88 protein-coding genes, 2 pseudogenes and 1 riboswitch are annotated in these 115,343 nt (G+C 73.1%); of the genes and pseudogenes, 36 read left to right on the forward strand and 54 right to left on the reverse strand.

Annotated elements, in window-relative coordinates; translation table 11 throughout:
• The 4 genes and pseudogenes from EIO00_RS24090 to EIO00_RS04670 form a co-directional block, all read left to right on the forward strand.
• Nucleotides 1-382 (forward strand): annotated as a pseudogene (locus EIO00_RS24090) (hypothetical protein); the annotation flags it as partial.
• A gap of 209 nt (nucleotides 383-591) precedes the next feature.
• Entirely contained in the window at nucleotides 592-2,382 is a 1,791-nt protein-coding gene (locus tag EIO00_RS04660) for a fatty acyl-AMP ligase (RefSeq protein ID WP_140175678.1), read from the forward strand.
• A 50-nt stretch (nucleotides 2,383-2,432) separates the two neighbouring features.
• Nucleotides 2,433-4,922 (forward strand): MMPL family transporter, encoded by a 2,490-nt coding sequence (locus EIO00_RS04665; protein ID WP_140175679.1) that lies wholly within the window; start codon nucleotides 2,433-2,435, stop codon nucleotides 4,920-4,922.
• Between the two features lie 109 nt (nucleotides 4,923-5,031).
• Complete coding sequence (locus EIO00_RS04670; RefSeq protein ID WP_140175680.1) at nucleotides 5,032-5,979, forward strand: DUF6301 family protein; 948 nt, start codon at nucleotides 5,032-5,034, stop codon at nucleotides 5,977-5,979.
• A gap of 25 nt (nucleotides 5,980-6,004) precedes the next feature.
• Here EIO00_RS04670 and EIO00_RS04675 read toward each other — a convergent pair whose 3' ends face one another.
• Nucleotides 6,005-7,261, reverse strand: a complete 1,257-nt coding sequence (locus tag EIO00_RS04675; RefSeq protein WP_140175681.1) for a glycosyltransferase — start codon at nucleotides 7,259-7,261, stop codon at nucleotides 6,005-6,007.
• A gap of 82 nt (nucleotides 7,262-7,343) precedes the next feature.
• A complete protein-coding gene (locus tag EIO00_RS04680; protein WP_241661113.1) occupies nucleotides 7,344-8,978 on the reverse strand; it encodes an MFS transporter in 1,635 nt (544 codons plus the stop codon).
• 346 nt (nucleotides 8,979-9,324) lie between these two features.
• On the opposite strand from EIO00_RS04680, the gene EIO00_RS04685 reads away from it, so the two are divergent.
• Both EIO00_RS04685 and ccrA read left to right on the forward strand, forming a co-directional pair.
• Nucleotides 9,325-15,795, forward strand: coding sequence for a type I polyketide synthase (locus EIO00_RS04685; RefSeq protein ID WP_140175682.1), 6,471 nt, complete (start codon nucleotides 9,325-9,327; stop codon nucleotides 15,793-15,795).
• A gap of 31 nt (nucleotides 15,796-15,826) precedes the next feature.
• Nucleotides 15,827-17,146: a crotonyl-CoA carboxylase/reductase gene (gene ccrA, locus EIO00_RS04690; protein WP_140175683.1), complete on the forward strand. Its 1,320-nt coding sequence runs from the start codon at nucleotides 15,827-15,829 to the stop codon at nucleotides 17,144-17,146.
• Nucleotides 17,147-17,351: 205 nt separating this feature from the next.
• Here the strand turns inward: ccrA and EIO00_RS25525 are convergent, their stop codons facing one another.
• Entirely contained in the window at nucleotides 17,352-18,812 is a 1,461-nt protein-coding gene (locus EIO00_RS25525; RefSeq protein WP_140175684.1) for a phytoene desaturase family protein, read from the reverse strand.
• Nucleotides 18,813-19,166: 354 nt separating this feature from the next.
• Here EIO00_RS25525 and EIO00_RS04700 point away from each other — a divergent pair, with 354 nt between their 5' ends.
• Entirely contained in the window at nucleotides 19,167-20,426 is a 1,260-nt protein-coding gene (locus EIO00_RS04700) for a PucR-like N-terminal domain-containing protein (protein WP_140175685.1), read from the forward strand.
• A 122-nt stretch (nucleotides 20,427-20,548) separates the two neighbouring features.
• On the opposite strand, the gene EIO00_RS04705 is transcribed toward EIO00_RS04700, so the two are convergent.
• A complete protein-coding gene (locus tag EIO00_RS04705) occupies nucleotides 20,549-22,030 on the reverse strand; it encodes a glutamate-cysteine ligase family protein (protein ID WP_140175686.1) in 1,482 nt (493 codons plus the stop codon).
• A 250-nt stretch (nucleotides 22,031-22,280) separates the two neighbouring features.
• On the opposite strand from EIO00_RS04705, the gene EIO00_RS04710 reads away from it, so the two are divergent.
• The gene (locus EIO00_RS04710; RefSeq protein ID WP_241661114.1) at nucleotides 22,281-23,618 is read left to right on the forward strand and encodes a sensor histidine kinase; all 1,338 of its coding nucleotides are present in this window, start codon (nucleotides 22,281-22,283) and stop codon (nucleotides 23,616-23,618) included.
• Between the two features lie 247 nt (nucleotides 23,619-23,865).
• On the opposite strand, the gene EIO00_RS04715 is transcribed toward EIO00_RS04710, so the two are convergent.
• The 3 genes from EIO00_RS04715 to sigE form a co-directional block, all read right to left on the reverse strand.
• On the reverse strand, nucleotides 23,866-24,414 hold the full coding sequence (locus EIO00_RS04715) for a YceI family protein (protein ID WP_140175688.1): 549 nt from the start codon (nucleotides 24,412-24,414) through the stop codon (nucleotides 23,866-23,868).
• 186 nt (nucleotides 24,415-24,600) lie between these two features.
• A complete protein-coding gene (locus tag EIO00_RS04720) occupies nucleotides 24,601-25,443 on the reverse strand; it encodes an alpha/beta fold hydrolase (RefSeq protein WP_140175689.1) in 843 nt (280 codons plus the stop codon).
• Between the two features lie 176 nt (nucleotides 25,444-25,619).
• Nucleotides 25,620-26,144, reverse strand: coding sequence for an RNA polymerase sigma factor SigE (gene sigE, locus EIO00_RS04725; RefSeq protein ID WP_206664052.1), 525 nt, complete (start codon nucleotides 26,142-26,144; stop codon nucleotides 25,620-25,622).
• Nucleotides 26,145-26,382: 238 nt separating this feature from the next.
• Between sigE and EIO00_RS04730 the strand changes: the two genes are divergently transcribed.
• Nucleotides 26,383-27,963 (forward strand): acyl-CoA synthetase, encoded by a 1,581-nt coding sequence (locus EIO00_RS04730; protein WP_140175691.1) that lies wholly within the window; start codon nucleotides 26,383-26,385, stop codon nucleotides 27,961-27,963.
• A gap of 69 nt (nucleotides 27,964-28,032) precedes the next feature.
• Nucleotides 28,033-29,451 (forward strand): serine/threonine-protein kinase, encoded by a 1,419-nt coding sequence (locus tag EIO00_RS04735; protein WP_140175692.1) that lies wholly within the window; start codon nucleotides 28,033-28,035, stop codon nucleotides 29,449-29,451.
• 12 nt (nucleotides 29,452-29,463) lie between these two features.
• Here EIO00_RS04735 and rho read toward each other — a convergent pair.
• Both rho and EIO00_RS04745 read right to left on the reverse strand, forming a co-directional pair.
• Nucleotides 29,464-30,555, reverse strand: a pseudogene (gene rho / locus EIO00_RS04740) (transcription termination factor Rho); the annotation flags it as partial.
• A gap of 467 nt (nucleotides 30,556-31,022) precedes the next feature.
• Nucleotides 31,023-31,487, reverse strand: coding sequence for a DUF4396 domain-containing protein (locus EIO00_RS04745; protein ID WP_140175694.1), 465 nt, complete (start codon nucleotides 31,485-31,487; stop codon nucleotides 31,023-31,025).
• Nucleotides 31,488-31,652: 165 nt separating this feature from the next.
• On the opposite strand from EIO00_RS04745, the gene EIO00_RS04750 reads away from it, so the two are divergent.
• Nucleotides 31,653-32,432, forward strand: coding sequence for an enoyl-CoA hydratase/isomerase family protein (locus tag EIO00_RS04750; RefSeq protein WP_140175695.1), 780 nt, complete (start codon nucleotides 31,653-31,655; stop codon nucleotides 32,430-32,432).
• Here EIO00_RS04750 and EIO00_RS04755 read toward each other — a convergent pair.
• Both EIO00_RS04755 and EIO00_RS04760 read right to left on the reverse strand, forming a co-directional pair.
• The gene (locus tag EIO00_RS04755) at nucleotides 32,398-32,904 is read right to left on the reverse strand and encodes a class F sortase (RefSeq protein ID WP_161602647.1); all 507 of its coding nucleotides are present in this window, start codon (nucleotides 32,902-32,904) and stop codon (nucleotides 32,398-32,400) included. The genes EIO00_RS04750 and EIO00_RS04755 overlap by 35 nt on opposite strands.
• Nucleotides 32,905-33,090: 186 nt before the next feature.
• Nucleotides 33,091-33,993, reverse strand: coding sequence for a hypothetical protein (locus EIO00_RS04760; protein ID WP_140175697.1), 903 nt, complete (start codon nucleotides 33,991-33,993; stop codon nucleotides 33,091-33,093).
• 233 nt (nucleotides 33,994-34,226) lie between these two features.
• Here EIO00_RS04760 and EIO00_RS25530 point away from each other — a divergent pair, with 233 nt between their 5' ends.
• On the forward strand, nucleotides 34,227-37,271 hold the full coding sequence (locus EIO00_RS25530) for a tetratricopeptide repeat protein (protein WP_140175698.1): 3,045 nt from the start codon (nucleotides 34,227-34,229) through the stop codon (nucleotides 37,269-37,271).
• A 15-nt stretch (nucleotides 37,272-37,286) separates the two neighbouring features.
• Here the strand turns inward: EIO00_RS25530 and EIO00_RS04770 are convergent, their stop codons facing one another.
• The 3 genes from EIO00_RS04770 to EIO00_RS04780 form a co-directional block, all read right to left on the reverse strand.
• Complete coding sequence (locus tag EIO00_RS04770) at nucleotides 37,287-38,558, reverse strand: MFS transporter (protein WP_140175699.1); 1,272 nt, start codon at nucleotides 38,556-38,558, stop codon at nucleotides 37,287-37,289.
• 109 nt (nucleotides 38,559-38,667) lie between these two features.
• Nucleotides 38,668-39,423 carry a hypothetical protein gene (locus EIO00_RS04775; protein WP_140175700.1) on the reverse strand — a complete coding sequence of 252 codons (756 nt, stop codon included), beginning with the start codon at nucleotides 39,421-39,423 and terminating at the stop codon, nucleotides 38,668-38,670.
• A 243-nt stretch (nucleotides 39,424-39,666) separates the two neighbouring features.
• Nucleotides 39,667-40,203 carry a DM13 domain-containing protein gene (locus EIO00_RS04780; RefSeq protein WP_175596131.1) on the reverse strand — a complete coding sequence of 179 codons (537 nt, stop codon included), beginning with the start codon at nucleotides 40,201-40,203 and terminating at the stop codon, nucleotides 39,667-39,669.
• 687 nt (nucleotides 40,204-40,890) lie between these two features.
• On the opposite strand from EIO00_RS04780, the gene EIO00_RS04785 reads away from it, so the two are divergent.
• A complete protein-coding gene (locus tag EIO00_RS04785; protein ID WP_140175701.1) occupies nucleotides 40,891-41,475 on the forward strand; it encodes a TMEM165/GDT1 family protein in 585 nt (194 codons plus the stop codon).
• Nucleotides 41,476-41,532: 57 nt separating this feature from the next.
• Entirely contained in the window at nucleotides 41,533-43,101 is a 1,569-nt protein-coding gene (locus EIO00_RS04790; protein ID WP_241661115.1) for a YibE/F family protein, read from the forward strand.
• A 41-nt stretch (nucleotides 43,102-43,142) separates the two neighbouring features.
• Here EIO00_RS04790 and EIO00_RS04795 read toward each other — a convergent pair whose 3' ends face one another.
• The 5 genes from EIO00_RS04795 to EIO00_RS04815 form a co-directional block, all read right to left on the reverse strand.
• Entirely contained in the window at nucleotides 43,143-43,598 is a 456-nt protein-coding gene (locus tag EIO00_RS04795) for a DoxX family protein (RefSeq protein WP_140175702.1), read from the reverse strand.
• Nucleotides 43,599-43,773: 175 nt separating this feature from the next.
• A complete protein-coding gene (locus EIO00_RS04800; RefSeq protein WP_140175703.1) occupies nucleotides 43,774-44,622 on the reverse strand; it encodes an energy-coupling factor ABC transporter ATP-binding protein in 849 nt (282 codons plus the stop codon).
• Between the two features lie 22 nt (nucleotides 44,623-44,644).
• Nucleotides 44,645-45,385, reverse strand: coding sequence for a cobalt ECF transporter T component CbiQ (gene cbiQ / locus EIO00_RS04805; protein ID WP_140175704.1), 741 nt, complete (start codon nucleotides 45,383-45,385; stop codon nucleotides 44,645-44,647).
• Nucleotides 45,386-45,688, reverse strand: a complete 303-nt coding sequence (locus tag EIO00_RS04810; RefSeq protein ID WP_241661116.1) for an energy-coupling factor ABC transporter substrate-binding protein — start codon at nucleotides 45,686-45,688, stop codon at nucleotides 45,386-45,388.
• Nucleotides 45,689-45,782: 94 nt separating this feature from the next.
• Entirely contained in the window at nucleotides 45,783-46,460 is a 678-nt protein-coding gene (locus EIO00_RS04815) for an energy-coupling factor ABC transporter permease (protein ID WP_140175706.1), read from the reverse strand.
• 34 nt (nucleotides 46,461-46,494) lie between these two features.
• A riboswitch (cobalamin riboswitch) is annotated at nucleotides 46,495-46,675 on the reverse strand.
• Nucleotides 46,676-46,884: 209 nt separating this feature from the next.
• Between EIO00_RS04815 and EIO00_RS24735 the strand changes: the two genes are divergently transcribed.
• On the forward strand, nucleotides 46,885-48,579 hold the full coding sequence (locus tag EIO00_RS24735; RefSeq protein WP_206664034.1) for a serine/threonine-protein kinase: 1,695 nt from the start codon (nucleotides 46,885-46,887) through the stop codon (nucleotides 48,577-48,579).
• Nucleotides 48,580-48,723: 144 nt separating this feature from the next.
• On the opposite strand, the gene EIO00_RS04825 is transcribed toward EIO00_RS24735, so the two are convergent.
• On the reverse strand, nucleotides 48,724-49,167 hold the full coding sequence (locus tag EIO00_RS04825; protein ID WP_140175707.1) for a winged helix-turn-helix transcriptional regulator: 444 nt from the start codon (nucleotides 49,165-49,167) through the stop codon (nucleotides 48,724-48,726).
• Between the two features lie 121 nt (nucleotides 49,168-49,288).
• On the opposite strand from EIO00_RS04825, the gene EIO00_RS04830 reads away from it, so the two are divergent.
• Together EIO00_RS04830 and EIO00_RS04835 are read left to right on the forward strand one after the other, a co-directional pair.
• The gene (locus EIO00_RS04830) at nucleotides 49,289-50,206 is read left to right on the forward strand and encodes an NADP-dependent oxidoreductase (protein ID WP_140175708.1); all 918 of its coding nucleotides are present in this window, start codon (nucleotides 49,289-49,291) and stop codon (nucleotides 50,204-50,206) included.
• A gap of 53 nt (nucleotides 50,207-50,259) precedes the next feature.
• On the forward strand, nucleotides 50,260-50,571 hold the full coding sequence (locus EIO00_RS04835) for a transcriptional regulator (RefSeq protein ID WP_140175709.1): 312 nt from the start codon (nucleotides 50,260-50,262) through the stop codon (nucleotides 50,569-50,571).
• Here EIO00_RS04835 and EIO00_RS04840 read toward each other — a convergent pair.
• Both EIO00_RS04840 and EIO00_RS04845 read right to left on the reverse strand, forming a co-directional pair.
• Nucleotides 50,549-50,881, reverse strand: a complete 333-nt coding sequence (locus EIO00_RS04840) for a YnfA family protein (protein WP_140175710.1) — start codon at nucleotides 50,879-50,881, stop codon at nucleotides 50,549-50,551. The two genes, EIO00_RS04835 and EIO00_RS04840, sit on opposite strands and share 23 nt — an antisense overlap.
• 44 nt (nucleotides 50,882-50,925) lie before the next feature.
• Nucleotides 50,926-51,750 (reverse strand): polysaccharide deacetylase family protein, encoded by an 825-nt coding sequence (locus EIO00_RS04845; RefSeq protein WP_140175711.1) that lies wholly within the window; start codon nucleotides 51,748-51,750, stop codon nucleotides 50,926-50,928.
• A gap of 112 nt (nucleotides 51,751-51,862) precedes the next feature.
• Between EIO00_RS04845 and EIO00_RS04850 the strand changes: the two genes are divergently transcribed.
• The 3 genes from EIO00_RS04850 (at nucleotide 51,863) to EIO00_RS04855 (ending at nucleotide 55,233) form a co-directional block, all read left to right on the forward strand.
• A complete protein-coding gene (locus EIO00_RS04850) occupies nucleotides 51,863-52,636 on the forward strand; it encodes an ABC transporter permease (RefSeq protein ID WP_140175712.1) in 774 nt (257 codons plus the stop codon).
• Nucleotides 52,637-53,209: 573 nt separating this feature from the next.
• Nucleotides 53,210-53,356 (forward strand): hypothetical protein, encoded by a 147-nt coding sequence (locus EIO00_RS24095; RefSeq protein ID WP_161602648.1) that lies wholly within the window; start codon nucleotides 53,210-53,212, stop codon nucleotides 53,354-53,356.
• 194 nt (nucleotides 53,357-53,550) lie between these two features.
• Complete coding sequence (locus EIO00_RS04855; RefSeq protein WP_140175713.1) at nucleotides 53,551-55,233, forward strand: serine/threonine-protein kinase; 1,683 nt, start codon at nucleotides 53,551-53,553, stop codon at nucleotides 55,231-55,233.
• 160 nt (nucleotides 55,234-55,393) lie between these two features.
• Here the strand turns inward: EIO00_RS04855 and EIO00_RS04860 are convergent, their stop codons facing one another.
• The 13 genes from EIO00_RS04860 to EIO00_RS04920 all read right to left on the reverse strand — a co-directional run bounded on the left by EIO00_RS04860 (nucleotide 55,394) and on the right by EIO00_RS04920 (nucleotide 75,006).
• On the reverse strand, nucleotides 55,394-56,677 hold the full coding sequence (locus EIO00_RS04860) for an ABC transporter substrate-binding protein (protein WP_140175714.1): 1,284 nt from the start codon (nucleotides 56,675-56,677) through the stop codon (nucleotides 55,394-55,396).
• Nucleotides 56,678-57,046: 369 nt separating this feature from the next.
• Nucleotides 57,047-58,507, reverse strand: coding sequence for a hydrogenase large subunit (locus EIO00_RS04865; protein ID WP_140175715.1), 1,461 nt, complete (start codon nucleotides 58,505-58,507; stop codon nucleotides 57,047-57,049).
• The gene (locus tag EIO00_RS04870) at nucleotides 58,504-60,240 is read right to left on the reverse strand and encodes a proton-conducting transporter transmembrane domain-containing protein (RefSeq protein WP_140175716.1); all 1,737 of its coding nucleotides are present in this window, start codon (nucleotides 60,238-60,240) and stop codon (nucleotides 58,504-58,506) included. Before EIO00_RS04870 ends, EIO00_RS04865 begins: the two co-directional genes overlap by 4 nt.
• On the reverse strand, nucleotides 60,240-60,896 hold the full coding sequence (locus EIO00_RS04875; RefSeq protein WP_140175717.1) for a hypothetical protein: 657 nt from the start codon (nucleotides 60,894-60,896) through the stop codon (nucleotides 60,240-60,242). Before EIO00_RS04875 ends, EIO00_RS04870 begins: the two co-directional genes overlap by 1 nt.
• Complete coding sequence (locus EIO00_RS04880) at nucleotides 60,893-61,816, reverse strand: respiratory chain complex I subunit 1 family protein (protein ID WP_140175718.1); 924 nt, start codon at nucleotides 61,814-61,816, stop codon at nucleotides 60,893-60,895. The genes EIO00_RS04875 and EIO00_RS04880 overlap by 4 nt, the downstream gene beginning before the upstream one ends.
• Nucleotides 61,817-61,865: 49 nt before the next feature.
• Complete coding sequence (locus EIO00_RS04885) at nucleotides 61,866-63,854, reverse strand: proton-conducting transporter transmembrane domain-containing protein (RefSeq protein WP_140175719.1); 1,989 nt, start codon at nucleotides 63,852-63,854, stop codon at nucleotides 61,866-61,868.
• On the reverse strand, nucleotides 63,851-64,327 hold the full coding sequence (locus EIO00_RS04890; protein WP_140175720.1) for an NADH-quinone oxidoreductase subunit B family protein: 477 nt from the start codon (nucleotides 64,325-64,327) through the stop codon (nucleotides 63,851-63,853). The genes EIO00_RS04885 and EIO00_RS04890 overlap by 4 nt, the downstream gene beginning before the upstream one ends.
• Nucleotides 64,328-64,412: 85 nt before the next feature.
• A complete protein-coding gene (locus tag EIO00_RS04895) occupies nucleotides 64,413-64,754 on the reverse strand; it encodes an ArsR/SmtB family transcription factor (RefSeq protein WP_140175721.1) in 342 nt (113 codons plus the stop codon).
• 314 nt (nucleotides 64,755-65,068) lie between these two features.
• A complete protein-coding gene (locus EIO00_RS04900; protein WP_422100025.1) occupies nucleotides 65,069-70,156 on the reverse strand; it encodes a DNA repair ATPase in 5,088 nt (1,695 codons plus the stop codon).
• A gap of 176 nt (nucleotides 70,157-70,332) precedes the next feature.
• Entirely contained in the window at nucleotides 70,333-72,447 is a 2,115-nt protein-coding gene (locus EIO00_RS04905; protein ID WP_140175722.1) for a flotillin family protein, read from the reverse strand.
• 81 nt (nucleotides 72,448-72,528) lie between these two features.
• The gene (locus EIO00_RS04910) at nucleotides 72,529-73,161 is read right to left on the reverse strand and encodes an OB-fold-containig protein (RefSeq protein WP_140175723.1); all 633 of its coding nucleotides are present in this window, start codon (nucleotides 73,159-73,161) and stop codon (nucleotides 72,529-72,531) included.
• Between the two features lie 507 nt (nucleotides 73,162-73,668).
• Entirely contained in the window at nucleotides 73,669-74,526 is an 858-nt protein-coding gene (locus EIO00_RS04915; protein ID WP_140175724.1) for a patatin-like phospholipase family protein, read from the reverse strand.
• A 6-nt stretch (nucleotides 74,527-74,532) separates the two neighbouring features.
• Nucleotides 74,533-75,006, reverse strand: coding sequence for an acyl-CoA thioesterase (locus tag EIO00_RS04920; protein ID WP_140175725.1), 474 nt, complete (start codon nucleotides 75,004-75,006; stop codon nucleotides 74,533-74,535).
• Between the two features lie 165 nt (nucleotides 75,007-75,171).
• On the opposite strand from EIO00_RS04920, the gene EIO00_RS04925 reads away from it, so the two are divergent.
• From EIO00_RS04925 to EIO00_RS04945, 5 genes are all read left to right on the forward strand, one after another.
• Nucleotides 75,172-75,699, forward strand: coding sequence for an RDD family protein (locus EIO00_RS04925; RefSeq protein ID WP_206664035.1), 528 nt, complete (start codon nucleotides 75,172-75,174; stop codon nucleotides 75,697-75,699).
• A gap of 310 nt (nucleotides 75,700-76,009) precedes the next feature.
• On the forward strand, nucleotides 76,010-77,074 hold the full coding sequence (locus EIO00_RS04930) for an RDD family protein (RefSeq protein ID WP_140175727.1): 1,065 nt from the start codon (nucleotides 76,010-76,012) through the stop codon (nucleotides 77,072-77,074).
• A gap of 43 nt (nucleotides 77,075-77,117) precedes the next feature.
• Nucleotides 77,118-77,666 (forward strand): PaaI family thioesterase, encoded by a 549-nt coding sequence (locus EIO00_RS04935; RefSeq protein WP_140175728.1) that lies wholly within the window; start codon nucleotides 77,118-77,120, stop codon nucleotides 77,664-77,666.
• The gene (locus tag EIO00_RS04940) at nucleotides 77,667-78,437 is read left to right on the forward strand and encodes a crotonase/enoyl-CoA hydratase family protein (protein WP_140175729.1); all 771 of its coding nucleotides are present in this window, start codon (nucleotides 77,667-77,669) and stop codon (nucleotides 78,435-78,437) included. It abuts the gene before it with no gap.
• Between the two features lie 168 nt (nucleotides 78,438-78,605).
• Complete coding sequence (locus tag EIO00_RS04945; protein WP_140175730.1) at nucleotides 78,606-79,289, forward strand: hypothetical protein; 684 nt, start codon at nucleotides 78,606-78,608, stop codon at nucleotides 79,287-79,289.
• Nucleotides 79,290-79,357: 68 nt separating this feature from the next.
• On the opposite strand, the gene EIO00_RS04950 is transcribed toward EIO00_RS04945, so the two are convergent.
• The gene (locus EIO00_RS04950; protein ID WP_140175731.1) at nucleotides 79,358-82,189 is read right to left on the reverse strand and encodes an AAA family ATPase; all 2,832 of its coding nucleotides are present in this window, start codon (nucleotides 82,187-82,189) and stop codon (nucleotides 79,358-79,360) included.
• Between the two features lie 109 nt (nucleotides 82,190-82,298).
• Nucleotides 82,299-83,498 (reverse strand): ABC transporter substrate-binding protein, encoded by a 1,200-nt coding sequence (locus EIO00_RS04955; RefSeq protein ID WP_241661117.1) that lies wholly within the window; start codon nucleotides 83,496-83,498, stop codon nucleotides 82,299-82,301.
• A 273-nt stretch (nucleotides 83,499-83,771) separates the two neighbouring features.
• On the opposite strand from EIO00_RS04955, the gene EIO00_RS04960 reads away from it, so the two are divergent.
• Nucleotides 83,772-84,992, forward strand: a complete 1,221-nt coding sequence (locus tag EIO00_RS04960; RefSeq protein ID WP_140175733.1) for a PucR family transcriptional regulator — start codon at nucleotides 83,772-83,774, stop codon at nucleotides 84,990-84,992.
• A 45-nt stretch (nucleotides 84,993-85,037) separates the two neighbouring features.
• On the opposite strand, the gene EIO00_RS04965 is transcribed toward EIO00_RS04960, so the two are convergent.
• On the reverse strand, nucleotides 85,038-86,678 hold the full coding sequence (locus tag EIO00_RS04965; RefSeq protein ID WP_161602650.1) for a substrate-binding and VWA domain-containing protein: 1,641 nt from the start codon (nucleotides 86,676-86,678) through the stop codon (nucleotides 85,038-85,040).
• 275 nt (nucleotides 86,679-86,953) lie between these two features.
• Between EIO00_RS04965 and EIO00_RS04970 the strand changes: the two genes are divergently transcribed.
• Entirely contained in the window at nucleotides 86,954-87,832 is an 879-nt protein-coding gene (locus EIO00_RS04970) for an alpha/beta hydrolase family protein (RefSeq protein WP_140175735.1), read from the forward strand.
• A 473-nt stretch (nucleotides 87,833-88,305) separates the two neighbouring features.
• On the forward strand, nucleotides 88,306-89,919 hold the full coding sequence (locus tag EIO00_RS04975) for an AMP-binding protein (protein ID WP_241661135.1): 1,614 nt from the start codon (nucleotides 88,306-88,308) through the stop codon (nucleotides 89,917-89,919).
• Between the two features lie 79 nt (nucleotides 89,920-89,998).
• Here the strand turns inward: EIO00_RS04975 and EIO00_RS04980 are convergent, their stop codons facing one another.
• From EIO00_RS04980 to EIO00_RS04995, 4 genes are all read right to left on the reverse strand, one after another.
• Nucleotides 89,999-90,265 carry a hypothetical protein gene (locus EIO00_RS04980; RefSeq protein WP_140175736.1) on the reverse strand — a complete coding sequence of 89 codons (267 nt, stop codon included), beginning with the start codon at nucleotides 90,263-90,265 and terminating at the stop codon, nucleotides 89,999-90,001.
• A gap of 298 nt (nucleotides 90,266-90,563) precedes the next feature.
• Nucleotides 90,564-90,869 (reverse strand): hypothetical protein, encoded by a 306-nt coding sequence (locus EIO00_RS04985; RefSeq protein ID WP_140175737.1) that lies wholly within the window; start codon nucleotides 90,867-90,869, stop codon nucleotides 90,564-90,566.
• A 410-nt stretch (nucleotides 90,870-91,279) separates the two neighbouring features.
• On the reverse strand, nucleotides 91,280-91,567 hold the full coding sequence (locus tag EIO00_RS04990; protein WP_140175738.1) for a hypothetical protein: 288 nt from the start codon (nucleotides 91,565-91,567) through the stop codon (nucleotides 91,280-91,282).
• A 285-nt stretch (nucleotides 91,568-91,852) separates the two neighbouring features.
• On the reverse strand, nucleotides 91,853-92,062 hold the full coding sequence (locus tag EIO00_RS04995; protein ID WP_175596133.1) for a hypothetical protein: 210 nt from the start codon (nucleotides 92,060-92,062) through the stop codon (nucleotides 91,853-91,855).
• A gap of 583 nt (nucleotides 92,063-92,645) precedes the next feature.
• Between EIO00_RS04995 and EIO00_RS05000 the strand changes: the two genes are divergently transcribed.
• The 3 genes from EIO00_RS05000 (at nucleotide 92,646) to EIO00_RS05010 (ending at nucleotide 95,151) form a co-directional block, all read left to right on the forward strand.
• The gene (locus EIO00_RS05000; RefSeq protein WP_140175740.1) at nucleotides 92,646-93,398 is read left to right on the forward strand and encodes a polysaccharide deacetylase family protein; all 753 of its coding nucleotides are present in this window, start codon (nucleotides 92,646-92,648) and stop codon (nucleotides 93,396-93,398) included.
• A gap of 170 nt (nucleotides 93,399-93,568) precedes the next feature.
• Nucleotides 93,569-94,231: a hypothetical protein gene (locus tag EIO00_RS05005; RefSeq protein WP_140175741.1), complete on the forward strand. Its 663-nt coding sequence runs from the start codon at nucleotides 93,569-93,571 to the stop codon at nucleotides 94,229-94,231.
• Nucleotides 94,232-94,719: 488 nt separating this feature from the next.
• A complete protein-coding gene (locus tag EIO00_RS05010) occupies nucleotides 94,720-95,151 on the forward strand; it encodes an STAS domain-containing protein (RefSeq protein WP_161602651.1) in 432 nt (143 codons plus the stop codon).
• A 133-nt stretch (nucleotides 95,152-95,284) separates the two neighbouring features.
• Here EIO00_RS05010 and EIO00_RS05015 read toward each other — a convergent pair whose 3' ends face one another.
• A complete protein-coding gene (locus EIO00_RS05015; RefSeq protein WP_140175743.1) occupies nucleotides 95,285-96,910 on the reverse strand; it encodes a serine hydrolase domain-containing protein in 1,626 nt (541 codons plus the stop codon).
• A 52-nt stretch (nucleotides 96,911-96,962) separates the two neighbouring features.
• Here EIO00_RS05015 and EIO00_RS05020 point away from each other — a divergent pair, with 52 nt between their 5' ends.
• Complete coding sequence (locus EIO00_RS05020) at nucleotides 96,963-97,637, forward strand: TetR/AcrR family transcriptional regulator (protein WP_140175744.1); 675 nt, start codon at nucleotides 96,963-96,965, stop codon at nucleotides 97,635-97,637.
• Between the two features lie 168 nt (nucleotides 97,638-97,805).
• Here EIO00_RS05020 and EIO00_RS05025 read toward each other — a convergent pair whose 3' ends face one another.
• The 8 genes from EIO00_RS05025 to EIO00_RS05055 form a co-directional block, all read right to left on the reverse strand.
• Entirely contained in the window at nucleotides 97,806-98,819 is a 1,014-nt protein-coding gene (locus EIO00_RS05025) for a hemolysin family protein (RefSeq protein ID WP_140175745.1), read from the reverse strand.
• Complete coding sequence (locus EIO00_RS05030; RefSeq protein ID WP_140175746.1) at nucleotides 98,819-100,159, reverse strand: hemolysin family protein; 1,341 nt, start codon at nucleotides 100,157-100,159, stop codon at nucleotides 98,819-98,821. The genes EIO00_RS05025 and EIO00_RS05030 overlap by 1 nt, the downstream gene beginning before the upstream one ends.
• Nucleotides 100,160-100,664: 505 nt before the next feature.
• Nucleotides 100,665-102,623 (reverse strand): PhoX family protein, encoded by a 1,959-nt coding sequence (locus EIO00_RS05035; protein ID WP_140175747.1) that lies wholly within the window; start codon nucleotides 102,621-102,623, stop codon nucleotides 100,665-100,667.
• A gap of 411 nt (nucleotides 102,624-103,034) precedes the next feature.
• Nucleotides 103,035-103,304, reverse strand: coding sequence for a hypothetical protein (locus EIO00_RS05040; RefSeq protein ID WP_140175748.1), 270 nt, complete (start codon nucleotides 103,302-103,304; stop codon nucleotides 103,035-103,037).
• 182 nt (nucleotides 103,305-103,486) lie between these two features.
• Nucleotides 103,487-104,434: an MBL fold metallo-hydrolase gene (locus tag EIO00_RS05045; RefSeq protein WP_140175749.1), complete on the reverse strand. Its 948-nt coding sequence runs from the start codon at nucleotides 104,432-104,434 to the stop codon at nucleotides 103,487-103,489.
• Between the two features lie 53 nt (nucleotides 104,435-104,487).
• Nucleotides 104,488-105,150 (reverse strand): response regulator, encoded by a 663-nt coding sequence (locus EIO00_RS05050; RefSeq protein ID WP_140175750.1) that lies wholly within the window; start codon nucleotides 105,148-105,150, stop codon nucleotides 104,488-104,490.
• On the reverse strand, nucleotides 105,132-105,332 hold the full coding sequence (locus EIO00_RS25030) for a sensor histidine kinase (RefSeq protein WP_241661118.1): 201 nt from the start codon (nucleotides 105,330-105,332) through the stop codon (nucleotides 105,132-105,134). Before EIO00_RS25030 ends, EIO00_RS05050 begins: the two co-directional genes overlap by 19 nt.
• Nucleotides 105,329-106,441: a sensor histidine kinase gene (locus tag EIO00_RS05055; RefSeq protein ID WP_241661119.1), complete on the reverse strand. Its 1,113-nt coding sequence runs from the start codon at nucleotides 106,439-106,441 to the stop codon at nucleotides 105,329-105,331. Before EIO00_RS05055 ends, EIO00_RS25030 begins: the two co-directional genes overlap by 4 nt.
• Before the next feature lie 214 nt (nucleotides 106,442-106,655).
• Here EIO00_RS05055 and EIO00_RS05060 point away from each other — a divergent pair, with 214 nt between their 5' ends.
• Together EIO00_RS05060 and EIO00_RS05065 are read left to right on the forward strand one after the other, a co-directional pair.
• A complete protein-coding gene (locus EIO00_RS05060) occupies nucleotides 106,656-107,387 on the forward strand; it encodes an ABC transporter ATP-binding protein (protein WP_175596134.1) in 732 nt (243 codons plus the stop codon).
• Entirely contained in the window at nucleotides 107,381-109,297 is a 1,917-nt protein-coding gene (locus tag EIO00_RS05065; protein ID WP_140175752.1) for an FtsX-like permease family protein, read from the forward strand. Before EIO00_RS05060 ends, EIO00_RS05065 begins: the two co-directional genes overlap by 7 nt.
• Before the next feature lie 28 nt (nucleotides 109,298-109,325).
• Here the strand turns inward: EIO00_RS05065 and EIO00_RS05070 are convergent, their stop codons facing one another.
• The gene (locus EIO00_RS05070; protein ID WP_140175753.1) at nucleotides 109,326-109,862 is read right to left on the reverse strand and encodes a DUF7822 domain-containing protein; all 537 of its coding nucleotides are present in this window, start codon (nucleotides 109,860-109,862) and stop codon (nucleotides 109,326-109,328) included.
• Nucleotides 109,863-110,102: 240 nt separating this feature from the next.
• Nucleotides 110,103-110,447, reverse strand: coding sequence for a hypothetical protein (locus EIO00_RS05075; protein WP_140175754.1), 345 nt, complete (start codon nucleotides 110,445-110,447; stop codon nucleotides 110,103-110,105).
• 788 nt (nucleotides 110,448-111,235) lie between these two features.
• On the opposite strand from EIO00_RS05075, the gene EIO00_RS05080 reads away from it, so the two are divergent.
• Nucleotides 111,236-111,643, forward strand: coding sequence for a GntR family transcriptional regulator (locus tag EIO00_RS05080; RefSeq protein WP_140175755.1), 408 nt, complete (start codon nucleotides 111,236-111,238; stop codon nucleotides 111,641-111,643).
• A 1,605-nt stretch (nucleotides 111,644-113,248) separates the two neighbouring features.
• Nucleotides 113,249-113,995, forward strand: a complete 747-nt coding sequence (locus EIO00_RS05090) for a DUF5131 family protein (RefSeq protein ID WP_206664036.1) — start codon at nucleotides 113,249-113,251, stop codon at nucleotides 113,993-113,995.
• Here the strand turns inward: EIO00_RS05090 and tcmP are convergent, their stop codons facing one another.
• Nucleotides 113,996-115,162 carry a three-Cys-motif partner protein TcmP gene (gene tcmP / locus EIO00_RS05095; protein ID WP_161602652.1) on the reverse strand — a complete coding sequence of 389 codons (1,167 nt, stop codon included), beginning with the start codon at nucleotides 115,160-115,162 and terminating at the stop codon, nucleotides 113,996-113,998.
• Between the last annotated feature and the right edge of the window lie 181 nt (nucleotides 115,163-115,343).

Consider the following 115,343-nt stretch of genomic DNA (forward strand, 5'->3'; position numbering starts at 1 on the left):
GGCGCCGCCGACCGGGGCGTGGCCCGCGGCGCCGGGGGCGGGCGCGCCCACCGGGACCCCGCCGAGCGCCCCGCCGCACGCCTCCACCGACGCCCCGCCCGGAGCGGCGCCGGGGGAGGTGCCGCTGCCCCCGCTCACCCCGCCGTCGGCGCCCACCCCCTCGGTGGCCCCGTCCCCGTCGCGCACGGTGCTGCCGCCCTACCTGGCCGAGGAGGGGGTGGAGATCACCACGCCCGTGCAGCGGGCCAGCGGGGACCGTCCCTGGGTGGCGGTGCCGGCGGTGATGCTGGCCGTGCAGGTCGCCGTGCTGTGGCTGCTGGTCTGCCTGGGGCTGTGGCGCCACCGGCGGGCGACGCGCCGCGGCTCCCGGAGCGCCGGCTGATCTCGGCTGATCGTTGTCATGGCGGTGACAAAGGTCCCCGGGGCGAATGTGCATCGGGGACAATGGCGGCCCGCGGGGCGGCTCGGTAGGTTTGCGGCACGTTGATCGCCTGTGCCGGCCGGGCCGCCCGCCTCGTGCCGGTGTTCAGGCCGGCCTGCCGGCGGTGTGTCCCACCGGCGCCCTCCGGCCCGCACCGGGAGTTCCTCACCATGGCACTGGGTTCCCTGCTCACCGAGTTGTCCCCTGACGGCGAAGGCCGCCGGCCGCTCATCGAGCTGGTCGGGCGCTGGGCCGCGGAGAAGCCGGACGCTCCGGCGTTCACGTTCGTCGACTACAGCGTCGACCCCTCCGGCGAGCGCACCACGCTGAGCTGGGCGGAGACCGACCGCCGGGCGAAGGCGACGGCGGCCGCGCTGCGGGAGATCGCCGAGCCCGGGGAGAGGGCGGCGCTGCTGCTGCCCCAGCGGCACGAGTACATGATGACGATGATGGGCGCGATGTACGCCCGGGTGATCGCCGTCCCGCTGTTCTCGCCCGACCTCCCGGGCCACGCCGAACGGCTGGTCGGGGCGTACACCGACTCCGAGCCCGCGGTGATCGTCACCACCCGGTCGGCGCAGCCGCATGTGGAGAAGTTCCTCGCCGACCACGACGTGACGCCGCCCCGGGAGATCCTGTACGCCGACGAGATCGACCTCTCCTCGGCCGAGGGCTGGCGGCCCGAGCCGATCGACCCCGACGAGGTGGCGTACCTGCAGTACACCTCGGGCTCGACCCGCCGGCCGGCGGGCGTGCGGATCACCCACGCCAACGTGGCGGCCAACGCCCGGCAGCTGTGGGCGGGCTGGGCGCCCCGGCACCCGCATCCGGAGCTGGTGAGCTGGCTGCCGCTGTTCCACGACATGGGCCTGATCGCCGCGATGGCGCTGCCCATGGTGAAGGGCGACCACGTCATCTACACCGACCCGGTCGCGTTCCTGATGAACCCGATGCGCTGGCTGGAGCTGATCTCCGGGCGCGAGTGGGTCTACACCGCCGGGCCGAACTTCGCCTACGAGTACGCGGCGACCCAGGCCGAGCCCGACAAGGTCGCGGAGCTGGACCTCAGCGGCCTGGTCACCTGCCTGAACGGGGCCGAGCCCATCCGCCCCTCCACCCTGGAGACCTTCTATGCGGCGTTCGAGAAGGCCGGGCTGCGGCGCACCGCCCTCTCGCCGGGATACGGGCTGGCCGAGGCGACCGTGTTCGTGTCCGCCGCCGCCGACGCCGTGCCCCCCAAGGTCATCACCGTGGAGCGCGACCGGCTGGAGGCCGGGGAGGTCGTCGCCGCGCCCGCCGACGCCGAACGCACCGTCACGCTGGTGGCGTGCGGCCGTCCGGTCGGCCAGTACGTGGCGATCGTGGACCCCGACACCTGCGTGGAACGGCCCGACGGGCGCGTCGGCGAGATCTGGGTGCACGGCCCCAACGTCGCCCCCGGCTACTGGCGCGACGAGGAGCGCACCCGGGAGACCTTCGGCGCCCGCCTGCGCGACCCCGGAGACCTGCCGGAGGGCCCGTGGCTGCGCACCGGCGACTACGGCGTGGTGCACGAGGGCGAGCTGTACGTCACCGGCCGGATCAAGGACCTGATCATCGTCGACGGCCGCAACCATTACCCGCAGGACATCGAGCTGACCGTCCAGGAGGCGCACCCGGCGATCCGCCCCGACCACGTCGCCGCGTTCGCCGTGGAGGGCGAGGGCACCGAACGCCTGGTGGTCGTCGCCGAGCGCAACCGCCGCGTCCCCCTGCGCCGGCTCGACCTGGACGCGGTGGCCGCCGCCGTCCGCAGCGCCATCGCCGTCGAGCACGAGATGGCCCTGCACGACTTCGTCCTCGTCGAACCCGGCGCGGTGTCCCGTACCACCAGCGGGAAGGTGGCGCGGTCGGCGACCCGACGGCGGTATCTGGAGGGCGCGCTGCAGACCACGGCGGGGCGGCTGGCGGACCAGGGTTAGCCGTCCCGGCCCGGCCCCCGCCGGGTCGTGCGGCACGTCTGAGGAGGAGCATGCTCGCCGGTCTCGGCCGCCTCGTCCACCGGCGCCGGTGGACGAGCCTGCTGCTGATCGTGCTGCTCACGATCGGGGCAGGGGTGTGGGGAGCGGGGGTCCTCGACCGGTTCAAGCTGGGCGGGTTCGAGGACCCCGACGCCGACTCCACGCTGGTCGCCAAGCTCAGCGCGACCTACTTCGGCAACAGCAACCCCGATGTGCTGGTGCTGTACCGCAGCGACGCCATGACCGTGGACGACCCCCGGTACATGGCCGCGGTGCTCACCACGGTGTCGCGGCTGCCGAAGCGGCACGTCTCCCAGATCCACTCCTACTGGTCGTTCGACGGCGACGGCGCCGCCGCGTTCGTCTCCCACGACCGGCACGCCACCTTCGTGGCGATCGAGCTCAACGCCCGCGGCGACGAGGCCCTGCTGCAGGCGTATCAGCAGATCCGGGACCGGCTGCGGGCGCCGGGACTGGACAGTCGGGTGGGCGGGTCGGTGGCGTTCGGGGTCGAGTTCAGCGACCTGGCGGTGCGCGACATCGTGCGCGCCGAGGTCATCTCGATGCCGGTGCTGCTGATCCTGCTGGTGATCGTGTTCGGCGCGGTGGCGGCGTCGACGCTGCCGCTGGTGGTGGCGGTGTTCTCGATCGTCACCGGGCTGGCGGTGCTGCACGCCGTCACCTACGTCACCGACGTCTCCGCCATGGCGCTCGAGGTCGTCACCATGATGGGCGTCGGGCTGGCGATCGACTACTCGCTGTTCATCGTCAACCGGTTCCGGGAGGAGCTGGCCCGCGACGGCGACCGGGAACGGGCGCTGGTCGTCACCATGGTCACCGCCGGGCGCACCATCGCCGTCTCCGGGATCACGGTGAGCGCCGCCCTGTCCGGGCTGCTGCTGTTCCCGCAGATGTTCCTGCGCACCCTCGGCATGGCCGGGATCGCCACGGTGCTGATGGCGATGTTCGGCGCGGTGGTGCTGCTGCCGACGCTGCTGGCGATCCTCGGGCCGCGCGTGGAGTGGGGCGCCGTCCGGCGGCGCAGGAACGTGCGGAACGCCGACCGCGGGTTCTGGTACCGGCTCGGGCGCAGCGTGATGAAGCGCCCGCTGCCGTACTTCGCCCTGACCCTGGCGATCCTGGCGGTGTTGTTCGGACCGTTCCGGAACGTGCAGTTCACCTCGGTGGACGCGCGGGTGCTGCCGGAGGGCAGCCAGCCCCGCCAGGTGGTGGAGACGATCAAGCGGGACTTCCCCGGCGGGGGCGCCGAGCCGATCGACGTGGTGGTCTCCGGCGACCTGATCCCGCGCAACTGGCGCCCGGCGGGCGACGGCGACGCCGTCCCGCCGTACCTGGAGGAGTTCCGCAAGCGCCTGCAGGACCTGCCGCATGTGACGAAGGCCGAGTTCACCGGCTACTCCGAGGACTACGGCGCGGTGCGGATCTCGGTCACCCACGACCGGGACCCGATGTCCCGGGCGGCGCAGTCGCTGGTGCGGACGATCCGGCAGATGGAGCTGTCCAAGGACGGGTTCCCCCTGCACATCGACGTCGGCGGGAGCACCGCCGCCCAGATGGACCTGATGGACAGCCTGAAGCGGACGCTGCCGTGGATGGTGCTGCTGGTCGGCGCGCTGACGTTCGTGCTGCTGTTCATGTTCTTCGGGTCGGTGGTGCTGCCGCTGAAGGCGATCGCCATGAACGTGCTGTCGATCGGGGCGTCGTTCGGGGTGATCGTCTGGGGCTTCCAGTACGGGCATCTGGCGGGCCTGCTGGACTTCACCCCCACCGGCGGCGTCGAGGGCACCAGCATGATCCTGATCCTGGCGGTGGTCTTCGGCCTGTCGATGGACTACGAGGTGTTCCTGCTCAGCCGGATCCGCGAGGAGTGGGACCGCACCGGGGACAACACCGCCGCCGTCGCCGTCGGCATGCAGCGCACCGGCGGCATCATCACCAGCGCCGCCCTGCTGTTCCTGGTGGTCATCGGAGCGTTCGGGCTGGCCGGCATCACGGTGGTCAAGCTGATCGGCGTCGGCATGTTCGTCGCCGTGGTCGTCGACGCCGTCCTGGTCCGCTCGCTGCTGGTCCCGTCGACGATGCGCTTCATGGGCGCCGCCAACTGGTGGCTGCCCCGGCCGCTGGCCGCCTTGCACGCCAAGGTCGACCTGCGCGAGCACGACCCGCTGTATGAGGACGACGACCCCGTGCCCCCCGCCCCGCCGCCGCTGCCCCCGCACCTGCGCCGCCGGATGGCGCAGACCATGCCCGGGGCGGCCGGGGCCGTCCCGCCTCCCCGGTCCGATGGGCCCGTCCCCTCCGCGGGCGGCGCGGGGCCGCGGCGCGTTCCGCCCGGTCCGCCCGCCGCCTCCGCGCCGAACGATGCGCCGGCGCCGCGACCGGAGGGTCCGCCGCCGTCCCGTCCCGTCCCCGGCTCCAAGCGCCGCATCGTTCCCAACCCCGACGGCCCCGGCTGGCGTTGGGCCGATGAGGACTCCTGAGCGTCGTACCCGTCATGGACGATGGGGCGGGAGCGCCCCCGCCCGCCGAGGCCGCGACCCGGCGGGGAGGGGACGCGGGGGCCGGCCGGTCCGCGAGACGAGGAGAGCGATGGCGCGCGTGGTGGAGCTGGTGTACTACCTCGACGACGACTGGGTGCCGGCGTTCCTGGCCGACGTCGACGACAGCGGCATGGAGGCGTGGGCCTACGACGGCGAGACCGGCGGGTTCCGCTTCAGCCCGCAGCACGTGCGGGACCCCTACGGCCGGATCTGCCGCATGACGCGCGAGGAGTTCATCCAGCAGGTCGAGGAGCGCCGCGCCAGGGACGTGACGGAGGGCCGGCTGGGCTGGGAGGGGCCGGTCGTCCCGCTGTACGAGACGATGGCGGCGCTGCTGGACCGGGGGCCCCTGGGTCCCCGGGAGCGGGCGCTCGTGCGCTCCCTCGCCCTGCGCACCCATCCGTTGTTCGAGGCCGAGCTGAACAGGCGCGGCGGGGCCGGGCTGCCGCGCGAGGGCGACCCGGTGCCGGTCGACCCCCGCTTCAGCGGGGTCGCCCCCGCCGACTGGCGGGCGCTCCCCGACGAGTCGGTGCGGGAGTTCGCCCGTCGCCTGACGAGGCTGGGCGCCGCGTTGCGCGACGGCGACGCGGCGGCGGTCGCGGCGGGACTGGACCTGCCCGTCGCCGAGGAGTTCCCGGGCCGGCTGCGGCTCGACTCCGGGCTTTTGCTGAGCAGGGGGAGCGTCTGGATCGAGAGGCGCCACGACGGGCACGCGTCGGTGGACGTCCCGCTCACCGACGACCTCGCCGAGTCCCATCCGGAGTTCCACCGGTTCCTGTCCCGGCGGCGCCGGCGGTTCGAGAAGGTCCTCCAGGATGTCTACGGCCGGCCCCGGTGGCGGACCGGGGGACGCTGGCCCGAACGCGGCTGGCAGGTGGACGACGTGGGGGTCTTCCTCCGCCTCGGCGCCTCCCGCGTGCACCTGCTCGCGATGCCGCGGGCGCAGGCCGCGGCCCGCTTCGAGTCGGTCGACTGGGAGGCGCGGGAGTGGGAGTGAGCGGGCCGGCCGCGCCCGGCGTCCGTCAGGGCAGCAGGGACTCGACGATGTCGGCGGCCTTGGCGGCGCCCTTCTCCTGGATGAGACGGTCGCCCACCCGGTAGGCGCCGGTCTGGATGGCCGGGTCCTTGAGCGCCTGACGGATGGCGTCGGCCAGGGAGTCCGCGGTCAGCGACCGGAAGGGGAGGGGGGCGGGGCCCGCGCTCATGGCGGCCACGCGCTCCCCCCAGTACGGCTGGTCGCCGAAGAAGGGGCACACCACGGTGGGGACGCCGTGGCGCAGACCGGCGGCGGTGGTGCCCGCCCCGCCGTGATGGACCACGGCGGCCATCCGCGGGAACAGCCATGAGTGCGGGACGTCGCCGACGACCAGGACGTCGTCGGCGCCGGGGAACCCGTGTCGGGGGTCGCCCTGCACCACGCCCCGGACCCGCGCCGCGCGCAGGGCGGCCACCACCAGCTTGTGGGTCCGCGCCGGGTCGGAGGGCACCATGCTGCCGAAGCCCACGTACACCGGTTTCGGCCCGGCCTCCAGGAACGCCGCCAGCTCCTTCGGGGGCCGATAGTCCGGCTCGTCCACGAACCAGTAGCCCGTCACGTGCACGTTCTCGGGCCAGTCGGGAGGCCGGGGCACCAGGGTGGTGCTGAAGCAGCACAGCACGGGGCGGCCCTCGCGGCGCATCCGGTGCATCGGGCCGCGCAGGGGCTCGGGGGGAAGGCCCAGCGCGGAACGCCGCCAGTCGTTGAGGAACGTGCGGGCCAGCTGCCAGGCGATCTGGTCGACCAGACGGAAGCTCCACTCGTTGCCCCGGCGTCCCAGGAAGCGGGCCTGCGGCAGCAGCGGATGCGGGAACGCCCCGGTGGGGTGGCTGGGCTGGTAGTGGATCAGGGCCGAGGGGACGCCGAGGTGCTCGCCCAGATGCTCGCCCAGGGCGCCCGCGGTGGGGGCGAGCACGACGTCGGCGCCCTTGGCGCCGTCCAGGATCTCCCCGAGGAGCCGTTCGGCCAGCGGACCGAGGATGCGGCGGAAGTTCCGCAGGAAGCGCACCGGGTTGCGGCCGCCGGCCAGGAGCCGCTGGCCCTCCTCGGTGGCGAGCAGGTCACCGGGGTCGACGCTCAGCGGCGCCGACTCCAGGCCCGCGGCGTCGATCAGGGGCGCGTAGCGGGCGGCGGCGATCAGCCGGACCCGATGGCCGCGGGCGGTCAGTTCCCGTCCCAACGCCACGCAGGGCTGGATGTCGCCGCGCGAACCCAGCGCGAGCAGCACGACAGTCCGCTGCACGAGACCTCCCGACGAGGGCTTCCGGGGATCAGGGACGGTAGTCGAAAGCCGTGATATCGGGCCACTTCGGTGAAGGGGGAACTCATCCCCGGAATCCGTCGTCGTCGGAGAATCCCGGGCGATCCGGCGGCGCCTGGTCCGTCCAGGGCGTGGCGTATCGGGGGCGGCGCCGCGGCCCGCCCACGGTCCCCCCGGGGCCTCCGGCGGCGGGTTCGGCCCGGCGGGCGTCGGGGAGGGGCGGCGGGTCCGGCGGCGGGGGACCGTGGCGGACCCCCGCCGTCACCGGTTCGCGCGCCCGTTCCGGCCGGGGAGGGGGCTCGGCGGGTCCGGCCGAGGCCGCGCGCCGGGTCGGCAGGGTCAGCGCGCTGATCACCGCCCCGGTCAGCACCAGCGCCGCGCCCACCAGCAGCCCCACCGACGCCCCGTGCCGGAACGCCTCCGCGCCGCTTTGCCCGGACTGGGCGGCCTGGCGCTCCAGGGCGTCGACCACCACGCCCAGCACCGCGATGCCCAGCGCCGCCGACACCTCGCGGACCACGCCGATGACGCCTCCGGCCACCCCCGCCCGCTCGTCGGGGATCGCTTTCAGCGCGTACATCGCCAGCGGCATCGTCAGCGCCGACCCGATGCCGCACAGCGCGATCCCCGGCATCAGCTCGGCGAACCCGTCACCGGCCCGCAGCGTGGTGAAGGCCGCCATCCCGCCCGCCAGCAGCAGCATCCCGGCGGCGACCGTGGGCCGCGCCCCCGCCTTGGCCGCCAGCACGAACGACACCGGCGTCAGCACCAGCACCAGCAGCGCGGGAGGGATGTAGGCCAGCGCCGCCGTGGTGGGCCGGAACCCCAGCACCGTCTGCATGAACAGCGCCGAGTAGTACATCACCCCGTTGAACCCGATGCCCCACAGCATCGAGGAGGCCAGCCCGCCGGCGAACACCCGGTTCCGCAGGAAGCCCAGGTCGATCATCGGGTGCGGCGCCCAGTGCTCCACCAGCACGAACGACGCCGCCGCCACCGCCGCGATCCCCAGCATCGCCAGCACCGCCGGGTCGCCGTAGCCGATCTCGCCGCCCGCGTGCAGCGCGTACACCAGCGTGAACAGCATGGTCGCCGACAGGATCACGCCCGGCATGTCCAGCGGCGTCCGCACCTTGAGGGCGTGGGCGGGCAGCAGCGCCAGCCCCAGCGCGATCACCAGGACCCCCACCGGCACGTTGATCAGGAAGATCCAGCCCCAGTGCCAGCGCTCCACGATGAACCCGCCGACGCTGGGGCCGCCCGCCATCGCGCAGGCCAGCGAGCCCAGCCACACCACCTGCCCGAGGGCGCGCTGCCGGTCGTCGCGGCCCACCGTGATCGCCACCAGCAGGGCGGGCAGCGCCAGCGCCGCGCCCGAGCCCTGCACCACCCGGGCGCCGATCAGCACCGCGGCGGAGCCGGCGACCCCGGACATCGCGGAGGCGGCGGTGAACACCGCCATTCCCGTGATGAAGATCACGCGACAGCCGTAAAGGTCGGCCAGCCGTCCTCCCGCCACCATCAGGCAGGAGAACATCACGATGTAACCGACCGTCACCCAGCGCAGTTCCGCGGCGCTCAGCCCCAAATCCTCACGGAGGGTCCGCTGCGCGATCGCGACCACCGAGTTGTCCATGGTGATCATGAACGCGCTGACGGCGACCACCGCCAGGACCCATCCGTATCGGCCGCGGGTCACCCGGCAGAACCCTTTCTCTCCCTCACCTCACCCCGACACAGCAGCGGTGAGCTGCGAAAACGCCCATCCGCCCGGTGGTGCGGCGGGAAACGGCGCACCCGTCGGGCCGGCCGCCGCCGCGCCGCGGACGCGGCGTTCGGCACCGCCGGAATTCCGGCTCGGGTGCGGACACACCTCGGCGACCTATCCATCTGGCCACACCGGCCCCGACGGATTCTTGTCACGGCCGTGACAAGGAAGCAGGGAGAAAAGTGGGCTGGATGCGCATCGAGAGATGGTCGTGCTGGGCCAAGGTGAAGCCCACGCTTCGAACGATCCGGGCCTCACCGATGGGGGAACCGTACCCATGCCGAACAATGATCGTTCTGGAGCCGCGCCGGAAAGCGATCCGCGGATCACGGAGGATTCGGTTCGCCGGTTCCTGATCGAGCAGATCGCGCGCCGCTCCAGGATCACGGCCGCCGAGGTGGACCCCGACCGTCCCGTGGAGGAGTTCGGGTTGGCGTCCCGCGACGCCGTGGCCATCGCCGGCGAGCTCGAGCAGATGCTGGGCCGGGCGCTGCCCGCCACGTTGATCTGGGAGCACCCGACGATCAACGGGCTGGCCGCCGCGCTGGCCGGGACGGCCCCCGCCCCCGCCGCCCCCGCCCCGCGCTCCGGACCGGCGCCCGACGACGAGCCGATCGCCGTGATCGGCATCGGCTGCCGCTTCCCCGGCGGCGAGCGCGGCGACCTGCGCGGGCCGCAGGAGTTCTGGCGGTTCCTGCTGGAGGGGGGCGACGCGATCGGTGAGCTCCCGCCCGGCCGGTGGGACCCCTTCGACGACGGATCCCCCGAGGTGGGCGACCTGCTGGCGCGGACCACCCGGCTCGGCGGATTCCTGAAGGACCTGGCCGCCTTCGACGCCCGCTTCTTCGGCATCACGCCCGGCGAGGCGGAGCTGATGGACCCCCAGCAGCGGCTGGTGCTGGAGGTGGCCTGGGAGGCGTTCGAGCACGCCGGCCTGGCCCCGGTGCGGCTGCGCGGCAGCCGCACCGGCGTGTTCGTCGGCGTCTCGGCGCCCGAGTACGCCGCCCTCACCGCCTCCGACCTGACCGCGGTGCAGCCGCACACCACCACCGGCGCGGCGCTGAGCATCATCGCCGGCCGGCTGTCGTACCTGCTGGACCTGCGCGGGCCCAGCATGATCGTGGACACCGCCTGCTCCTCGTCGCTGGTCTCCGCCCACCTGGCGGTGCAGGCGCTGCGCAGCGGAGAGGCCGACCTCGCCCTGGCCGCGGGGGTCAACGTGCTGCTGTCGCCGACCGTCACGATGACGTTCGACCAGGGCGGCGGCACCTCCCCCGACGGGCGCTGCAAGGCGTTCGACGCCTCGGCCGACGGCATGGTCCGCGCCGAGGGCTGCGGCGCGGTCGTGCTGAAGCGGCTCGGCGACGCCCGCCGCGACGGCGACCGGATCCTGGCGGTGATCCGCGGCAGCGGCGTCAACTCCGACGGCCGCTCCAACGGCCTGGTCGCCCCCAACGCCGAGGCGCAGAAGGCGCTGCTCCGCCGGGTGTACGAGGCCGCCGGCATCGACCCCCGGGAGGTCGACTACGTCGAGGCCCACGGCACCGGCACGTTCCTGGGCGACCCGATCGAGGCCCGCGCCCTGGGCGAGGTGCTGGGCCGGGGCCGGGAGGAGGACGAGCCGCTGCTGATCGGCTCGGTCAAGTCCAACGTCGGGCACATGGAGTCGGCCGCCGGCATCGCCGGGCTGATCAAGACGGTGCTGGCGCTGCACCACCGCACCATCCCGGCGAGCCTGCACTTCACCGAGCCCAACCCGCACATCCCGTTCCGCGAGCTGCGGCTGGCGGTCGCCGCCGAGCCCTCCCCCTGGCCGGACCGGGGCCGCCCGCCCCGCGCCGGCGTGTCGGGATTCGGGTTCGGCGGCACGAACGCGCACGTGATCGTGGAGGCGGCCCCGCCGCAGCGGCCGGCCCGCGACGACGCGCCGGTCCGCTCCTTCCCGCTGTCGGACGTCGCCCACGACCGCATCCCCGCGCACGCCGCCGACCTGGCCGGCTGGCTCGAGGAGCACGACGAGGTCCATCTGGCCGATCTGGCCGCCACCCTGCACCGCCGCGACGGCCGGGGCCGGGCCCGCGCCGCCGTCGTCGCCCGCGACCGGGAGGGCCTGCTGGAGGGGCTGCGGGCGCTCGCCGACGGGCGGCCGCACCCGGCGGTGGCGACCGGCACCGCCCTGGGCGAGCCCCGCAGGCCGGTGTGGGTGTTCTCCGGCTACGGGGCGCAGTGGCCGGGCATGGCCTGGCGCCTGCTCCAGGAGGAGACGGCGTTCACCGAGGCGATCGACGACGTCGACGCGCTGATGAGCGAGGAGGCCGGGTTCTCGCTGTGGGACGCCGTCGAGGCCGGTGAGGCCCTGCCCCCCGAGCGCACGATGATGGCGCTGTTCGGCATCCAGATCGGCCTGGCCCGCATGTGGGCCTCCTACGGGATCGTCCCGGCCGCCGTGGTCGGCCACTCGATGGGCGAGGTCGCCGCGGCGGTCGTCGCCGGGAGGCTGACCCTCGCCGACGGCGTCAAGGTCATCTGCCGCCGCTCCGAGCTGTTGGGGCGGCTGGTCGGCGCCGGCGGCTCGATGGCGGTGATCGGCGGCTCCGAGGCCGAGGTGCGCCGGCTCGCCCACGACCTGCCGGACGTGCACCCGGCGGTGTTCTCCTCGCCGAAGCAGACCGTGGTCACCGGCGACGCCGAGCAGATCGCCGCCGTGCTGAAGCGCGCCGAGGCCGAGGGCCGGCTGGCCCGGGCGGTCAGGGCCGAGGCGGCCGGGCACTCCCCGGCCACCGAGCCGCTGCTGCCCGAGCTGCGCGAAGCCCTGGCCGACGTCGCCGCCGAGCCCGGCACCCCGCTGGCCCCGGGCATCGAGTTCTACTCCACCGCCCTGGAGGACCCCCGCGGCGCCGGCCGGCTGGACGCCGACTACTGGGCGCTGAACCTGCGCAACCCGGTCCGGCTGACCGACGCGCTGAGCGCCGCCGCCGACGACGGGCACCGCACCTTCGTCGAGATCAACGTCCACCCGATCCTGACCGCCGCGCTGAACGAGACGCTGGAGGGGACGGGGGCGCTGATCGTCCACACCCTCAAGCGGCCGCCCAAGGGCCGGGAGGCGGACGACACCCTCTCCTTCCACACCCAGCTCGCCGCCCTGGCCGTCAACGGCCACCGGGTCGCGGCCCCCGCCGGGGCGCTGCTGGAGCTGCCGCCCGCCCGCTGGCGGCACGAGCGGTACTGGGCCCGGCCGTCCTCCCGCACCGCCGTCGGCCGGGACGAGCATCCGCTGCTGGGCGCGCATGTGGAGCTGCCCGGCGAGGACCGGCACGCATGGCGCGGCGACGTGGGCGTCGCCGCCCACCCGTGGATCGCCGAGAACGCCCCGCACGACCTGCCGGTCCTGCCGGTCGCCGCGCTGGCGGAGATGGCGCTGTCCGCCGCCGGGCGCGCGCTGGGCGCCGACGGGCTGCGGCTGCACGGCCTGTGCGTGCGGCACCTGCTGGCGCTGGAGGAGCGCACCGCCGTCACCACCACCTTCACCGAGGACGACCGGCGGATCGAGATCCACGCCCGCACCCCCGCCGGCACGTTCGTCCGGATCGCCGAGGCCGAGGCGGTCGAGGAGCCGGGCCGGGCCGGGACCGCGCCGGACGGGGAGGAGGTGGAGATCCCGGCCGCCGAACGCGGCAGCCCCCACTACCGGCTGCACCCCCAGGTGCTGGACCGCTGCCTGGCCGCGCTGTGTCGGCGGGCCGCCGCCGAGGACGGGGGCGTGTGGATCGTGGACGGCATCGAGGACCTGCGGGTGCACGGGCCGACGCACCGGGGCGGCCGCTGCCGCCTGTCGATCGCCCGCGGCGAGACCGTCACCGGCGCGCTGGTCCTCACCGACGCGGACGGCGCGGTGCTGCTGGAGGCCGCCGGCGTCGCGCTGCGCCGGGTCGAACGCCACGACGTCCCCGTGCCGCTGGCGGACACCCTGGTGGAGCAGGTGTGGGAGACCACCGACGCCCCCGCCCCGACCGTCCCCGAGGGGGACTGGCTGGTGCTGGCCGACGCCGACGACCCGCTGGCCGGCGGGCTGGAGGCCGGGTTGCGCGCTCGCGGCCACCGGGTCGCCCGGCGCCCCCTCGCGCGGCGGCTCCCCGAGGACCTCTCCGGCGACGCCCCGACCGGCGTGGTGCTGATCCCGCCGCCGTCCCTGGAGGACGAGGAGCTGGTGCTGACGGTCGCGGGGGTCGCCCGGGAGGTGCCGGCCGGCGCCCGGCTGTGGGTGGCGACCCGCGCCGCGCTGCCGGTCCGCGACGGCGAGGCCGGACGCCCCCGCCAGGGCTTCGTCCGCGCGCTGACCCGCGTGCTCGGCTTCGAACGGGCCGCGCTGAAGGCGACGCTGGTGGACGTCGAAGGCGCCGACGATCTGGTGACCGAGCTGCTCGGCGGCCGGGACGACACCGAGGTCGCCTGGCGACGCGGCGTCCGCCGCGTCGCCCGCCTCGACCGGGCCGCCCTGCCCGACCGGCGCCCCCGGCGGGTCGTCCGGCGCGGCGGCGCCTACGTGATCACCGGCGGCTACGGCGGCATCGGGCTGGTCACCGCGCGGCTGCTGGCCGAACGGGGCGCGGGCCGGATCGTGCTGTCCGGCCGCTCGGGCCCCGGCCCCGACGCGGAGAAGACCATCGCCCGGCTGCGGGAGAGCGGCGTCGACGTGGACGTGGTCCTCGGCGACATCGCCGAGCCCGGGGTGGCCGAACGCCTCATCGAGGCGGCCCGTGAGGGCGGCGCCCGGCTGCGCGGGGTGGTGCACGGCGCGGCCGGGATGGACGACCGGCTCCTGGCCGACCTGGGGCCCGAGGACCTGCACCGGGTGTGGGCGCCGAAGGTCGCCGGGGCGTGGCGGCTGCACGAGGCGCTGCAGGCCGCCGGCGCGGACGCCGAGCTGGACTTCTTCGTGCTGCACTCCTCGGCGGCGGCGCTGCTGGGCTCGCCCGGCCAGGCCTCGTACGCCGCCGCCAACGCCGCGCTGGACGCGCTGGCGGCCTGGCGTCGGGCGCAGGGGCTCGTCGCCACGACCGTCCAGTGGGGCACCTGGTCCCGGGTGGGCGGCGCGGCGGACCTGTCGATCAAGGTGCTGGACCCGATCAGCCCGCAGGAGGGCGCCGAGGCCCTGGAGGCGCTGCTGGCGCACGACCGGGCCGTCACCGGCGTGCTGCGGTTCGACCCGGCGACGGCGGTGGCGCTGTTCCCCGAGATCAAGCGGATGCCGTACTTCGCGGCGCTGGTGGAGGCGGCCGCCGCGGCGGATGAGGGGGACGACGGCGACTGGCCCGGCGTCGCCGCGCTGCGCGCGATGGACCCCGACGAGGCCCGCGCCGCGATCGGCGCCCGGGTCCGCCGGCGGATCGCCTCGGTCCTCGGGTACGACCCCGACCGGCTCGATCCCGCCGTCCCGCTCACCGACCTCGGCCTGGACTCGCTGGTCGCGGTGCGGATCAAGAGCGGCGTCGAGCACGACCTGGGCCTGACCGTGCCGCCCGCCCTGCTGCTGCAGGGCGCGACGCTGGAGGCGTTCGCCGACTGGGCGGCGGGCGAGCTGGGGATCGCCGGAGGCGCCCGCCGGGCGGCCTCGGACACGGGCTCGAACGCGGGCTCGGACACGGGCTCGAACGCGGCGGTCACCGCGGCGAACGCGCGGAGCGGCTATGTGATGCCGCGGGACGCCGCCGAGCGCCTCGCGGTGCGGATCTTCGAGGACGTGCTCGGCCTGGAGCGGGTGAGCGTCACCGCCGACTTCTTCGCGCTCGGCGGCGACGAACGACGCGCCGACCGGGTGGTCGCCGTGGTGAACCGCGAACTGGGGTGCGAGCTGACCCGCGGCGAGGTGTTCGCCGTCCCCACCGCCGAGCACGTCGCCGGGCTGATCCGCGCGGTCGACGAGGAGGCCGCCCGGCAGACCGTCCGCCCGCTCCAGCCCGGCGCGCCCGGCCGCCGGCCGCTCTTCCTCGCCCACCCGGCGGGCGGCACCACCGCCTGCTACGCCCGCCTCGCCGCCCTGCTCGGCGAGGACCAGCCGGTGTACGGGCTGGAGAGGTTCGACGACGCCCCGAGCGTGGAGGAACGCGCCGCCCGCTATGTCGAGGCGCTGCTGGAGGCCCAGCCGGAGGGCGCGTTCCGGCTCGGCGGCTGGTCGTTCGGCGGGGTGCTGGCGTACGAGACCGCCCGGCGGCTCACCGAGGCCGGGCGGGAGGTGGAGCTGGTGGTGCTGCTGGACGCCGGCCTGCCCGAGAAGGTGGCCGACGAGGCCGACGTGCTGGCGCGCCGGTTCGCCGCCTTCGCCGACTACCTGAACGAGACCTACGGCCTGGGGGTCGAGCTCCGCTACGAGGAGCTGGCCGGGCTCTCGGAGGAGGAGCAGTTCGCGCTGGTGATGGAGCGGGCGGCGGGCCTCGCCGAGCTGCTGCCCCCGGCCGTGCTGCACCACCAGCTCACCTCTCACCAGGACACCCGTTCGCTGGAGGCGTATCGGCCCCGGCCCTACAGCGGGAGAGTGATCCTTTATCGCGCGCCCGAGGAGACCCCCTGGGCGGTGAAGGACATCCGGTATGCGCCGGATCCGACCAACCGGTTCGGCGAGCACTGCGCGCACCTGGAGATCGTGGAGATCCCCGGCGCGCACCACCTCAACCTGCTCGATCCGCCGGCGGTGGACCGCATCGCCGCGCACCTGTCCGAGCAGCTGGCCGCGGACCCGCCGGCCTGAGACCCTCCGCTCCCTCTCGGAAAGGTGAACGATGTCCGAACTGCTCGACGCCGTGCGCCAGGGCGCATCCCCGGCCGAGCTGCTGGAATGCGAGCTGCCCACCCGTTTCCGGGCCGCCTACACCCTCCGTGACGAGGTGGGCGTCTTCCAGGGCGAGGCCGACAAGGACGTCCGCCGCTCCATCCACATCGGCGAGGTGGAGATGCCCGAGCTCGCCCCCGACGAGGTCGTGGTGGCGGTGATGGCGGCGGCGGTCAACTTCAACAGCGTGTGGACGGCGATCTTCGAGCCGGTGCCCACCTTCGTGTTCCTGGAGAGGCTGGCCCGCACCGGCAGGTGGGGCGCCCGGCACGACCTGCCGTACCACATCCTCGGCTCGGACGCCGCCGGCGTGGTGGTGCGGGTCGGCGAGTCCGTCCGCCGCTTCAAGGTCGGCGACAAGGTGGTCGTCTCCGCCTGCGCCGTCGACGAGCAGGACCCGGCGGTGCACGACGACGGCCTGCTCGGCGAGGACGCCCTGGCCTGGGGGTTCGAGACCAACTTCGGGGCGTTCGGTCAGTTCGCCGTCGTCAAGGCCAGCCAGCTGATCAAAAAGCCCGCGCACCTGTCGTGGGAGGAGGCCGCCGCCAACACGCTGTGCGCGGCGACCGCGTACCGGATGCTGATCGGCCGGCACGGCGCCCGCATGAAGCTGGGCGACATCGTGCTGATCTGGGGGGCCGCCGGCGGGCTGGGCTCGTACGCGGTGCAGCTGGTCAAGAACGCCGGCGGGATCCCGGTCGCGGTGGTCTCCTCCGAGGAGAAGGCCGAGCTGGTGCGCCGGCAGGGCTGCGAGCACGTGCTCAACCGGTCCGAGATCGACTTCGGGGAGCACGGCCTGTCGCACCCCAAGGGCTGGCGCCGGCTCGGGGAGGAGATCCGCCGGCTGGTCGGCGAGGACCCCCACATCGTGTTCGAGTACCTGGGCCGGGAGACCTTCGGCGCCTCGGTCTATGTGGCCCGCCGCGGCGGACGCATCGTGACCTGCGGCTCCAGCACCGGTTACCGGCACGAGTACGACAACCGGTACCTGTGGATGAACGTCAAGAGCATCGTCGGCAGCCACGGCTTCAACTACACCGAGGCCGTCGAGGTCAACCGGCTGTTCAGCCTGGGGCTGCTGCACCCGACCCTGTCGCGGGTCTACCCGATGGAGCAGACCGGCGAGGCCGTCCGCTCCGTCCAGACCAACCGTCACGTCGGCAAGGTCGGCATCCTGATCGGCGCCACCGCCGAGCACCAGGGCATCGACGACCCCGCCCTGCGGGAGCGCTTCGGCGAGGAGAAGATCACCCTCTACCGGGGCCGCTGAACGCCCCGCGGCCCGGTACCCGCCGCTCCTCACGCCGGCCGTGCGGCGGCCGGCGCACCGGCCCGGCCGCGCAGATCCCCGCCGGGACGGAGAACGCCGCCGGCCCGACGCGGCGTCGGCACCGGTTGGCGCCGGTCGGCATCGGTCGGCATCGAGTGGCGCCGCCCTGTCCGTGCGGCCCCTCGGTCCGGCGCGTGCCCGCCCGCTACGACGTCCCCGCCGGCGGGGACAGCGGCACGGGCGCGTGGACGCCGAACTCGCGGCGCAGCGCGGACAGGGCGGCGAGATGGCCGCACATGCCGTGCACCCCCGGCCCGGGCGGGGTGGACGCCGAGCACAGGTAGACCCCGGGGAGCGGGGTGCGGTACGGGTCGAGCCCGGGGACGGGACGCCAGAACGCCTGGCGCAGCGACATGGCCCCCGCCGCGATGTCCCCGCCCACGTAGTTGGGGTTGTGGTCCTCCATCCGCGCCGCCGGCACCCCGCGCGCCGCGATGATCGTGTCGGTGAAGCCGGGGGCGTGCTCCTCGATGCGGCGGCGGACGATGTCCACCGGGTCGCGCGGGTCGCCGTGGGGCACGTGCGCGTACGCCCACACCGGGCGTTTGCCGGGGAGCGCGCGGGAGGGGTCGACGGCGGCCGGGTCGACCACCAGGACGAACGGATCCTCCACCCGGCGCCCCCGCGCGGTGGCCGTCTCGGCGCGGAAGACCTCCTCCCGGGTGCCGCCCAGGTGCACGGTGCCGGCCGCGCCGACGCCGGGGGCCGCCCACGGGATGGGGTCGGAGACCAGGAAGTCGACCTTGGCCGCGCCCGGCCCGTACCGGAAGCGCTCCAGGGCGCGGCGGTAGCGGCGGGGCAGCCGGTCCCCCGCGAGGGCGAGCAGGCCCTTGGGGGCCACGTCCAGCAGCACCGCCTTCGCCCGGGGCAGCTCGCCCAGGTCCGTGATCCGCCGGCCGGTGTGGAAGACGCCGCCGTGCGCGCGGATGTCGGCGGCGAGGGCGTCGGCGATCCGCCCGCTGCCGCCGCGCGGCAGCGGCCACCCGGTGCCGTGCGCCAGATGGCCGAGCAGCAGCGCCACGCCCGCGCCCGCCGTCGAGGGCAGCGGCCCGATCAGGTGCGCGGCCACTCCCGCCAGCAGCGCCTGCGCCTCCCGCCCGCGAAGCGGTGCCGGTCCGGCGGTGAGCCGCAGCACGCGCAGGGCGAACCGCGCCGCCGCCACCGGGTCGCGGGGCCGGGGCCGCGGTCCGGACATGATCAGGTCCACCACTCCGTGGCCGCGGGCGAGCAGCGGGGCCATGAGCCATCGCCACCGCTCCCCGTCGGCCCCCAGGCCCGCGCAGGTGCGGTCCAGGTCCGTGGCGGCGAGCGCCGCCCGGCCGCCGGGCAGCGGATGGGCGTAGGCGATCTCGGGCCGGAGCAGTTCCACGCCCCTCTCCCGCAGCCCGAACCGGCGGAAGAAGGGCGAGGCGGCGGCCATCGGGTGCACCGCCGAGCACACGTCGTGCAGCACGCCGGAGTCGAACAGGGGGACGGTGCGCAGTCCGCCGCCGATCGTCTCGTGCTGCTCGTGCAGCTCCACGGAGAGCCCGGCGCGGGCCAGGGTCACCGCCGCGGCGAGCCCGTTGGGCCCGGTCCCGACGATCACCGCGTCGACGCTTGCCATCGGCAGCCTCCCGGGGACGTTCGCGCCCGCTCGCCGGCCTGCGGTCGACCCCGGGCCGGCGCGTCCGCCCGAGCGGAGCCCGGGTCGTCCGGATGCGCGGGGCCGGCGGGGCGATCGGTGATCACCGTGAGTGATCCTCCATGGCGTGCGGTGGGCGCTGAAGGGCGTGTGGAGTGAATATCCGGATGATCAATTTTCTGGTGTATAGATTGTCCTAAATGCTGTTCAATGCCTGTCTACACTGATCTTTCACTGTTCTTACGCGCCGTTGTACGGCACACTTGCTGTGCAAGTGACCAATTACCTCATGCGTCGCAAAGCGCTGACGGGGCGTGAACACGGAAGGGGGGCGACATGACGGCGCGCGGCTCGGCCGGCTCGGAACGGCCTTGGACGGAGATACCCCGGGAACTGGCCGAGCACATGCGGCCGCACCTCGACGAGGTCGCCGACGACATGATCAGTGAGATCCAGGCCCGGGTCCGCGAATACGACCGGCCGCCGGACGCCCCCTACTCCGGCACCCTGCGGACGGCCGTCGAGCGGGTGCTGCACTACTTCGTGGAACGCGTCGCCGACCCCGACGGGGAGCACGAGTCGGTCACCGATTTCTTCCACGCCATCGGGCGCGGCGAGGCCGGCGAGGGGCGCAGCCTGGACGCCATGCAGTCGGCGCTGCGGGTCGGGCTGATGGTGGCCTGGCGGCGCATCTGCGAGGGCGCGGTGCATCTGAACGTCTCGCCCGCCGTGCTCGGCATGGTCGGCGAGGCCCTGCTGGCCTACCAGGACGAGCTGGCCGCCGCGGCCGCCGCCGGATACGCGCAGGCGCAGGCCGCCGTCGCCGGGGAGATGCAGCGCCGCCGGCAGCGGTTGCTGGGCCTGCTGCTGGCGGACCCTCCCGCCTCCCAGGAGGCGATCAACGACCAGGCCGCCGCCGCCCAGTGGCCGATGCCGCGGACGGTGGCCGCCGTGGCCCTCGGCAAGCACCCCTACGACCCCGGCCACCCGGCGTTCCCGCCCGACATCCTGGCCGACCTCACCCGGCCGGTGCCCAGCCTGATCGTGCCCGACCCGGACGGCCCCGGCCGGGCCAAGCTGATCGACCGGACGCTGGGCGGCTGCATGGCGGTGGTCGGCCCCACCGTGCCGGTCGCCGAGGCGGGCCGTTCGATGGAGTGGGCGCGCCGGGCGCTGGTGCTGGCCGAACGCGGCGTGATCGAGCAGCGCACCGGGGTGATCCGGGCCGTGGAGCACCTGTCCACGCTGATCCTGTTCCAGGACGAGGAGCTGCTGGAGGGCCTGTCCCGCATCCGGCTGGCCCCGCTGGCGCACCTGCGGCCCAGCCAGCAGGACCGGCTCGCCGAGACCCTGCTGGCCTGGCTGCAGTCCGGACGGAACGCCAACGAGGTCGCGATGCGGCTGCACGTCCACCCGCAGACCGTCCGCTACCGGCTGCGGCAGCTGGAGGAGCTGTTCGGCGACCAGCTGCTGGACCCCGACGTGCGTTTTGAGCTGGAGATCGTGCTGCGCGCCCGTTTCCTGACCGCGCAGGAGCGTCGCGTCTCCCGCCCCCGGCAGACCGCCTCCGGCGAGGTCGTGGCGCTGCGGAGATAGGCTCCGGGGCCGGGCGGGGCGGCCCCGGAGGCGCGGTCACGGCGTCACGGCCCGATCGGCCGGCGGCGCGGCCGGCGTCGCGGTCCGATCGGCCGGCGTCGCGGCCCGGGACGCGGCCCGGGTCACGGTTCGACCGGCCAGGTGTGCACCGGCTCGTTGGTGTTCATCAGCTCGATGTAGCGGTTGGTCATCCGGCGCAGCGCCTCGTGCCGGGAGACGTTCTCGTTCTCCTCGATCAGCTTGACCATGTCGATCTGCCACTGCGCGCCGGTGCGGCCGGTCAGGCAGCGCTGCTCGACGATGCCCAGCAGCCGGTCCCGCTTGGCCGGGTCCACCCCCCAGCGGTCCAGGCCCTCGTGCGCCAGCGGCAGCAGCCGGCGCAGCGCCAGCTCGGCCGCCGGGACCTCCCCGTACCCGGGCCAGTACAGCAGCGCGTCCATGCCGTGGCGCGCGGCGCGGTGCAGGTTGTCCTCGGCGGCGGCGAACGACATCCGCGTCCACAGCGGCCGCTCCTCCTCCGCCAGCATCCGCACCACGCCGTAGTAGAACGCGCCATTGGCCACCATGTCGGCGACGGTGGGCCCGGCGGGCAGCACCCGGTTCTCCACCCGCAGATGGGGCTTGCCGTTGACGACCGCGTAGATCGGCCGGTTCCACCGGTAGATCGTGCCGTTGTGCAGGCTCAGCTCGGCGAGCTGGGGGATCTCGCCGCGTTCCAAGGTGGCGACCGGGTCCTCCTCCTCGCACAGCGGCAGCAGCGCCGGGAAGTACCGGGTGTTCTCCTCGAACAGGTCGAACACCGAGGTGATCCAGCGCTCCCCGAACCACACCCGGGGCCGCACGCCCTGCGACTTCAGCTCCTCCGGGCGGGTGTCGGTGGCCTGTTCGAACAGCGTGATCCGGGTCTCGTGCCACAGCCGCCGCCCGAACAGGAACGGCGAGTTGGCCGCCAGCGCCACCTGCACCCCGCTGATGCACTGGGCGGCGTTCCAGTAGGCGGCGAAGTCGTCCGGGCTCACCTGCAGATGGAACTGCGCGCTGGTGCAGGCGGCCTCGGGCAGCACGGTGTCGGCGTGCAGGGCCAGCCGCTCGGGCCCCTCGATCCGGATGTACAGGTCCTCGCCTCGGGCCGCGAAAATCTGCTCGTTCAGCAGTTTGTAGCGCTCATTGGCCGACAGCGCCTCCTCGCCGATGTCGGACTGTCGCAGCGTCGGCAGGATGCCCACCATCACCAGCGCGCCGCCCAGCTCCCGGGCCCGCTCGTCGGCGTGCCGGATATAGGCCAGGATCTCCTTCTCAAGCTCCCCGGTGCCGCCGCCGCCCAGCTCCCGCGGCGGGATGTTGACCTCCACGTTGAACTGGCCGAGCTCGGTGGCCCATGCCGGGTCGGCGATGGCCTTGAGCACGTCGGCGTTGCGCATCAGCGGCTCGCCCCGCTCGTCGACCAGGTTGAGCTCGATCTCCAGTCCGATGTGCGGCCGGTGGAACTCGAACTGCGACTCGCGCAGCATGCGGGCCAGTACGTCCAGGTTGCGGCGCACCTTGTCGCGATACCGCCGCCGGTCCTCTCTGCTGATGACGAACCGGGGCACGTCCTTGCCCATGCGAAGCCTTTCAATCCGGACGAACAACTACAAAACGCTTCTCCCTTCACGGCGCACGTCAAACCCAGGAGGACATACCCGTATCGGAGTGACTACCCTCACTCCACGCACGGGTTGAAGATGCTCTTCCGAACGCCACATTCCCGTCGACCAGGAGCCACGTGATCTCCGCGGACACCACGACCGGCCCTCCCCTCCTCCGATCTCCCCTCAAACCGCTCATGCTCCTTTCGCGACGGCGATGCGCCCGATGACCCTGAGCACGATCAGGGCCCGGGACACGGTCATCGCGGCGATCGTGTCGGTGCTGGTGCTGGGGGCGCTGGCGGCGGCGGCGGATCTGATCGTCCGCGACGTCGCCACCTCGCAGACGCTCACCCGGACCCAGCTCGCCGGCCGGCGGGTGAGCGGGGCGGTGCGCGACGGGACGCTGCCGACGCCGATCCCGCCCGCCGAGGGCGTCGTGCTCCAGGTGGTCGGGCCGGACGGACGGGTGCGCAACGCCGATCGGGCCTCCTGGGGGCGCCCGCCGGTCAGCGACCTGCGGCCCACCGTCGAGCGGCGCATCCGCGACTATGTGGAGTGCGGGCGGCCCGGCTATCGGCGCTGCATGCTGGTGGAGGCCATCCGGGCGACCACCGCCCCGGACTCGGTGGTGGTCTACGCGGCCGCGCCGATGCCCGTGCTGCTGACCTCCGGGCTGCTGGAGGTCCTGCTCGGAGCGGCCGTCCTGGCGCTGTCCGCCGCGATCGCCTGCCTCACATGGCGGATGGTCGGCCGCACCCTGCGTCCGGTCGAGGAGATCCGCGCCCAGCTGTCGGAGATCACCGCCAGCGATCTGAGCCGCCGGGTGCCCGAGCCGCCCGGGGAGGATGAGATCGCCCAGCTCGCGCGGACCGCCAACGAGACGCTGCGCCGACTGGAGCAGGCCGTGGACCGCCAGCGCCAGTTCGCCTCCGACGCCTCCCATGAGCTGCGCACCCCGATCGCGGCGCTGCGCGCCAACCTGGAGGACGCCGTGATGCACCCCGACGACACCGACCTCCGGGCGGTCGTCGAGGCGGCGCTGCGCGACACCGACCGGCTGGAGTCGATCATCACCGATCTGCTCCTGCTGGCCCGCATCGGCACCGGCGGCCCCGCCGCCCGGGAACGGATCGACTTCACCGAGCTGGTGACGGCCGAGCTGGCCCGCCGTGACCCGCCGGTCTCCCTGTGCGCCGACCTGCGCCCCGGGATCACGGTCCACGGCGTCCGCATGCAGCTCGTCCGCCTGCTGCACAACCTGCTGGACAACGCCGAGCGCTATGCCGAGACCCGCATCGAGGTCCGGCTGACCCGCGACCCCGAGGCCGACTCCCGGCTGCTGCTCACCGTCGCCGACGACGGCATCGGCATCCCCGAGCCGGACCGGGAACGCGTCTTCGAGCGCTTCACCCGGCTGGACACCGCCCGCAGCCGCTCCTCCGGCGGCACCGGCCTCGGCCTGGCCATCGCCCGCGACATCGCCACCGCCCACAACGGCACCCTCACCGTCGAGGACAGTCCCAAGGGCGCCTGCTTCGCCCTCCGCCTCCCGCTGCCGTAGAGCGGGCCGCGTGCGGGCCGGCCCGATCCGGCGCCTCCCGGCCGACGTTCCCGCATGTCCGCGCGGCCCGCCCGGCGGCGCCTTCCGCTCCGCCCCGGGCGTTCTCTCGGCTCCTCCCCCCGTCCCTCCCGGCCGGGACCCCCGTGAACGATCGACGGGTCGCCCACCGGACGGCGGGCGACCCGGAGCCCCGGCGCGCGGGTCGGGCGGACCCGCGCCGCGAGCGGAGGGAAGGTCGCGGCGGCGCTCAGGCGCGCACGGCCTGGACCTCCAGCTGGATGTCGACCTTGTCGCTCAGCAGGACCTTCTCGCCCTGGAGCGGGATGTTGAACTCGACGCCCCAGTCCTTGCGGTTGATCGTGGTCCTGGCGGAGAAGCCGACGCGGGTGCCGCCCCAGGGGTCCTCGCCGACGCCGTTGTACTCGACCTCGAGGGCGACCGGGCGGGTGACGCCCTTGATGGTCAGCTCCCCGTCCAGGTAGTGCGTGTCGCCCTCCGAGCGCAGCCCGGTGGAGCGGAACGTCATCACCGGGTGGTTCTCCACGTCGAGGATCTCCGAGGAGCGCACGTGGGCGTCGCGCTCGGCGTTGCGGGTGTCGATGGAGGCCATCTTGATCTCGGCGGTCGCCGACGACTCGGCCGGGTCCTCGGCGATCTCGATGGTGCCGGAGAAGTCGGTGAACGTGCCGCGCACCTTGCTCATCAGGTGGCGGATGACGAAGGTGACCTCCGAGTGCGCGGGGTCGATGTTCCAGGTGCCGGCGGTGAGTCCGGGGGCGACGGTCTCCAAGCTCATCAGGGCAGCCCTCCAAATTGTTGAAGCTTCAACTAAAGACCCAGAGTAGTTTAACCTTCAATGAGAGTCAATTCTCTCCGAACTCGGCCTCACCGGCGTTCCCGACGCCCCTCGACGCCCTCCCGGGCCCGGCCATGAGCACGGCCGGGCCCGGGGGCGGAGATCGGGGGCGGAGGCCCGTCCGGCTCAGGAGGCCCGCTCGACGCCTTCGGAGGCCGTGCCGGCCGCGTCGCCCGCGGGCTCCCGCAACGGAACGGAGCTCCCCTCCAGCAGCACTTCGGCCACCAGCTCGGGGTCGTCGCCCATCGGGACGTGTCCGCAGTCCCGCAGCCACACGAACCGGGCCTTGGGCAGCCGCTGCTGCGCCCGCATCGCCTGGATGGGCAGCAGCAGCCGGTCCCGCGTGCCCCACGCGATCGTCACCGGCACCTCCTCGCACGTCCCGGTGAACCGCACCGCGGTCCCGGCCCGGATGACCGGCGCGAACCCCGTGCAGTCCCGCAGCGCCCGGCCGTCGGCCAGCAGCTCTTCCGGATCCAGCCGCTCCGGACGCCCGTAGATCAGCCCGTACGCGAGCCGGCGCCGCCGGGGGTCGCGGGTCAGCCTGCGCAGCCACTGCTCCGGAAGGCGCGCCCCCAGCCGCGACACCGACAACACGGTCGCCGCCCACAGCATCTCCGGCGTGGTGAAGAAACCGGCGGGCGAGAGCGCCGTCGCAGAGCTCACCAGTCCGCGGTCCGCGGCCTCCAGCGCCAGCAGCCCGCCCAGGGAGTTCCCCGCGATGTGCGGCCGGCCCAGGCCGAGCCGGTCGAAGAAGCCGGCCAGCACGTCCAGCACCGTGTCCAGCGTGTACGGCCGCCCCGGCGGCAGCGGCGGCGAGGCCCCGAACCCCGGCAGGTCCAGGGCGATGACGTCCCGTTCGGAGGCCAGCCGGTCCAGCACCGGCAGCCATCCCTGCCACCGATGCCCGACCCCGTGCAGCAGAACCAGCGGAGGCCCTTCGCCTCGGCGCTCGTACACGATGTCCACGGCACGAGGTTAGAGCGAAGTTACTCACGGGTCACCTGTGATCCGGGACACACGACCCCGGATCCGCCCGCCGCGGCCCTGCCGTGCCGCTCGTCGCGGGAGCCGGCGTCTCCGGCGCCGCGATCGGGTGCGCGGAGGGCCTCCCGGCCGTCCGGCGGAGGCGGGCGCCGGCGCGCTCACCCGGTGCGGGCGGGGGCGCGATCGCCGAGGGCCTCGCGCAGCCGGGCCCGGCCGCGGTGGATGCGGCTGCGGACGGTGCCGAGGTTGACGCCCAGCGTGGCGGCGATCTCCTCGTACGACAGCCCTTCGATGTCGCACAGGACGACGGCGGCGCGGTACTCGGGCGGCAGCGCGGTGAGCGCGGCCTGGACGTCGCCGTCCAAGTGCCGCTCCTCATAGATCTGGGCGGGGCCGGGCTCCCGGCCGTGCAGGCGGTCGGCGGCGTCCTCGGGCAGGGCGTCCATGCGGATGCGCTGCCTGCGGCGGGCCCGATCCAGGAAGAGGTTGGTGGTGATGCGGTGCAGCCAGCCCTCGAAGGTGCCGGGGGTATAGCTCGACAGCGAGCGGAAGACCCGGACGAAGACGTCCTGAGTCAGATCCTCGGCGTCGTATCTGTTCCCGGTCAGGCGGTACGCCAGCCGGAACACCCGGGCGGAGTGCTCACGGACGATCTCCTCCCAGGACGGCGGTGTCCACGCCATCGAACCTGCGCTCACCGACACCCCCCGCTGCTGATGCGAAATCGTTACTCCCACTGTGCCGGTACCCGGATAAGAGCGCCGTAAGGAGGGATCGGAGGGTGATGAGCGTCGCAGTTCTCCGGCGGGGGAGGGGCCGTGTCCCCGCCGACCGCCCTGCCCATAATTGGGTACTTATCCACGGTTGGTGCAAATGACGACGCCGTCCGGTGCGCACCCGGGCCCGACAGCGAGGAAGCACATGGCACGCAGCTACAACCTTGCCGACCTCCTGGAGATCCTGGCCGAGGCGGGTCCGGACCGCCCCGCACTGGTGGCGGGGGGCGAGCGGCGCACCTACCGGGAGCTGGACGAGCGCGCCACCCGGGTCGCCCACCATCTGGCCGCCGCGGGGGTGCGCCCCGGCGAGCATGTGGCGATCCTGTCGTGGAACCGGGCCGAGTGGCTGGAGAGCATGTTCGGGATCTTCAAGATCCGCGCCGTGCCCATCCCGGTGAACTACCGCTACGTGGCCGCGGAGCTGCACCATGTGCTGGCCGACTCGGACTCGGTGGCGCTGATCGGCGAGCGCTCCCTGCTGCCCAGGGTGCTGGAGATCCGCGACCGGCTGCCGAAGCTGCGCCACATCGTGGTGCTGGAGGACGGCGGCGACCAGGAGATCCCCGGGGCGGTGCGGTACGAGGACGCCCTCAAGGAGGCGCCCGCGACCGCCGACTTCCCCGCCCGCTCCAACGACGATCACTACATCATGTACACCGGCGGCACCACCGGCCACCCCAAGGGCGTGGTGTGGCGCTGTGAGGACATCTTCTTCGGCGCCCTCGGCGGCGGGAACGTGCTGGGCGAGCCGGTCGCCAGCCCCGAGGCCCTCGCCGAGAACGCCGGCAAGCCCCCCATGGCCGTGCTGGACTGCGCCCCGGTGATGCACGGGGCGGGCCAGTGGGTCGCGCTGATGGGGCTGTTCGGCGGCGCCAAGGTCGTCCTCTACACCGAGCACACCTTCGACGCGGGGAACGCGCTGAGGCTGGCGGCCGCCGAACGGGCCAATGTGATCATGCTGGTCGGCGACGTGATGGGCCGGCCGATCGCCCGGGAGCTGGCCGCCGGCGACCACGACACCTCCGCGCTGCTGGCCGTCGCCTCCGGGGGCGCGCCGCTCAGCGAGGCGGTCAAGGAGGAGATCCGGGCCGCGCTGCCGAACGTGATGTTCCTCGACACCTACGGCGCCTCCGAGACCGGCGCGTGCGGTCCGGCGGTCGGCGGCAAGGAGGGCACCGCCCGCTTCCGGATGGGGCCGGGCATCGCCGTCCTCGACGACGACCTGCGGCCCGTGCGGCCCGGCGAGATCGGCCGGCTGGCGCGCAGCGGCCACATCCCGCTCGGCTACTACAACGACCCGGAGAAGACGGCGAAGACGTTCTTCACCGACGCCGAGGGCACCCGCTGGTCGATCCCCGGCGACTTCGCCACCGTGGCCGAGGACGGCACGGTGGTGCTGCTGGGCCGGGGCTCCCTGGTCATCAACACCGGCGGCGAGAAGGTCTATCCCGAGGAGGTCGAGGTCGCGCTGAAGGAGCACCCCGACGTCTACGACTGCATCGTGGTGGGGGTGCCGGACGAGCGGTTCGGCCAGTGCGTCTCGGCGGTCGTCGAGCCCCGGCCCGGCGCCGAGCCCACCCTGGAGGAGCTGACGGAGTTCCTCCGCGGCCGGCTCGCCGGCTACAAGCTGCCGCGCCGGCTCAGGCTGGTGCCGCAGGTGCGGCGCACGGCGGTCGGCAAGTCCGACTACGCGTGGGCGCGCACGGTCCTCACCGCAAGGTGAGCTCTCGGTCAAGCATTCGTGACGCGTTGCGGAGGATGACTTGGCCCCCTCCGCGAGAGAAACCACCACATGAGGGTCGAAGCGGGAGAACCGCTCGCGGGCCGGTATCGGCTGCTCTCCGTCATCGGAAAAGGCGGCATGGGAACGGTATGGCGGGCCTATGACGAGCTTCTCGACCGCGATGTGGCCATCAAGGAGACCGTTCTCCCCGACCAGCTGACCCGCAGCGAACGGCACGCCGTCTGCCGGCGCATCCTCGCCGAGGCGCGCGCCACCGCGGCGTTGCGCCACCCCGGGGTCGTCACCGTCCACGACGTGCTCCACGAGGGCGGCCGCCCCTGGATCGTCATGGAGCTGCTGCGCGCCCGCAGCCTGCAGCAGATACTGGCCCGCGACGGCCCGTTGCCGACATGGCGCGCCGCCGAGATCGGCCGGGCGGTGCTGGGGGTGCTGCGCGCCGCGCACGCCAAGGGCATCCTGCACCGGGACGTCAAGCCCGGCAATGTGATGATCGCCGACGACGGCCGGGTCCTGCTGACCGACTTCGGGCTGGCCGTGCACATGCTCAACGGCCGCACGGTCGTCGACACCATGGTGGCCGGGATCGAGGGCTCCCCGGCCTACCTGGCCCCCGAGCAGGTGCTGGGCGAGCCCGGCAGCGCGGCCTCGGACCTGTGGTCGCTGGGCGTCACGCTGTACGCGGCCGTGGAGGGCGGCTCGCCCTTCCACCGGACGCACACGCTGGCCACGATGGTCGCGGTGCTGCTGGGGGAGTACCCGCCCCCGTGGAACGCCGATCCGGCGCTGCGGTCCGTCATCGACGGGCTGCTCCGGCGAAGGCCCGAGGACCGGCTGACCGCCGAGGAGACGGACCGGCTGCTGGAGGAGGCCGCCGAACGCCCCGACGACACCTGGCGCCCGGAGCGCTCCCGGTGGGGCGGCCTCCGCTCGCCGCTGTCCCGGCGCCCGCGGGCGACCGCGCTGGTCGCGGCGACGGGCCTGGTCGCGGCGATCATGGTGGTGGGGGCGACGACCCGGCGGCACACCGACGCCGGGTCGGCGGTGCTGTCCGCGCAGGGGAGCTCGCACACCGTCGCGCACCGCGGGCCGAGCGGCTCCACGGTGGAGGTGCCGGCGAGCTGGCGGCGCACCGAGAGCGACGGCGGCGTGCGGTGGACCGACGCCGCGACCGACCGTCAGCTGCAGATCCGGCCCGTGCACGGCGACGCGCTGGCCGGGCTGCGTCAGGCCGAGCGGGAGGCGCTGGCCGCCGGCCTATATCCGGGATATCGCAGAATCCGCCTGGAGGCCGTGCCGGAACTGGCCGAGGGGGCCGCGGAATGGGAGTTCGTCACCGGGGACCGGCGCATTCTGCGGTGTCGGATGGCGGGGTATGAATTCCTCTTCGCCGCCCCCGAGAAAGGGTGGACGCCGGCACAGCGCGTCTTCGATGCGGCGCTGCGCACGTTTCGCGCCGGGACTCCCTGAGAAAACAGATTCTCAGCCGCTCTGCTGGAGCCGCAGCAGGATTTCGGCATTGGAGGAGGTCTCCTTCACCTTCTCCAGCAGCAGTTCCATGGCCTGCTGGCCGTCGAGGGAGTGCAGCAGCCGGATCAGCCGCCAGTGCAGGGCCAGCTCCTCGGGGGTCATGAGCAGTTCCTCGCGGCGGGTGCCGGAGGCCACGATGTCCACCGCCGGGAAGATCCGCTTGTCGGCCAGGCCCCGGTCGAGCTTGAGCTCCATGGTGCCGGTGCCCTTGAACTCCTCGAAGAACACCTCGTCCATCCGGGAGCCGGTCTCCACCAGCGCGGTGGCGAGGATGGTCAGCGAGCCGCCGTTCTCGATGTTGCGGGCGGCCCCGAAGAACTTCTTCGGCGGGTACAGCGCGGTGGTGGCCACCCCGCCGGCCAGGATGCGGGCGTTGGAGGGGGCGGCCAGGTTGTAGGCGCGGCCCAGCCGGGTGATGGAGTCCAGCAGCATCACCACGTCGTGGCCCAGCTCCACCAGCCGCTTGGCCCGCTCCACGGCCAGCTCGGCGACCTCGGTGTGCTCGGCGGCGGGCCGGTCGAACGTGGAGTAGATGACCTCGCCCTGCACCGACCGCTGCATGTCGGTGACCTCTTCGGGCCGCTCGTCGATGAGCACCACCATCAGGTGGACCTCGGGGTTGTTCTTGGTGATCGCGTTGGCCAGCGCCTGCAGCACCATGGTCTTGCCGGTGCGCGGCGGAGCCACGATCAGGCCGCGCTGGCCCTTGCCGATCGGGGAGATCAGGTCGATCACCCGGGTCGCCGCCGCCCCGGTGTCCAGCCGCAGCCGCTCCTGCGGGAACAGCGGCGTGAGCTCGCCGAACGCGGGCCGCTCGGTGCCGGGCGGCAGCCCGTTCACGGTCTGCGCCTGCACCATCGCCGGCCATTTCGCGCGGGAGGAGCGGGACGACCGGGCGGTTCCGGTGACGATGTCGCCGGGGCGCAGCCCCAGCGAACGGACCTGGGCCTGGGAGACGTACACGTCCTGCGGGCCGGGCAGGTAACCGGTGGTCCGCACGAACGCGTGCTTGTCCTGGACGGCCAGGACGCCGGAGAACGGAATGGTCAGGGCCTTGTCATCGCCGTGATCGCGACGCGGGGGAACGGTGTGCTGGGGCGCCGCTTCGCGCGGCGGCGCGGTCATGGTCAATGCACAGTCCTTCGGTAGGGGTTGTTTCGCATACGCGGTACCGCCGCTCGCCGAATGGTCGCGGACCAGGAAGGGGACTCGATCGCCGGGCGCTCAGATCGGCCCGAGAGCAGAGAAAGGACACCCTCACCGCCCTGGGGAGCGGGGATGAATCGGTGGTACCCCGAGACTACAGCACACAAACCCACCGGCCGCAAGATGCGATCGGCGGCAAAACCGCTGGATGCGGGCGCGCGCGGTCCCCGGCAATGTCCGGGACGGCTCCCGGGAGGGGCGGAGCGGAGCGGAAATGCGGTCTTCGGCCGTCCGCTCTTACAGATCCGTACTGTTGGAAACAATGTCGATGATCCGGCCATTCCCGGCGTAGGGCGATGCGTCCGTCAGCGGTGGTGCCGATGCACCGCCGCGTGCCCGCGGCCGCGCGCGATCATCCACCGGTTGATCGGCCAGGTCACCGCGAACGCCGCCGCCAGCGCGACCGCCAGCGCCGCCCACAGCAGCGGGCTGCCCGGACCGGCGTCCATCGCTCCCGGGATCGCCACGACGATCGCGTTGTCGACCGCCTCCATCACCGCGATGGAGACGGTGTCGGCCGCCAGCGCGATCCTCAGCGCCCGCCGGAACGCCATCCCGGTGCGCAGCACCCCGCGCATGGTCAGCGCGTACCCGAAGACGAACGCCAGCGCGATCGCCAGCACCACGGTGGCCGCGTCGGGCAGTCCCAGCGCGGTGCCGATCGCCATCCCCAGCACTTCGCCGATGGCGCAGCCGGTGAGGCAGTGCAGCGTCGCCTGCGCGGCCGTCCGCCATGTCGTCCCGCCATGGGCGTCCCCGGTGTGCGCCATCGGGGTCCTCCTCGGTCCGTTCGGTCCGCGTCCGGTCACGTCCGGAACGCATATACCCCCTGGTGGTATTCCCCGCCGGCGCGTTCCCCGACCGGGACGCCCGGCGGTCGGCGGGCCGACGGCGGGCCGTACGATGACGCGGCAGGGCGGTGCAAGGAGGTTGGGATGTCCGGTGAAGCCCGGTTGCGATGCGAGGTCGCCGAGGGCGTCGCGACGATCACCATCGACCGGCCGGACAAGCGCAACGCGATGACCGCCGCGATGTGGCGGGAGCTGCCGGTGCTGCTGGACCGGCTGGAGGCCGACCCCACGGTGCGCGTGCTGGTGCTGACCGGGGCGGGCGGCGACTTCTGCTCCGGCGCCGACATCGCCGAACTGGGCGACATCACCTCCGGGGACCTGTCGACGACCGCCGAGGAGGCGCTGGCGGCGTTCCCCAAGCCCACCGTGGCGGCGATACGGGGGTTCTGCGTGGGCGGCGGATGCCAGCTCGCCGTGGCCTGCGATCTGCGGCTGGCGGCCGACGACGCGCGGCTGGGGATCACCCCGGCCAAGATCGGGATCGTCTACCCGGCGGCGGCCACCGCCCGGCTGGTCCGGCTGATCGGCCCCGCCTCGGCCAAGTACCTGCTGTTCTCCGCCGAGCTGGTGGACGCGGCGCACGCGCTGCGGATCGGACTGGTGGACGAGACGGTGCCGGCCGCAGGCTTCGACGACCGGCTCGCGGCGTTCACCGCCACGCTGGCCTCCCGGTCGCTGCTCACCCAGCAGGCCGCCAAGGACATCGTCGACTCGGCCGCCGCCAGCAGGCTCACCCGGGCCACGGTCGACGCCTGGGTCGCCGAGTCACGGCGGGGCGGCGACGCCGCGGAAGGGGTCACGGCCTTCCTGGAACGCCGTCCGCCCGCCTTCACGTGGACCGGGCCAGCCGCCCATAGGCGATGACCTGCCCGGCCCCGCCGTGGGCGACCAGCCGGATCCCCGGATAGGGGACCTGTGCGCGCACCCGGCGCGCAGAAGGCCGGTCCTCGCCCACCCGCTCCACCCGTTCGACGGTGAAGACCGCCTCGCGGCCGTCCCGGCGCAGCACCACGACCTCGTCGCCGGGGCGCAGCTCGCCCAGCCGGGCGAAGACCCCGGGGCCGGTCGCCAGGTCCGCGTACCCGGTGATCACCGCCTCGCCGGTCGAGCCGGGCGCCGCGCCGTACCGGTACCAGCCCGCGCGGTTCGCCCGGGAGGCCGGCGGCGTCTGCGGCGAGCCGTCCACATCCCGGCCGAGCGGCACCAGCCCGGCCCGCACCCCGATCCGGGGGATCTCCAGCCGGACCGGACGAGAGCGCGACATCGCCTGCGTGACCCGCGGCGTGACGGTGGGCGACGGCGCGGGCGCGGCGACGGCCGGAGATCCGGTCGCCATCGACGGTATGCGCACCGCGGTCGTCACGGCGAGAACCGCCAAAGCCGTGATGCCGAGGAAACAGAGCGCAGCCATGCAACGGTGCCGGGCGGCCCCGGCTCGTGCCGATCTCCCCACGAAGGCCATCATTCCGTAGCGGAGCCTGCACGGGGGCGGATATGCGGTTATGCGCCGAACCTTCGGCGTTCACCCGTCGGAAGGCCGCGGGCGCCACCGCGACAGATCGCACCATCGGGTCTGCGGCAGCGCGCGCAACCGATCCGCCAGCGCCCGCGGATCCCCCACCACGGCGGCGGGCCGCCGGCGGCGCAGCAGGTCCGCCAGCGGCGGCACCCCGCACAGCAGGACCTGCGGCAGCCGCACCACGTGCAGCGGCCCGATCTGCGCCACGCCCTCCGGCACCCCGTGCAGCCCGGTCAGCAGCGCCCGCACCGCCCGCCGCGGCTCGCCCTCCCGCAGCTCCCGCAGCAGGCCGAGGAAGTCGCGCTCCAGCTCGCGCGGCCCGACCCCGGACAGGAAGTAGCGGGCGTGCCAGCGCTTGTCCCCGCCCGGCTCGGCCAGCTCCACCTGGAGCCCGAACGCGGCGGCGCACCCCTCGTAGGCGTCGGCGAGCGCGCCCCGGCGCTCCGCCGGGACCGCACCGCCGACCAGGCCGGGCACCACGTCCACCCGGTCCCCGCCCAGGGACGCGATGACCGCCTCCTCCAGCCGCCGCCGCACCTGCCGGCGCAGCCGGGCCACGTCGGCGGCCAGCCGGTCGGTCAGATCGCGCTGCTCGGCCAGCCGGTGGTTCACCTCGGGCACCAGCCGCTCGTTGACCTGCTCCAGCAGCGCGGCGATCCGGGCGTCGGCGTCGCGCAGCGCCGCCTCGGCCTCCGCCAGCCGCCGCTCCACCGGTTCGACGTCCGCCGGGACCGGGGCGGGGGCGGGCCGCCGCACGGCGGCCTCCAGCTCGGCGACCCGGTCGCGCAGCGCGGCGATCTCGGCGGCGGCGGCCGGGTCCGGCGCCGGTCGCTTGCGATCGAACGCCAGATACAGCTCCCGCCCGGCGATCGCCAGGCACAGCAGGATCAGCGTGACGGTCGTCATGGGCCCTCCCAGGGCGTGCCGTGCCGAGCACGTGCCGAGCACGATAGGCCACCGGGTGACGGCCTCGACAGCCCCGGGACCGGCCGTGACCGGGACGGGACTGCTCCGAGGAAGGGCATTTGTGGGCATATACGGTCTAGGGGTACTGCCCTCGTCCGGCGGCGGCGGGCTCGTGACCGCCACAGCCCGAGGCGGATCTCCCGACGATCCCCCCGACAACGGAGCCGGTACTCGTGACGAACCACCGCGTCGACCCCGCCCGATCCCGCCTGCCCCTGCCCGGCGGCACGGTGGAGATCGGGGAGCCGGGCGCGGTCTACCTGGGCGACACCCAGTTCGAAGGCGACGCGGTCGCCGGCAACAAGATCGTCTACATGTCGGCCGAACAGCGCCGCCCGCCCGCTCAGCTGCCCGCCGACGTGCAGGACTTCACCGGCCGGCGGGCCAGCCTCGCCCGGCTGAACGAGCTGGCCGCCGCGGACGGGCCGCGCACCGCCGTGCTCACCGCGATCCACGGCATGGCCGGAGTGGGCAAGACCGCGCTGGCGGTGCACTGGGCGCACCAGGTGGCCGACCGGTTCCCCGACGGCCAGCTCTATGTCGACCTGCGCGGATACTCCGACGACGTGGCGCTGACCCCCCTGGAGGCGCTGGGCCGGTTCCTGCGGGCGCTCGGCGTGCCGGACGCGGCCGTGCCCGACGACCTGGACGAACGGGCCGCGCTGTACCGGTCGATGCTGGCCGGGCGGCGGATGCTGGTCATCTTGGACAACGCCGCCGACGCCCGCCAGGTGATGCCGCTGCTGCCGGGCAGCTCCACCTGCCTGACGCTGGTGACCAGCCGGTCGCAGCTGTCGTCGCTGCGGGTGCGGGGCGGGGCGCACACCCTCGCCATCGACGTGCTCACGCCCGAGGAGTCGGTCGACCTGATCGCCAGCATCGTCGGCCCCGAGCGGACGGCCGCCGAGCCGGGGGCCGCCGCACAGCTCGCGCTGCAGTGCGCCTATCTGCCGCTGGCGCTGCGGATCGCCGCCGTGCACGTGGCGATGGGCACCTACTCCTCCATCGCCGAGCTGGTGGAGGAGCTGTCGGCCGGGGACCGGCTGGACGCGCTGGAGTGCGACGACGACCCCAACCTGGCGGTGCGGGCGGCGTTCGGGCTGTCGTACCGGCACCTGGCGGAGCCGGTGCAGCGGGCGTTCCGGCGGATCGGGCTGCTGGAGGGCCCCGACTTCACCCCGCAGATCCTCGCGGTGCTGCTGGAGACCACCGTCGAGCAGGTCCGCCCCCTGCTGCGGGTGCTGGTGAACGCCAACCTGGTGCAGCCCCGCGAAGGCCGCTACCGGCTGCACGACCTGCTCCGCGAGTACGCCTGGGAGCGCGTCGAGGAGGAGGAGACCGCCGCGGAGCGCAACGCCGCGCTCGGCCGGCTCATCGCCTGGTACGTCGACAACGCCCACAGGTACGGCAGCCGGATCAACCCCTACCGCACCCGCCTGACCCGCGCCGCGACACCGGACCGGAGCCCGGACGACTACCGGGGCGCGCTGGAGTGGTTCGAGGCCGAGCGCATGGGACTGGTGGCCGTCACCCGCCAGGCGGCCCGGCTCGGCCTGGGGCGCCCGGTGTGGGAACTGGCCGACGCCGCCTACGACTTCCTGCGGCTCAGCCGCTACAACCGTGACAACACTCGGTTGCAGCACCTGGCGCTCGAGGCCGCCACCGCCGCCGGGGCCGCCAAGCCCAGGGCGTACGCGCTGCACCATCTGGCCGCCCTGCACCGGGACATCGGCGGCTACCCCGAGGCGCTGCACTTCGCCCAGCGCGCCCTCCGGGCCTGCCGGGAGGCCGGGCAGCGGGAGACCCACGCCCTGCACACGCTCCGGCTGATCGGCGACATCCACTGGCGGATGGCCAAGTACGCCCAGGCCCTGGAGTGCTTCGCCGAGGACCTGAGGCTGTGCCAGGAGGCCGGGGACCCCTCCGGCGAGGCCACCACGCTCACGTTCATCGGCCTGGTGCACGGCAACCTCGGGCGCTACACCGAGGCGGTGGAGCACCTGCGCCGCGCCGTCGACATCGAACGCGGGCTCGGCAGCCGCCGCGGCGAGGGCCAGGCCCTGCACTGGCTCGCCTTCGTCCACCATTCGCTGGGGCAGTGGCGCAAGGCGGCCGAGTACGCCCGGCTCGCCCTGGAGGCGCAGCGCGACGCCGGCTACGAGCCGGGCCAGGCGCGCACCCTCAACCTGCTCACCCAGGTCACCCACTCCCTCGGCGACCACCGGCGGGCCGTCCGCTACGGCGAGCAGGCCCTGGAGCTGTGCCGGGCCATCGGCGACCGGCTCGGCGAGGGCCGCGCCTACGACACCCTGTCCATGCTGCAGCGCCGGCTCGGCGCCTACCGCAAGGCCGAGGAGCTGGCCAAGAAGGCCCTGAAGGTGCGCCGCGAGATCGGCGACCGGCCCGGTGAGGCGTTCTCCCTGGAGGCCCTGGCCGGGGCGCTCAGCCACATGAGCCGCTCGCACGAGGCGTTCGAGATGCAGCACGAGGCCCTGCGCATCCGGCGGGAGATCGGGGATCGCACCGGAGAGGCCCGCACCCTCGCGCTGCTCGCCCACTGCTCGGTCTATGTGGACCGGCTGCCGGAGGGGCTCCGCTACGCCCAGGAGTCCCTCGCCATCCGGCGGGAGGTCGGAGACCGCCACGGCGAGGCCGACGCGCTGGCGCAGATAGCCCGGCTCTACCGCAAGATGGACCGCACGGCGGAGGCCCTCGCGCACGCCCGGCAGGCCCTCGCCATCCGCCGCGAGATCGGCGACCGGCGCGGCGAGGCCGAGGCGCTGGACAACATCTCCCGCATCCATCTCAAGGCCGGCCGGGTGACGGCGGCGCTCGACTGCGCCCAGCGGGCCCTGCAGGTGGAACAGGAGATCGACGACCTCATCGGGCAGGGGTGGACGTTGGACCACCTGGCCGACGTCCACACCGCCATGGGGCGGCACGAACACGCCGTCCGGCTGTGCGAGCAGGCGCTGCGGGTCCGCGAGCAGATCCACGACCGTCACGGCCAGCGCCGCACCCTCGACCACCTCACCGCGCTGCACCTGGCCATGAACCGCCCCGACAAGGCCCTGCACACGGCCCGCCGGGCGCTGAGCATCCTCAGCGAGTACACCGACCCCCAGCGGCTCGCCTCGCGCCTGCGGGAGCTGGAGGAGCTCGCCGAGAGGGCCCGGACGCCGCAGGAGCGGGCCGAGGACGGGCCGGACCCGCGGTGACGGACCGGCCGCCGCTCAGGCCGCCGGCGCCACCTGAGGGGACGAGCGCCGTGCGGCCGCGCGGCGGCGGGCCTTGCGGCGCGCGACCAGGATGCCGGTGAGCGTCGCCGCCCAGACCGGATACTGCACGACCCAGGCGATGCGGAACGACTCGGGGGTGTACTCGCCGCTCCCCGAGTGGCCGATGAGCATCCCGACCGTCAGCGCCACCAACAGGGAGGCGTAGAACCCGCCCTGGTTGACGATGCCGACCGCGGTGCCCTGCCGGTGGTCGGGGTTGAACGTGCGGGCGAAGTCGAAGCCGACCACCGAGCCCGGCCCGCCGATCGACAGCACCACCGCCAGCGCCACCAGCAGCCAGTGCGGTGCGGGCGGAGGCACCAGCAGCACCGCCGTCCAGGCGACCGCGGTGGAGACGATCACGCCGATCGCGATCCAGGACCGGCGCGTGGGGTGACGGGCGGTCAGCTCGCCCAGCACCGGCGCGGCGACGGCCCCGACGATGACGAGGAGGGTCAGCAGGCCGCTGGCCGCGCTCGCCGACCACCCGTGCCCGACCACCAGGTACGGCACGCCCCACAGCAGCGCGAACACCGTCCCGGAGAACTGCGTGCCCATGTGGGTGTAGAAGCCCAGCCGGGTCCCCGGCTCCAGCCACGCCGAGCGCAGCCCGTGCAGGATCTCCCGCGGCGGGGCGCCCCGGGCGGGAGGGGGCGCGCCGTCCGGACGGTCGCGCACCACGGCGACCACCGCGATCGCCACGGCCAGCCCGAGGGCGGCGGCCGACACGAACGCCGGGGTCCACCCGGGCCCGTACAGCAGCGCGGCCAGCGGCACCGCCGACAGGATCTGCCCGAACTGCCCCAGCAGCCCGGTGAGCTGGGTCAACAGCGGGATGCGGCGGGCGGGGAACCAGGCGCCGATGACCGACAGCACGCTGATGAAGGTCAGCGCGTCGCCCGCGCCGACCAGCACCCGGGCGGCGATCGCGACCGGCAGCTCGGTGGCCAGCGCCATGACCAGCTGCCCGGTCGCCATGGTCAGCGCGCCCGCGGTGATCAGCCGTCGGGCCCCGAACCGGTCCAGCATCATCCCGACCGGCACCTGCAGCAGCGCGTACACCAGCAGCTGCAGCACCACGAATCCGGACAGCGCGGTGGGGGAGGCGTCGAACCGCTCGGCCGCCTGGAGCCCGGCGACCCCGAACGACGAGCGATGCATCACGCCGACCAGATAGGCCGACAGCCCGACCGCCCAAACAACCCAGGCGCGCCCAGACCTTGCCACAAAGGGACATTCTTTCAGTCCGTGCGCCGGGTCGGATCTGTCTGCGAGCAACCTCACAGCGCCCGGCCGCCGCCGCGACGGCGGCCCGCACCGGCGGCGTTCCGGACGTCTATCCCGTCCGGCCGATCAGGCGACGCTCCTCGGGGTCGTGCAGATACATGGTGAACGCGGTGGTGAAGAGACCGAAACGGCAGCGCAGCGCATCGGCCGCCAGGTAGATGTCGCCCCCGAGCTCGTTGTCGAGACGGACGCGGTCGGGGAAACAGAGCAGCGGACTCCGCGACATCTTCGCCCGGGCCCGTTCGTGCAGCCGGAGGACCGCGAACGGTATCCCCTCCACGGTCCGCACGTCGAACTCGGCGATGTCCTCCCACCGCAGGTCGGCCCGGGCGGAGGGGACGCGGAACCGCACCAGGTCGGGCGTCAGCGCCACCCGCTGCGCCCACCGCAGCCGCCACGCCGTCGCCGACGTCAGCACACCGAAGACCACGATGAGCACCGCTCCGATGAGCGTCGAGAGCGTGCTCGGGGCGGTCAGGCCGCGCGCCACGTGCCAGACCCCCGTCAGGACGAGCAGCGCCGACGCCGCCGTGCCCCAGGCCAGTGGGCGCCGACGGAGCAGGAAGATCACCGCCGGGACCTCCGTCCCGTCCACCGATTCGGTGCCGTGCACCGGATCGCGGTCGAAACGCCACGGCAGCGCCGCCGCCATGAACGCGACGAAGGCCGGCCCGAGCGTGATGGAGGCCAGGGCGTCCCACGGATCGCCGTCGATGGCGAGATCCCGCACCACGCCGGAGACGAGGCAGAACGCCCCGACGGCTCCGAGCCCCGCCGGCAGTCCGTATCCGCGCCGCCGGCTCATCGGGGACCTCCGAGGGGATCCCCGCCTTCGGGCGGGGGAGGGGAGGAGGGAGGAAGGCGGCGCACCGCCTCGGCGCCGGGGTGCGCGACGGACGGTCCACCGCCGCATCGGCCCCCGGGACCTCTCATCGGATTCATCGGGAACCTCCGAGGGGGTCCCCGCCTTCCGGCGGGGGAGGACATCGACTCGGCGTCTTGCGAACGCGTCGGGGAGGGACCACGGCCGCGATGCGACCGCGTGCGGTCAGGCGGCCCGGAGGGCGGCCGCGCCGAAGGAGACGTGGAAGCGCTTGCACCAGATGGTGACGCTGGTGAGCCGGCTCAGGTCGGCGTCGGCGGGGATCCGGTAGTTCTGGCTGCCCTTGTTGCCCTTGAGCCTGCCCAGCTCCACGTACGCGCCGTCGTCGAACACGAACCACCCGCCGGGCCCCTCCTTGACCGGCTGGTCCGACAGCCGCACCCACAGGTCCGGACCGTTGGAGGTGTCCAGATCCTCGATCCGCAGGATCCGTGCGCCGTCCGCCAGCCGGAGCACCTTCACGGTGCCGGAGGTGCGGTGCTCGTGGGAGATGAACGACCCGCCGGCCAGCACCTGCGGCCCCTGCGGCGACCGCCCTCCGTCCCCGGGGGTCGCCGGCGCCGCCGCGGCCGGGTCGCCGTCGTTCACCGTCTCGTCCACGAAGAGCAGCCAGGGCTGGAACACCGCCAGGGCCACGGCCGCGACGACCGCGAGCCCCGCCAGTCCGGCCCACACCACGGGCCTCCGCAGCAGCGCGACCATGACATCTCCCGTCCTGGTTCCCGTCCCGGGCGACCGTGCCCCTATCGGGTTGGATGCCGTCCACGCACCGGAAGATGTCGCCGAAGACCTGACCGAACGGTGACATTCGTGCTCGCGTTCGTGCTCGCGCCGGGCGGCGGAGGGGAGGCGCGGCGCCGGCCACGGCGTGCTCAACGTCCATGCCGCGTCCCATGTCACGGGCGTCCGAGCGGCGGGCGGCGACGGCGCCGCCGGCCCATGTCCGGGGCATCGCGGAATCCGCCCGGAGGCCGTGCCGGACACCGAATGCCGATCATGGTCTCCCGGGATCGGTCCGCCGCCTCGGGTCCGGACGGCGCTCGTCCACCGGACGCGGGCCGACGGTTCCGGCCGTCCGCCCGCCGGTCGGCCGAGCCGGGACGGAAGCGGTGGCCGCCCGTGCCTCGGCCCGGTAGGGTGGGCGGTGGCGAAGGGGAGTAGTCCCGATGCGCTGAGTGGTCGACATGCTGGCGGTCTCGCCCGAGGCGGGACGGCCCGGCCCTCAGGCCGCGGCCCGTGTCGCGGTGGACGAGACCTTCGGCCTGGTCACAGGCGCCCTCGATGAGGGCGCGCACGTCCGACCGGGCCGAGTCGGTCTCCCCGCGCCCGCCCCCGGCGCGTTCGCAGGCCGGAGCGGTCCGGTCCCGAGGGGAAAGGCCGCCGCTGCGAATGACCGCCACCCTGGTCACGTTCTGCACGACGTTCGCCGTCATCTTCCTGGCCGAGCTGCCGGACAAGAGCATGTTCGCCTCCCTGGCCATGGGCACCCGGATGCGCCCGCTGTGGGTGTGGCTCGGCACGACCAGCGCGTTCGCGATCCATGTGGGCATCGCCGTCGCCGCCGGCAGCGCGCTGTCGCTGCTGCCCCGCCCGCTGGTCGGGACGGTGGCCGCGGCGCTGTTCGCGTTCGGCGGCTATGCGCTGCTGCGCGGCGGCGAGGAGGACGACGACGATGTGGCCGTCCGCGCGCCCGTGCTGGGCGCATGGGCGACCTACGCCACGGCGTTCACCGTGGTGTTCGTCGGCGAGTGGGGCGACCTGACACAGATCGCCACCGCGAATCTGGCGGCCACCCGGGAGCCGCTGCCGGTGGCGGCGGGCGCGCTGCTGGCGCTGATGACCGTCTCGGCGCTCGCGCTGCGGGCCGGCCGGTTCCTCGCCGACCGGGTTCCGCTCCGGGTCGTGCGACGGATCGGCGGCCTCGTCATGCTCGTCCTGGCCGTCTGGACGCTGGCCGAGGCGGTGCTGGGATGACCGGCCGCTCCGGGGCGCCGGGCCCCGGACTCCCCCCAGTGGACCGAGGAGGTGCTCGTGGGCGCTGACCACTCCCACTCCCATCACCACCGGACGGCGCCGGCCCCGCCGGGCGCGGTGCGGGCCATGCTGGCGGTCATCGTTCCGCTGGCGGTGGCGACGCTGGCCGCGTTGATCTGGATGTGGCCGGACGGGAACGCCCCCGCCTCCGCCGAACAGGCCCCGGAGCCGGTGAAGATGACCCGGGTCACCGGCACGGTCACCGCGATCGCCTACAAGGACTGCGCGCAGGCCGGGGAGTTCGAGGGCGACTGGCTGACCCCGACCCCCGCGCCCGGCCGCCGCTGCGGGGACGCCACCGTGCGGCTGACCTCCGGCCCCCAGGAGGGCGGCACGGTGAAGGTCGCGCTGCCCACCGGCCCCGGCTCGCTGGAGTACTCCGTCGGCGACAAGGTGGTGCTGCTGCACATGCCCTCCGGAGCCGACGGCGGCGGCGGGCAGTACCAGCTCACCGACCACGACCGGACGAACGGGATGTGGCTGGTCGGGGCGGCGTTCGCGCTGGCGGTGATCGCGTTCGGCCGCTGGCGCGGGGTGACCGCCCTGGTGGGGCTGACGATCACGTTCGTGCTGCTGGTGAAATTCCTGATCCCGGCGATCCTGGAGGGGCGGCCGCCGCTGCTGGTCGCCATCGTCGGCTCCGCGGCGATCATGCTGGCGGTGCTGTACCTGACCCACGGCGTGACGATGGCGACGTCGATCGCGGTGGTCGGGACGCTGGCCAGCCTGGCGCTCACCGGGGTGCTGGCGTCGGCGGCGATCGGGTTGACGCATCTGTCCGGCCTGGCCGACGAGAGCTCCCTGAACCTGGGCCTCAGCTACGACCTCAACCTGCAGGGCCTGCTGCTGGCCGGGATCATCATCGGGTCGCTGGGCGTCCTGGACGACATCACCATCACCCAGGCCGCCACGGTCGGAGAGCTGGCGCGCGCCAACCCCGCCTACGGGTTCGGGCGGCTGTACCGGGCGGCCGCCCGGGTCGGCCGGGCGCACATCGCCTCGGTGATCAACACGATCATCCTGGCGTACGCGGGCTCCTCGCTCCCGCTGCTGATCCTGATCAGCGTCGGTGAGCAGCCGCTGGGGCAGGTGCTGACCGGTCAGGTGCTCGCCGAGGAGATCGTCCGCAGCGTGGCCGGCACCCTGGGCCTGATCGCCGCCGTCCCCGTCACCACCGCCCTGGCGGCCGTGATCAGCTCCCGCAGCGTCCCCGCCTCCCACGAAGAACACGAGGGGCCGCACGAGGAGACGTCCACCGGGCCGCACGACCGGACGGCCGGCGGACCGCAGGGGGACCGGCGCGATCGGCCGCACGACGGGCCGCCTGAGGAGCCGCCCAGAGGACGGCACGCCCGACGGCACGGCGAAGAGCACGACGGGCGACACGAGGGGCCCTACGACGTGCCCTATGAGAGGCCGGGCCGGTACGACCGGCGGGACGACGGGCGGCACGAGAGGCATGAGAGGAACGAGAGGTACGCACCCTTCCCGCCCCGTCCCCGTCCGCCGGTCGAGGACGCGGAGCTGCCGCCGCCCGGCTGGCCGTACACCGACCGGCGCGAGTGAGCCGAGTACGGGCGAGCCCGCGGATCGTCCGTGCGGCGCGCCTATGCGGTGGACCGCTCCCGGCGGCGGGCGGACCCGCTCCGCCGCCACAGCAGCGCGTCCAGGCCGAACCGCCCGCTGCCGGTGGCGGCCAGCAGCAGGGCGGTCGCCCCGATGAGGAGGACCAGCTCGAAGCCCCCTTCGTTGACGAAGACCCCGTTGTCGCGGTGCACGAACCAGTACGCCCCCGCCATGTCGAGGACGATCAGCACCCCGAAGACCGGGACCAACAGCCCGAGGATCAGGGCGAGACCGCCCAGGATCTCCACCCAGGTGGAGTAGTGGGCGGCCAGGGAGGGGAACGGGATGCCCATGTCCGCGAACCCCCGGGTCACGCTGTCGAGTCCGATGTCGGTGAGTTTCTGCAGCCCGTGGGCGAGGAGGATCGTCCCGAGGGCCAGTCGGCCCAGCAGGAGTCCGAAGTCGCGCAGCACGGGGAAGCGATCGGCGAAGTTCATCGAGAGTCCTCTCCGGCGAGGCGAGCGGCCGTGAAGCGGGGAGGGCCGGCCGGCGACGGCCGGGGTCCCCTCCGGGCGGCGGAGGAGGCCGGGGCGCAACGGCGACGGACACGGTCGGGCGGGCGCCGTGGTCGATCGCCGACGGTCCGGGCCGGCCTGACGGCAAGGACGGTCCCTACCCGGATCGTCCCTGCTCACGCACCGGGGACGAGGGCAGGTCGGCGGGGGTGCGCGGATCGGGGGCCCCGGGCGGCAGGACGCCGTGGCGGCGCAGCACCCGCCCGACCGCCGGTCCCCAGGCCGGGCGGAGCCGGGCCGAGCGCAGCAGGGCCTCGTCGGCGAGCAGGTCGGCGGCCCTCCCGGCGTGCAGGCGGCCGTCGGCGAGGACCGCGACCTCATCGGCCCAGCGGTGCGCCAGGTCCACGTCGTGGGTGGACGCCACGATCGTGGTGCCCGCCGCCCGCAGCTCCTCCAGCGTCGTCAGCAGCGCCTCCACCCCGGCCGGATCCAGCCCCGCGGTCGGCTCGTCCAGCACCAGCACCGCCGGGCGCAGCGCCAGCGCCCCCGCGATCGCCACGCGTTTGCGCTGGCCGAACGACAGCAGATGGGCGGGCCGGTCGGCCAGCTCGGTGATCTGCATGGCCGCCAGCGCCTGGGCGACCCGCGCCCGCACCTGCTCGACCGGCAGCCCCAGGTTCAGCGGACCGAACGACACGTCCTGCCGGACGCTCGCCGAGAACAGCTGGTCGTCGGGGTCCTGCAGCACCAGCTGGACGCGGGTCCGCAGCTCGGTGAGCCCGCGCCGGGTGTAGGACACCGGCGACCCCCGCCACAGGATCCGTCCGCGGGCGGGGCGCAGCCCTCCGGTCAGCAGCCGCAGCAGCGTCGTCTTGCCCGCGCCGTTCGGCCCCAGCAGCGCCAGCGTCCGCTCCGCCGGCACGTCCAGCGACAGCCCGGTGAAGACCGGCCGTTCGCCCTCGTAGGCGAACGAGACCTCCCGGGCGCTGAGGATCGGCGCGGTCACGGGCTCCTCCGGGCGGGGCGCGTCACGGCAGACGCTCCACGGCCAGCGCGAGACCGGCCGCCAGCGCGGCCGGCATCGGCGCGGCCAGCAGGAACGGCGTGCGCAGCGGGATCGGCTCGACCAGGACCGTCAGCGCGCCGGCGTGGCCGCGTCCGGCCAGGCCGGCCTCCAGCCGGCGGGCGCGGTCGAACGAGCGCACGAACACCGCCGAGCCCAGGCCGCCCAGGGAGCGCCAGGTCGCCCGGAGCGACCGGGTGCCCAACCGTCCGGCCTGGGCGTCGCGGATCCGCCGGGCGGTGTCCAGCACCACGAACAGCATCCGGTAGATCAGCGCCGCCACCTCCACCAGCGCCGGAGGCACCCCGATCCGCACCAGCCGCGGCAGCGTGTCGGCCAGCGGGGTCGTCCCGGCGAACAGCAGCTGGCACAGCACCGCGGCCGTGCACCGGGCCAGCACCTCCCCGGCCCGGCGCGGCCCGTCGTCGGCCCAGGCGATCCCGTCCGCGCCCACCGTGATCAGGAACGCTGGCGATCCGGTCAGCGCGAACCCCAGCGGCGTCCGGGCGGCCCGCACCAGCGTGCGCACCGGGATCCGCGCCCAGCACACCGCCACCGCCGCGGTGACCAGCGCCGTCACCACGGCGCCCGGCCAGGGCGGCAGCGTCAGCGCGCACCCCAGCAGCCCGCCGGCCAGCAGCGCCTTGGCGGCGGGGTGGTGCCGCCGCCACGGGCTGCGGTAGGCGGCGGCGTCGATGGCGAGCACTCAGCCGTCGCCCCGGGGGGCGGCCGCCCGCCCGCGCCGGGTGCGGACCACCCCCAGGCAGTAGCCGAGCACTCCCGCGCCCAGCGCCGCCTGCAGCGCGAACAGCCCCGACTCGACCTCCCCCGACGGGGGCTCGTACAGCGGGCCGAACCAGGGCTCATAGCCGGGATCGTTCTCGGCGATCGCCGCCTCCGCCCGCCCGTCGGCCCCGGCGAACGGCTCTTCCCCGCCGTCTCCCGCGCCGATCGCCAGCGGCGTCACCGCGAGCGCCGCCACCGCCAGCATGAGCAGCGCAGTGACCATACGGCCCTTCATTCCGTCGCCTCCTCGCGATCGCGCGATGCGTCCGGTCCGATCACGGCGGCCGATCCCCGCGGCGCGCTCCTCACACGCCCGGTCACGCCGCCGCCTCCGTGCGGGCGGGGCGCAGCACGCCCAGTCGGATCAGGTCGGCGGCGGCGGAGGTGCGCAGGAGCCGGACGAGGAGGACGGTCAGCAGACCTTCGCTGACCGCCAGCGGGATCTGGGTGACCGCGAAGATCCCGCCGAACTTGGCCAGCGCCCCCGCCACGCCGGACTCGGCGTCGGGAAAGGCCAGCGCGAGCTGGACCGAGGTGACGCAGTAGGTGGTCAGGTCGGCGACGAACGCCCCGGCGAACACCGCCGGCAGCAGGCCGAACCGCCGCATCGACAGGTAGGCCGCGAAACCCGCCCACGGGCCGGCGATCGCCATGGAGAACACGTTGGCGCCCAGCGTGGTCAGCCCGCCGTGCGCCAGCAGCAGTGCCTGGAACAGCAACGTGACGGTGCCCAGCACCGCCATCGCCGGCGGGCGGAACAGGACCGCGCCGAGCCCGGTGCCGGTGGGATGCGAGCTGCTTCCGGTGACCGACGGGATCTTCAGCGCGGACAGCACGAAGCAGAACGCCCCGGACGCGCCCAGCAGCAGCCGATCCTCGGGGGAGTCCTTGAGCCGGCGGTTGAGCGTCACCGCGCCGTGGACGAGGAACGGGGCCGCGGCCACGGACCAGGCGACGGCATGGGAGAGGGGGAGATGGCCCTCGGCGATGTGCACGGGCGGACACCAGACCTTTCCAGCACCTCGTGGACGGTGGTCGAGCGCCGTGGCCGGTCTCCTGGCTGACGGGTTCGCCCCGCCGCTCCACCTTCCCAGGCGTGATCGCCCAGTGGCCTCCGTGCGGAGCGAGCGACGGGAAATCCCGATCACAGTGGCGAGGGCCGCTCCGGTCTTGCACCGGATTCCCGAACACCACGGCCCGACCAGCTTAGCCATACCTGCACAGATGTACAGATATGGGGATACGGATCTCTGGCACGGCGGACAGATGCCCTCCGGCCCTCGCCCGCATCGATCGTCCGCCCGACGAGAACGCCCTGTCGCTCATTTCATGAACTAATCGGCACGTCGTGGCATCTCCCCCATAGGGTGATCATGACCGTCGTTCACTCTCATGCGGCGTCGGGCGCCGAGGAGGAAGATGACCACCGAGCACGGTCCCCAGAGGATCGGCCGGTACCGGCTGATCGAACGGCTGGGTGAGGGCGGACAGGGCGTGGTCCACCTGGCCGAGGCGCCGGACGGAACCCGGGTGGCGGTCAAGGTGCTGCACCGCCACGCCGACGCCAGGGCCCGCGAACGCTTCCGCAAGGAGGTCGCCACCGCCCGGCGGGTGGCGCCCTTCTGCACCGCCCGCATCCTGGACGTGGGGGAGGACGACGGCGTCCCGTTCGTCGTCACCGAGTACGTCGACGGCCCCTCGCTGCGGGACCTGGTGCAGCGGGAAGGCCCCCGGTCCGGGCCGGAGCTGTACCGGCTGGCGGTCGGCACCGCCACCGCGCTGGCGGCCATCCACCAGGCGGGCGTGGTGCACCGGGACTTCAAACCCGGCAACGTGCTGCTGGGCCCGGACGGCCCCCGCGTCATCGACTTCGGGATCGCCCGTTCCCTGGATCTGACCGCCACCGCCACCGGATCGATCGTCGGCACCCCCGCCTACATGGCGCCCGAGCAGTTCTCCGGACGGGACGTCGGGCCGGCTGCCGACGTGTTCGCCTGGGGCGCCACCATCGCCTACGCCGCCAACGGCCGGCCGCCGCACGGCCAGGACTCGGTGCCGGCCGTGATGGCCCGCCTCAGCCGGGGCGAGTCCGACCTGGGGCGCCTGGACGGCCCGCTGTACCGGCTGGTGCGGGACTGCCTGCACCGCGACCCGGCCCGCCGTCCCACCAGCGGCCAGGTGCTGATGCGGCTGCTGGAGCGCGACACCCCCATCGCCGCCGACCAGGCCCTCGCCCAGGGCAGGGAGCTGGCGGCCTCCGCGCCGGCCGACGACCGCACCGCCCGCTGGACGGCGCTGCGCGCCACCGACCGCCCGGTCCGTGCGCACGGGCGCCTGCGCGGCACGGTCGTGCCCGTCGCGGCGGTGGCCGTCGCGGTGGCGGCGATCATCACCGCGATCGTGATCGTCGTCGACTCCGGCAACCGGGGCCGGGCCGGCACCGGCACCGCGGCCCCCACGGCCGCCCCGCAGCCCACCGCCCCCGCCCAGGTCGCCGCGGCGCTCCAGCAGGCCGCCGCCGCCCGCAAGACCGTCGCCTTCACCGTCAAGGGCGACTTCGATCAGGGGGTGGGCGGGACGGACGCCGACGGCAGGTGCCAGGTCGACGCCGAGCTGAACACCGACTGCGACATGAACGTCGCCGACGTGGAGAGCCAGGGGGAGAAGACCAGGGTCGTGCTGATCGGGGACTCCGGATACTTCGGCGACGGCACCGTCGCCACGGTGTTCCGAGTGGGCCAGGAGACCGAGGTCACCAACGCGCACATGTACCTGGGGCGGAGCATGCGATGGCTGGTGAGCCCCCGGCACCCGGTCGAGCTGGTCCGGCGCGCCGGGCGGCTGGACATCAGCCGGGACAGCGCCTCCATCACCTACGGCGGCAGGCTCTCGGTGGGCGCCATGCAGAAGGCCCCGGTCGTCGGCGCCTTCTACCGGGACTACACCGAGGAGGCCGAGCTCAGTTTCCTGCTGACCACCTCCACGGACCATCTGCCGCAACGGCTGGAGGTGAACATGGTGCTGAGGGACGAGTCGGGCGACGGCATCCGCGCCAACTACGTCATCGACTACCGGGACTGGGGCCGGGCGGGCACCGTCCGCAAGCCGTTCTGAGCGCGCGCCCGGCAGGTGTTCGACGCGTCCGACGGGTGTCCGACGGGTGATCGACGGGTGATCGACGGGTGATCGCGCGGCCCGGTGAGGACCGCGGGCGAGGGGACGCCCCGGCGGTCCTCGCCGCCGTCCGCGGCCCGACGGTCAGGAGGCGCGGGCGTCGTAGCGTTCGCGGTTGGCGAGCACCTCGCCCATGTGCTCCTCGGCCCACTCCTTGATGCCGCGCACCACCCGGTAGAGAGAAAGGCCCAGGTCGGTCAGCTCATAGGTGACGGTGACCGGCACGGTCGCCGTCACGGTGCGGGTGACCAGGCCGTCGCGTTCGAGAGAGCGCAGCGTCTGGGTGAGCATCTTCTGGCTGACACCGGCCAGAGTGCGGGACAGTTCGGAATACCGCATCGGCCGCGGTTCGTCGGGGCAGTCGACCCCGGAAGGGTGCGGGCCGCCGCCGCCGAGCGCGGCCAGGATCAGCGCGACCCACTTGTTGGAGATCCGCTCGAGCAGCTGCCGGCTGGGGCATGCGGCCAGGAACGCGTCGTAGTCCGCCTTGGCCTGTGCCCGCCGCTGGGCCGCCGTCTTCGTCGCCATCGACCGCTTCTTCTTACCTCAGGGCACCTTACGCACTTTGAGGTGCCTACTTCCTATGAGAGAGCAGCTCATCCAGTGTGGTGCGGGACAGTTGCAGGACACAACCCTGGAGAGCCGACAGATGAGCACCTCCACCTTCCGCGCCGCCGTCGTCCGCACCCCGGGCGGGCCCGACTCGATCGAGATCATCGACGTCCCCCTCGCCGAGCCCGGACCGGGCGAGGTCCGCATCGAGATCGCCGCCGCCTCCGTCAATCCCGTCGATCTCGCGGTCGCCGACGGTTTCTTCCACGCCCTGGGGGTGATCGATCAGCCGGAGCGCACCGGCCTGGGCTGGGACTTCGCCGGCACCGTCGTGGCGCGCGGCCACGGCGTCGACCTGCCCGTCGGCACCCGGGTCGCCGGTCTGGTGCCCGGCTTCGACCGCGACTTCGGCACCTACGCCGAGCAGCTCCTCGTGCCGGCCGCCGACCTGGCGGTCGTTCCCGACGGGCTGGATCTGATCGCGGCGTCGACGGTGCCGCTCAACGGGCTGACCGCCGCCCAGATCGTCGATCTGCTCGGCGACGCGCCCGCCGGCGGCGACCGGTTGCTGGTGACCGGAGCGGCCGGTGCGGTCGGGGGCTACGTCGTCTCGCTGGCGCAGGACCGCGGCTGGCGGGTGACCGGCCTGGCCCGTGCCGCGGACGAGGAGTTCGTCCGCGGCCTCGGCGCCGACTTCACCACGGGGGCCGAGCCGGGCTGGGACGCGGTCGTCGACGCCGCGGTGCTGCAGGAGCAGGCCCTCGGCCTGGTCCGCGACGGCGGGAGGTTCGTCGGCGTGCGGCCGAACGCCGCACCGGCCGCCGAACGGGGGATCTCCGTGGCCGTCGTGGAGGTCCGGCCCGACGGCCGGCGGTTGAGCGACCTGCTCGCCCGCACCGCCTCCGGCGGGCTTCCGGCCCGAGTGCATGCGGTCATGCCGCTGGAGCGGGCCGCCGACGCCCACCGGGCCATGGCCAAGGGCGGAGTGCGCGGCCGCTATGTGCTCCGGCCCTGACGGCGAGGACCGCCGCCGGGGCGCGTTCGACAGGTGATCGTTCCGAGCGCCGGATGCGCGTTCCCGAGGCGGCGGGAACGCCGGGCGGGGCGGTGGCGGGTCCGGCCGTGATGCGCACCACCGTGCGGGCCGGCCGGCCCGCCCTCCTGCCGGTCGTCGACTCCGCCGGCCCGATCGGCGTGACCGACCCGGCCACCGCCTCGGGCGTGCCCGACACCGGCGTCTCCCGCGCCCTGCGGCCGCTGCGCACCGCCGGTCCGGCAGAACCCGAACGCGACGGCCGGATCGGCCGCCGCCGAGGACCGTCTCCTCCTGCTCCGTCCGTCCCGCCTCCCGGCCGGGTCAGCCGCGCGGCGCGTACATGATCACGGCCACGCCGAGCAGGCAGATCGCCGCGCCCACCAGATCCCACCGATCCGGCCGGAACCCGTCCACGGCCATGCCCCACGCCAGCGACCCGGCCACGAACACGCCCCCGTACGCCGCCAGGATCCGCCCGAAGTGCGGGTCGGGCTGGAAGGTCGCCACGAACCCGTACGCCCCCAGCGCCAGCACCCCGGCCGCGATCCACGGCAGGCCGCGGTGCTCCCGCCATCCCTGCCAGACCAGCCACGCCCCGCCGATCTCGGCCAGTGCGGCCAATCCGAACAGCACCAGTGAACGCAGCACGGTCATGGCCGCACCCTAGCCGCCCCTGCGGTCGGCCCCGCCCGCCGCGATCACAGCGGGACGAAGGTCAGGCCGCGCCGCTTGAGCCGGGGCAGGACCTGGCGGAGGGCGGCGACGGTCTGGGAGCGGTTCCCGCCGCCGTCGTGGCAGAGCATGATCGCGCCCTCCTGGGACTCCAGCAGGGCGCGCTTGATCCGGCCGACCCCCGGGCGCCGCCAGTCCTGCGGGTCGACCTCCCAGCCGATCGGGATCATCCCGAACTCGGCGGTCGTCTCGAACACCTGCTTGGACCAGGCTCCTCCCGGCGCCCGGAAGAATTTGGGGACGACCCCGGTGGCCTGGGCGATCCGCTCGTGCGCCTCGACGATCTCGCGGCGGATCCGCCGGGAGCCGATCCGGTCGAACGGCGAGGGGTGGTGCATGGTGTGGTTGCAGATCTGGTGACCCGCCTCCACGATCCGCCGGGTGAGCAGCGGGTACTCCTTGACCATCTCGCCCACCACGAAGAAGGTCGCCGTGATCTGGTGCTCGGCCAGCAGGTCGAGGATCTGCGGCGTGTACTTGGGGTGGGGGCCGTCGTCGATGGTCAGCGAGATCGCCCCCGTCGCCCGTTGCGGGTCGAGGTCCTTGAGGTTGTTCACCGCCGCGGTGCGACGCTGCACCGGGGTCGGCTTCCAGGCCGGATGACCGGGCAGGATCGGGGTGGGCGTCGGGCGCGGCCTCGAGGGAGCCGGAGTGGGCGTCGGCCGGGCGGCGGATTCGCGTCCGCCCGTCCCGCTGGTGCCGCGCACGCTGTCGGACGAGGTCGCCACGGCGAAACCGATCGCCCCCAACGTCCACAACAACCGGCGCCGCGTCGGCTCCTTCATGTCCATGGTCAACAAAGGTATAGGGCGTTTTACCGTGACACCGGGGTGTTTCACACAGAACGGGCGGCGGCGTCAGGCAACAGTCACCGATGTCCCGACGGTCGGGTGAGGGAGGGTGATGGCGACGCCTGCGGTGGGGGCGCCGCTGGCGGTCGTGCTGCTGGCGTTGACCGCTGCGGCCGCTCTGCTGGTCCGCCTCGGCGGGGTCGGCAGGGCCCGGGAGGTGGTGGCGGCGGCCGGACGCGCCGCCGGGCAGCTGGCGGCGGTGTCGTTGTTGATCGCCGCGGTGCTGCGGAGCGCGGGCGCCACGGCCGCGTTCGTGGCGTTGATGCTGGCGATCGCCGCGGTCACCGCCGCCGGCCGGATCGTCGGGCGGCGTTCGGCGCGGGCGGCCGGCTGGTGCGGGCTGGCCATCGCCGCCGGGGTGGGGCCGGTGCTGGCGTTGACGGTGCTGTCGGGGGCGGTGCCGGCCCGGCCGGTGGCGGTGCTGCCGATCGCCGGGATCCTGATCGGCGGGGCGATGACGGTGACCGCGTTGACCGGCCGGCGCACCCTGGAGGAGCTGCGCACCCGGCACGGCGAGTACGAGGCGGCGCTGGCGCTGGGGCTGTCGTCCCGGGACGCGGCCTTGGAGGTGTGCCGCCCGGCCGCGGCGCTGGCGCTCGTTCCGGTGCTGGATCAAACCCGCACGGTGGGGCTGGTGACGCTGCCGGGGGCGTTCGTGGGGGTGCTGCTGGGCGGGGCGAGTCCGTCGGCGGCGGGCGCGACCCAGCTGCTGGTGCTGCTCGGGCTGCTGGCGGCGGAGGCGGTCTGCATGCTGGTGATCCTCGAGCTGGTCGCCGTCGGCCGGCTGCGCGCGTCCGAGGGCGCGCAGGATCGGAGGGGTCCATGAGCGGGCGGTCGGAGGTGCGAGTGTCGCCGGCGCGTGGGGTGAGGAACGGGAGAACGCCTGCTCCGGCCGCCCGCCGTCGGGAGCCCCTTGCCGTCCCGGTGTCCGGGGGCGAGTCGGTCGCGGGCCGGCAAGGGGTTTGACGATAACTCGCGGTATGAGACGCGTGAAGTGACACGCCCTCTACGGTTGTTCACAACTTCTGTCAGCGTCGGGTGGTCGGTTGTTGACGCATTCTCCCGATGCTCCGCCCGGATATTTCTCCGCCGTGCCGCACTCGTCGACCGTGCGTCGATCACGTCTCGGTCATGCCGTGCGACGGTGCGGCGCTGTGCCGGGCGAACGTTTCGGGACGGGAAGACGCCGCCCCGTCCCCCTCCGCCGGAGCATGGGCGCGGTGATCGCGAGGCGGTCTTTCCCGCCGACTTTCCCCGCCGGCTTTCCCTGCCGTGCGGTGCGCTTTCCGCACGCCGCACGGCGCCGTTCGCCCGCCGCACCGGATGCGCCGGTCATGTCCCTCGAACGAACGGGTAGAGGCCGGGGAGCGCATTCGCCGAATTCCCGGGAGAGGACACCATGGCGTCGATCGTCACGAAGATCAGGCGGCTGCTGCACACCCCGCAGGGCCGCCGGGTCCGCGCCCGCGCCGAACGGCTGGCCCGTGACCCGCGCACCCGCGCCGGACTGCGCGGTCTGATGAGCGGGCGCGGCAAACGCCCCTGAACCGTCGATGGGCGGCCGCCGTGCGGCGCACGGGCCGCGCGACGGATCGGCGGCGGATCGGCGAAGCGTCTCGACCCGGCTCCCGCAGGGTGGCCTGCACCTCCGATCCCTGATAGGGAACTCTCCATCCCCACACGGGGTCAAAATGGTGCAGGGCGCCGGTATGGTCCGAGGACCCGGGGAAAGGCGGGGCTGTGGAGCCTGGAGCGGTACTGGACGGCAAATACCGGTTGGTGCGTCGGCTGGGCCAGGGCGGCATGGGCGAGGTGTGGGCCGCCGATGACCTGGCGCTCGGCCGGCAGGTCGCGGTCAAGATCGTGCTGTCCAACCTGGGCACCAACCAGGACGTGATCGCGCGGCTGCGGCGTGAGGCGCAGGCGGCGGCCTCCCTGCAGCATCCGGGGATCACCGTGGTGCACGCGATGGGCGACCACGAGGGGCACCCGTTCTTCGTGATGGAGCTGCTGGAGGGCCGCGACTTCGGGGCGGTCCTGGAGGCGCACCCCAACGGGCTGCCGGTGCCGCGCGCGGTGGCGATGGTCAGGCAGGTCGCCGAGGCGTTGTCGTACGCGCACCGCAAGGGCGTGGTGCACCGCGACATCAAGCCCGCCAACCTGATGGAGCTCACCGAGGGCGGCGTCAAGATCTGCGACTTCGGCATCGCCCGGTTCGCCGACGCCGCCTCCGACCTGACCCCGATGGGCAGCGTCGTGGGCACGCCCCCCTACACCGCCCCCGAGCAGTGGCGGGGCGAGCGGGGGGACGAGCGCTCGGACCTGTACTCGCTGGGCTGCACCTTCTATGCGCTGCTGGCCGGACGTCCGCCGTTCACCGGGCCGTCGCTGGCGGCGTACATGAACCAGCATCTGAGCGAGCTCCCGCCGCGGATCACCGAGCTCCGGCCGGACGTTCCCCCCGAGATCGAGGCGCTGGTCATGCGGATGCTGGCCAAGGACCCCGCCGACCGGCCCACCATGGCCGAGGTGGTGGACCGGCTGAGCGCGCCGGCCGCCGCGACGGCGCCGGGTTCGCCCGCCCCCACGCGCCCGTTCGCCGCGCCGCCCGGCCCCCCGCCGGGCCCGCCGCCCGGTCCTCCGCCCGGCCCTCCGCCGGGTCCGCCGTTCGGTCCGCAGCCGGGCCCGCCGCCCGGTCCCCCGGCCGGCCCGGGGGCCGAGGCGCCTCCGCCGGCGGTGCAGGCGATCAACGAGGCCGTCGCCCGCCTGCAGGGCCGTCCGGCCCGCACCGTGACCCGGGCGTGGAACGCCGTCGCGTCGGCCCTGGGCTGGCTGGTGCGGGCGCCCGGCGGCGCCGCCCGGGACGTCGACCCCGCGCAGCGCCGCGACGGCGTCGGCCTGACCCTGGTCATCGCCGCGGTCACGCTGGGCGGTCTGCTGTGGGCGCAGACGGAGACCGAGTTCACCACGGCGGTGGCGGAGCTGCTGCGCGGCGCGTTCGGGCTGTGCGCCTATCTGCTGCCCATCGCGGTCGCGCTCTTGGCCGTACGGGTCTTCCGGCACCCTGAGCGCCGCACCGGGACCGTCCGCATCCTGGCCGGCTCCGCCATCATCGGGATCGGGCTGCTCGGCGTCGTCCACGCCGCCGCCAACAGCCCCGACCCGTTCACCGACATGGGTCAGGTGCGCGGCGCGGGCGGCGTCCTGGGATGGCTCGTCGGCGCCCCGCTGGAGTCGGCCCTGACCGCGTGGGGGGCGATCCCCCTGCTGCTGGCGGTCGGCGTGCTGGGCCTGCTGGTCGCCACCGCCACGCCGCTGCAGAGCGTCCCCGACCACCTCGGCCGCGTGCTCGGGTTCCTCCTCGGGGACGGCGGCCGCGAGGGGGAGGAGCAGAACGCGCAGCAGCCCTCCGAACGCTCCTGAGGGCGGCGTCCGTCCCGGCCTCCGGGGCCGGTCGAGGGAACCGGCCGCCGCGCGCCGGCCGGGCGTTCACGCGCGTTCCCCGGCCGTCTCTTCGCCCGCCCCCGCGGCGGTCCGGCGGCCTGCGCCGCGGATGCCGGGCCGCCGCCGGATCACCGCGGGATCACAGCGACGTGTAGCAGGGCGCGGTGAAGACGTGCGAGGAGGCGGTGGGGCCCGCGGAGAACTCCTTGACGACCGTGATGCCGGTGTAGGCGTCGGGGTCCGGACGGCCCAGCACCGTCTGTCGGAAGGCGTTGGTGTTGGGGTCGCCGGAGAAGTTGCCGGCCTCGGCGGGCAGGATGCCCTCGTAGTCGATCCTGGTGGTCTGCTTGAGCGCCCTGAACACGCCCTCCCGGGTCAGATCGCCGTTCTCGGCGGCCTTCTGCAGCACCGCCTTGAGCGGGTAGGACAGCACCCAGCCCGCGGTCATCGCGTCGCTGGGGGCGACCCGGCCGACCGCCTGCCGCATCGCGGCGTGGCCGGGGGAGTCGACGGCGAACGGCTTCCAGGGGGAGGACTGCAGGTAGCGCTGCCGCAGCGCCGGGCCGGTCGGGCCGTTCAGCATGTCCCGCTGCCAGGTGGGGAGGGAGCCGATGAACCGGCCCGGGTAGCCGCGCCGGACCGTCTCCCCGACGATGGCGGAGGTCTCCTGCGGGCCGACCGCCAGCACGACCAGATCCGGGGACTGCTTGACGATGGCGTCGATCACCGGTTTCTGCGCCTGCCGGCCCTGCCCGGTCCTCCGGTGGGTGAAGCCGATCTTGTGCCGGGCCGCCGCGATCTTCGCGCCTGCGGCGACGTCGTCGCCGTAGTCCCCCGGGAAGTGCACGACCATGACGCTCTTGGCGGAGTACTCCTCGACCGCGTAGTCGACGGAGTTCATCGCCTCCGCGCAGTAGCTGGCCCCCGACTCCAGGATCACGTCCTCGAACTCCCAGGCCGAGGTCCAGGAGATCGGGACGGCCACGATCTTGTTCTTGCGCAGGTCCGGCAGGATGGCCGCGGTGGTGGACGAGCCCAGGGTGTGGGCCAGCGCCAGCACCTTGCCCTTCATCCGCTCGTACATGGCCTTGTGGGCGGCCGGGTCGTAGGCGGAGTCGCGGGTGTAGGTGGTGACGTCGATGTCGTAGCCGCCGATGCCGCCCTGCCGGTTGACCCGGTCCCAGAACGCCTTCTGCGCGTGCGTGACCGGCTTGCCCAGGTCGCGGAACGGGCCTTTGCTCAGGTCGGAGATGATCCCCAGGTAGATGCAGCCGTTGTCGGGGTTCACCGCCTTCGGGCACGGCTTGCTCGTCACGCCGGGGCCGTGGCGGATCGCGTCCGAGCCCGCGCCGCCCCCGCAGGCCGTCGCCCCCAGGAGCAGCGCCGCCAGTGCACTGACGATTCCGTACCCGCGTCGCTTCACCGACCCTCCATCCGCCCGTCCGACCGACGTTCAACCCCGAGCGAGCACCGGGCACGGAACGCGGCACCGGCGAACCGAAAGTGTGGCCCGGTGTGCAACGGATCACAACGTCTATGCCGCACTTTATGATCATGTGCGACATAAATCCTTTTTGTCCGCGGTTCGCCCCGCATCGGCGCCGCGACGCCCGACCCGATGAAGACCGGCGGCCTGGAGCCGCTCCGCACCGCCGAGGGCCGGCCGGGCGGCGGACGTCCCCCGGGGGTCCCACCTGAGGCGCGGTCCCCTGCCGCCGGTGCTCGACGCCTCGGCCCGCCGATCGCCGTCGCCCCCTCGGCGAGCGTCCCGAGCGCGCCGGCCGCCGGGACCTCACAGGTCGTTGCCGGCATACGAGAGGTTGAAGCTCTTGTTGACCAGGGGGAAGTCCGGGACGATCGCGCCGCTGAGGGCCACGGGCAGGGCCGGCCAGTTGAAGAAGGACGGGTCGACCACCTTGACCCGGGCCAAGGCGCCCTCGGCGTCCAGCTGCACGCGGTGGACGATGGTGCCGCGCCATCCCTCGGCGATGCCCACCCCCGCCGCCGGGCCGAAGGCGCCGGACGGCGACGGGGTCACGTGGTCGAGGTCGCCCGCGTCCAGGTCGCCGACCAGACCGGCGATGATCTCGATGGAGGCGGCGATCTCCTCGGCGCGGACCTGGAAGCGGGCCAGCACGTCCCCGCCGGTGCGGACGACGGGCGCAAAACCCTCGAGGGTGTCGCGCCGGGCGTCCACGTCCAGCCCGCTGGCGCGCGCCACATAGCCGAGGGTGCCCAGGTCGCGGGCGGCCTGGGCGGACAGCACGGCGGTGCCGGCGAAGCGGTCCAGCACCACGCTGTGCCCCAGGGCCAGCGCGACGATCTCGGCCACGTCCTCCCCGATGGCGCGCAGGGCGTCCACATCCGGCAGGGCGCGCAGCCGAGCGCCGCCCACGACGACCCCGCCGCGCAGCAGGCGATGGCCGGTGACCCGGTCGTTGATGCGCAGCAGCGACTCGCGGACGCGCCCGGCGTGGGCGTTGAGGATGCCGTGCGCCACGTCGTTGCACAGTGCGCCCAGGTCGGTGACGTGGTTGTAGATCCGTTCCAGCTCCAGCAGCAGCGCCCGGATCCGCACGGCCTGCGGCGGCACGGCCACCTTCAACGCCGACTCCACCGCCTGGCAGTAGGCCAGCGCATGCCCCACGGAGGTGTCACCGCTGATCCGCTCGGCCAGCTCCAGCCCGGCCTCGGGAGGACGCCCCTCGAACAGCTTCTCGATCCCCTTGTGGACGAACCACAGCCGGGCCTTGAGCTTGAGGATGCTCTCCCCGACCACCGAGAACCGGAAGTGACCGGGCTCGATCAACCCGGCGTGCACCGGCCCGACCGGGATCTCATAGACCCCCGGCCCCTCCACGGTGACGAACGGGAAGGGCCCCTCCGGGTCGCCGAAGGCGGGCGGCGGCCCGGCGTCGTCCCGCATCGGGTACCAGCCGCGCGGCCAGTGGTGGTGCCGCACCAGCCGGCGGGGCAGCGGATGGTTCTCCGGGACGATCCCGTACAGGTCGCGCATCTCCCGTTCGAACCGCCCGGCCGGGAACGACAGCGAGGCGATCGACGGCAGGCGGGGATCGTCCCCGGGCACCGGCAGGTGCAGTTCCACCAGGTCGGCGCCGTGGCTGAACAGGTACACCACATCGAAGCCGGACGGGGCGGGGACCGCGGCCACCAGCGCCAGCCGGTGCCCGCTCCCCAGCAGCTCGGCGACGTGGGCGGCCAGCGACTCAGAGGTCACATCGATGATCTTCACGGGGCGACCACCTGCGCGGCGTTGTCAAGGATCGACTGCAGAGGGCCGGCGGTGACGCCGAGCAGCCCGCAGGCCGCCAGCCCGGCGACCATCGCGACGGCGACCCCGGCCGGCACGCCCGCCGGCTCCGCACCGCCACCCGCCTCCGCGGACGCGCCGACCTCCGCCGCTTCGCCGGGCCCGTCGTCGGGCGCCTGCGCGAGCGCCGCTTCGGCGGCCTGACCCTCGCCCGCTCCCGTGCCGGTTGCGACGGAGCGCGCGGCGGTGGCGGCCACGGCGGCGAGCGCCGGCTCCGCCGGGGCGGCCTTCGATGCTCCGCTCGCCTCGGCGGCTCGGCCGTCGCCTGATCCTCCGGCGGCTTCGACGGGCTGTGCGGCTCCGGCGGCCACGGCGGCGAGCGCCGGCTCTGCGGTACCGGCCGCGGTCTCGGCGTCCGGCGGCTGGGCGGAGGGCGGGGAGCCGAGGATCATGTGGCCGCCGATGCGGCTCACGGCGGCGACGATGATGAGCATCAGCGCCAGGGCGACGACGACCGCCCATCCGATGCCCTCCTGGAAACCGGCGCGGACGATGCCCAGCTCGGAGGCGAACAGGCTGAACGGGGGCAGGCCCAGCAGGGCCAGCAGGGCCAGGCCGAACGCGCCGCCCAGCAGCGGAGAGCGGGCCAGCAGGCCGCGCACCGCGGCGACCCGGCTGCTGCCGGTGGCGCGCAGGACGGCGCCGGACCCGATGAACAGCACCGACTTGCCCAGGCCGTGGCCGAGGACGTGCAGCAGCACGGCGGTCAGCGCCAACCGACCGCCGGCCGCCGCGCCCAGGGCCAGCAGGCCCATGTGCTCGATGCTGGAGTAGGCCAGCATCCGCTTGTAGTCCCGCTGGGCGATCAGCAGCAATGCCGCCACCAGCAGCGACAGCAGTGCCAGGACCAGCAGCAGGTTCCGGGTGAAGGCCGGGCCCAGCGCCGGGTCGGCGATCACCTTGACTCGCAGCATCGCGTAGAAGGCCACCGACAGCAGCACGCCCGACATCAGCGCCGACACCGGGGCGGGGGCCTGGCTGTGGGCGTCCGGCAGCCAGGCGTGCATGGGCGCCAGCCCCGCCTTGGTGCCGAAGCCCAGCAGCAGCAGCGCGACGGCGATCCGGGCCACCCCCGGGTCGAGCTCGGCGGCGCGGGCGGCCAGCACGTCCAGCTCCAGCGACTCCACCCCCGCCCGGGCGGCGGCGAAGTGCAGCAGTACCGCCCCGAGCAGGGCCAGCGCGATCCCGGCCGAGCAGACCACCACGTACTTCCAGGCGGCCTCGACGGCGGCCCGGGTGCGCCGGTGTCCGACCAGGAACGCGGTCACGATCGTGGTGGCCTCGACCGCCGCCCACAGCACGCCCAGGTTCGCCGCCAGCACCGCCAGCGCCATGGCCGCGATGAACCCCTGCGTCAGCACCCCGTACCGCCGCGCCGCCCGTGCATCGGCCTCGGCGGCCAGGTAGGACGGACCGGCGAGCATGGCGAGCGTGGCGACCGCGCCGATGACGATGAGCATGAACGAGCTCAGCGCGTCCGCCCGCAGCCCCGGCGCGCTCGGCGGGGCCTGTTGCAGCGACAGCGCGATCCCGCAGGCCAGCACCCCGGCCGACGACAGCGCGCCCAGCCACCGCACCGGCCCGCGCCAGCCGGCCAGCGCATAGAGCGCCGCCGCCAGGCACGGCAGCAGGATCGGAAGAACGACCAGCAGCATCAGTCCCGCAGCTCCCGCAGCTCATCGAGGTCGGTGCCGCCGAACGCGGCGCGCATCCGCGTGGTGAGCACCTGCAGCACCAGCACGGCCAGCAGCACGTCCAGCGAGACGCCGATCTCCACCACCGGCGACAGCCCGCCGGCGGTCAGGAAGGCCATCGCGGTGATCCCGTTGTCGATCAACAGGAACCCCACCACCTGCGACAGCGCCCGCCGCCGGGTGGCCAGCACGAAGAAGCCCAGGAAGATCACGGTCATGGCCGCCGGCGCCGCCTGGGTGGCCGGAGTGGGAGCCAGGCGGATCACCGGCTGGCACACCGCATAGGCCAGCAGCGCCAGCACCGCCGCCGCCACCAGCGAGGCGGCCACGTTCACGATCGGCTTGGTCTCCCGCCGCTCCCCGGAGGCCGCCAGCGCCCGCCGCAGCAGGGACGGCAGCACCCCGGCGCGCAGCGCCCCGATGCCCGCCGCCACCGCCAGCAGTTCGGCCGAGCCCTCGTGCGCGCCGAGCACCGCGATCAGCGCGGCCAGCGCCACCCCCTGCAGGGCGAACAGCGTGACGATCTTCGCCAGCTCGCTGCGCCACAGGATCAGCACGCCGGTCAGCAGGAACGCCCCGCAGGCCAGGTCGAGCAGCTGCACGTGGACGTCGCTCATGCCCGCTCCAGGAAGAAGGACGCCGCCACGGCCAGCAGCGCCAGCAGGAACGATCCGGCCAGCAGCTCGGGCACCCGGAACAGCCGCAGCTTGGCCATGAACACCTCGGCGGCGGCCAGCAGCGCGCCGAGCACGGCGACCTTGACCGCGAACACCGCCAGCGCCAGCGGCAGCGCCAGCGTGATCCCCCACGGGGTGAACAATCCGGCGAACAGCCCCAGCAGGACGGTCAGCCGCATCGCCGAGGCCCACTCGATGAGGGCCAGGTCGGGCCCGGCGTACTCCAGCACCATCGCCTCGTGGATCATCGTCAGCTCAAGGTGCGTGGAGGGGTTGTCCACCGGGATCCGCCCGGTCTCGGCCATCGTCACGATGATCAGCGCCACCGCGGCCAGCAGGCTCACCGGCGAGATCACCGACAGCGGATCCTCGGCCACCGAGGCGGCGATCTGCCCCAGGTTGGTGGAGCCCACCCGGATCGACAGGGCGAACGCCGCCAGCAGGATGGTCGGCTCCACCAGCGCCATCACCGTCATCTCGCGGCTGGCGCCCATGCCGCCGAACGCGGTGCCGGTGTCCAGCCCGCCCAGCGCCAGCGCCACCGTGCCGAGGGCCAGCAGCGCGGTGACCGCGAACAGGTCGGCGGCCGGGTCCAGCGGGGAGTCGGTGGTGGCGAACGGCCCCACCGCCGCCACCACCAGCGCGGTGGCGGCCAGCACCAGCGGCGCCGCCCGGAACGGCCATCCGGTCCCGTGCGGGGCGATCGGCTCCTTGCGCAGCAGCTTGCGCAGGTCCCGCATCGGCTGGGCGATCCCGGCCCCGGCGCGTCCCTCCAGGCGGGCCCGCACCTGCCGCATCAGCCCCACCAGGAACGGGGAGCCGACCCCGATGAGCACGACTTGCGCGGCGGCCCCGATCACCGCCTCACCCCTCCCTCACCGCCGGGGCGGTGCGCGCAGCGCCGGGCGCTCACCCGGTCACCGCCAACACGATCAAGGTGACGGCGAACGCGGCGAAGCCGTAGCCCACATAGCGGTGCACGCTGCCGTTCGCCAGGCCGCGGGAGGCGCGGCCGAGCCGGTCGGCCAGGGCGATGGCGGGGGCGTACAGCCGGTGCTCGATGCGGTCGGGCACGGCGGCCTGGAAGCGCACCCGGTCCACCAGGTACGCCGACTCCTTCACGTGTGTCACCTCCACGTCGCTCTCCGGGGCGAGCACGTCGTCGAAGACCCGCTGCAGCGGCTCGGCGAAGGAGGTGGCGGTGTACTCCATCCGCGCCGTCATCGGGCCGGCCCCGCAGTCCCACAGGCGGGCCGCGCGCCGGGCCCGCCGCATCGCCAAGGCCCGCAGCACGGCCAGCAGCGCCGCCGCCGTCACCGCCAGCGCGGCGGCGATCAGCACCGGCGACAGGGAGCTGGCGGCGGCGCGCAGGTACGCCCCGTCCGTCGCCGGGCCGCGGCCGGGCAGCACCTGGCCGGTCACGTCGGCGACGCCGGGCAGCACCAGCGTCGGCCCGAGCGCCAGCGCCGCGCAGGCCGCGCCCGCCAGCGCCATCCCGGCCAGCATCGACGGCGGCGCCTCGTGCGCCCTCTCGGCCTCGGCGCTGCGCGGACGGGCCAGGAACCCGGTCCCCAGCGCCTTGACGAAGGTGGCCGCCGACAGCCCCGCGGTCAGCGCGACGGCCGCCACCGCCAGCGGCATCACCACCGCCGCCGAGACCCCGCCGTCCGGCAGGGAGCGGATCAGGCTCTGCAGCATCAGCCATTCGCTGACGAAGGCGTTGCCCGGCGGCAGGGCCGAGGCGCACAGCGCGCCGAGGGCGAAGACGGCCGTGGTCACCGGCATCCGTTCGCGCAGCCCGCCCAGGGCGTCCAGGTCGCGGGTGCCGGTGCCGTGCAGCACCGACCCGGCCGCCAGGAACAGCAGCGTCTTGAACGCCGAGTGATTGATCACGTGCAGCAGCGCGGCGGCCAGCGCCAGGGCGGCCAGGGCGCGCTCGCCGGAGGCCTCGAAGAACCCGGCGGCGCCCACGCCGATCAGCACCAGCCCCATGTTCTCGGTGGTGGAGTGGCCCAGCAGCCGCTTGAGGTCACTGGCCACGGCCGCCTGCAGGATGCCGTGCAGCGCCGAGAGCGCCCCGGCCGCCAGCACCACCAGCCACCACCAGCGCGGCCCGCCGCCCAGCAGGTCCAGCCCGACCCGGACGATGCCGTAGATCCCCATGTTGACCATGGCGGCGCTCATCAGCGCCGACACATGGCTGGGGGCCTCGGGGTGGGCCCGCGGCAGCCACACGTGCAGCGGGACGATCCCGGCCTTGGAGGCGAACCCGGCGAAGGTGGCCAGGAAGACGCCGATGGCCGTCGCCTCGTTCACGTCGGCCCGCCGCAGCTCGGCGAAGCTCTCCCCGCCGGCCGCGGCCGCGAACGCCGCCAGCCCGCCCAGGATCGCCACCAGCCCCAGGTGGGTCAGCACCGCGTACCACACGCCCGCCGACCGCACCGCCGGGCGGGCCCGATGGTCGGCCAGCACCAGCAGCAGCGAGGCGATCGCCATCAGCTCCCACAGCAGCAGGAACGTGCTCACGCTCGCCGCCGCGGGCACCAGCAGCAGCGCCGCCGCGAACAGCGGGACGAGGATCTGCGCGGTGCGGGGGGCGTGCCGGGCGTAACCGATCGAGTAGATCGCGGCGGCCGCGGTGACCCCGCCGGTCACCGCGGTGAACAGCCCGCCCAGGGCGTCCAGTTCCAGCCGCACGCCCGCCAGCGGCAGCAGGTCCGGCAGCCAGGCGCTCCAGGTGCGGCCGGTCATGGCGGCGACTCCGGCGGCCAGCGCCGTCGCGCCCGCCCCGGCCAGCACCGTCCCGGCCAGGGCCGACCGCATCCGGGCCGGCGGGAGCGCGGCGAGCAGCGATGCGAGCGCGCACAACGCCAGCGCGCCGGGGAACAGCAGGTTCATCGTCCGGTCAGACCCCGCAACGCCTTGGTGATGTCCTCGGGCCGGGGCGGGCAGCCGGGCACCTCCACGTCCACCGGGACCACGTCGCCGACCGCGCCGGCCACGCCGTAGGCATCGGCGAACACCCCGCAGTTGCGGGCGCAGTCGCCCAGCGCGATCACCACTTTGGGCTCGGGGACGGCCTCGTAGGTGCGGCGCAGCGCACTCTCCATGTTCCGCGTCACCGGCCCGGTCACCAGCAGCGCGTCGGCGTGCCGGGGGGAGGCCACCAGACGCGCCCCGTAGCGCTCGGCGTCGTGGACGGGCCCGAACACCGAGGCGATCTCCAGCTCGCACCCGTTGCAGGACCCGGCGTCCACGTGCCGGATCTGCACCGATCCGGCCAGCCGCGGCTCGGGCGGCTCGCCCTCGGGTCGCGGGGGCGCCGGCTCGGCGACCCGCCCGGTCTTGCGGATCTTCTTCCAGAGGTTCACCGCTCCTCCTCCGCGCCCGTTCCCCGGGTGGGACGTCGCGGGACGTCGCCGGCCCGGAACGTTCCGGCGTGCTCGCCCGCGAGGGTCACCGGTCCTCCTCCTCGGCGGCCTTCAGCTCGGCCAGCAGGCCCTCCCGGCTGGTGATCATCTCGGTGAGGATGCGCCGGGCCGCCCGCATCAGGTCGGCGATGTCGCTGGTGGACAGCTCGTAGACCACGGTGGAGCCCTCGCGGGTGGCGGAGACGATCCCCGCCCGACGCAGCACCGCCAGCTGCTGGGACAGGCTGGAGGGTTCCACGTCGATCTCGGCGAGCAGATCCCGTACCGGCATGGGACCGCCTTGCAGCAGCTCCAGCACCCGGATGCGCACCGGATGGCCGAGGATGCGGAAGAACTCGGCCTTGGCCTGATACAGCGGCACCGGCACGCGGGTCAGCCCCTCTCGGTGGATGCACGAAGTGGTGGAACCTTCACTCGACCAATTGAAGAATTCTTCAAGTCATCTTCTCGTGGTCCGGCGTCCGCTTCGTACGTTTCGAGCCGTGATGTACATCACCGGCGGACGGTCCGGGCCGTCCGCCGTCGGCGGAGTTCACGGGCCCGCGGCGGCCGCCCCGGGCCCGTTGCGCGTCCCGCGGCGGGCCGGGGCGGCGCCGTCGCCCCCGCCCGCGACCGCCGCTCGCGGGCCGGCGTCCCCGGACGACGCCGCGTCCGCGACGGGCACCGGCCCGGGCGAGGAGGTCAGGGGCGGCGGTGCCCGCCCTCGGCGGCGGTCAGGCCGCCGCCGGCCCGGTCGATGGCCCGTTCGATGTCGGCGATCCGGTCGGCCAGCAGGCCCAGCGCGCCGATGGCCCGGCTCACCGCGTCGTCGTCACCGCCGCCCAGGGCCTTGGCGCGCAGGAAGGACCGCTTGACCTCCTCCCAGCGGGCCGCCTGCTCGGGGGTGAGGGTGCCGCGCAGCTCGGCGAGCTTGAGCAGATTGGCCTCGGCCCCGGAGGCCAGGGTCTGGGACTCGCCCAGGTAGTGGTCGTCGACGAGGGCCTCCAGCTCCTCGTCGTTCATCACCGGCACGATGCGTTCGGCCAGCTTGTTCATGTTGCGGTAGGAGCCCTGGAGCTGGAACGGCGGCTCGGTGCGGGAGTCGTCGGACTGGGCGGCCGAGGCGATGTAGGCCTGGTTGACGGCCAGCACGATCTGCTGCACCCGCAGCAGCTTGCGCAGCACGGAGACGATCTGGTCCAGCTCGACCTGCGAGTAGGGGTGGGAGAGCCGGTCGGGCCGGACCGAGTCGTCGCCGCCGGCCAGCCGGATCAGCAGCTCCAGGTCGCCGCGGTCCCGGGTGGACAGCGGCGCCAGGATCGGGTTGGAGGTCAGCGCGTTCTCGATGTAGCTGAGGGCGAACAGGTCCTCCTTGCCCGACAGCACATCGCCCAGGTTCCACACGTCGGCGCGGTTGGCCAGCATGTCGGGGATGCGGAACCGCTTGCCCGCCTCGGTGTAGGGGTTGCCGGCCATGCACACGGCGAACCGCTTGCCGCGCAGGTCATAGGTGCGGGTCCGGCCGTTCCACACCCCCTCCATGCGGCGCTGGGCGTCGCACAGGGAGATGAACTTCTGCAGCAGCTCGGGGTTGGTGTGCTGGATGTCGTCCAGGTACAGCAGCGTGTTGTTGCCGCACTCCAGGGCGAAGGAGATCTTCTCGATCTCCTGCCGGGCGGTGGCGCTGGGGGCCTCGGCGGGGTCCAGCGAGGTCACCGAATGCCCCAGTGCGGGACCGTTCACCTTGACGAACAACAGGCCCAGCCGGCTGGCCACGTACTCCATCAGGGTCGTCTTGCCGTAACCGGGCGGGGAGATGAGCAGCAGCAACCCCATCTGGTCGGTGCGCTTGGCGTCGCCGGCCGCCCCCAGCTGCTTGGCCAGGTTGTCGCCGATCAGCGGCAGATACACCTCGTCCAGCAGCCGGTTGCGGACGAACGCGCTCATCACCTTGGGCCGGTACTCCTCCAGCCGCAGCCGCTCCCGCTCCCGCGCCACCAGCTCGGCGCGCCTCTTCTGATAGGCGCGGTAGGCCGGGACGCGCTCCAGGCGGAACTCGCGGGTGCGGGCCAGCGTCTCGTCCAGCCGCAGCTCCAGCCGCCGGTCCCGGATCCGGGGATGCGCGCCGAGCAGGCCCTCGACGGTGGCGGTCAGCGAGGCGGAGGAGTCATGCCGCGAGATCGCGCCGTCGGTCAGCTCGATCGCCACGGCCTCCGGCAGATCCATCCGCAGCGCGTCGTCGTCCTGGGCGTCCAGGAACGACGTCAGCCACGACTCCACCAGCTGGTGCCGGGCGGCCAGATCGTCGCTCAGCGCCTGCTGGTCGGCGGCGAACTCGGCCAGCGTCCGCGAGCCCGGGCCGCCCAGCGCCCGCCGGAACCGCTCCAGCAGGGTCCGCGCGCCCGCCCCGGTGACGAACCCGGCGGGCGCGGCGGCCAGCTCCTCGAACAGGTACTCGCCCGCCAGCGCCCCGGCCCGGCGCGTCGCCTCCGCCGAGTCCTGCGCCGACGGCCGCTCCCCGCCCGGCGCGAGCGGCAGATCGTGCCGGGCGGCGAACGCGGTGATCGCCTCCGACAGCTCGGCGCACAGCTCGGCGATGGCGGGGGAGGCCCCGAAGGCGGCGCGGGCACGGGCCAGCGACGTCGTCCGGCGGCTCCACCGGGCGCGGCCCGCCTCGTCCGTCCCGTACGCCCACCACAGCTGGGCGGCGGCGCGGACGGCCGGCGGATAGCGCAGCAGCCCGGCGGCCGAGTGCAGCCGCAGCAGCGTCCGCAGGATCGCGGCGGCGTCCTGGTCGTGGACGCCGCGCTCATACCCCTCGTCGTAGCGGGACTCGGCGACGCGGCGCACCACGGCCAGCAGCTCCTCGTCGGAGACCGCCGCCTCGTGCAGCCCCTCCAGCGTCAGCCCCTGCGCGCCCTGCTCCGCGAGCGCCAGGATCGACGTCGCCAGATACTCGGCCCGGTAGACCTGCGGCGACTCCGACACCAGCGGCTGGTCCCACAGCTCCCGGGTCCGGGCGAACTGCGGATCCTGCACCGGGGCGCGATAGTCGGTCCCGGTGATCGCGTACGCCAGGCCGCCCTCGTGCGGGACCAGGGTCAGGTCGATCGGCTGGGTGTTGACCGCGAACCGGTGCCGCCCCAGCCGGATCGTCTCCCCGCCGTCGGCGAACAGGTCCTGACGGTCGCGCAGGGCGCGCCCGGCCTCCTGGCGGGCCGCCTTGATCCGGCCCTCCAGCTCCTCGGCCCGCACCGCGTCGCCCAGCTCCCGCAGCTCGGCGACCACCTGGCGGAGCTTGGCCACCATCGCGTCGGCGGCGAAGTAGGTGTTGATCTCCTCCAGGGAGGACAGGTTCGCCACCCGGCGGCGGACCCCGGCGAGGGTGCGCTCGGCGGAGGCGGCCAGCCGGTCGGCGCGGCGGGCCCGCTCGTCCAGCAGCGCCTGCTTGCGGGAGGAGAACGCCTCGTACACGTCCTCCCGTTTGGCGGCCAGCTCGGCGGCGAAGTCGTCGAAGTCCCCGAACCGGGTCTCCAGGTCCTCCAGCCGCAGCATCAGCCGGCCGAGCTGCTCATCGCACCGGTCCGGGCTGTCGGCGACCGCCAACGCTCCGGTGATCTCCTGGTTGAGCAGCGCGAACTCGGCGGCGAACGCGGCCCGCCCCTCGGCGGCCGCCAGCTCCCGGCGGCGGCCCTCCAACGTGGCGCGGGCCCGGTTGAGACCGCCGAGGACCTCGCTGATCCGCTCCAGGATCTGGGTCCGCACGGTGGCGTCGGCGATCTCCAGCGAGCCGACCACGTCGGTCACCGTCTCCAGCGCCGCCGACTGCTCGGCCAGCCGCTGCTCCAACGGTTCGGCGGCGGCCGTCGAGGTGATCCGGGACGCCTCGGCCACCAGCCGCTCCACGTCCTCGTGGTAGCCGGCGAACGCGTCATCGCCCTGCAGGAACGCCACCGCCCGCTGCCCGAACGACGCCAGCTCGGCGTCCAGATCCGCGGTCAGCCGGTCGATCCGCTCGACGTCGACGTAGCGCATCTCGCGCAGCGTCATCAGCCGGCCCTGCTCGCGGCGGAGGGCGGCGAGCCGGCTCACCCAGGCGTCGGCGGTCTTGGGGGCGTCGCCGCGGGCCAGCCGGATCAGCGAGGTGATCTCGGCCGCGGCCTCGTCCACCGCTTCGGCCGCCTGCGCGGTGAGCTGCTGGACCTTCTCGAACTCCTCCAGCACCTGCTCGGCCGCCGACCGCACCGCCAGCAGCGGCTCCCGCAGGTCGCCCAGCTCCTCCTCGCCCAGCCACAGGTAGTTGTCCAGCACCCGGGTGCAGGCGGCGATCAGCCCCTCGTACACGGCGGTCGACGGGGCCATCTCCCCGACCATCCGGGCCACCGACAGGCAGTCGGAGATGCCGCGCACCAGCTCGGCGTTGCCCACCCGCTCCAGCGGGCCGGTGCCGACCGGCTGCGCGGCGGCGTAGGCGTCCGACAGGTACGGGGTCTGCCACACCTGCATGGGGTGGACCCGGGTCGGCTCGTCCGAGGTCGCCCGGAAGATCACCAGCGTGCCGTCGTCGAACAGCGAGTAGCCGTGGCACACCAGCGGCGCCGCGACCTCCTTGCGGATCACGTTGTAGGGCAGCAGCAGGGTGCGGCCCTCGGCGCGGGCGTGGAAGACGTACAGCACGTCCTCGCCGTTGGTGGACTTGATGATCCGCTCGAACTCCAGGCCCGTCACATCGGTGTCGAACGTCCGCGCCACCCCGGTCGTCAGGTAGTAGCCGCCCGGGAAGATCAGCCCGTGGTCCTCGGGCAGCCGCTGGCAGGCCTGCCCGATCCCGTCCAGCCGCATCACGTCCTTGGTGCGGGTGTTGAAGACCAGGTGCCGCCAGGCCTCCTCGTTGTAGGGGCGGATGCGCAGCAGGATCAGCGACCCGACCCGGGCGTAGTACACGTCCGCGTCGGCCAGGCTCTGCAGCGGCTCCTCCACCGGCTCGCTGTAGACGCCCTCGCCGGTCTCGGTGTTGTTCTCGATCTTGACGGTGAGGTCGCCGCCGACCGTCTCCACGAACACCTCGTCCTCGATGGAGATGTGCGGATGACGGCCCATCACGTGCTGCTCGCGGGTGGTCTCCACCCACTCGAAGTCGTGCGAGGGGGGGAAGACGTGGTCGCGGTCCCCCCGGTCGTCGATGTACTCGACGGACCCGTCGGCGCCGATCTGCCAGCGCAGCACCCGGATGTCGCTGGTCCGCGCCCCGGTCTGGAACACCGCCAGCAGCGTGGAGTCCAGCCGCCGCAGCTGCAGCAGCCGGGTGTCGCGGTAGTAGCGGTACAGGTCCGCGAAGTCCTTGCGGAACCGGGGGTCCTGCAACAGCCCCGGCACCTCGTCCGGCGAGGCGTCCTCGAACCGGAACTCCTCCCCCTCCCGGGTGAACCGGTGCAGGGAGAACACGTCCTCGACCGAGGTCTCCGTCCGCAGGCCGATGAACACGTTGTAGCCGAACAGCATCAGCCCCGAGTGGTGCCCCGGCTCACCGCCCAGCGGCACCGCCGAGCCCGTCACCGGCACGATGTCCCGGGGCACGCAGTTGTTCTCGGTCCGGATCCGCTCCGTGCCCAGCAGGCGCAGCTCGGTGCTGCCGAAGACCTCGATCCGCCGCCCGTTCAGCTCCTCGGCGCGTCGGGACAGCTCCGCCGCCTGCTGCTCCAGCCGAGCCCGCAGCACCTCGTAGGTGCCCATGTCCATGCCCGACTGCACGTCGGCGTTCTCGGTCACGGCCTCGGCGGTCTCCGTCACGGGCGTCTCCTCGTGCCTCGTCCATGCGGCTGGTCGGTTCGGACCCGCCCGGGCGGACCCGGGCGGCCGGTGTCGTCGATGGGGCCTGGGCCCGCTCGGCGGGGCGGTGGCGTCGGGGACGCCGGGCGTCTCCGACGCCACCGCCCGGAGCGCGGCCGTGGGCTACCGCGCCCCCCTCAGCGGTCGCCGCCGGCCGCGTCGGCCGCGGTGACCGCCGGGGTCTTCCCGGGCCGAGAGGGGTTGATCGGAAGGTCGGCCACGCCCAACGCGGTGGCGGTGTTGAGCAGGTCGGTCAGCTTCTCGGTGTCGGGACCGCCCGCCTTGATCAGACGGAGCAGCAGCGTGGACAGGGTGAGGTCGCGGATCCCCGCGGTGTCCAGGCCCGACAGCACCCGGGTGAGGTCCTCGGCGAAGCGACCGCCCTCCTCCAGCCAGGGGCCGGCCAGGTTCTGGGCGACCTTGGAGTTGTCGACGAACTGGTCGATGCCCTTGCCGAGGGCGACGGAGCCGACCAGCTTGTCGAAGAACACGCTGTCGCCGCCGACGATGCTGATGTCGGCCTTGCTCAGCCCGGCCGCCAGCACGTTGGCCTGCTGCTCGGCGATCTGACGCTGGACGTCGATGCCGGCCAGGCGGATGTCCTTCTCGGCCTCCAGCCGCAGGCGGTACTCCTCGTGCTCGCGGGTGGCGTCGGTCAGCTTGGCCATCGCCTCGGCCTTCTCGTTGAGGCCCTCGGCCTCGGCCTTGAGCTTCTCGGCGATGCCCTCGGCCTGCGCCAGCGCCTTCTCCTTCTCGCCCTCGGCCTCGGCCTGCATCTGGTCGCGCAGCATGGCGACCTCCACGGCGCGCTTCTCGCGCAGCGCGGCGGCCTCGGCGCGGCCCTCCTTCTCGATGATCTCGGCGTGGCGCTCGCGCACCTGCGCCTCGGCCAGGCCCTCGGCGGCCCGCTCGGCCTGGATCCCCTCGGCGAGCCGGATCTTGGCGCGGGCGTCCAGGTCGGCGGCCTGCTGCCGGGCCTCGGCGAGCGTCAGCTCCTCGCGGGCCTTGAACTTGGCGGCCGCCTCCGCGGCCTCGGCCGCCTTGATGTCCTTGACCAGCGCCTCCTGCGCCTCGGCCTCGGCGGCGATGACCAGGGTCTGCCGCTCGCGCTCGGCCTCCTCGACCGCGCGCAGCCGCTTGATGGCCTCCTCCTGCTCGGCCACCGTCTTCTCCACCGCGATCCGCTCGCGGACCACCTCGGCGATCTCCCGCTTCTCCGCCTCGATCTCCTTGTCGGCGGCGATGCGGCTCAGCTCGGTCTCCCGCTCGCGGGCGATGACCTCGAGCAGGCGGTCCTTCTCGATCCGCTCGTTCTCGATCGCGATGACCCGCTCGCGGTTCTTCTCGGCGACCGCGATCTCCCGGGCCTTGTTCTCCTGCTGGATGCCCAGCTGCTCGTCGGTGCGGATGTGCGCGCTCTGCGCCCGCAGCCGCTCCTCGGCCTGCACCCGCGCGATCTCGGCCTCTTCGCGGGCCTTCATGGTCTCGATCTCACGCCGCTGCTTGATCTCCGCGTCGGCCTTGCGGCGCTCCAGCTCCAGGATCGCCTCCGCCGCGTCCACGTTCTGGCGGGTGATCTCCTTTTCCTCGTTGCGCCGGTACTCGTTGGTGCGGACGTGCTCGAGCGCGGTCAGCTCGGTGATCTTGCGGATGCCCTGGGCGTCGAGGATGTTGTCGGGGTTGAGGTCGCTGAGCGGGGTCTGCTCCAGGTAGTCGATGGCCGCGTCCTCGAGGCTGTAGCCGTTCAGGTCGGTGCCGATGACGCGGATGATGTGGTCGCGGAACTCCTCGCGCCGGGTGTAGAGGTCGACGAAGTCCAGCTGCTTGCCGACGGTCTTGAGCGCCTCGGAGAACTTGGCGCTGAACAGCTCCTGCAGGGTCTCCTGGTTGCTGGCCCGTTCGGTGCCGATGGCCTGCGCCACCTTGATCACGTCCTCGACGGTCTTGTTGACCCGCACGAAGAACGTGATGCGGATGTCGGCGCGGATGTTGTCCCGGCAGATCAGGCCCTCACGGCCGGTGCGGGCGATCTCGATGGTCTTCACCGAGATGTCCATCAGCTCGGCCTTGTGCAGCACCGGCAGCACCACCGCGCCGGTGAACGTGACGTCGACCTTGCGGACCTTGGAGATGATCAGCGCCTTGCCCTGTTCCACCTTGCGGAACAGCCGGCTGATGATGATCGCCACGCCGAGCGCTATCAGGAGGACGACGGCGAAGAGCACGCCGAGCCCCATGGTTATGGATTGCATCTGCTATGTCCCTTCGAAGGGGTCGGTCGGCCTGCCCGGCGCACCGTCAACGGCGGCGGCGGCCGTCGGAGTCCACAGGGATCACCAGGGGTTGTGGGGCATGACCCGGAAGAATTCGCCCGCCTCGTCGTAGTCGAAGATCAAAGCGGTGCTTCCGGCGGTGAGCGGTTCGGCCAGCGGGTCCTCGACGTCCTGACGGACCTGCACGATGACGGTGGAGCCGTCCTCGGTGGTCACCTCGGCCTGGCCGAACGTGGCGTCGACCCGGGAAGTGCGGATCACGCAGGGCCGTCCGATGAGGTCGCGCCGGGAGGACTCCTTGGTGCGCGGCAGCGCCCGCCGCAGCGGCATCACCACCAGGCAGGTCACCAGCCACGCGAGCACCACCGCCACCGCCAGCGCCACCAGGCCGAGCGCGATCTCCAGCGGCGAGGACAGATCGAACGAATCCAGCACGACGGCACCGACCAGTGAGAAGAACCAGGAGAACGCGATGAGCAGGGAGAGCGCGACGGTCACCGGCACGTCGCCGAGCCGCAGCGCGCCCAGGACTCCGCTCAGCCCTTCGGCGGCCTCGCCGCCGGTGTCCGCGTCCAGCAATTCCAGATCGGCCGCGCCCAGTGCGACGAACGCCCAGTACCCGATGACGACCAGCAGGGCGAAGGTGAACAGCACCGTGGGGAAGGAGAAGACCAGTCCGATGAACTCGCCCACGGTCTGAATACCCTCCCCATGCTGCGATCCGCCACACGAACGACCCGCGCCGCGAGAATCCGGCGAGCAGTCGGTCCATCAATCATGGGGACAGCCGAAAAAGCGCAGTCGCACCGGATGCGAGCCCGCCCGGCCGCCCTCGCCGACCAGACTTCCCGGCACACCGTCCCGGGGATTTTAACCGATTGCCAGGTGTATGACCAGGTGTTTTTTCGCGTGCGGTCACCAGGCGGAGCGCGACGGACACCGGATCGCGAGTCCGGCGCACCGCATGAGACCGCTCTTTCCGTGGCTGCACGGTCCATATGACGCACCGATTCGACCGCCGGTTCGGCGTCGAATTGGCCGGATGCGGTCATGCGTCGCCGTGCGGCGCGGGCGGCGGTTTTTTCCGCGGCGGCGATCGGCGGGCGGCGTCGATTTTCGGCGACGGTCGCTCGAGGACGCGCCGGATGGTCGCCGCCGCGGATGATCAACGGTGAACGGCCCGACGGCGAACGGCGGCGATCAGCTCTCCCACACCGGGCGGATCTGCTCGACCGCGGCGGCGGCCTGATTCAGCCCGGCCTGAAAACCGGGGCCGTACAGGGCGGGGTTGAGGATGTCGGTGCCGAAGGTCTCGATGGCGGCCTGGTCGGGACCGATCACCGCGGTGCGGGCGTCGCCCAGCTCGGCCAGTTCGCGCCGCAGCGTCTCGCGCGGCGTCAGATGCCCCATCGGCTCCAGGACGACCACCGCCGAGGCGCCCTTGGCCAGGTCGGCGTTGGTCACCGAACGGGTGCCGCCGTCCATGTACCGGCGACCGCCGATCTCCACCGGCGGGAACACGCACGGCACCGAGCAGCTCGCCCGCACCGCCGCCGCCAGCGGCACCCCCGAATCGGCGTCCCACGGCGCGAACGAGCCGTCCTCGGCGTCCACCCCCGTGACGATCAGCCGCCGCTGCGGCCACTCCTGCCGGGGCAGCATGCGCCCCAGTTCCTCCAGCACCGCGCCGCGCTCGCCGACCGGCGCCTCCAGCGCCATCGCCCCGAGCCGGGCGCGCGCCTCCTGAGGGTCGAGCGAGGTGTCGAAGAGGATCGCGAACGCCGACAGCACCGTCTCGGGGTCGACCCCGCCGGAACCGGCGGCGTCCGCGGTCGCACCGCGCGTCCGGCCCTGCATGGCCTCGACCGCCGCCGCCAGATCCGCCCCGTGGGCGGCGAACGCGCCGACCACCGAGCCCGCCGAGGTCCCCACGATCAGGTCGGCCTCGGTCAGGTCCACTCCCCGCTCGGCCAGCCCGGTCAACAGCCCGGCCTCCCAGGCGATCCCGGCGACACCGCCGCCGCCCAGCACCAGGGCGCGTCCGCCGTCCATGGTCATCGCGCGTTACCTCTTCTCGTCCGGGGCCTCTTGTGAGGCCCGATCCGGGGTCCCGTCCGGGGCCGTCCCGGTCATCAGCCTCCGCATCGCCGAGCGCATCGGCTCGGCGATCGGGACGGGCCGGCGCGAGTCGCGGTCGACGAACACGTGCACGAACCGCCCCTCGGCCAGGAGCGTCGTGCCGTCCTCGCGGAACAGCCCCACCTCGTAGTGGACGCTGGACCGGCCCAGATGCCCGATCCGCAGCCCGACCCGGAACGCCTCGGGGTAGGAGATCGATCCCTTGTAGACGCACCGGGACTCCACGCACAGCCCGATCGATCGGCCCCGGTGGATGTCCAGCCCCGCCTCCCGGATCAACCAGTTGTTGATCACGGTGTCCATCACCGAGTAGTGCACGGCGTTGTTGACGTGGCCGTAGACGTCGTTGTCCTTCCAGCGGGTGGGGACGGTCTCCCAGTAACCGAACTCGGCGTTCACGGCGAGCAGTTTATGTTTTCATGTCCCACCGTGACCGTTCAGCCCCCTTCGTCGCAGGGAAACCCCGCGCATCCCGCCCTCGGCGGCTTCGGCCGATCGACGGCGCCCGGCCCCGCGCCGCTCGCCGGTCGTCCCCCGCACGGCGGCCCCGGCGGCGGACGGCCGGTGGTGGCCGACACCGGACGGCGGATCCTCGCCCGTCTGGTCGACGCGTGGATCGTCTGGCAGTTCGTGCAGCTCGCGTTCGGCGCCCCGTTGGCCCTGGTGCTGCTGCGGCCCGCCCACGGCGAGGGCGCGCACACCATGTCCCTGTTCATCGCGGCGCTGACCGTGGGCGGCGTGCTGGCGGCGGCGGCGTGGGCGTTCCTGCGCATCGTCCGGGTGGCCCGGTGGGGCGCGACCGTGGGCCACCGCATCGCCGGGATCGCGGTGGTGCGGCAGCAGGACGGCGGCCGGCCGGGCATGCGGCGCTCGTGGGATCGGGGCTTCCCGCCGCTGCTGTACCGCCTGTCCGATGAGCTCCTCGCCCACACCAGGGACGAGCTGGGCCGCTGCCTCCACGACCGCAGGGCGGGGACGCTGGTCGTCCGCGCCGACGTCTCGCCCGGGCAACGGCTTGCGGCGGTCGCGGTCCTGCTGTTCACGCTGGTGTCGCCGATCATCCTGCTCTGGTGGGGCGAAGCGGCCGGCTGAGCCCCGCCGGATCCTCCGGCGGGAGGAGGGAGGCCTCGCCGTCCGCCGCCGCGGCCTGTGACGACCGATCGCGGCCAAAGAAGCAGGGGCGCGGTTCGACCGGCCCGCCGCCGCGCCCACCCGGCGGGATCCGGCCCGCCGCTCCGACGGCCGGCCGCCGGAGCGGATTCGCGTGATCATCGCGGGCACGGGTGAGGAGAAGGCGGTGACGCCGTTCCGCGTTCGCGTGAACGTCGGCCTTCTCCGGTGATCCGATCCGTGATGAAAGAGAAAGAGACATGGCGGGCGTTTCGTGTTTCGATGAAAGGCCGTGACCGATCGACTCCGTCCGCATTACGTCCGCCCCTCGAAGGCCCTTTCCCCCGGCGACGGGCGTCCGGTGCTGGTGCTGGCGACCGCCTGGTCCCGGGTGTGGGCCCGGCTGATCGACCTGCTGATCGCGTTCCTGGTCGCCGTCGGCCTGCTGACGGTGCCGATGGTGTTGACGGTGACCTCGGACGACCTGGTCGCGTCCGAGACGCTGCTGGCGGTGGAGATCGCGATGCTCGCGCTGGTCCCCGTCGCGTGGATGCTGCTGCGGGTGGCGCTCACGGTCTGGACGGGCGCCACCATCGGCCAGCGGATCATGGGGATCCGCCCGGTGCTGGAGGAGGACGGCGGGCGCCCGGGCTGGCGTGCGGCGTTCCGCCGATGGTTCTCCCTGAGCGGGCATCCCACCGGTGACACCGAGCTGGTGCCGTTCCTGCACGACTTCCTGGCCCATCGGCGCGACGGGGAGCTGGGCCGCTGCCGGCACGACCGGCAGGCCGGGACCGTCGTCGTGCGGGCCCGATACTCCGCATGGCAGCGCGCGGTGCTCGCCGGGGCGGTGGGGGCGGTCGTGCTGGGGACGATCGGCGTGTTCACCTATTCCGCCGTGCGGGCGGCGCTGGGGCCGTCCTTCTCCGTCGAGACCTACTACGGCGAGGACCGCGTCTTCCGAGGGCACGGCGTGACGTTCGAACGCACGTCGGCCGAGAAGCACGGGGGCGAGGACGGCTGCCGGTCGGGCGCGGCGGACGATCTGATCCGAAGCCGGCTGAAGGGCCTGGACTGCCGAGGACGGCTGTCGGCCTCGTTCGTGACCGCCGACGGGCGCACCCGGGTCAGCAGCCACATTCTGCGGTTCGACGAGAAGGCGGACGCGCAGGCGGCGGAGCGGTCGCTGAAGTGGGACGACCTGGTGTTCGTCTCGGCCCCCGGCGCCGGACGCCTGGGAATGGTCGGCAGCGAGGACAGATTCGTCGTGATCACCGCGGTGGAGGGTGACGACGAACGGGCGCTGCGCGCATTCCACACCACCCTGCTCGGGGTGATCATCATCAAGCACCTCTAGCCGCGCGTAAGTGGCGTATTCGCGTTCGGTAATGTCTGAGGGCATGAGCGCCTCCGACAGCTCCAGCCGGGCGCGGCGCACGAGCCCTCGCTCGCCGCTGACCACTCCGCCGCCCGATGCGGTCGAACCGAACGTGGATCCCCGGGCCGAGCTCGATCTCTCCGAGATCGGAGACGTGCTGGGCACCGCCTGCTTCGGCTGCGGACCGGAGGTCCCGCACGGCCTGCGGATCACCCGCACCGGCCATGACGGCTCCACCTCCTACGGGGAGTTCACGGTGATCCCCGAGCACCAGGGGGCTCCGGGACTGGCGCACGGCGGGATCCTCGCCGCCGCGATGGACGAGATCTTGGGGACCTCGGCCTGGCTGCTGGGCAAGCGCTATGTGACGGGACGCCTGGAGACCGACTTCGTGAGGCCGGTGCCGGTCGGCTCGCGGGTCCATCTGACCGCCCGGTGCACCGGGGTGCACGGCCGCAAGGCCTACATGGAGGGCGAGGGCCGCATCGGCGGCCCGGACGGCCCGGTCGCGGTGCGGGCCGCCGCGGTGTTCATCGAGGTCCCGCTGGAGCACTTCACCAAGGAGCGCTGAGTGAGCGGCGTCCGCGTCGAACGCTCCGGGCCGGTGACCACCGTGATCCTGGCGCGGCCCGAGGTGCGGAACGCGATCGACGGACCGACCGCAGCCGCGCTGGCCGAGGCGTTCCGGGCGTTCGACGCCGATCCGGACGCGGCCGTGGCGGTGCTGTGGGGCGAGGGCGGCACGTTCTGCGCGGGCGCGGACCTGAAGGCCATCGGCACCGAACGCGGCAATCGGGTCGACCCGCCCCCCGCCGACGCCCCGCTGGGCTGCACCCGGATGCGGCTGAGCAAACCGGTGATCGCGGCGATCAGCGGGCATGCGGTCGCCGGCGGGCTGGAACTGGCGCTGTGGGCGGACCTGCGGGTGGCCGAGCCCGACGCGGTGTTCGGGGTGTTCTGCCGCCGCTGGGGCGTGCCGCTGGTGGACGGGGGGACGGTCCGGCTGCCCCGGCTGATCGGGATGAGCCGGGCGATGGACATGATCTTGACCGGCCGTCCGGTGGACGCCCGGGAGGCCTACGACATCGGGCTGGTCAACCGGCTGGTCGAACCCGGACGGGCGCGGGCCGCCGCCGAGGAGCTCGCCGCCGACCTGGCCCGGTTCCCCCAGACCTGCCTGCGCGGGGACCGCCTGTCCCTGCTGGAGCAGGACGGCATGACCGAGGACGAGGCGCTGGCGAACGAATACCGCCGCGGGGTGAACGCGCTGGGCGAGGCGATCGAGGGCGCCGCCCGGTTCGCCGCTGGCGCGGGCCGCCACGGCGACTTCACCGACATCTGACCGCCCTCCCCGCCGCCCGGTGGACCGCCGACGTCCGCCCCTTCCCCGGCGTCCGGCCCGCTCCTCTCCGACGCCCGCCCGCGTCGGCGGGAACGCGCCGCGGACCACATCCGGCCAGGCTCGCACAAACGAGCGATCGGGAAGATCGTCGCCGGATAGAGTGCGGCGGTGCTTCATCGCAGAGATCGTCTCGCCGTCCTGGGGGCGGGTCTGCTGCTCGCCCTGACGACGGCCTGCACCGGCTCCGACGACGGCGACCGGCCCGCCGCCGAGGAGTCCGGCACCGCCGCCGCGCACAGCCCCGCGCCGGGATCGACGGAGGCCCCGGCGGGCTGGCGGCGGCACCAGGGACGGGGATACACCCTCGCCCTGCCGCCGGGCTGGCAGATCGTCGACCCGACCGCGCACGGCGCCCCGTCGGTGCGGCGGGCGTTCGGCCTGGAGGGCGGGGAGTTCCCCGAGCTGGTCGAGGAGGCGCTGAAGGAGCTCGCCGGGGACGGCGCGGTGTTCGCCATCGAGACCGCCACCGTGCAGACCGACTACGCCAACCACCTCCAGGCCGGGTGCGCCCCCGGCGGCCTGATCGGCAACGACCTGGAGACGCTGCGGCGCAAGGCCCGCACGATCAACAAAGGCAGCGAGAACCTTCAGATCACCGACGTCACCGTGGGCGACAAGCCGGGGATCCGGATCTCCCACGTCCGCACCGCCTCCAACGGCGCCGCCCACGACACCGTCGAGATCCAGGTCCCCGGACCCGGCGACCAGGTGTGCGAGATCGAGATCAACACGGCCTCCGGCAGGCCCGCCGCGGACAGGGAACAGATCCTCGCCACGTTCCGGCTGACCTGACCGGACACGCCGCGGGCCGAGCGACGTCCGCGGCCGCGCCCGCCGGGGGGCGAGCGCGGCCGGGTGGATCAGCGGGAGGGAGACCCGCCGCCGGTCAGCAGCATCGTCAGCTCCACCCGGGAGCGGATGTCCAGCCGGGCGAAGATGTTGCGCAGATGATGCTCGATCGTGCGCGGGCTCAACGTGAGCTGGGCGGCGATCTCACGGTTGGTGGCGCCCTCGGCGACCAGCCGGGCGATCTGGAGCTGCTGGGGGGTCAGCCGCTCCAGGCCCGCGGGGGCGGGCTCGACGGTCTCGCCGGCGGCGCGCAGCTCGGCGCGGGCGCGTTCGGCCCAGCGTTCGGCGCCGTACTCGGTGAAGGTCTGCAGGGCGCTGCGCAGATGGTCGCGGGCGGCGCGGGGCTGGCGGCTGCGGCGCAGCCGGTGCCCGTACAACAGGGCGGTGCGGGCCTGCTCGAACGCCGAGTCGGCCGAGGCGTGCAGACGCAGGGCCTCCTCGAAGTGCCCGATCGCGGTCTCGTCGTCGGCGGCCAGCAGCGCCCGGCACCGGTGGGCCAACGCCAGCCGGTTGGGGCTGCGGGTGCCCTCCGCCCACGCCTCATAGGCGGCCAGCGCCCGGGACGCCTGCCGCCGCTGGTCGCAGCGCACCGCCGCCTCCACATAGTGCGGGATCGCCAGCGTCCGCATCACCCGATGCTGAGCCCCGGTGGCGGTGCGCAGCCGCAGCCGGGCGGCGGCGTCGGCGGGCCGGTCGTCGGCCAGGTCCAGGCAGGCCAGCGCCCACACCGCGACGGTGGCGGGCCGGCTGAGCCCGCGCACGCCGACCTGCTCGGTGATCTGCGCCAGATGCGCCGTCGCGGTGTCCCGATCCCCCAGCTGCGCGCTGACCAGCGCCATCAGCGCCAGATGGTCGATCGCGCAGTTCTCCTGCCCGGACGCCCGGGCCAGCCGCAGCCCTTCGGCCGAGTCGGCCAGCGCCGCATGGAACCGGCCCAGCAGGCACTCGGCCATCGACAGGATCACCAGCGACCACGGCAGCAGCGAGCTGGACCGCGGCCGGCGGGCCCGATGCACCGCCTGCGCCGCCAGCTCATAGGCCCGCTGGTCCTCGCCGAGCGCGATGGCGGCGCTGCCCGCCCAGGTCTTGGCCACCGGGTCGGAGCCGGCCTCGCCCAGCTCCACCACCCGCCGCAGGGCCGCCCGGGCCTCCACGTGCCGGCCGTCGACGACCACCGCCGCCATGCCGGAGAAGTGCGCCAACATCAGCTCGGTCACCGGAGGCTCGGCCGGGTGCCGCAGCCGGGCGGCGCGCTGCGCGGCCTGCCGGGTGGCCCGCATGTCCCCGGTCAGGTCGGCGGCCTCCGCGGCCCGCATCAGCGCGGTCAACGCCAGGTTGCGGCGCGGTGCGGCCAGCCGTTCGGCGGCCTCCATCAGCAGCCGGCGGGCGGTGACCGGATGCCCGTTGCGCAGCTCGATCTCGCCTTGCAGCAGATCCGCCCGGCCGATCAGCTCGGACGAGCGGGCCAGCGGGCGGACCTGACGCAGCAGCGCCCGGGCGGTGTGCGGGCGGCCGGCCCGCCAGAAGTCCTCGGCGGCGGCCAGCAGCCGGTCCGCCTTGATCTGCGGGTCGCGGGTGAGCGCCGCGGCCCGCTGCCAGGCGCGGGCGGCGTCGGCGTGGTGGCCCGCCGCCACGGCCAGCGCGGCGCCCGCGCACAGCTCGTCGGCCAGCCGCGCATCGGGGTCCTGCACGGTGGCGGCCCGGTGCCAGGCCCGGCGCAGCCGATGCCACGGCCGGTCCAGCACCCGGGCCAGCAGGTCGTGCACGGCCTGCCGTTCGGCCAGCGCGGCGTCGGCGTACAGGCAGCTGCGGGCCAGCGGATCGGGCACCCGCACCGCTTCGCCGTCCACCCGGACCAGCCCGGAACGCTGGGCGCGTTCCCATTCGGCCAGGTCGATCCCGGCCTCGGCGGCGGCCCGGGTCAACGTGTCCAGCTCCAGCCGCTCGTCGGCCACCGCCAGCAGCACCAGGGTGCGCGCCCCGGGGCCCAGCGCCTCCAGCCGACGCCGGTAGTGGGTGCGTATCCGGCTGTCGCGGGGCAGCGCGGCGGGCGGCGGGGCCTGCCCGGCGAGCTGCTCGGGGGTCAGCTCGGCGGCCAGCTCGACCAGCGCCAGCGGGTTGCCGGCGGCCAGCTCCACCAGCTCGGCGGCCGGTTCGCCGCACACCTCCGGGACGCGGTCGCGCACCACCTTCAGCGCCGCGTCCGGATCCAGCGGGTGCAGCCGCATGAGGGGGATGTCGGCCAGGCAGTCCAGCCGGTCCTCGCCGCGGTCGTCGCCGGCGAACAGCAGCACCACCGGCTCGTCGGCCAGCCGGCGCGCCGCGAACGTCAGCGCGTCCAGCGACGGGCCGTCCAGATGATGGGTGTCGTCGACCCAGCACAGCACCGGGCCGGAGCGGCCCAGCTCGGCCAGCAGCCCGAGCACCGCCCGGCACAGCGCGAACGGGTCGGCCGGGCCGGGCGCGCCCGTCCCGGTCAGGAACGCCAGCGCGGCCGCCTCCTCGGCGGGCAGCCCGGCGGTCGCCGAGAACACCGGCCGCAGCAGCCGATGCAGCCCGGCCAGCGCGAAGTGGGACTCGCCGCGGATGCCGCGGGTGCCGATGCTCTGGAAGTCGGGCGCCTCCCGGACGGCGGCGTCCAGCAGCGCGGTCTTGCCCATGCCCGCGCCGCCCACCACGGCGAGCGCGCCGCCGCGGCCCGATCGGGCCCGGGCGAGCAGGGAGCGGAGGGCGCTCAGCTCCTCGTCCCGCCCGTGCAGCGCATGGCCGGGGGTGACGACGGGGCCGGCGGCAGGGGGGGTGGAAGCCGGTGTGGGGGGTGCGAACAGCGAGTCGGGTGGCATGTCGTTCCTTCCCGCTCAGAACCGAGCCGCTTCCGGCATGCCCGGGGATCTCGGGGTGGCGGGCATCGACGCCCCGGTGTGCCGGGGCGCCGCGGAAGGGCTCGCTTGCTCAGCTGGGTGGGGTGTACTTCTCTGCCAGCGGGGATGTGACGGGCTGGCGATGTATCTTCAGCCCGCCGAGCTTGTCGCGGTCGGGCTTGAGCACATAGGCGGAACGGGTCGACGGGACGGTCCACCGGGAGTAGTCCATCGCGGGACCGCCCAGCCCGGCGTTGAACTGGGGGTTGGAGCGGTGCGCGGCCACGATGCCCTCACGGCTGAAGTCGCGCATGGAGCAGGCCTTCTTGAGCGCCTCCCCGACGGTGACCGCCGCGCCGTACCCCGCGATCACCGAGAGGTCGACCGGCTGACCCCGGTAGGTCTTCCGGTAGTCCCGGGCGACCTGCCGGATGCCCTCGATCGACGCGGACGGCGGGGCCACCGCGCTGAGGATGTAGAAGTCCTTCTCCAGGTACGGGCCGACCGGGGTGTCCAGCAGCTGCTCGGCGAAGGCGGAGTTGCTGGCCACGAACGGCACGTTCAGTCCCTTGGCGGCGGAGACCCCGACCAGTGAGGACGCCTGCAGCGGGCCGACGCTCACCAGCACCGCCTTGACGCCGGCCCGGCGGAACGCGGTGACCGCCGGGGTCATGTCGTTGTCGGTGGGGCGGATCTCGTGCTCGACCAGTTTCATCCCCAGCTCCCGGGCGGCCCACCGGGAGCCGGTGACGGCGCTGTCGCCGTAGTCGCCCTGCAGGTACAGGTGCCCGATCTTGTCGCCGGCGCCCAGACCGTGCTCCTTGGCCAGGAACTCCACCCCGTTGATCATGTCGACGTCGTAGGTGGTGCCGATGATCTGCACGTATTTGCTGCCCAGCAGGGTGTGCGCCCAGGCCTGGGGGACGGTCAGCACCCGGTCGGACTCGATCCGGGATCGCAGCGCGGTGGTGATGGAGGAGCCGATGAGCTGGGGGATCGCCGCCGCATGCGGGGCGACCTCGGCATAGGCGGTCACCGCCTTGCGCACGTCGTACCCGTGGTCGCGGACGACCAGCTCCACCGTGCGTCCGCAGGCCCCGCCGGATTCGTTGAACCGTTTGAAGTACAGCTGCTGGGCCTGGGTCACTCCCCGGCCCAACGGGGCGTAGGGACCGGTCAGGTCGGTCAGCGCGGCAACCGTGATCTTGTCAGCGGTCACACCCGGCCCGGTCCGCATGGAGTCGGACGACTGCACCGTCGGCTTGTCGGCGCAGCCGGTGAGCCCGGTCACCGCGAGTGTGAGGGCCGCCAAACGGACCAGACCACCGCGGAAGCACGGGGGGTGGGAACGTGGAGCGAGCACGCTGCCTCCTTGGGGGGTCGGTCGCACACCAGCATGGACGACGATTCTGGTCCAGTGTCACGAATGAATTAAGGGAGCGGGCTCAACGGGTCGTGCTCATGGTTGTGAGCACTCACAATCGTCCGGTTTTGTTGGATTGCCGGTATAGCGCGGCTCTTGACGCGGTGGCAGCATGGCCGCACTCACCGAGGGAGGTGGCGCATGGGCGTACTCACAACCTCGCCCGCCAAGACCGACCGCGAGATCATCAGACGTGCGGTCCGCAAGCTGTCGGACCAGCTTCCGCAGCTGGCGGATCGGCTGGTCAATGAGATCCTCGCCGGTGAGGGCGCGGATCGTCCAGCCGAACTGCGGGCCGATTTGTGGGAGGTGTCTCACATCGGCCTCGGACACGGGATCGAGGCGATCTTGGACCCCGGTCGCGGCCGCCCCGACCTGCGCTGGGCCGAGGAGCTGGGCCGCCGCCGCGCCGAACAGGGCCTTCCGCTGGACCAGCTGCTGCGCTCCTACCGGCTGGCCGGCTGCGTGTTCTGGGAGGGCCTGGTCGAGGTCGTCAGCCAGGAGGACCCGGCCTATGTGCCGATGCTGGTCCGCCACGCCACCCAGACCTGGCACACCATCGACCAGCAGTCCACCACCGCCGCCGAGGCCTATCACCGCACCGAGTACGAGCTGCTGCGGCGCAGCGAGGAGCGGGTCGCGGCGATCGTCGACGCCCTGCTGGAGGGGCGCGGCACCGACCCGGGGATGCTGCCGCGGGCGACGCGGGCGCTCGGGCTGCCCGCCCAGGGCCGGTACGCCGTCGTGGTGATCGACCAGCACGACGTGCTGGAGGGACAGCGCTTCGTGCGGCCGGTCGACGGCGGCGGCCTGCGGTTCATCTGGCGGATGCGCGCCGACACCCAGATCGCGGTGGTCTCCCTGGGCAACGCCGACCTGTCGGACCTGGTGGAGGTGCTGCGCCCGCGGGTGCACAGCCACGCCGGGATCAGCCCGGTGGTGGACGGCCTGGCCGATCTGGGCAAGGCCCGCTGGCTGGCCGAGCTTGCGCTGCGCACCTGCCGGGAGCCCGGTGCGGAGATCGCCCGGCTGGACCGCAGGCTCCCCGACGCCCTGGTGGTCTCGCAGCCGGAGCTGGCCGAGCGGCTCGGCCGGGGAGTGCTGGGGGCGCTCTCGGAGATCAACCCGGCGTTCCGGGACGTGCTGCTGTCCACCCTGACGACCTGGCTGGAGTGCGACGGCTCGGCGTCGCGGGCGGCGAGCCGGCTGTATTGCCACCACAACACGGTGCTCAACCGGCTGCGCCGGATCGAGCAGCTCACCGGCCGGTCCCTGAACCGGCCCCGGGAGCTGGTCGAGGTCGTGCTCGCGCTGAGCGCGCTCAAGCTGGTGGGCAACAAGGAGTCGGGCTCTCGCGCGTGAGGACGCCGGGCCGGTCCCGGCGGGGTGCCGGGCCGTGGCCCGGCCTCAGCACTTGGGCGAGCAGATCCGGCGGGACGTGCCGGCCAGGAAGATCCGTTCCATGTCCTGGGCGGTGCGGGCCAGGTGCACGCTGCCCCCGGTGGCTTTGGCGATCTTGTTCAGCTCGTCCTTGTCGACCTCGTCGCCGAAGCCGATGATCACCACCTGGACTGGCCGGGCCGGGTCGTGGCCCCGCCGCAGCCGGCGCAGCGTCTGCTCCAGGGTGGGCCCGTCGGCGTCGTCGTTGCGCCCGTCGGTCATCAGCAGCACGGTGTTGACCATGTCGGGCTTGTAGGTGCGGCGCATGTACTCGACCGCGGCGAGCACCGAGTCGTACAGGCCGGTGTCGCCGTCGGGCTTGGGCTGCAGCGCCGACAGCGAGGACAGGATCCGCTGCCTGCGGGTGACCGAGCCGGTGCGCTCGCCCAGCGGCCCCATCTCCACCGTCTGCCGCCAGTCCCTGCGGCCGTCGAGGTTGGTGGAGAACACCCACTGGCCCAGCTCGGTGTCGTCGGGCTGGTAGGACAGGCCCAGCTGGGCGGCCTGGGCGAGCACCTGCATGCGGGTCTTGCCGCCGGAGCCGGGCACCGTGGCCGCCATCGACCCGGAGATGTCCAGCACCGACAGCATCCTGCTGGTCAGCGACAGCTTCGCCCAGGCCTGCAGGGCGGCGCGGACCTCGGACGGCTCGGGGTCGGGCAGCAGCCGGACGCCCTCCAGGTCCGGGCGGGTGGTGCGGAACCCCAGATCGCGCAGCGCCCGGCGGGTCCGCTCGGTGCGGATCCGATGCTCCAGCAACCGGGCGGCCTCGGCGCGGTCCTGCTCGTCGGAGACCACGGTGTAGGGGTAGTCCAGCGCCAGCGTGCCCTCTGCGGGCCGGATCACCTGCAGCGGTGCGGACGGCCGCTCCCGGTCGCGGCCGTGCATCGCCTGCTCGGAGGCGATCACCATCTGACCGCGCGGCCCGGAGAACAGCGTCGTGGGGTCGTGGACGACGCCTTGACGGGCGTTGCGCACGATGCCGGTGAACTTCTCGGTGCCGGCGGGGTCGTCGGCCAGCAGAGACCGGATGATCATCAGCAGGCTCATGCCGGCTCCGCTGCGGCCGGGGTCGGTGATCCGTGCCGTGGCGGATCTGCTCCCCAGCAACTCCAGCCACCTCGTCCGGTCGCCGGCGGCGGGGCCGCGGCCGGTGGGGCTCGGGACGCCCACCACGATCGGGGACCAGGCGATGGGGAACCCCGGTCGCGGCGGCCGTGCGCCGCCTTCGGCGGCGGCGGCCGACCACAGCGACGAGTCGGGGATCCACACGTCCGGCTTGCGGGCGATGGTCTGGGAGCTGCCGGTGCCCGACAGCAGCGCGGCCACCGCGGCGGGATCCGCGGCGGTGACCACGGCCCGCACGCACGAGCCGCCGACGACCCGTCGTTCCTCGGTGAGGTCGGCGGCCGCCTGCCGGATCGCGGGCGCGATCTCCGGCGCCGCCGCGACGTGCAGGTCGAGGGTGCCGTGAGCGGTGCAGCCGAACGTGCCGGCGAACGCGTAGCATCCCGCGACGATCAGCGCCGTCGCCACCGCGGCCGCGGCGAAGGCGATCAGATTGCGGCGGCCGGGGCGGCCCGGCCGGGCGCTGTGGCGTCCGCTCACGCGCATGCCCCCTTGTCGACCCGGTCCCTTGGCCCCCGAGAAGTGCCAGAAGACTCGTGCGTGAGGGTTGGCCGGTCAATCCGATCTCCTCAACTCTGTCGCCGCGCACCAGCGCGATGAGCCGCCGGATGTGCGCGCTCCCAATCTCTGCGCCGCCCCCTGGGCAAACGCGGGCGACTGGTGATTTCACCGATGCCGAGGGCGCGTGTGGCGTTCGACACTCCTGTCTGCCCGGCATCCCCCCCGTGCTCGGGTCTGTCCACGAAAGGACGCAGATGAAGAAGAACCTGGTGCGCAAGCTCAAGATGCTGCCGGCGATCGTGGCCCTGGCGGGCGGCGGTGCGCTGGTGGCCCCCGGCACCGCGGCCGCGGCCGACAACCCCTACGAGCGCGGCCCGGACCCGACGGAGCAGCTGATCGAGTCCGCGCGCGGCCCGTTCGCCACCGCGCAGACCAGGGTGTCCTCGCTGAGCGTGACGGGCTTCGGCGGCGGCGTGATCTACTACCCGACCGACACCAGCCAGGGCACCTTCGGCGCGGTCGCCATCTCACCCGGCTTCACCGCCGACTGGACCAGCCTCGACTGGCTGGGCCCGCGGCTGGCCTCGCACGGCTTCGTGGTCATCGGCATCGACACCATCACCCGCCTGGACCAGCCCGACAGCCGGGGCCGCCAGCTGCTGGCCGCACTGGACTACCTGACCCAGCGCAGCTCGGTGCGCAGCCGGGTGGACGCGAGCCGCCTGGCGGTGGCCGGTCACTCGATGGGCGGCGGCGGCTCGCTGGAGGCCGCCAAGAGCCGCACCTCGCTGAAGGCCGCGATCCCGCTGGCGCCGTGGAACCTGGACAAGACCTGGCCTGAGGTCGTCACCCCGACCATGATCTTCGGTGGCGAGCTCGACACCGTCGCGCCGGTGAGCACGCACGCCATCCCGTTCTACAACAGCCTGACCAACGCCCGGGAGAAGGCCTACCTGGAGATCGACAACGGCAGCCACTTCTTCCCGAACGTCAGCAACACCCTCGTGGCCAAGTACATGATCAGCTGGCTGAAGCGGTACGTCGACAACGACACCCGCTACGAGCAGTTCCTGTGCCCGGTGCCCGACGACCGTGGTCTGTCGGACTCCCGCGGCACCTGCCCGGGCAGCTGACGCCCCCCTCTCGGGGACCGATGAGGACGGCGGCCGTGCCGAGCACGGCCGCCGTTCCCGTTCTCTCCGTTCCCCGGTCGCCTGATGTCCCGCTCCATGGCCCGCCCCGTGCATCTCGTGCGGCGTCCCGTGCGGCCGGGCGGCATGGAGGGCCGCCCGGCCGCACGTTCATCGAACGCCTCCGCGGAGATCCCCGCCTTCAGCGGGGGAGGAGGCCACGACCGGCCGTGACCCGTGACCGGCGGCGCCTGCACGGAAGGGCGCGCACCGTCGATCCCCATGACGGCCGGCTCCCCCGTGACGCCCCGCGGGCGATGGCGGAGCGCACTGTGCGGGGAGAGCAGGAGAGGACCGCCCGCGACGGCCGGCGCGCCGAAAACCTGCACTTAAGTGATAAAGACCAAAGATGTGCACTGAGTGTGTGCAATAGCAACAAGGCAGGCGCAGTGCCTAGTCTTTGGCGTGCGTTGTCGGTGGAACAGGAGCGCACGGTGTCGGAGGCGGTGGGGATCGGGGAGCGGGCCGCGACGATGTGGCGGGTCGCGGTCATGTTCGGGCGGACCGGGCTATGGCGGCCGGGGCCGCCGGTACGGGTCGCCCGTCAGCTCGACGCCCTGCGGCGATGGGGCACCACGCTGGGCGGGTCGTGGATCTCGGCGGCGGCGCGCGACCCGGAGCGGACGGCGATCATCGACGAGTACGGGGCGCTGACCTACGGCGAGGTCGACGCCCGCACCGACCGGCTCGCCGCCGCGCTGGGCGCGGGCGGTGAGCGGCCCCGGGTCGCGGTGCTGTGCCGCAATCACCGCGGCATGGTGGAGGCCCTGGTGGCGTGCAGCAAGCTCGGCTCGGACGTGGTGCTGCTCAACACCGGCATGGGCGCCGAGCAGTCGATCAAGGTGCTGCACGAGCAGGAGGCCGAGGTCCTCATCGCCGACTCGGAGTTCGAGGAGATCCTCTCCGGCGCGCCCGCCGGGGTCCGCACGCTGACCGCCGACGGACCCGAGTGCGATCTGGCCGCTCTCGTCGACAAGCCCGCGGAGGCCGCCCTCGCCCCGCCTCCGCGCAACGGCCGCCTCATCATCCTCAGCTCCGGGACGACCGGTCAGCCCAAGGGGGCGCGGCGCAACCCCCGTCCCGGATTGGGCGCGCTGGCGTCGGTGCTGTCGAAGATCCCCCTGCGGGTCCACGAGACGATGCAGCTGGAGGCCCCGCTGTTCCACACCTGGGGGTTCGCGGGGCTGCAGATCGCCATCGGGCTGCGGGCGACGATGGTGCTGCGCCGCCGGTTCGAGCCCGAGGGCTGCCTGCGCGCCGCCGCCGAGCACCGGGTCACCGCGATGTTCGCCGTTCCCGTGATGCTGCAGCGGATGCTGGAGTGGCGGGACGGCGCCGACGAGCGCATCGATCCGTCGTCGCTGCGGGTCGTGGCGGTGAGCGGGTCGGCGCTGCCCGGCGGCTTCGCCACCCGGTTCATGGACGCCTTCGGCGACGTTCTGTACAACCTGTACGGGTCCACCGAGGCGTCCTGGGTGACGATCGCGACCCCTGAGGATCTGCGCGCCCACCCCGACACGGCGGGCAGGCCGCCGAGCGGTACTCGTCTGGCGATCCTGGACGAGGAGGGGCGTCCCGTCCCGCCGGGCACGGTCGGTCGCATCTTCGCCGCGAACGAGCTGCTGTTCGCCGGCTACACCAGCGGCGCGACCAAGGAGACGGTCGACGGCATGATCGGTCTGGGGGACCTGGGCCGACTGGACGAGCACGGTCGGCTGTTCATCTGCGGGCGCGCCGACGACATGATCGTTTCCGGTGGGGAGAACGTCTTCCCCGGCGAGGTCGAGGACGTGATCGTCGAGCTGCCGCAGGTCCGTGAGGTGGCGGTGGTCGGCGTCCCCGATCCCGAATGGGGCCAGCGGCTGGCCGCCCATGTGGTGCTCCACCCCGGTCAGAGCCTGACCGCCGATGAGATCCGCGATCTGGTCCGCAGCCGGGTCGCCCGCTTCGCGGTCCCCCGCGACGTCCATTTCGTCGACGAGCTGCCGCGCAACGCCACCGGGAAGGTCCTCCGCAACCGGCTGCGGTGAGCGACCGCCGGCCGCGCGGGGTCTGAGCGCGTACAAAGGGGCCGGCGCCCGGCGCCGGCCCCTCTGACGGATCCGAACGTCACTCGATCTCGGTGTTGCCGATGAGGCAGTTCTGGTCGGCCGAGCCGAGGATGCCGCCCGCGACGTTGAGGCAGTTCAGCAGAGCGACGCTCTCGTTGTCGACGTCGAGGTCCTTCTCGAAGGACTTGAAGTCCAGGTGGAACTTCTTGTCGTTGTCGTACTTGTAGTACCTGTCGTGGCCGCCGGCCATGGCGGGCGTGGCGCTCATCAGCACGCCGCCCACGGCGACGGTCAGGATGCCGGCCGTTGCCAGTCGCTTGAGCACGATGTCTCCTTCTCGGTGAGTGTGGAATGCCGACGTGCGGCGTAACGCAGCCTCGCCGGTCACGAGTAATTGCTAACACCCGACAAGCCTCGACGTCGATGCGGAACCGGATGCTGTGACTCATTGTTTCCAAAGTCATTGTCGTGGCGCCGGGTGTTGTGTCGGGAAATGGGAGATTGTCCTCCCGGGATGATTTGAGCGGCCTGCCGGGAATATCCGGAGCAGGGTTATTGCAGGAAATGGAGAAGGGCCGGCGTTTTCGCGCCGGCCCTTCTGCTGGACTCTGCCGGACCGAATGTCAGTCGGCGTCGGTGTTTCCGATGAGGCAGTTCTGGTCGACCGAGCCGGCGATGCCGCCGAGGATGTTCACGCAGTTCAGCAGCGCCAGGGTCTCGTTGTCGACGTCGATGTCCTTGTCGTGCGACGTGAAGTCCAGGTGGAACTTCTTGTCGTTGTCGTAGTGGTGGTAGTGCTTGCCCTTGGCGTAGTGCTTGTGGTGCTTGTGGTGCTTGTGGTGGTCGCCGGCCATGGCGGGCGTGGCGTTCATCAGCACGCCGCCCACAGCGAGGGTCAGCACGCTAGCGGTTGCCAGTCGCTTGAGCACGATGTCTCCTTCTCGGTGAGTGTGGAATGCCGACGCGCGGCATGAGGCAGCCTCGCCGGCCACGTGCTCATTGGTAACACCTTCAAGGTCCGGCGTCGATGCGGGATGGGACGTCGCGACCTCTTTTTCCAAAGATATTGGAATGACGCCGGGGGTTGTGTCGGGAAATTCGAAGAATATCTTTTTCAGGTCGTCTGGGGTGGGCTGTCGGAGATGCCGGGAATCGGCATTCGATGGGCGCCGGAGAGGGAGGGCGTGCGGGCGGGCGCCGGAGAGGGGCGCACGGTGGCGCGTGGTGGACGCCGAGGGGCACGGCGACGGGCGGCGGAGGGGAGCGTGCGACGGACGTCGAAGAGGGGCCGGTGCCGGGCACCGACCCCTCCGTCGTCTTCTCGGCCGGGGGCCGAGCCTCAGTCGACCAGGGTGTTGCCGGTGAAGCAGTTCTGGTCGACCGTGCCCAGAATGCCGCCGATGAGGTTGACGCAGTTCAGGAGCGAGACGCTGCTGTTGCGGACGTGGATGTCCTTCTTGAAGTGGTGGAAGTCCAGGTCGAACTTGTCGTGGTACTTGTGGAAGTGGTGCTTGTGGAAGTGGTGGTGGCCGTAGTGGTGGTCGCCGGCCATGGCGGGCGAGGCGCCCATCAGCACACCGCCCATCGCGAAGGCCAGGATGCCGGCCGTTGCCAGTCGCTTGAGCACGATGTCTCCTTCTCGGTGAGTGTGGATGCCGATATGCGGCGTAAGGCAACCTCACCGGCTATGGGTAATTGGTAACACTCGCCGTAGTCGGCTGTCGGCATAAAACAGTCAATCTGGCTTATCGATTCCCACGGGTGTCGCCATCGGATCGCTCGGTGTGTTGCGAGATTCCGGAAGTGGGCGTCATGTGTGTTTATGGTGAGCTGTCTGGAATGCTCGAAATGTCCGAACAGGCACAAAAAGGGGGGCCGGCGCGGAGGCGCCGGCCCCTGCTGGCCGTCGAGGTCAGCTGCTCTTGGTGTTGCCGATGAAGCAGTTCTGGTCGACCGTGCCCAGGACACCGCCGATGAGGTTGACGCAGTTGAGGATGGCGATGGTCTCGTTGTCGATGTCCGTGTCCTTCTCGAAGGACTTGAAGTCCAGCGAGAAGTGGCGGTCGTTGTCGTACTTGTAGTACCTGTCGTGTCCGCCGGCCATAGCGGGCGTGGCGCTCATCAGCACGCCACCCACGGCGACGGTCAGCACACCAGCCGTTGCCAGTCGCTTGAGCACGATGTCTCCTTCTTCTGATTTGCGGAATGCCGATCTCGACGCGCGGCGTGATGCAGCCCGCCGGTCAAGAGTTATAGGTAGCACCGCTCATGCCCGCGTGTCGACGCCGATCAAGGAAGACGTGAAATTTTTCCTTAAGCATTACCTTCGGGGATGTCGTGGACGACGGTAATTGCGGGAAGGGTGCATGGTTGCGTGAACTGTCCGGAAAACCGGATTGCCGGGTGTATGGAATGCCCGATTCGATCGGTTTTGCCGAGAGTAGGCGTCAATAAATGGTCAAAGCGAGATCGACCCGAGGTCAAGGTCCGGGTCGTCGCCCGCGTGCTGTGCGACGCTCAGATGGCCTGTCGGTGACCGTCCGACCTGCGCTGAGCCGGGGCTTGGGGTCGCTCCCCCCGAACGACAGGCGACCGCCGACCGACACCGTGCCGCGCCGGCCGGTTCGTGGTCGCAGGGCCGTGCGCCCCACCGATGACCTGCACCGGACGCCGCGGCCGCGCGGACGACAAGGAGTGACCCGCAGGTGTTTCAGCGATCGGCGCGCACGCCGTTGATCCTCGTGTACCGGGCGGTGGACCGCATCACCCGCAACGCCGCTCGCGACGCCGACCGTGACGCCGTCCCCGACGCCGCCCGCGATCTGCTCCGGCAGACGGTCGGCCCCGCCTTGTTCGAACGGCAGATGGACTGGCTGCACCGCAACGGGCTGCGCGGGGTGTCGGTGAGCGAGCTGCGACAGGCGCACCGGGCGGGCCGGGCGCGCGGCCTGGTCGGCCTGACGTTCGACTGCGGATACGCGACGTTCGCGACCCGTGCGGCGCCGGTACTGCTGCGCCGGGGGTTCACCGCGACCGTCTTCGTGCCCGCCGCCCGGATCGGCGGGCACGAAGACCGGGATGCGGGCGGAGGCCGGCCGCTGCTGACCGAACGGCAGATCCGCTGTGTGGCCGGCAAGGGGATGGAGATCGGCTCGCACGGGCTGCACCACGTCCCCCTCTCGGACCTGGAGGAAGAGGAACTGGTCGACGAGCTGAGCCGGGCCCGCGCCCTCTTGGAGGAGATCACCGGGCGGTCGGTCACCGGCTTCGCCTACCCCTGGGGCCAGGTGTCCTCCCGGGAGGTGACCGCCGTGCGCAAGGCCGGGTACGAGTACGCCTGCACCATCGGCCGCACCCCCTTCGACGGCGACCACGCGTTGCCGCGGACGCGCATCGGCCCCCGCGACGGCCGGGTCGGCCTGCGGGTCAAGGTCCTCCGTCATCAGCTGCGGCTCTGAGCCCGCCGGCGGGCGGCCCGCCCGGCGCGGGAGCGGGCCCCCGGGCGGGTAAGCGGTGCGTCATGTCTTGGTCAGACCGAGGGGAAGGCCGGGGCGCGACGCCCGGGACGGCCAATAGTGTGCCGAGCCGCATGCCGACCCCTACCACCGACCATCATCGAGAGGCATCCATGGCGAACTGGACCAGACACACCGCCCGCGCCGTCGTGTGCGCCGCCCTGGTGCCGGCGTTCACGGTGGTCGGCGGCGCGCTCGCGCACGCCGACGCCGGCGCGCCGTCCCGTGCCCCGCTCGAGGTCTGCGGCTTCGCCCGCTCCTTCGACGGGCTCGTCGGCCTGATCTGCAAGGGCCGCATCGACGGGCCGGACGCGCTCCAGGTGGATCTGCGGCCGCTGACGGAGGCGCCGCGCAGCGCGCTCGGCGCGCAGCGGGCCCGGCGGGGCGATCGCGACTGGCACGAGGTGGTGCGGACGCCGCTGACCGACCCCGTGCGGGGAGTGCAGGACACCATCATGGGGCTCGGCGCGATGCTGTCCGACCTCGGTCGTCAGGCCGGGGGAGCGCGTCCGGCCCAGTCCGCCGGATCGCAGGCCGGGAAGAGCAGTGGCCGGGCGCGGCCGGAGAAGGCGAGCGGCACGCCCCGACCGAGGGCCGGGCACGGCGGCGGCCAGGCCCGTCCGGGAACGGGACAGACCGGCGGCACGAAGGCCCGTTCGGGAAAGGGGACCGTGGGCGGCGGTAAGAAGGCCCGCTCCGGAAAGGGAAAGATCGGCGGCGTGAAGGCCCGTTCGGGAAAGGGGACCGTGGGCGGTGAGGCGCGGCCGGCGGCGTGACACGGCCGGCTGCCGCCCGTCGACGGCGGGCCGCCTCTTCCCGGGTAATGGGATAATTCGCGAGCGGGGCTCCGGAAGAAGGCCGGCGCCCCGTTTCTTTATGTTCAGGAAATCGTGCTGTCCATGGCGCTTGTGACATATCGGGCAAAAGGTGCATCTCGCGTGGTGTGTGCGGTGACCAGCGTGAACATCACTCATCAACGCCGCTTGGATCGAACTTGACCCACCGCCGAGTGTCCTTCTCCGAGGTGCGGGTATTTTCCCGGTAATCGATTGTCGCCGCATTTTGGCAATCCCAATTCTGGCGGCCGGGCAATCGATAATGCTCTCGGCGAGGTGCGGTACCCCATGGCCTCGTCGGATTTTCAGTCCATTCGGCTCGCATCCCCTGGGAAGGGTCTTGAGGGCTCATGAGAAACCAGCGCCAGCGTCAGCCACGATCCGCACGCACGTGTGATCCCGTACGCCGGCCCGCCCTGCGGGCCCGCGTGCACCGGACCGGCAGCGATCTGCTGGTCCAGCTCGTCGGGGAGATGAGCGCGCGCACCATCGAAGCGGTGCGCGCGCCGTTGGCCACCGCGCTGCGTTCGGTACAGGCTCCGCGGCTGCTGCTGGACATGTCCCGGGTCCGGATGAGCGACCGGTTCGGCCTGGGCCTGCTGGTGTCGCTGCGGAACGCGACGATCCAGGCGGGCGGCAAGCTCATCCTGGTGCAGCCCACCGCCGAACTGCGGGAGATGCTGGCCGACGCCGGCCTGGACCGCCACCTGCACACCTGCGCCTCGCTGGAGCTGGCCGGGACCCACGTGCCCATCAGCACCCGGCCCGGCCGGCTGCTGCCGATGCGCACCCCTGAAGAACCCGAGACGCTGCCGGTCGCCGCTCCCCAGGAGGCGACCCCGAAAGCCACCGAGGCCTGAGACCGCACCCCTCCTCGCCGCGACCCGCCGGACCGCTCCGGCGGGTCGCGGCTTTCCGCGCCCTCCCCTCGGCCGCTCTCCGCCGGTGCCCTTCCGGCGCCCTCCAGCCGCGGCGCCCCCGCGGCTGCGCCCTTCAGCGGGAGCCCGCCCGGAAGGGCCGGCGTTCCGCCCTCGGCGGGAGGTCAGGCCTCGGGCGACCCGGACCGGCCGTCCCCCGGCCCGCCCGCGGGGAGGCCGCCCCATCCGCCTCCCGACCTCCTCCCCGCCCCGGCGGGCCGCCCTCTGCGCTCCGGGGGCGCCGGCCCGCCCCGATCGCCGCCCGGACGGTGCCGGCCGCTTGGGCGGCGGCCAGGGCCAGGGACAAGACGATGATCGCCACCAGCAGATGGCCGCCGTCCGGGACGAACAACAGGACCATCCGCAGATCGCCGTCGAACCACCGGGGAACGACGGCATGGGCGGTGTGGGCGAGCAGCAGGCAGACGGCCACCGACGCGGCCCCGCCGCCCACCGCCCGGATCCGGGAGCGCCCGGGACGGGCGGGCCGGAAGACCCGCACCAGGGACCGGATCAGGGCCGCCGTCAGCAGGGCCGCGAGGACGGCCAGGGCGACCAGCAGCCGGCCGATCAGCGGATCGGCCTCCACCGGCCGAGGGGAATCGCCCAGCAGGATCCGGACCGCGCCGAACCCCGCCGCGTTGAACAGCGCGTCCTCGGCGATGGAGAAGGCGTTCTGCAGCACGACCACGGCGAGGTCCCGGTCCGGGACGAGGATCATGATGGCGTGGTATCCGGCCGCGGCCGACCCGCTGTGCCAGACCATGCGGACCCCGAGCCCGTCCACCACGTCGTCCCGCCAGCCGAACCCGTACCGATGGGAGCCGTGGACGTCGGCGGTCCCGGTGTGCAGCTGCCGGACACCGGCCTCCGACAGCACGTTCCGCCCCCCGCCGAGCTGGGCGATCGCGTATGCGGCCAGATCGTCCAGGCTGGCGGCGAGGTACCCGTAGGGGAGTCCGGAGGCGTCGTACGGCGGGTCGAAGGCGCGCCACTCGCCGAAGTAGGACCGGTGCCCGGGCGGTATCCGCTCCGCCCGCTCCGCATCGGCGATCGCATCGCGCATGCCCAGCGGCTCGAGGATCGAGGCGCGCAGCCGCTCCCCGAAGGGCCGCCCGGTCACCTGCTCGACCAGCGCCCCCAGCAGCATGTAGTTGGCGTCGCTGTAGGCGTGCCGCGTCCCCGGCGGGGACTCCAGCCGGACCCGGGCCAGCTCGCGGGCTCGCCGCCGCACCCCGCCGGGCGCGTTGTCGAACCGGTCGGAGCGGATGTAGCCGTCCCTGGTCGACAGCCCGCTGGTGTGGGTGAGCAGGTGCCGCACGGTGACCCTCTCGGCACCCGGGCCGCGCAGCCGCAGCCACGGCAGATGGGCGCGGATCGGCTGGTCCAGCCCGATCCTCCCGGCCTCCACCAGCTGCATGACGGCCAGCGCGGTGAACGACTTGCTCAGCGAGCCGATCAGGAACGGCGTCCGCGTGGTGATCGGTGCGCCGGTGCCGTCGCGTCCCCAGGTCCGCCGGTGCACCACCCGGCCGCCGCTGATCACCGCGTACGCCGCGCCGGGCGTTCCGGTCCGGCGCAGCGACTCCTGGACGTGGGCGTCGGCCCGGGCGAACGCCGCAGGAGCGTCGGCCGCGGCCGCCGTCCCCGGCATCGCGCACGCCATGACCACCGCCAGCACCAGAGCTCGGAGTCGTCGCATCGCCCCGCCTCAATAACCGTATGGTCGTACGGTTTTCCTATCATGACCCACCATGCCCCGGGTAGCCGATCACGATCAGCGCCGTCGGCAGGTCGCCGACGCGGTCCGCCGGCTGATCGCCGTGGGCGGCCTGGAGGCGGTCACCGTCGCCCGCACCGCCGCCGAGGCGGGGATCTCCGTCGGCCTGGTGCAGCACTACTTCCGCACCAAGGACGACATGCTGCTGTTCACCTACCGGCAGGTCATGGCGGACATCGACGCCCGGCTGGCGGACCTGATCGAACGCCGGGAGCAGGCCGGCACCCGGATCGAGCACGTCGTCCTGGACGGCATCGCCGAGACGATGCCCCTGGACCCCCGGCGCCGCGAGGAATGGCGGGTGGCGCTGGCCTTCGCCGGCCGTGCGGTGGACGAGCCCCGGCTGGCCGCCGCCCGGGCGCAGCGCCTGGAGGACCTCCGCGGTCGTCTCGCCGAGGCCATCGACAACGGCAAGGAGTGCGGCGAGGTGCCCCCCGGCCTGGACGCCCGCGCCGCGGCCGTCCGCCTGGCCGCCTACGCCGAGGGCCTGACCCACCACATGTTCGCCGACCCCGAGCACGTGCCCCCTTCGGCCGCCCTGGCGGCGCTGGCCGACCATCTCGCGACGATCTTCACCGGCCACTGCCGGCTGCACGACCGGGCCCCGGGGGAACGCCCGCCTCCCGACGCCGGCGACGACGCCGATTGAAGGCACAGATTGAACTGATCGAAAAGACAGGCCGACGAGGCCAGCCCCTCGACGACCCGCCGAAACGACCTGTCGGAACACCCGCCGCGGCGGCGCACCCAAGCAACGGGCGCCGGGCCGCGGAACCTCGATCAGGTCCCGCCGGCCCGGCGCCCGATGCGATCGGTGTCAGTGCGGGTTGGCCGCCAGCAGCTGGCCGAGAAGGTCGTCGAGGGTCACGATCCCCCGGATCTCCCCGTCCGGCCCGGTGACCACGCCCAGCTGGGCGCGTTCCCGGCGCAGCCGGGTGGCCGCGTCCAGCACCGAGGCGGTCTCCGGCAGCGACGGGATGGGATAGGCCATGTCGGCGGCCCGGCGGCCGTTCTCGGCGGTGATCGCGTCCCGGACGTGGGTGACGCCCAGCACCCGGCCGTCGTCGGCGCGGACCAGCAGCCGGGTGTGCCCGCTCGTGCGGGCGGTGCGGCGGATCTCCATCGGGTCCGCGGTCGCCGGAACGGTGGTGACCCGGGCGACGGGCACCGTCAGGTCGGCGATCGGGGCCTCCCGGACGGCGATGACCCGCCCCAGCAGGTCGTGGTCGCGCCGGTCGATCAGGCCCAGCCGGCGGGATTCGCCCAGCAGGTGGCCCAGCCGCTGCGGGTCGGTGTGGTTGTCCGGCTCGTTGCGGGGCGGCACCCGGATCAGCCGCAGGAACCCGTTGCTCATCCCGTTCATCAGCGCGAGCACCGGGCGCGACAGCCGGGCGAAGGCGCGGAACGGCATCGCCAAGATCAGCGCCGAACGCTCCGGGTGCGAGATCGCCCACGACTTGGGGGCCATCTCGCCCACCACCATGTGCAGGAACGTCACCACCGTCAGCGCCACCGTGAGCGCCACCACGTGCGAGGCGCCCTCCGGCAGCCCCAGTCCGTGCAGCGGCCCGGACAGCACCTTCTCGAACGCCGGCTCGGTCACCACGCCCAAGCCCAGCGTGCACATGGTGATGCCGAGCTGGGCCCCGGCCAGCATCAGCGACAGCTCCTTGATGCCGGCCACCGCCGAGGCGGCCGGGCGGCTGCCGGCCCGGGCGGCCCGCTCCAGCCGCGGACGCTTGGCGGCCACCAGCGCGAACTCCGAGGCCACGAAGAAGCCGTTCCCGATCAGCAGCAGCACCGTCAGGGCGAGGGCGGTCAACGGATCCATCAGCCCTCACCCCCCGCGGCCGCCAGCAGCCGGATGCGGACCTTGTGCGGCACCCGCCGGGCCACGCTGAGGACCTCCAGCTCGACCTCGCCGGCCTGCTCCCGGTCCTCGTCCAGCTTCACGATCACCCGGTCGCCGCGCCGCGGCAGCCGGCCCAGCCGGGCGATGACCAGCCCGCCCAGGGTGTCGTAGGCCTCGTCCTCCGGCAGCTCCAGCCGGGTCAGGCCGGCGACCTCGTCGATCCGCAGCGCCGCGTCCACCGTCCAGGCGCCGTCCTGGGCGGGGACCGGCGTGGGGTCCACCAGCCGGTCGTTCTCGTCGGTGATCTCGCCGACCAGCTCCTCGGCGATGTCCTCGAACGTGAGGATCCCGGCGAGCCCGCCGTACTCGTCCACCACGCAGGCGAACTCCTCGCCGGTGTCCCGCATCCGCTCGATCACCCCGTACAGCGGCTGTGACCCGGGGACCAGCAGCGGGGGACGGGCGATGCGCCGCACCGGCGTGTCCGGCGTGAGGGCGTCGTCGGCCAGTTCGCCCACGCCGACCACGCCCACGATGTCGTCCACATCGGCGCCGTACACCGGGTAGTTGGTGTGCCCGGAGGTGCGGATCCGCTCGGTCAGCTCGGCCACCGTGGCGTCGGCGGCGACGGCCACCACGTTCGGCCGCGGCACCATCGCCTCGTCGGCGGTCCGCTCGCCGAACGTCAGCGCCCGTTCCAGCACCGCCGACAGGTCCGCCGGCAGGTGCCCGGACTTGTAGGACTCGCCGATGATGTCGCTCAGCTCCTCCAGCGTGGCCCCGTGGTGCAGCTCCTCGGCGGGTTCGATGCCGACCGCCCGCAGCAGCCGGTTGGCCGCCGCATCGAACAGCTTGATCGCCGGTCCGGCCACCGCCAGGTACATCAGCGTGGAGGAGGCCAGCGCCCGGGCGATGCCCTCGGCGCGGGCCAGCGCCCAGTTCTTGGGGATCAGCTCGCCCATGACCATCTGCACGACGGTGGCGAGCGCGAACCCGGCCGACAGGGCGACCGCCCCGACCGCGCCCTGCGGGACGCCCGCCCAGGTCAGCGGGGGTTCCAGCAGCTCGGCCAGCGCGGGCTTGGACAGCAGACCCACGATCAGCCCGGTGACGGTGATCCCCAGTTGCGCGCCCGACAGCATGAACGACAGTCGGCCCATGACCTGCAGCGCCCGGCGGGCCTTGACATCGCCCTGCTCGGCGGCGGCGGTCAGTGCGGCCCGGTCGGCCGCGACGTAGGCGAATTCCTGCGCGACGAAGTATCCCGTCGCCGCGGTCAGCACGAACAGGGCGACGACGCCCAGCGCGATGCTCAGCACGACCCACCCGCAAGGGTGTTGGGTCTATGACTGGAAGGGTCCGACATCGCGGACGCTCAGCTCCTTTCGATTACGCCTGTAATACCCGCAACGTACCACCCGACCTGCGCGTTCCCTAGACCCTGATCAGTGTGAGAACGAAAACGGCGCCCTATGCCCGTGGTCTTGTCACGGGCGCCGGCCGAGAAACCGATCATGGGAATCGACGGCGGTTATCTTCCGGCCAAGGACGTGGAGCGGGAGGAACCGCCCGGTCGGCCGGGCGCCGTGACGGACGATCGGGGAGGCGTCCCTCGGGGGCCTCGAGGCGTCCGGGTCCGACGGTGCCGGGCCGGACGATCGGCGGCGAGTGAGCCCCGCGCGAGCCGTGGGCGGGCGTCGCGTGAGCCGCGGACGGCCCCGCCGGGGACCGCCGCCGGGCCTCCGGAGATCACCGAGGGCCCCCGGAACGAGAGCGCGGCCGATCCCGGTGCGGGACCGGCCGCGGTGGGCGGAGGGGGAAGGGTCAGGTGCCGATCACGCCGCCGTCCTCCTTGCGGATGACGACGGTGGCCGAACGGGGACGGCCGGCCGGATCGTGATCGGGCCAGGAGCTGACCGCGTTGGGGTTCTCGGGAGTGGGTTCGGCGCCCCAGAACGCGGTGGCCTCGCCGGGGTGCTGGATGTTGACGAACATCGTCCGTCGATCCGGGGTCATGGCGAAGCCGGTCACCTCGCACCCGCGGGGACCCACCAGGAAGCGGCGGACCTCCCCGGTCGCCGGGTCGGCGGCCAGCATCTGGTTGTTGCCGATGTTGTCGTGCCCCCGGTCGGGGCGGTTCTGGGTGGAGTTGGACACGTCGGTCTGGATCCACAGCCGGCCGTCGCGGTCGAAACCCAGACCGTCCGGCGAGCCGAACGCGTCCTCGGGATCCAGCTCGACCTGCGGGTCGTAGGCGGGGTCGCCGGCCAGCAGGAAGATGTCCCACTCGAAGGTCAGCGCGGTGTTGTCGCCGCCCCGCTCCCGCCAGCGCACGATGTGGCCGTAGGGGTTGGGCTTGCGGGGGTTGACCCCGCCCTCCCAGCCGGACCCGTTGGTCAAGGTGAGGTAGACGTCCTTGGTGCGGGGGTGGACGGCCACCCACTCGGGACGGTCCAGCTTGGTGGCGCCCACGGCGTCGGCGGCCTCCCGGGTGCGCAGCAGCACGTCCGCCTGGTCGGCCCACCCGCCCGCCTTGGTCAGCGGGCCGGTGCCGTGCTTGAGCGGCAGCCACCGCCCGGTGCCGTCGTCGTTGAACTTGGCCACGTACAGCGTCCCGTGGTCCAGCGGGCTCTTGCGCAGGGCGCGCAGCAGCCGCCAGGGGGCGCTGCCGACGAACTTGTAGACGTACTCGCCGTCCTGGTCGTCCCCGGTGTAGACGACGACCCGCCCGCGCGACTCGGTGACGGTGGCGCCCTCGTGCTTGATGCGGCCCAGCGCGGTGCGCTTGACGGGGGTGGACCTCGGGTCGAACGGGTCGATCTCCACCACCCAGCCGAACCGGTTGAGCTCGTTGGGGTTGACCGCCACGTCGAAGCGCGGGTCGGCCTCGTGCCAGCGGTAGGAGCCGTCGGCCGAGACGCCGTAGCGGGCCTGCCGGGGGGTCGGCTTCCAGGAGGGGTCGGTGGTGCCGAAGTAGCTGTTCCAGTTCTCCTCGCAGGCCAGGTAGGTGCCCCAGGGGGTCTGCCCGTTGGAGCAGTTGTTGAGGGTGCCCATGGGGGCGTTCCGGGCCTTGAGCGCCGGGTGCCTCGGCCCGACCGGCCCGGAGAAGGTCACCGGGGTGGAGCCGGTGATGCGGCGGTTGTAGCGGGAGTCGACCTGCCTCCAGCGGCCCTTGTCCTGGACGATCTCCACCACGCTGACGCCGTGCGCGGCCAGGGCCTTGTCGACCTTGGCCTTGGTCATCTCGGCGTCCCCGTCGGGGAACAGCAGCGCCTGGTCGACGTACTCGTGGTTGAGCACGAGCAGTCCCCGGCGGCTGCCCAGCGGCCCGGCGCCCAGCGGGAAGAAGGCCATCCCGTCGTGGTGCATGCCGATCTGCCGGGCCTGGTCGGCGGCGCTGTCGGAGGCGTCCTTGCGCCACGCGGGGCCGCGGGAGCTCAGCGGGGTGCCCCAGGGGATCAGCACCTGGGCGGTGTAACCGGGGGGCACCTTGATCTCGTCGTCGGTGCTCGGCGGGACGGGCCGGAAGCCCAGCAGCCCCTTGGGCTTGCCGGGCTTGTTCCCTTTGTTCTTCCCTTCGCCGGGCTCGGCGGCGGCGGCCGCGGCGGTGCCGGTGCCGGCGGCCGCGCCGATGAAGCCCGCGGCGGCGACCACGGTGCCGCCGCGGATCACCGATCGCCGCGACAGCCGGGCCTGGGCGACCTCGCGCAGCGTCGCATTGCCCGACGGGTTGGAACTGACGTCGTCAGGGTCTGTGGTCGGACGGACGTCTTCGGCGGTCATGAGCACCTCGTCGCTTGATTTACCGGTGAAAAGGGGGGAGAAACCGGCAGGTTGCGCAGTCACCGGCAACGTAGAGCGCGGCCATGACCGGCCGGCGGACTCGAGGTGAACAATCGCCCCCTTTCCCGCGCCTCCTCGTCCGCTTTCCGGGCCCGCCGCCCCGCACCGGTCCCGGAAAGGGTCCTCGTGGGTCTTCGGAAAAGGGGCGCCCGCCGAGCGGATGAGGGCTCTCCTGGGGGAGGGGCGGCTCGCCGTTCTCGCGTCCTGACGCCGCCCGGCACGGCGGAACGCAGCGGGCCACGGCGGAACGCAGCGGGGCACGGCGCAACGGGCGGGACACGGCCCGCGCCCGCCGGTGGAGGCGGGCCGCTCGGCGGGCGCGGGCCGTGGGACCGCGCGGTCGGGGCGCGATCAGGAGGGGAACGCCGTGGGCTCGGCCGTGTCCCGGGGGAGCAGGTCCCGGCACCTGCGCAGAGCCCTGACGATCTTCGGGTCGTCGCTGTTCTCCAGGTCGGCCGGCCGGACGTTCTCAGGGACCTGGACACCGTTCTCGGCCATGCAGTGCTGGAGGGGACTCATGAGCCTCAGGCCGGGGGATGAGCCGCCGCTCCCGCCGCAGGCGGTGAGGGCGAGCGTCGCGGTCAGCGTGACGGCGCACAGAGTGAGCCGGGAAGTCTCCATGATCGGAATTGTCCTCGGCGGCCCGGCCCGGGCGGCCGCTTCGCCAGGCCCCGCGGCGGCGGCGATCACCCGGCCGGAGCCGCCGCATCCGCGCCACGGCCCGCGCCGCCCGGAGCAGGGTCGCAGGCCGCCGGCGCCCGGGTCTTCGGCCGGATGCCGCAGAACGCCTCCCGGCGGGATCCTCAGACCGACGTGGACATGGGGCCGCCGTTGAAGGTCACCGCGTCCAGGGCGGCCTGCGCCAGGTCGAACGGCTCACCGGTGGTGTCGGCGTAGGCGCGGTGGACGTTGAACACCAGGCGTTCGGCGTCCGCCCAGGACGCGAACTCCCCCAGGTCGGCGCGCCGGGCGGCCTCCAGCGGCGACAGGCCCGCCTCCATGCCCTCGGTGGCCACCGCCAGCACGAACCGGTAGTAGCGCTCGTGGGCGTCCAGCACCTCCGGCAGCGCGGCGGCGTCGCAGATCGGCCCGTGCCCGGGGACGACCTGGGCGGGCTCGAAGGAGTCGATCCAGTCCAGCGCCCGCAGCGCCCCGGTGACCGAGCCCATCCCCAGCAGCGGGGTCAGCCCGTTGAACAGCAGGTCCCCGGTGAACAGCACCCGTTCCTCCGGCAGCCACACCGCCACGTCCCCGGGGGTGTGCGCGGTGTAGCCGGGGTGGCGCAGCTCGATCCGGCGCCCGCCCAGGGTCACCGCCAGCTCGGAGGTCAGCGTCACCTCCGGCGGGCGGCGGGTGACCGCGCCCCAGTCCGGCAGCGGCTCCCACAGCGGCGGGCACCCGTCGATGATGAAGTCCTCCAGGATGCCCTTGCGGGTCTCCTCATGCCCGATCAGCACGGTGGAGGCGGGCAGCAGCGAGTTGCCGTGGGTGTGGTCGCCGTGCAGGTGCGTGTTGACCGCGTACCGCAGCGGGACGTCCCCGGTGGCCGCCCGCACCGCCTCCAGGAACCGGCGGGTGCGGGCCTCGGTGGCGCAGGTGTCGACGATCAGGGTCCCCTCCGGGACCGACACCGCCCCGGCGTTGTTGACCCACCATGTGCCGTCCGGCTGCACCCAGCCGAAGATCCCCTCGCCCAGCTCGTGCAGGACCGGCTCCTGCGCGGCGCCTGGACCCGGTGCCGATGTCGTCATGTCGTCGAGCCTACTTCCGGGCCTCCGCCGAGGTCACCGGCGGTCGCCGGCGGTCACCGGGAGGGGCGGCTGCGCAGGTAGGCCAACACGGCCAGGACCCGGCGGTGGGTGTCCTCGGCCGGCGGCAGGTCGAGCTTGGTGAAGATGGAGCCGATGTGCTTGCCCACGGTCGCCTCGGAGACGACCAGGCGGCGGGCGATGGCGCCGTTGGAATGCCCTTCTGCGATCAGGGCCAGCACCTCCAGTTCCCGGGGGGTCAGGGCCTGCAGCGGGTCGCGGCGGCGGCGCAGCAGCCGGCGGATCACCTCCGGGTCCACCACCGTGCCGCCCGCCAGGATGCGCCGCAGCGCGGCGGCGAACTCGGCCACGTCGGTGACCCGGTCCTTGAGCAGGTAGCCCACCCGCCGGCCGTCCCCCGAATCCAGCAGATCGGCCGCGTAGCTCAGCTCCACGTACTGGCTGAGCGCCACGACGGCCAGGGACGGGTCGGCGCGGCGGAGCTCGACGGCGGCCCGCAGACCCTCGTCGGTGTGCCCCGGCGGCATCCGGATGTCGGTGATCACCAGGTCGGGCGAGTGCTCGGCGACGGCGTCGAGCAGGGCCGGGGCGTCGCCCACGGCGGCGACCACCTCGAAACCGAACCGCTCCAGCAGACCGGCGAGCCCCTCGCGCAGCAGCACGCCGTCCTCGGCGAGCACTACCCGCTCAGGTCGCATGGCAGCTCCACACGCACCACGGTCGGCCCGCCCACCGGGCTCGACAACAGCATTCTGCCGCCGACCGCCGCCACCCGGTCCGCCAGTCCGATCAGGCCGGTCCCGGCGTCCGGGTCGGCCCCGCCGGCGCCGTCGTCGGCGACCTCGACGGTCAGCAGACCGTCCCGCCAGGAGACGGTCACGAAGGCCTGCTCCGCGCCCCGTGCCGGGCGGCGTTGGTGAGCGCCTCCGACACCACGAAGTAGGCGGTGCTCTCCACCGGCGGGGGCGGCCTGCCGGGCAGCTCGGCGTGCACGGTCACCGGCAGCGCGGCCCGGTCGGCCAGCTCCTCCAGCGCCGCCGCCAGCCCCCGGTCGGTCAGCACCCGGGGATGGATGCCGCGGATCAGCTCCCGCAGCTCCCGCATCAGCTCCTGGGCCTGCCGGTGGGCGTCCTGCACCCGCTCGGCGGCCGGCGAGTCCGGCGGCAGGTCCAGCAGCGCCATGCCGAGCTGCAGGGTCAGCCCCAGCAGCCGCTGCTGGGCGCCGTCGTGCAGGTCGCGTTCGATCCGGCGGCGCTCGGCCTCGAAGGCGTCCACCAGCCGGGCCCGCGACCGGGACACCTCCATCAGCTCGGCCCGCAGCCGCTGGTCGGGCCGCCCCTCCAGCAGCCGCCGCGCCAGCGCGCCGTGCGCCGCGGCCAGCAGCACCAGCAGATACCCCATGAGGGGCACCGCCGCCAGCCCCGCCAGCGCGTACGGCAGCGCCTCCCGCACCGTGTCGACCGTGGCGACGCCGACGGCGACCGGACCCCCGACCCCCAGCACCAGCAGCGGCCCGGCCAGCAACGAGACCACCAGCAGCAGCGCCAGCCCGACCGCGCCGTACACCGGCGGCACCGAGACGGCCAGCAGGCAGGCGTATCCGAACTCCCGCCAGGTGGCCGCCTCGGCGTAGCGGGTGCGCAGCCACGCCGCGAGCCCCGGTGCCGGCGGAGCGGCGTGCGCCGACCGCACGGGACGGACGTCGACCAGGTGCAGCCGCCGCCGCTCCAGCTCGGCCAGCGGCATCGCCACCAGCGGCCCGAACGCCGCCAGCGCCGCGCCCCCGCAGACGACCAGCGGCCCCGCCACGGTGAGCGGCCGGCCCACGGCCAGCGCCCACGGGGAGGCCAGCACCGCCAGCGGCACCGCCGCCAGCAGGGCCACCGGCACGCCGCTCGCCAGGAAGGCCGCCGAACGCCACGGCCACGGGCCGAGCAGCAGCCGCCACCCGACCGCCTCCCATGCCGTCCTCGGCTCCTCGCCCGCCACACCGGCACGGTAGTCCGGCCCGCCCGTCCGCGCGGTAGGGCTGGCCATACCTCGGAATCGGTGGACCGGCATGATGTGCGCCGCCCCTCCCCGCCGGTGCAATTCCAGACATGACCAACGGCACCGCTTCGACCGCGCCCGCCGCCGGCGCCGGGCGGCCTCGGCCCGGCTCCGCCCGCGGCGCGGGGGCACGCATCACCGGGGGGAGGTCGTGATGGGCGCGGTGGCGCTGTACGGGGTGATCAAGGAGTACGGGACGGGCGGCGCCCGGGTGCGGGCGCTGAACGAGGTGTCCCTGGAGTGCCCGCAGGGCTCGTGGACCGCCGTCATGGGGCCGTCCGGCTCGGGCAAGTCCACGCTGCTGCACTGCGCGGCGGGGCTGGACAGGGTGACGGCGGGACGGGTCCACTTGGCCGGACGGGACATCACCCACGCCGCGGACGGCGCGCTGACCGCGCTGCGCCGCCGCACCGTCGGCTTCGTCTTCCAGAACTTCAACCTGATCGGCTCGCTGACCGCCGAGCAGAACGTGGCGCTGCCGCTCAAGCTGGCCGGCGTCCGGGTGCCCAAGCGGGAGGTGCGGGCCGTGCTCGCCCGGGTGGGCCTGGAGGACCGGCTGCGGCACCGCCCCCGGGAGCTGTCCGGCGGCCAGCAGCAGCGGGTGGCGATCGCCCGCGCCATGGTCACCCGCCCGGCGGTGCTGTTCGCCGACGAGCCGACCGGGGCGCTGGACTCCGCCTCGGCCCGCACGGTGCTCGACCTGCTGCGCGCCATGGTGGACGAGACCGGCCAGACCATCGTCATGGTCACCCACGACCCGCTGGCGGCGGCCCGCGCCGACGCGGTGGTGTTCCTGCGGGACGGCCGGATCGTCGACCGGCTGATCCGCCCGTCGGCCCGCCAGGTGGCCGACCGGCTCGCCCTGCTGGAGGGCGAGCCGTGCTGAGCCTGTCGTGGGGGACGCTGCGGGACCGCCGGTGGCTGTTCGCCGGGGCGCTCGCGGCGGTGACGCTGGGGGTGGCGCTCGTCCAGTCGTCCCTGCTGACGCTGGTCGCCACCGGGGAGCCGCAGATCCCGCCCGGGGCGTCCGGACGGGAGGCCGAGCAGATCAGCGAAGGGTACGTCGGGGCGGCGACGCTGCTGGGGATGACGGTGCTGCTGGCGGCGTTCCTGGCCGTCTTCATCGTCGGCTCCACGTTCGCCTTCACCGTGGCGCAGCGGCGCCGGGACCTGGCGCTGCTGCGGCTGGTCGGCGGCAGCCGCCTGCAGCTGATCCGCCTGCTGCTGACGGAGGCGCTGCTGCTGGGGCTGGCCGGCACGGTGCTGGGCGTGCTGCTGGGGCTGCCGGCGATGTGGGCGCAGGCCTGGCTGCTGGTGCGGCTGGACTTCCTGCCCGAGAGCTTCACCGTCGGCTGGTCGGTCAAGGTGCTGCCGGTGTCGGCGGCGGTCGGGCTCGGCGTGTCGGTCTGCGGGGTGCTGGCCGCCTCGCTGCGAGCGGCCCGGCTGCGTCCGCTGGACGCGGTGCGCGACATCGGGCCCGCCGCGCGGGTGATGACGGCGGGACGCTGGCTGGTGGGGATCTCGTTCCTGGCCCTGGCGGTGCCGTTGGTGGTGGCGGGGCAGTCGGCGGACTTCCTGGGCGCCCTGCTGATCGCCATGGCGGTCTCGATGCTGGGGGCGGTGGCGTTCAGCATGCTCAGCCCGCTGCTGGTGCCGCCCGCCGGCTGGGTGCTGGGGCTGGCGCTGCGCAGGGTCGGCGTGCTGGGCGAGCTGGCCGAGGCGAACCTGCGGGAGGGGACCCGGCGCAGCGCCTCCATGGCGGCGCCGCTGATCGTGCTGGTCGCCCTGACCGCCGGCTTCTCCGGCACGCTGGACTCGCTGGCCGAGGCCACCGGCGTGGAGGTCCGGCGGCTGACGGCCGGTGACCTGGTGGTGGAGTCCACGGGCGCCCAGGCCGCCCGGCTGTCGGAGATCCCCGGCGTGGCGGTCGCCTCCACCAGGCTGTCGGTGGAGATCTCCATACGCGCCGAGCACCGCGAGGAGGGCCGGACCTGGCGGCACACCTACTATTCGGGGATCGTCGCGATCGACCCCGACGCCTACCGGCGGACCCAGCGGCTGCGCCCGGCCTCCGGCTCCCTGGACCGGCTGCGCGGCGCCACGATCGCCATCGGCCCCGGACTGTCCGATGAGCCGATCCGCCGCAAGCCCCCGGTGGTCGCCCGCATCGGCGACCGGCGGGTGCGGCTGCGGATCGTCGCGGTGATGCCGGCGGTGCTGGAGAACGGCGCCGACACCTTCCTGGTGCCGCGCGAGCTGATCCCCGACGAGCTGGCCGCCCGTTCCCCGGCCGAGACGATCGTCCAGGTGGCCCCGGGCGCGTCCGTGCGGGAGGTGGCCGACCGCATCCGCGCCGCGGGCCTGGGCACGGTGCGCACCGTCTCCGAATGGGCCGACGCCCGGGTGGCCGCCCAGACCCGCGGCAACCGGGACATCATGCTGGTGCTGCTGGGGATGTCCGGCCTGTACGCCGCGATCGCCGTGGTCAACGCCCTGGTGATGGCCGGCGCCGAACGCCGCGTCGAGTTCGCCGTGGCCCGGCTGACCGGCCTGAGCCGCGGCCAGGTGATCCGGGCGGCCCTGGTGGAGTCGTGCGCGGTCGTCGCCATCGGGCTGCTGCTCGGCGGGCTGGTGGCCGCCGCCGCCCTCAGCGGCCTGCAGGTCATCGCCGTCCCCTGGACCCTGCTGCTCCTGCTGGCTCTCGGAGCGTTCCTGGTCGGCGGGGCGACGACCGTGCTGACCGCCTGGTGGGCGACCCGGCCGGCGCCGGTCGCGCTGGCCAGCGCCCGCGAGTGAGCCCTGCGGCGCTCCCGCGCCGCGGGGCTCAGTCCTGGGGGAAGGAGTAGTACAGGTAGTCGGCGTAGAACGAGCCGAAGTGGTCGGGCCACTTCCGCCGCAGCGACTCCACCCACTCCTGCTCGCCGCCGTTCAACGCCGCCTCCGCCCGCTTCACCGAGAGCTCGATGTCGCCGGGGAGGCGGGCGACCCCCTGGGCGGGATCGTCCTCGTGAAGCGCGAAGATCTCGCCGGGCTCCAGCAGGAAGTAGCGGGCCTTCTGCTTCTCCAGGTGCTCGACGGTGCGGGTCACCATCTCCTCGAACGCCGGACGGTCGGGGACCTCGCCCTCGCCCACCACGCGCAACAGGCCGGTGAGCAGATCCGCGCCGGGGCGGTAGTCGCCGGCCACGCAGAGCGGGCCGTTCCAGATCATCGAGGGGACGACGGTCGTCCCGTACCCCACCAGCAGCTCGTGAGCCAGCGGGATGTCCCAGTTGTGCTCGGAGATGCACCGGATCGACTGGGGGTTGTCCTTCTCCGTCGGCAGGGAGTCTGCGGAGTACAGATAGGAGCGGTTCGCCATGCGGCCGACCCTAGGGACGCGGACCGACAAAATCGTCCCGCCGGAATCGCCGCATCCGGCTCACCCCCTCGGGCCGGCCCCGGCGGATGCGCCGGGGCCGCCGTTCGCGCCCTCGGAGGAGCCGCCGAGGACGCCTGCTGAGGAGCCGTCGAGGAGCGGGACGGCGGGGCACGGCCGCGACGGGCGGCGCCCGCCCGGGCGTCACGGTCCCGGGCGTCAGGGCGTCCGCGCCCCGGGACGTCAGGGCGTGTGCACGCCGGGGCGGGGCGTCCCCTCCGGCCCGGCGTGCCGAGGCGGGCGGCCCCACGGCGGGGCGGGGGCGTGCGGAGGGGCGTCCACGGGCACGTTGAACACGTCGAAGAGGGCGTTCTCGATCAGCTCGACCACGGCCGCGACGCCGGCCAGGTAACCCGGGCGCGCGCGGTCGCCGGCGCCGTGCCCGGCGATGCGCTCGTCGGCGTGCTCGTCGAGGCGCCGGCGCAGATCGGTGATCTCCCGTTCGATGCGCCGCAGCGTCAGGACGCAGGTGCCGTGCTCGCGGTGGGCGCGACGCAGGATCTCCCGCAGCGCCTCCTCACGGGTCATGACGTCACCGCCACGAGCCCCAGCCGGGCCAGCCCGCGCCGGAACCAGCCGCCCTGGGGCGCCGGGCGCCGGGCGTCCCGCCTGCCGGGCGGCCGGGAGGCCGACGACGCGGAACGGGCGGGCGTCGGCCGCCGCGTCGCCTCGGGCCGGGCCGTCGGGCGGGAGGGCGCGGGCTCGCGGGGCGCCGTGAGGCGGAGGACCGCCGGTTCCGTCGAGCCGTGGAGACGGGGCGGCGTGGCGGGCGGTGTGGAGGGCGCGGTGGCACGCGGCATCGGGGGTTGCACAGCGGTCCGCCGTGCCACCGCGCCAAAGGCCCCGCCCGGCCGACAGGGCTGCTCCGTCCCGGCCGGGCGGGGAGCATGGGGGATCATGCGCCGGTAGTGGTCGGCCAGCATCTCCGACAGCGCCGCCGCGGTGGGCGCCTGGAACAGGCCGGACGCGCCCGAGGGAGCGGCCAGCCACCGGCCGGAGTGGACGCCGTACCAGGGTGCGGCGTCCGGGTACAGGGCGCGGAGTGCGGCCTCTTCGCGTTCCCGTCGCCGCTCGGACGCGGGATCGGTGTGCCGAACGGGCAGAGGCCACGGCGGTGGGGTCGTTAGGCTGGTGCGCAAGTCAGGAAACCTCGCTTCCTGGCGAGGCACCGGGGCCCGACGCTGCACCGTCGGCCGGGGCCGCTTTTTGTTTTCGGCTGCGGACACCTGTCGGCTCCCACCGTAGAGCCATGACGTCGATACGTCTAGACGTAGCAATATAATTGCGTCCGGACGTGGGTACGTAGCGTCGCGACCGTGGCCGACTACACACCCGCCTACGTCAAGGTCGCCGCGGCGATCCGCGAGGCCATCCTCTCCGGGGAGCTGGAGCCTGGGCAGGCCATCCCGTCCGAGGCCCAGCTCATCCAGCAGTACGGCGTGGCTCGCGAGACGGTGCGCCGGGCGATGGCGATGCTGCGTGGTGAAGGTCTGATCATCACCGAGCACGCTCGTGGCTCCTACGTTCGGAACGTGCCCGAGAAGCGTGAAGTGGTGATCCGCTCGACTGCTGTGGTGACGTCGAGGATGCCGACCGTCGACGAACGGGAGCGGTGGGATCTGCCGGAGGGGGTGCCGGTGCTGGTGGTTGAGCAGGATGAGCGGACCGAGATGTATCCAGCGGATCGCGTCCGGCTACGGGTCCTTGGCCGGGAACAGGAGTAGACCCGCTTCCAGGTGCTCACCTGAAACGGGCTTCCCGACACCTTCGGAACGATCTGTCGCTGTCCTGATACATAGCGTACTGTTGGGTCAGTGCCCCCGGATGAGGGTAGCGGCATGGAGCGTCGTGCGCTGTCACAGCTACTGACCGTATTTGGGGCTGGGACTGCGATCTCGTCTGCAGCCCGTGAAGGGATCTTCGCCGGGGGCAAGAACACGCTGGGTGACCTGCTCGATCTGGACGAGTGGGAACGCACGGTCCACGAGTACGGGCAGCTGCTCACAGTTCGCCCCGCCGGTGCTTTGACCAAGGACCTGGCCGCGGACCTGCTCGCCGTCGGTGAGCTGCTCAAACGGAAGATGGCCGAGTCCGAGCGGCGGCGGATGCTGCGGGTGAGCGCCAGACTGTCGGCGTGCTTGGCGATCGACCTGGAGGCGCCGGTGACATCCGTGCCGTGCGTACCACCTGGGCCACCGCCAAGCATGCCGCCGACGTCTCCGGGGACGCCGCCCTGCGCGTGTGGGTGCGCGGCCGGGTGGCCCAAGAGGCAGCTGGACCGGACGCCCGGCGAGCGCCATCACCGTTTTGGCCGACGAGGGCATCGTCATCGCAAGCGGGGCGCCGTCGGCGGGGTTGGCCCGCGCTCACGCTGTACGCGCCTATGCCGCGGCCGTCCAGGGCGACGTTGTTGGAGTCCGCGCCTGCCTTGCGGAGGTCGAGCGGATTTTCGAGCGGTTTCCTGGCGCTGGTGGGGAACGAACGGTCTTCGCCTTCCAGGAGACCCATTTGCGCTGGTCAAAGTCCTACGCCAGGTCCTGGTCGGCGACGGTCGAGCACGGGAGACGGTGGCGCGCGCCCTTTCCCTGTATCCAGCCGAGGCGCAGAGCGCTCGCTCGAACCTGACACTCATGGACGCGGCTGCCCTGATTCGGGCGCGGGAAGTGGAAGCGGGACTACAGCAGGCCCTCACCGTTGTGGAGAAGCACCCGGACGCCGCGACCGCCGCCAGGAAGGTCCTGGTAGGGCAGATCCTACGGACATTGCCAGAACAGGCCCGCCAGATGCCCGCCGCTCGTGAGCTGCGTGCGTTGGCATCTCCAGATGAATCGTTTTAGCCGTAGGAGGCTTTGTACCGAGTCACTCCAGCATAGCCCAGCAACGATAGGTGTCTCGATCTGAGTGAAAAGAGCCCTTTTTTCGTGGAGAGGCAGGTCTAGGTGGGTGAGCTATTCCGAACCGCAGGGGCCATTGCGATCCCCTCCTCGGATCGAGGAAGACTCATCTATAGAGGAATAAATAAGCGGCCCTTTGGTGGCGTTCAGGATTCAGTGTTGATAGTGATGGGACTGGGTTGAGCATGGGTCTTCCTATAGGGTCTAGTATCCGTAGCGGGTGTCTTTGGTTAAATTAGTGACTGCCAAATATTCCGACCTGGGATGCCTGTAACGGTGGAGCTTGAGATTGTACAAATTAGACTGTGATGCCGATCCTCTTTCATCTGTCGCTCGTGGATGATAAGTTGTACTCGTTCAGTACCGTGCGCCGGAGGTGCAAGAGGGCGGTCGGTCGACATCAAAGGTGCGGTCTCCGGGAGGCAGCAAATAGTGGTGAAGCGTACAACCATCGAGTGGACTGAAGTGACCTGGAACCCCACAACCGGCTGCGACCGCATCTCGGCAGGATGTGACAACTGCTATGCCTTGACGCTGGCTAAACGCCTTAAGGCAATGGGGTCGGATAAGTACAAAAATGATGGTGATCCCAGGACGTCGGGGCCGGGTTTTGGGCTGACTATTCATGCCGATGTTTTGGGTCAGCCTTACAGTTGGCGCACGCCTCGGCTGGTGTTCGTCAACTCGATGAGTGACCTGTTCCATGCTCGCGTGCCGCTAGACTTCATCCGCCAGGTATTTGAAGTCATTGCCGACACTCCACAACACACCTACCAGATACTCACCAAGCGGTCCACGCGGTTGCGGAAGATTGCTGATCGACTCACTTGGCCGGAGAACCTATGGATGGGAGTTTCAGTAGAGAATGCCCAAGCATTGTTCCGTGTCGATGATCTGCGGGAAGTTCCCGCTCGTGTTCGATTCCTCTCATGTGAGCCACTGCTAGGTCCGTTGGGCGACCTTGATTTGACAGGAATAGGATGGGTCATAGCCGGAGGTGAATCTGGTCCAGGCCATCGCCCACTAGACCCTCAGTGGGTTCTCGATATCCGAGACAAATGTGTACGCTCTGGCGTGCCGTTCTTCTTCAAGCAGTGGGGTGGGCGTACTCCTAAGGAAGGCGGCCGAGAGCTAGAAGGCAAGCTCTGGAGCCAGATGCCGGAAGTGATCGAGGTCCGCTAGCTAATAAGGGAGCCCGATTACTTGCTCCCGGAGTCGAGGGGCATCCTTTATTACGGCAAGCTCGTTGTTCTTCTTAAGTTCTCGCAGGACGCGATAAACAGTCGACTCAGTCGCTGTGCCGTAGGCGTCACCGAAGATCTCGGCGGTCTTCGTTACAACTTTGAACGAGCCGAGTTCTTGAAGTAGGCGCTTTATGTTCTCTGTGACGATCTTCTGTGCTTGGCGTTCCTGGTTCCTAATGATCGACTTAAAAGCTTCTTCCAGTGGAAACAAGACGTTGTCAGTCACGGGATCGTCTTCCAGGCGCCCCAGATGTTGTAGCCACTTCACCTTCGCCTTTCCGATTGCATCTCCGAAAACCCAAAGTCCGTAAGGGCTGCGAGTGAAGAAGACCATGTGGTAAATCGGCTGATGGTGCAAACGCTTACGTACAGGCGCCAAGGCGCTGTACATACCCGTTGCTTCTGCCAGCCGACGGGCATACTCAGTGACGATGGCATCGGCGACCTCTTGGAAGCTCTGAGTGGTTGAGGAGCGTCTCACCTCGATTGCTAGGTCCCGCCACCAGGTGCCACCGCAGGTCTGGTCCATCACCCTTTGTCCCGTGTGGCCTTTCTCCAAGGCTCCAGCGACACGGCGCGACAGATCGGCGCTGAAATTCAGCAGTAGCTCGGTCTGCGGTCGTTCATGCCTGCGAGGTCCGCTAAGTACGGCTACCAGCTGTTCGAAGGGTAGAACTGCGCCACATGGATCCAAGAATAGAAATAGCGGAATCTGATCAGCGGCTCTGACCACCATATTCAGGTGATCTTGGACTGAGCCGTGCAGGGCATGGGCATCCAATCCTCGCGCAGTGTACTCCCTTACTACCCTTTGAAGGGATCGGAAGTGCTCAGGGTTTTTCTCTACAAAGAATGAGGTAACTCGCCGCGTTGCAGCCAGATCGAACGCTGCCTTCAGGATGAATTCCGCTGACCCTTCTCGGCCGTCCGGATAGCGACCACGTCCGGCAAAACCATCGAGGATGGCCACCTGATTTCCCTTTGACGTCTTGCCGAGCATCGATATGAATCGCTTGATGTACTGTCGCAAGATTTCATGTTTGAACACTGACTGCGCATGCTGATCATGATTGTCCAGTAGCCCTCCCGACGTACCTGTCGACATCCGCACCTCCACAAGTCCCAGACCCCCATTGGGATTTACGACGCACTGTTGCCGACAGTCAACCATCTCAGAATACGGTCAAGCCAGTATTGGTATATTTGACTGTCGGTTCTGGTAATAGCTGACTTGCTGAGCGGGAAGGTCGTCTAGATCTGGCGGCTCAGCTGTCCTAGCGGAGGTG

The organism is Thermomonospora catenispora (assembly GCF_006363815.1).
Taxonomy (GTDB): domain Bacteria; phylum Actinomycetota; class Actinomycetes; order Streptosporangiales; family Streptosporangiaceae; genus Thermomonospora; species Thermomonospora catenispora.

Excerpts from the sequence above, each read along its gene's own strand:
- EIO00_RS04660 (WP_140175678.1), top strand. The coding sequence starts at position 592 with ATGGCACTGGGTTCCCTGCTCACCGAGTTGTCCCCTGACGGCGAAGGC.
- EIO00_RS04665 (WP_140175679.1), top strand. The coding sequence starts at position 2,433 with ATGCTCGCCGGTCTCGGCCGCCTCGTCCACCGGCGCCGGTGGACGAGC.
- EIO00_RS04670 (WP_140175680.1), top strand. The coding sequence starts at position 5,032 with ATGGCGCGCGTGGTGGAGCTGGTGTACTACCTCGACGACGACTGGGTG.
- EIO00_RS04685 (WP_140175682.1), top strand. The coding sequence starts at position 9,325 with ATGCCGAACAATGATCGTTCTGGAGCCGCGCCGGAAAGCGATCCGCGG.
- ccrA (WP_140175683.1), top strand. The coding sequence starts at position 15,827 with ATGTCCGAACTGCTCGACGCCGTGCGCCAGGGCGCATCCCCGGCCGAG.
- EIO00_RS25525 (WP_140175684.1), bottom strand. The coding sequence starts at position 18,812 with ATGGCAAGCGTCGACGCGGTGATCGTCGGGACCGGGCCCAACGGGCTC.
- EIO00_RS04700 (WP_140175685.1), top strand. The coding sequence starts at position 19,167 with ATGACGGCGCGCGGCTCGGCCGGCTCGGAACGGCCTTGGACGGAGATA.
- EIO00_RS04705 (WP_140175686.1), bottom strand. The coding sequence starts at position 22,030 with ATGGGCAAGGACGTGCCCCGGTTCGTCATCAGCAGAGAGGACCGGCGG.
- EIO00_RS04710 (WP_241661114.1), top strand. The coding sequence starts at position 22,281 with ATGACCCTGAGCACGATCAGGGCCCGGGACACGGTCATCGCGGCGATC.
- EIO00_RS04715 (WP_140175688.1), bottom strand. The coding sequence starts at position 24,414 with ATGAGCTTGGAGACCGTCGCCCCCGGACTCACCGCCGGCACCTGGAAC.
- sigE (WP_206664052.1), bottom strand. The coding sequence starts at position 26,144 with ATGGCGTGGACACCGCCGTCCTGGGAGGAGATCGTCCGTGAGCACTCC.
- EIO00_RS04730 (WP_140175691.1), top strand. The coding sequence starts at position 26,383 with ATGGCACGCAGCTACAACCTTGCCGACCTCCTGGAGATCCTGGCCGAG.
- EIO00_RS04735 (WP_140175692.1), top strand. The coding sequence starts at position 28,033 with ATGAGGGTCGAAGCGGGAGAACCGCTCGCGGGCCGGTATCGGCTGCTC.
- EIO00_RS04745 (WP_140175694.1), bottom strand. The coding sequence starts at position 31,487 with ATGGCGCACACCGGGGACGCCCATGGCGGGACGACATGGCGGACGGCC.
- EIO00_RS04750 (WP_140175695.1), top strand. The coding sequence starts at position 31,653 with ATGTCCGGTGAAGCCCGGTTGCGATGCGAGGTCGCCGAGGGCGTCGCG.
- EIO00_RS04755 (WP_161602647.1), bottom strand. The coding sequence starts at position 32,904 with ATGGCGACCGGATCTCCGGCCGTCGCCGCGCCCGCGCCGTCGCCCACC.
- EIO00_RS04760 (WP_140175697.1), bottom strand. The coding sequence starts at position 33,993 with ATGACGACCGTCACGCTGATCCTGCTGTGCCTGGCGATCGCCGGGCGG.
- EIO00_RS04775 (WP_140175700.1), bottom strand. The coding sequence starts at position 39,423 with ATGAGCCGGCGGCGCGGATACGGACTGCCGGCGGGGCTCGGAGCCGTC.
- EIO00_RS04780 (WP_175596131.1), bottom strand. The coding sequence starts at position 40,203 with ATGGTCGCGCTGCTGCGGAGGCCCGTGGTGTGGGCCGGACTGGCGGGG.
- EIO00_RS04785 (WP_140175701.1), top strand. The coding sequence starts at position 40,891 with ATGACCGCCACCCTGGTCACGTTCTGCACGACGTTCGCCGTCATCTTC.
- EIO00_RS04795 (WP_140175702.1), bottom strand. The coding sequence starts at position 43,598 with ATGAACTTCGCCGATCGCTTCCCCGTGCTGCGCGACTTCGGACTCCTG.
- EIO00_RS04810 (WP_241661116.1), bottom strand. The coding sequence starts at position 45,688 with ATGGTCACTGCGCTGCTCATGCTGGCGGTGGCGGCGCTCGCGGTGACG.
- EIO00_RS24735 (WP_206664034.1), top strand. The coding sequence starts at position 46,885 with ATGACCACCGAGCACGGTCCCCAGAGGATCGGCCGGTACCGGCTGATC.
- EIO00_RS04825 (WP_140175707.1), bottom strand. The coding sequence starts at position 49,167 with ATGGCGACGAAGACGGCGGCCCAGCGGCGGGCACAGGCCAAGGCGGAC.
- EIO00_RS04830 (WP_140175708.1), top strand. The coding sequence starts at position 49,289 with ATGAGCACCTCCACCTTCCGCGCCGCCGTCGTCCGCACCCCGGGCGGG.
- EIO00_RS04835 (WP_140175709.1), top strand. The coding sequence starts at position 50,260 with ATGCGCGTTCCCGAGGCGGCGGGAACGCCGGGCGGGGCGGTGGCGGGT.
- EIO00_RS04840 (WP_140175710.1), bottom strand. The coding sequence starts at position 50,881 with ATGACCGTGCTGCGTTCACTGGTGCTGTTCGGATTGGCCGCACTGGCC.
- EIO00_RS04845 (WP_140175711.1), bottom strand. The coding sequence starts at position 51,750 with ATGGACATGAAGGAGCCGACGCGGCGCCGGTTGTTGTGGACGTTGGGG.
- EIO00_RS04850 (WP_140175712.1), top strand. The coding sequence starts at position 51,863 with ATGGCGACGCCTGCGGTGGGGGCGCCGCTGGCGGTCGTGCTGCTGGCG.
- EIO00_RS24095 (WP_161602648.1), top strand. The coding sequence starts at position 53,210 with ATGGCGTCGATCGTCACGAAGATCAGGCGGCTGCTGCACACCCCGCAG.
- EIO00_RS04870 (WP_140175716.1), bottom strand. The coding sequence starts at position 60,240 with ATGCTGCTGGTCGTTCTTCCGATCCTGCTGCCGTGCCTGGCGGCGGCG.
- EIO00_RS04875 (WP_140175717.1), bottom strand. The coding sequence starts at position 60,896 with ATGAGCGACGTCCACGTGCAGCTGCTCGACCTGGCCTGCGGGGCGTTC.
- EIO00_RS04885 (WP_140175719.1), bottom strand. The coding sequence starts at position 63,854 with ATGAACCTGCTGTTCCCCGGCGCGCTGGCGTTGTGCGCGCTCGCATCG.
- EIO00_RS04905 (WP_140175722.1), bottom strand. The coding sequence starts at position 72,447 with ATGCAATCCATAACCATGGGGCTCGGCGTGCTCTTCGCCGTCGTCCTC.
- EIO00_RS04915 (WP_140175724.1), bottom strand. The coding sequence starts at position 74,526 with ATGACCATGGACGGCGGACGCGCCCTGGTGCTGGGCGGCGGCGGTGTC.
- EIO00_RS04935 (WP_140175728.1), top strand. The coding sequence starts at position 77,118 with ATGAGCGCCTCCGACAGCTCCAGCCGGGCGCGGCGCACGAGCCCTCGC.
- EIO00_RS04950 (WP_140175731.1), bottom strand. The coding sequence starts at position 82,189 with ATGCCACCCGACTCGCTGTTCGCACCCCCCACACCGGCTTCCACCCCC.
- EIO00_RS04960 (WP_140175733.1), top strand. The coding sequence starts at position 83,772 with ATGGGCGTACTCACAACCTCGCCCGCCAAGACCGACCGCGAGATCATC.
- EIO00_RS04970 (WP_140175735.1), top strand. The coding sequence starts at position 86,954 with ATGAAGAAGAACCTGGTGCGCAAGCTCAAGATGCTGCCGGCGATCGTG.
- EIO00_RS04995 (WP_175596133.1), bottom strand. The coding sequence starts at position 92,062 with ATGAGCGCCACGCCCGCTATGGCCGGCGGACACGACAGGTACTACAAG.
- EIO00_RS05005 (WP_140175741.1), top strand. The coding sequence starts at position 93,569 with ATGGCGAACTGGACCAGACACACCGCCCGCGCCGTCGTGTGCGCCGCC.
- EIO00_RS05015 (WP_140175743.1), bottom strand. The coding sequence starts at position 96,910 with ATGCGACGACTCCGAGCTCTGGTGCTGGCGGTGGTCATGGCGTGCGCG.
- EIO00_RS05020 (WP_140175744.1), top strand. The coding sequence starts at position 96,963 with ATGCCCCGGGTAGCCGATCACGATCAGCGCCGTCGGCAGGTCGCCGAC.
- EIO00_RS05025 (WP_140175745.1), bottom strand. The coding sequence starts at position 98,819 with ATGGATCCGTTGACCGCCCTCGCCCTGACGGTGCTGCTGCTGATCGGG.
- EIO00_RS05035 (WP_140175747.1), bottom strand. The coding sequence starts at position 102,623 with ATGACCGCCGAAGACGTCCGTCCGACCACAGACCCTGACGACGTCAGT.
- EIO00_RS05040 (WP_140175748.1), bottom strand. The coding sequence starts at position 103,304 with ATGGAGACTTCCCGGCTCACTCTGTGCGCCGTCACGCTGACCGCGACG.
- EIO00_RS05045 (WP_140175749.1), bottom strand. The coding sequence starts at position 104,434 with ATGACGACATCGGCACCGGGTCCAGGCGCCGCGCAGGAGCCGGTCCTG.
- EIO00_RS05050 (WP_140175750.1), bottom strand. The coding sequence starts at position 105,150 with ATGCGACCTGAGCGGGTAGTGCTCGCCGAGGACGGCGTGCTGCTGCGC.
- EIO00_RS05060 (WP_175596134.1), top strand. The coding sequence starts at position 106,656 with ATGGGCGCGGTGGCGCTGTACGGGGTGATCAAGGAGTACGGGACGGGC.
- EIO00_RS05070 (WP_140175753.1), bottom strand. The coding sequence starts at position 109,862 with ATGGCGAACCGCTCCTATCTGTACTCCGCAGACTCCCTGCCGACGGAG.
- EIO00_RS05075 (WP_140175754.1), bottom strand. The coding sequence starts at position 110,447 with ATGACCCGTGAGGAGGCGCTGCGGGAGATCCTGCGTCGCGCCCACCGC.
- tcmP (WP_161602652.1), bottom strand. The coding sequence starts at position 115,162 with ATGTCGACAGGTACGTCGGGAGGGCTACTGGACAATCATGATCAGCAT.